This is a genomic window from Micromonospora sp. WMMD980, from assembly GCF_029626035.1.
Taxonomy (GTDB): domain Bacteria; phylum Actinomycetota; class Actinomycetes; order Mycobacteriales; family Micromonosporaceae; genus Micromonospora.
On record NZ_JARUBE010000003.1, the window covers coordinates 449488 to 564830 of the forward strand.

Consider the following 115343-nt stretch of genomic DNA (forward strand, 5'->3'; position numbering starts at 1 on the left):
GGCGCCGCCGCCTTCACCCACGTCCACGACCTCTCCGTCGCCCACGGCCAACCGAACTGGATCGGCTGGGCCAACGCCGTAGCGGTCGAGCTGATGACGATCTACCTCGGCCTGGAACTACGCGCCCGCCGTCGTGCGGGTCGACCGGTCGGCCTGGTGGGCTCGCTGCTGGTGGCGTTCGCGTTGCTGTCCCTCGCGGCCCAGGTCGCGGAAGCCCATCCGTCGGTGGGGGGCTGGGTCGTGGCGGCGGTGCCTTCGCTGGCGTTCCTCGCCCTGGTCAAAGTCGTCCTGTCCAACGCCCCGGTCACGCCGCCGGCTGTCGAGCCGGACCAGCCCGACGCGTACCGGTACGAAGAGCCGGCGGACGCCACCGAGGTCGAGCCGGTCCGCCCGACCGTGCCGCCGCCGCCCATCGTCCCGGCGGCACTGCCTCCGCGCGCTGTCCAGACCAACCGGCCGCACGTCGTTGGGATCATCCGATGACCGCTCCAACGCTGCCCGGCCTCGCGCCGGCCGTCCCGACCCCGGCTGCTGCTCCTCGGCCGGGGTCGCGGGCGGCCCGCATGGCGCTTCCCCGCTCGGTGGACGTGCTCAAGGAGATCGCCGCCGAGTACGACGTCTGCGTGCGTCCCCTGGCCATGCGCCGCACGGATCTCGACACCGGCCTGACCGAGGTCATCGACCTGCCCTGCGGGGCGACCCGGGAGGACAAGTGCGCGCCGTGCGCGAAGAAGAACCGCCGGCTGCGTCAGGCGCAGATCCGGGAGGGCTGGCACCGCGACGACGAACCGCTACCGCCCCCGGAACCGGCGACCGAGGAACAGTCGTCCCTGATCCTCTTCCGCGCACACCTGGAGTTCTCACGTGACGAGGCGTCCCGGGCGTGCCAGTGGGGCCAGGTGGAAGACCTCGACGAGGCGATCCGGGAAGTGGAAGAGGCGATCGCGGCGGAAGGGCTCCGGGGACGGGTCGCCCCGCCGCACACAACCGGCGACGACGACCAGGGCGACGACGACACCGGCCCGCGCCGCAAGCGCTCCACCCGACGGCGCCAGGACGCCCCCGAACTGCCTCGCCGCAAGGTCGAGCCGCGCACGGTCGGCAGGACGTACACCGCGCCGGACGGGGCCACCTACCGGCCGTCGATGTGGCTGACGCTCACCCTCGACTCGTACGGCCCGGTCCGCCCCGACGGCACGCCGCTCAACCCCGACCGGTACGACTACCGCCGCGCGGCATGGGATGCGGTGCACTTCCCTCGGCTGCTCGATCGGTTCTGGCAGAACCTGCGGCGGTGTGAGGGCTGGAACGTCCAGTACGCCGGCTGCGTCGAGCCGCAACGCCGCCTCGCCCCGCACGCGCACTTCGCCATCCGGGGCACGATTCCCCGGGACATCCTGCGTACCGTCGCGGCGGCGACCTATCACCAGGTGTGGTGGCCGGCGGTCGACGTTCAGCGCTACACCGTCGACCGGCCTCCGGTGTGGGACGAGGACGCCTGCGCGTGGGTCGACCCGGACACCCGTCAGCCGCTGACCACCTGGACGGAAGCCCTCGACGGCATCGACGCCGACCCGGACGCGGAACCGGTGCACGTGGTCCGCTTCGGCGCCCAGGTCGACGCTCGGGGCGTCATGCCCGGCACCGCCGACGCGGAGCGGACGATCCGGTACGTCACGAAGTACATCACCAAGCACACCGGCGACTGCCACAAGGCGACCACCGACCGGCAACGGGCGCACCTGGACCGGCTGTGGCGGGAACTGCGCATGACCCCGTGCACCGACCGGTGCGCCAACTGGCTGCTCTACGGCGTCCAGCCGAAGAAGGCACACGCGAAGCTCAAGCCGGGCCGCTGCAGGGGAAAGGTCCACCAGCGCGACACCCTCGGCATCGGCGGCCGGCGCATCCTCATCTCCCGCGACTGGTCCGGCAAGACGCTCTCCGACCACAAGCACGACGTACGGGCCTGGGTACGGGCGCTGCTCGGCGTCACCGTCGGCCTCGATGGCGTCGACGACCAGGGCGCCACCGTCGAACCCGTCCGCCACGCCTGGGAACTGGCCCGCCCCGACGATCCCGACGTGCCGGCCATGGCCCACCGGCTCCTGCGGTCGATCAGCGAACGCGCCCGCTGGCGCTCAGAACTGCTCGCCGCCAAGGACCGCGCCGCCCAGCTCCCCGACGACACCACGACGACGGAAGCGGACAACAAGACGGGGGAGGGGCTGTCATGACGGCCAACGACAAGCTGTGGACGGTCCGGGACGTGTCGACGTACCTCCGGGTGCCACAGGAAACGCTGTACCGCTGGCGCAAGGTCAAGTACGGTCCGCCGGCGGCCCGGGTCGGCCGACACCTGCGCTACGAGCCGGAAGCGGTCCGGGCATGGGTACGCGAGCAGGCGGCGGCCTGATGGGACACGTCGAGGACCGCTGGTACAAGGTGATCCGGCACCCCGGCGGCCGGAAGGAACGGATCAAGTCGGATCTGTTCGGCAAGGGGATGCGCTACCGGGTCCGCTACATCGGCCCTGACGGCCGGGAACGCAGCCAGTCCTTCCCCGACCGGGCCAAGCGCGACGCTGACGCCTTCCTCGTCTCCACCGAGACGGACAAGCTACGCGGCTCCTACGTTGACCCGTCCGCCGGCCGGATCGCCTTCGCCGAGTACGCCGAGAACTGGTTGCGTACACGCTCCTTCGACGAGTCGACCCGGGAGACCACGGAGTTTCGGGTACGTAAGCACCTGTTGCCATTCTTCGGCTCTCGGCAACTGGCCTCGATCAAGCCGGGTCACGTCCGGGAGTGGGACGCCGCGATGGTCGGCAAGCTGGCGCCCTCGACCCGGGCCGTCGTCTTCGCCCATCTGCGGACGATCCTCGGTGCGGCCGTCGACGACGAACGCATCGCGAAGAACCCGTGTTCGGCAAAGTCGGTCAAGCCGCCCCGGCCTACGCAACGCCGAGTCATTCCCTGGCGGGCCGACGAGGTCTCGGCAATCCGCGGTTGCCTCGCTGAGCGGTACCGCCCGATGGTCGACCTCGGCGCCGGCTGTGGCATGCGGCAGGGAGAGATCTTTGGCCTGGGCGTCGATGACGTCGACCTCGACTCGGGCTGGGTACACATCGTCCGGCAGGTCAAGGTGGTCCGCTCCCGGCTCGTCTTCGGCCTTCCCAAGAACGACCGGGACCGCCGCGTACCGCTGCCCGACTCCGTGGCCCAGTCACTCAAGGAGCACACCGAGAAGTACGACCCGCTCTCGATAACCCTGCCGTGGGAGGACCCGTTCAGCGACGAGCGGGTGACCGTGCCGCTGCTGTTCACCACCACCCGCCGGGGCGCGATCAAGCGGGCTACCTTCGACGACAAGAACTGGCGTCCGGCGGTGCGGGCTGCCGGCATCGTCCCGACCCGGTCTACTGGGATGCACGCGCTGCGCCACTTCTACGCCTCAGCGCTGCTCGACGCGGGGGAGAGCATCAAGGCGCTCGCCTCGTACCTCGGACACTCCGACCCTGGCTTCACGTTGAGGGTCTACACCCACCTGATGCCAGCCAGCGATGAGCGTACGCGGAAGGTAATCGATGCTCTTTTGCGCCATTTACCGGGACAGGGTGGCTGACGAGCAGGTTGAATGCGCCGCTCGGCAGCGCAAGTGTCGAACCACATACGGCACGGTTGCGCTAGATTACTGAACAAAATCCGACACGAGGGAGATGCTTTGGTTGTCAAGACGAGAGCATGGTAAGACTGTCGTACGAAAGGCTTCCATGTCCCGGTTTGCTAGAAGTTGCCCCGGCGGATTCTCGTGCTGTGGATGAAAGCGATCCTACTTGCTCCGGCTTTTGCTCTTCTTGCGCAGGTAATTCTAGTGATCCTAAACCTTCCAACGGTGGGTCTTGTTGTATTTGGAACGCGGGTCGCCGGCTGGAGACTTATTTGGCTTCGCCGTGCATTGACTCCGAGGGGATTGCGGCGGTTGCCGAAGCGGTCTCGGGTGCGAGTGGCGCTCGGAGCTGTGGCCATTGCCTACTGCGTGGTCGCCACCCCCGTGCTGACTACCGGCATTGCCGTTTCTGTCCTTGGCCGGAAGGGCGTGGGAGGGTTTGCGCACTTCCTTTGGGTGCTGCCCTTCTTCGCGCTTTATAGTCCTTTCGTCGGCCTAAGGAGCGAGCGCGCCAAGGCGCGGGATAGGGTGAATTATCTAGTGCAGGCGGGAGGGGTGGACCGGTCCGTGGCGAGAGAAATTGCGTCCCGCCGGATGTCGCTGTTCCTGGCGAAGGATTCGGCGGCGGCCGTATTCTCGATGGCCATGATGTACTCAATCGGTGCAGGCGTATTTTTCGCCGTTTTCTATGGATCCAACCTCGATCCAGATTCCCCTTCTGTGTCTGGAGCTTTGACGGTTGCGCTAGCTGCCTGCTACTTAGTGGTATGGCTCGCGAGCCGACCGTTTTTTCTCTATTTAAATCGGCGCCCTTCTGACATGTATGCACTGAATATCTTGGAGTCTGTATCTCCTTACTCTAGGCCGGGTAGTGGTAAATCTGATCCCCTCGGCTCAAGGAGGAGCGCGCTGTTGGCGGCGGCGCGCGCTATCGAAAGGCATGCAGCTTCCCTTGATGCAGTTCTGCCTAAAGGTGTGACAAGCTCCTTTGCGGCGCTGCTGCGGGCGGGGGCGAAGGACATTCGGAACTTCTGCGAATCCCGACAGTCGCTGGATAGGGAGCTGCCTTACCGGATGGCTTCAACTGTTGACAATATGGTTCTGCTCTTATCGGGCGGTGCCGACAGTGCCGTATATCGCGAATCTGCTGACCTCTGGGGAGCTTTCGATGAAGCGGGAAGGCCGGTGGCGGAGCGAAGTCACGGGCGTCTTGCGCGACTTAAGGAGATTGGTCTGAATGTCGGTCGGGGCGTCGAGCCCGCAGGCCGCGCGACTCAAACTCTAGTCCAGGTAGCGCTTCTAATCGTTTTCGCTGTATTGGTGATGCAGGGAAGAGTGGATCTTGTGGAGGTGGTTAAGCGAGTACTCCAGTAGCTGCGAACGCGCCCAGCGTGTGGGAAGTCAGGACGGCCTGGTGACGGCCTACGTGGGCTATGGTCCGGCTTCGCCCCTGGTCAGTGAATTGCAGCGATCTACATCCGGCGTACAGGTCGACTCGTCCGTCGCCCACCAGCTCAGAGCCGCGATCGACGCTCTGAGCTGGTTCTATATCCGGGCGTCGATGGTCGTCGTTGGTCAACTTTGGCCGGCGTTCGACGCCCTGGTCGCTGGCTCAGCAAACCTCGTCCCGGCTTGGCGCATCGGTAACGCGCGGAAGCGATCCGTCCATGGCGCCGCAACAACTCGTGCCACTCTCCTGCCCGACGAGGATCACCTGTGCGGACGAACTCCTCGACAACCTGCCAGGCGCGGTCGAGGTGGAGAACGACGGCCGCAGCACCCGCGAACCCGAGCGTCAGCACCGGGAAGGCGGCGCTGCCCCGTACCCGCGGGACCCGCAGTACCCGACGCCTCCGCCCAGGGCGCGGCCAGTGACCTGGTCCTCTTCTTCTACGGCCGGATACCGCTGGAGTCGTTGAAGTGCGAAGGCCACCGTCGGGTATTCGATCAGCTCGCGGCCCGGGACCCGTCCGGGTGACGCCGACGACACACGATCGGAGCACCTGCCGGTTGGCGGGGGCGGATGTGCTGCCCTTGAGTTGGTCCCCGTGCTGTCAGTACAGGATGGCGTTGCGCCGGGCGCGCAGCGCGTCAACGATCTCGCGGGGTGCCCGGTCGGGTGATCCGGCATGGTAGGGCGGCCGGGGCTCGTACTCGTGCGCGAGTTGAATGGTCTGGGCGACGGCGTCGCCGGCGATCCGTCCGGCGAGGGTGAACGCCAGGTCCAGGCCGGCGGAGACTCCGGCGGCCGTGAGGTACTTGCCGTCGACGACGACGCGCTCGGCGACCGGGGTGGCGCCCAGCGGGGCCAGTTGGTCATGGGCCAGCCAGTGGGTGGTGGCCCGACGTCCGGTGAGGAGGCCGGCGCCGGCGAGCAACAGCGATCCGGTGCACACCGATGCGGTCCAGGTGCTGTGTTCGTCGGCGGCGCGTAGCCACTGGCGTGCCGGACCTTCGATCATCTGGGCGTGCCAGCCCGGCCCGCCGGGCACCACGACGACGTCAGGTCTCGGTACGTCGGCCAGCGTGGCGGTGGCGGTGAGGTGCAGGCTGCCCACCTCGTTGACGACCGGACCCGGGCGATGCGCGACGAACACGGTTTCGGCGCCGGGCAGATGGGACAGCACGTCGTAGGGTCCGACGGCGTCGAGGGCGGTGAACCGTTCGAAAAGAAGGATGGCGATCTGCATCTGGCTTTTCCGGCCCATCTCCGACATGGACAGTGTCTACCACGGTCCCGTAGACACTGTCTATTGCGTCGTCCTTCGGGCACCCGGACGGCCCGCCGCTGGCGGTGCAGCTCGGGGCGGGGCCGCCGGGTATTCGTTTGTGTGTCCGGGGATCCGCCCCCTACCGTCCGGCCATGGCTCTCCGGGAGGAACAGGTCCGCGACCGGCGACACGTCGACGCGTTGCACCGCGAGGCGTTCGGTGACGAGCACGGTGGGGTCGTGGCGCGCCTGGTGGAAGACCTGCGCCGCGACGACCCCGCCGCGTTGTCGCTGGTGGCCGAGGATGCGGACGAGGTCGTGGGGCACGTGATGTTCAGCCGGTGCCGGTTGGACGCGCCCCGGCGGCTCGTCGACGTGGTGTCGCTGAGCCCGCTCGCCGTCGCCCCGCACCGGCAGCGTCGCGGCGTCGGTCGCGCGCTCGTCCGGCAAGGGCTTCGGGAGCTTGACGTACGCGGAGTGCCGCTGGTGTTCCTGGAGGGCGATCCCCGGTACTACTCCCGGCTCGGCTTCGGCCCAGCGGAGGCGCAGGGTTTCCGCAAGCCGTCCCTGCGGATTCCCGACGCCGCCTTCCAGGTGGTGACGTTGTCGGCGTACGAGTCGTGGATGACCGGCACGTTCGTCTACTCGGACACCTTCTGGCGGCACGACTGCGTCGGTCTGCGTGACCAGGCCGGATGAGCCGGCCGCGCCGTACCCGGAAAGGGGCCGGCGCGACCGGCGGCGCGTCAGGGCGCGGTGGGGGTGACGCCGTCGAGCAGGTCGGCGAGGTGGGCGGCGGTGGTCGGGGCGTGCAGGTGCAGGCGGGCCACGTTGATGCTGTCCGTGCCGACCACGGCGAGCAGCGCCTGCTTGCTGACCGCGTAGACGCTGAGGTAGCCGTTCTCGTTGCGGACCGTGGACTGCTGGAAGTCGCCCTGGCCCAGCCGGAACCCGACCTGGCGGCCCAGCCCGAACATGGTCGCCGCCAACGCCGCGAGGTCGTCCGGGCTGGCGTCGTTCTGCAGGTTGTGCGTGATGAGCAGGCCGTCGACGCCACCGAGCACGCAGCCGTGCACGCCGGGGATCTGGATCCGCAGCGCGGACAGTTCCTGCCCGATGGCCGGGTACGGCAGCGCCGGGTTGCCGGCCAGCGAGGGTGGCAGCACGCGCGGCGGCGGCAGGGTGCCGGCCCCGGCCGGCGTGCGGCGGGGGAGTTTGTCCACCCGGCTCACAGCTCCAGGCTCTCCTCGATCGCGCGCAGCTGGTGCCGGGCCATCGCCAGGTTGGCCCGGCTCTTGCTCACCATCAGATAGAGGAACAGGCCCTTGCCGGTGCGGTTGCTCAGCGGCCGGATCAGGTGGTATTGGCTGCCCAGCGTGATGAGGATGTCCTCGATCTCGTCGTCGAGCTTCAGCATCTCGATGGTGCGCAGCTTGGCCCGGACCACGTCGGTGTTGCCGGCGGCGGCGACGGTCAGGTCGACCTCGCCGTTGCCGCCGGCCACGCCGAGGGTCATGCCACTGGTGTAGTCGACGAGCGCGGCGCCGATCGCGCCGTCGATGCTCATCGCGCTCTTCAACGCGACGTCGAGGTTGCCCACGGTGTTCTCCCCAGGGGTCGTCCGGGTGGGCCGGTCGCCGCTCGGGTGTCGTGCGGGCTGACAGCCGGCGCCTCCCGCGAATATGCTCCGTCGAGGCTTGCACAGCAAGGTGCAGCCTGCACGTTGGTGGCCGGTGATCCACCTGGGTGGCTCGCCCACCCGTCCGTCGGTCCCGTAAGTGGGACTTGCCGGCCGATGGTCGATCGTGGAGCCACCTGCTAGGCGGATCCGGCCGGGAGGCGGATGTCGCGCAGGCCCGACCACGACGCGAGCGCGGCCAGTTCCCCGTGGACGGCGGCGGTCAGCTCCGGGGTGAGCGGCACGTCCGGGTGGATGGCGTCGACCCGCAGCACCGACGCCCTGCGGTCGACGGTCGCGTCGACCTTGCCCACCAACCGGTCGTGGTGCAGCACGGGCAGGGCGAAGTAGCCCCAACGCCGCCGCGCCTTCGGCACGTACATCTCCAGCCGGTAGTCGAAGTCGAACAGTTCCCGGGCGCGGACGCGGTCGTGCACCAGCCTGTCGAACGGGGAGAGCAGCGCGGTGCGGCCGGCGAACGGCGTGCCGTCGAGCGCGGCCGGATCGACGCGCCAGCGCCCGGCCGTACCCTCGATCTCCGCCGGCTCGCCGGCGTCGCCCACCACGGTCGGCCGGGCGACGCCGAGCGAGCGCAGCAGCCGCTCGGCCCGCAGCCGGCGTGCCTCGTCCGCCGGGACCGCCGCGGTGGTCGGGTAGACCCGTTCGGCGAGGTCCCAGACCCGTTGGCGGCCCGCTCGCCCGGCGACGGCGATCTCGCCGCGGGCGGCGAGGAACTCCAGCATCTGGGTGACGTTGCGGTTGTTCGTCCAGCCGGTGGACGGCCACGGCACCACGCTGCGGTCCTCGATGTCCCGGCTGAGCCGGGGCCCGGCATCGCGCAGCGCGTCCAGCACGTAACGGTGGAAGTCGGCGTTGGCGGCCAGCCAGTCGCGTCGCCGGGCATCCGTCGGCCAGGCCGACATCTCCGGGCGGTGCAGGCCCAGGTCCGCCATGGGTCGGATCATGGCCCGGTGCTCGAAGAGGCTGCGTTCCCGTTCCAGGGCCCGGACCAGGTCGTCGGGCCGGTAGCCGGCGCCGAGGCGGGTCCAGGCGACCAGGTCGGCGTTGGGTGCGACCGCCGCGGTCGGGTCGATCTGGAGGAAGGTCAGCCGGTCCACCACCGACCGAAGGTCGGTCGGCCGGTGCGCGTCCAGCAACTGGGCGCGTACGGCGACGCGGCGGGCGACGACACGATCGAGGCGGTGCGGGGCCATGGGGGAGAGGTTAACCGCCACCCTATGTAGAGATCCGATATAGTGAGGCGGTGCGACTGACCATTCCGGTGGTGAAGGTGCTCTCGGCGCTGCTCGCCGAGCCCGACGCGGCGCGCTACGGCCTCGACCTGATGCGACTCACCGGCCTGCCCAGCGGGACGCTCTACCCGGTGCTGCACCGCCTCCAGGCGGCGGCCTGGCTCGCCGCCGACTGGGAGGACGTCGACCCGGTCGCCGCCGGTCGGCCGGCCCGTCGCTACTACCGCCTCACCGGTGAGGGGATCCGCGCCGGCCGGCTGGCCCTGGCCGAGCTGCGCGCCCGCGCCCCCGCGGAACGGCCCCACCGGGGTGGCGCCGGCGCGACCGGGGCGGCGGCGTGGTGACCGGGCGAGTGGCCGCGTTCCTGCTGCGCGTGGCGGTGCGCCGCTGGCCGGCGGAGCTGCGGGCCGGACTGGCCCGGGAATGGGCCGCCGAGCTGCACGAGCTGACCCGGACCGGGCGGCGGTGGACGATGCTCCGCTTCGCCGCCAGCCTGGCGGCCAGCCGGGCGGCCACGGCGCCGGACCGGGTTCCGGTGCCCGGGCGGCTGTGGCCCACCGCCGGGGTGTTGCTGCTCGCGCCGCCGGCCTGCGTCGCGGTCATCGTGGTCGCCGCGCTGGTGATGAACCTGGCCTACGGGTGGCTGTCCTTCGGCGTGCTGTGGGCCACGGCGGCGCAGTTGCCGATCTGGTCCGTGGTCGCGGCCGGGCTCGGGGTGCTGCTCGCGCTCGTCGTCACCCGGGCCGCACGCCGGACCGTACGCGTCGGGGCGTTGCCCACCGCGCTCGGCGTGGTTCTGCCGATCGCCGCGACGCTGGCCGTGGTGCTCGGCTGGTTCACCAGCCGAGCGGAGAGCGGGGTGGCGGAGATGGTGCCCGGGCTGCTGCTCTGGCTGGCGCTGCTGGTGCCGGCGCTCTGGGGCGCCGGGGCGCTGGCCCGGCGGGGGCGGACGCGGGCGGCCTGGCTGGTCGGGCTGCTGGGCGCGCTGGTCGCCGCCGACGCGGCGGTGGTGCTCACGGTGGTCTCCACGATCCCGGCGAGCGTGCCCGCCGTCGCCGACCTGCCGCCGGGCTCGGTGGACCGGATCTCCGCGCCGCCGTGGTTGTTCACCTGCCTGACCGACTGGTCGTTCGGGCTGCCCCGCCCGACCGAGTGGGAACGGTTCCTGATCACCGACCAGGTGCTCGTCGAGCCGATGTTCTACCTGGCCTGCACGCCCTACGCGGTGGCGTACGCCATCGCGGTGGCCCGTCCGGCGCGCGCCGCCGCGCCGGCTGCGGAGCCCGCGCCGGTGTCCGCCTGAGGCACACGTCACCGGTCCGGCCGACCGACCCGACGGCCGGCCGGCCCGCCCGCGGCTCTTCCGCCATTCCCCGTCGGAACGGTCCCGACCAGGTCTAATGTGGAGAGGGCGGCGACTATTTGTGGCGTTCCGGTGGCGGCCGGGCGATTCCCGGTGCACAGTGATCGCATGAGCGACGACGGAAGTGGTGGGCACTACTACTGGTGCACGCGACACCACCGGGTCGAGACCGATGCCGACGTGTGCCCCGCGAAGCACGTTCTCGGACCGTACGCCTCGGCCGCCGACGCGGAGAACGCCCTGCAGAAGGTGCAGGAGCGGAACGAAGCGTGGGATGCCGAGGACGCCCGTTGGGCCGGGGAGGGCCGATAGACGGCGCGGGAGGACCGCGTCGAGGTGATCCGTGCTCCGCGAGGGCGGCAGCACGTCCCCAGGAAAGGGAACCGAGATGGCCGTAGCACAGCAGGCCACCCGCCCGGCCGCGAAACGGACGACCGCGAAGAAGACCGGCGCGGGCAGGACGACGACGGTCACCAAGGCGTCGCCGAACGCCTCGGGCGCCGGCGCCGGACGGACGCCGGCCCGGAAGGCGGTCGCGAAGAAGGCAGCCGCCAAGAAGGTCGTGTCGGCGGCGCGTAAGGCACCGGCGTCCAGGACCACCGCCAAGAGCCCGCCCGCCAAGAAGGCCACCGCGAAGAAGACGGCGGCGAAGAAGGCCCCGGCGAAGAAGACGACCGCCGCGAAGAAGACCACCGCGGCCAAGAAGGCGCCGGCGAAGAAGACCACCGGCGCCCGGAAGGTCACCTCGGCGGCGAAGAAGACGACCGCCGCGAAGAAGACCACTGCCGCGAAGAAGGCGCCGGCGAAGAAGACGACCGCCTCGACGCGGCCCGCCGCCGGTAAGACGGCGGCCAAGAAGGCGCCCGCGCGCAAGACCACCACCGCGCGCAAGGCCACCACCGCCGCGAAGAAGACGACCGCGGCCAAGAAGGCGCCGGCCCGCAAGACCATCACCGCGCGCAAGACCACCACCGCCCGCAAGGCGCCCGCCCGTCGGGCCTGAGTGTCAGGAAGGGGCCCTTCCTATACCGAATGCGTTAACCGGGGCCCCTTCCTAACCCGCGGCGCGGCGCCGGTGAGCGGAACGCGCGGAGCACTGTCAGGATTGACCACGTGGTGATCCGACGCGTACTGGCGCCCCGCATCGACTTCGGCGCGCTGCGCCGCGAGCTGGGACTGCCCGAGAGCTTCCCGGCCGCGGCGCAACGCGAGGCCGACACCGCGGCCGCCGCGCCGCTGCCGGCCGTGCCCGACCGGACCGACATCCCGTTCGTCACCGTCGACCCGGCGACCTCGCGCGACCTCGACCAGGCCATGCACCTCACCCGCCGGCCCGGCGGCGGCTACCGCGTGCGGTACGCGATAGCGGACGTGCTCACCCACGTACCCCCGGGTGGTGAGCTGGAGGCCGAGACGTGGCGGCGGGGCCAGACGGTCTACCTGCCCGACGGCAACGTGCCGCTGCACCCGCACACGCTCAGCGAGGGGGCGGCCAGCCTGCTGCCCGACGCCGACCGGGCCGCCGTGCTCTGGACCATCGACCTGGACGCCGACGGCGCCACGGTCGCGGTCGCCCTGGAACGCGCCCGGGTGCGCAGCCGCGCCAAGCTCGACTACGGCGGGGTGCAGCGCGACGCCGACGCCGGCCGCCTGCCCGAGCCGATCGCCCTGCTGCCCGAGATCGGCGCGCTGCTCACCGCCCGCGGGCTGAGCCGGGGCGCGATCAACCTGCCCCTGCCCGAGCAGGACGTCGAGCCCGACGGCGACGGGTGGCGGCTGGTCCTGCGCGGGCCCGGCCCGATGGAGGAGCACAACGCGCAGATCTCGCTGCTCACCGGCATGGCTGCCGCCGACATCATGCTCGCCGGCCGGATCGGTTTGCTGCGCACCATGCCCCGCCCCCGCCCGGAGGCGGTCGAGAAGCTGCGGCTGGCCGCCGGCCCGCTCGGCGTGCCCTGGCCGGACGGCGCCTCGGTCGGTCAGGTGCTCGCCGGGCTGGACGCCTCGCAGCCCCGCGCGGCCGCGTTCGTCGACCAGGCCGCCGAGCTGATGCGCGGGGCGGCGTACACCGCCTTCGACGGCGCGGTGCCCGAGCAGCCGGAGCACGGCGGGGTGGCCGCCGCGTACGCCCACGTCACGGCGCCGCTGCGCCGGCTCGCCGACCGCTACGCCACCGAGGTCTGCCTCGCTCTGCACGAGGGGCGGGAGGTGCCCGCGCACGTCCGGGACGCGTTGCCGAAGCTGCCGGAGGTGATGGCGGCGACCGACCGGACCGCCGGCACGGCCACCCGCGGCGCGATCGAGCTGGCCGAGGCGGTGTTGCTGGCGCACCGGGTGGGGGAGACCTTCGAGGCGGCGGTGCTCGACGTCGACGAGCCCCGACCGGCGAGCAACGGCCGGGCCGGCCGGCCGCCCGGCGGCACGGTCGCGGTCGACGAGCCGCCGGTGCGGGCCCGCTGCACCGGCGAGCTGCCGCTCGGCGAGCGCGTCCGGGTCCGGCTGACGGCCGCCGACCCGGAGGAACGCAAGGTCGCCTTCGAGCGTGCCTGACCGGGCGCGGGGATTCTCACAGCGACTCGACGCGCCGTGCGGCGGCGGGCTTTGCGAGGATGACCGCATGGCTTACGACGCGACCACGCTGCCCGACGTCTCCGGGCTCACCGTCGGCATCATCGGTGGCACCGGCGACCAGGGGCGGGGTCTCGCCTACCGGTTCGCCCGGGCCGGGCAGACCGTGCTGATCGGCTCCCGCGCCACCGACCGGGCCGCCGAGGCCGCCGCCGAGATCGCCGCCCTGCCCGGCGTGCCGGCCGGCGCCCGGGTCTCCGGGGCCGGCAACGAGGAGGTCGCCCGTCGCAGCGACGTGGTGATCGTCGCGGTCCCGTGGGACGGGCACGAGGCGACCGTCGCCGCGCTCGCCGGGCCGCTGGCCGGCAAGATCGTGGTGGACTGCGTCAACCCGCTCGGTTTCGACAAGCAGGGCCCGTACGCGTTGACCGTGGCCGAGGGCAGCGCCGTGCAGCAGGCCGCCGCGTTGCTGCCCGACTCCCGGGTGTGCGCGGCGTTCAACCACGTCAGCGCGCCGCTGCTGGCCGACCCGGAGGTCGACCGGATCGACCTCGACGTGCTGATCTGCACCGAGGACCGGGACCTCGTCGGCGTGGTCGCCGCGCTGGCCGCCCGGATCCCCGGCATGCGCGGCATCTACGCCGGCCGGCTGCGCAACGCCCACCAGATTGAGGCGTTCACCGCGAACCTGATCGCGATCAACAAGCGCCACAAGGCGCACGCCGGCATCCGGGTCACCGATCTCTGAGCAGGCGCCTGTTAAGAAGGGGCCCCTCCTCTACGCCAGGCGTTAAGAAGGGGCCCCTCCTTACATCTCAGAAGGTGTGCTCTGCGGCGGGGAACTCGCCGCCGCGCACCTCGTCGGCGAACCGGCGGGTGGCGTCGGTCAGCGCGCCGGCCAGGTCGGCGTAGCGCTTGACGAAGCGCGGCGCCCGGCCGGTGCGCAGCCCGGCCATGTCCTGCCAGACCAGCACCTGCCCGTCGGTGTCCGGCCCGGCGCCGATGCCGACGGTGGGGATGGACAACTCGCCGGTGACCCGCTTGGCCACCTCGCCGGGCACCATCTCCAGCACCACCGCGAACGCGCCCGCCTCGGCCACCGCCCGGGCGTCGGCGAGCACCTCCTCGGCGGTGTCGCCCCGGCCCTGCACGCGGTAGCCGCCGAGCGTGTGCTCGCTCTGCGGGGTGAAGCCGATGTGCGCCATCACCGGGATGCCCGCGCCGACGATCGCCTCGATCTGCGCGGCGCAGCGCCGCCCGCCCTCCAGCTTGACGGCGTGGCAGCCGCCCTCCTTCATGAACCGCACCGCGGTGCGCAGCGCCTGCGCCGGCCCCTCCTCGTACGAGCCGAACGGCAGGTCGCCGACGATCAGCGAGTGCTTCGTGGCCCGCACCACGGCGCGGACCAGCGGCAGCAACTCCTCGGCGGTCACCGGCAGGGTGGTCTCGTAGCCGAAGACGTTGTTCGCGGCCGAGTCGCCGACCAGCAGCACCGGGATGCCCGCCTGGTCGAAGATCGAGGCGGTGTACTGGTCGTATGAGGTGAGCATGGCCCACCGGTCGCCGCGCTCCTTGGCGGCGATCAGGTCGCGGGTGCGGATCCGCCGGGTGGCCGGCCCGCCGTAGAGGGCGGTCACCTCGGTCGGTGTGGACTCCACCATGACAATCTCCTTCCTCGAGGCCGCGCACGCGGTCCCCGGGTTCCCCGCGATCGTCGCACCGGGTGGCCGGCCGCCGGCAGGTCGGAGTGGAGGAATTCACTCCCGACGCCGGCGGCCCGGGAGCGTTCAGCCGTCCTCGCGCCAGCGGTTGGTGATCGGCAGCCGCCGGTCCCGGCCGAACGCCTTCATGGAGATCTTGGTGCCGGGCGCGGACTGCCGCCGCTTGTACTCGGCGGTATCCACCATCCGCAGCACCTTGTCCACCACCGCCGGGTCGTGGCCGGACTCGATCAGGCCGTCGCGGCCCAGGTCGCCGTCGACGTAGCCGATCAGGATCGGGTCGAGCACGTCGTAGTCGGGCAGCGTGTCGCTGTCGAGCTGGCCGGGGCTCAGCTCGGCCGACGGCGGCTTGCCGATCGAGTTCTCCGGGATCGGCGGGGTCTCACCGCGCCGGGCCGCGTCCGCGTTGCGCCACTTCGCCAGCCGCCACACCAGCGTCTTCCAGACGTCCTTGACCGGGTTGTAGCCGCCCACCGAGTCGCCGTAGAGCGTCGAGTAGCCCACCGCCAGCTCGCTCTTGTTGCCGGTGGTCAGCACCAGGTGGCCCTCCTGGTTCGACAGCGCCATCAGGATCACGCCGCGGACCCGGGCCTGGAGGTTCTCCACCGCCACGCCGGAGAGCGACATGTTGGCCAGGAACGTGTCGACCATCGGCTGGATCGGCTCGATCCGGTAGTCCAGCCCGGTGCGCTTGGCCAGGTCCTCGGCGTCGGTGCGGGAGTGCTCGGAGGAGTGCTGGCTGGGCATCGAGACGCCGACCACCCGCTGCGGGCCGAGCGCGTCCACCGCGAGGGCCGCCGCCACCGCCGAGTCGATGCCGCCGGAGAGGCCGAGCACCACCGACGGGAAGCGGTTCTTGTCGGCGTAGTCGCGCAGGCCCAGCACCAGCGCCTGCCACACCTCGGCCTCGTCGGCGACCGGCTCGATGATCCCGCCGGTCGCGGCCGGCCCCTCGGGCGCGGGCGGGATCGCCGGCACCTCGTGGCGGACCAGCCGCATCCTGTCGGCCAGGTCGGTCGCGCCGCCGGTCGTCTCCGGCGCGGCCGGCAGCTCCACGTCGTGCACCAGCAGGTGCTCGACGAACTGCGGCGCCCGGGCGAGCAGCGTGCCGTCGGCGGCGACGATCAGCGAGTCGCCGTCGTAGACCAGCTCGTCCTGGCCGCCGACCATGTTCACGTACGCGATCGCGGCGCCCGCCTCGGCGGCGCGCCGGCGCACCAGCGGCATCCGGGCGTCGTCCTTGTTCAGCTCGTACGGCGAGCCGTTGATGCTGAGCACCAGCCCGACGCCGGCCTGCCGGGCCACCGCGAACGGGCCGCCGGCCTGCCACAGGTCCTCGCAGATGGTCAGCGCCACGTCCACCCCGCCGACGCGCACCACGGTCAGCGTGTCCCCCGGGACGAAGTAGCGGTCCTCGTCGAACACCCCGTAGTTGGGCAGGTGGTGCTTGAAGTAGGTGGCCACCACCTCGCCACCGTGCAGCAGCGCGGCCGCGTTGCGCGCCCCCCGGCCGGGTTCGGCGTCGGCGCTGACCTGCGGTGGCCCGTCCGCGTCCAGGTAGCCCACCAGGACCGGCAGGTCACCGAGGCCGTCGCCGGCCAGGTCGGCGGCGAGTCGGTGCAGCGCGGCCCGGGACGCGGCGACGAACGAGCGGCGGAAGACCAGGTCCTCGACCGGGTAGCCGGTCACCATCAGCTCGGGGAAGAGGGCGAGCTGGGCGCCGGAGTCGGCGGCCTTGCGGGTCCACGCGCGGACCCGGTCGGCGTTGCCGGTGAGGTCGCCGACCGTCGGGTTGACCTGGCAGAGGGCGAGTCGCAGGGTGGGCATGCCCCCATCTTCCCCCAGCCGTCGCGCCCGCATCCGGCCGCTCGCGGGAGACGCGGGCCACTGTCTCCGAGGGCGGGACACGGCGGGGCGCTGTGCCTCGAAAGGGCGTAACGTCGGTGTAACGAGGCCGGTGGAAACTGAGCGGTCAGCCGGGCCGGCCCGACCGGTGCAGGACGTACGTGTCACGAGGGGTGGATGTGGACCGTCAGCAGGAGTTCGTCCTCCGTACGCTGGAGGAGCGGGACATCCGTTTCGTCCGGCTGTGGTTCACCGACGTGCTCGGCACGCTGAAGAGCGTCTCGGTGGCCCCGGCGGAGCTGGAGGCGGCCTTCGAGGAGGGCATCGGCTTCGACGGCTCGGCGATCGAGGGCTTCGCCCGGGTCTTCGAGTCGGACATGGTGGCCATGCCCGACCCGACCACGTTCCAGGTGTTCCCGTTCGAGGGCGGGGTGAGCGGCGAGAGCGCCCGGATGTTCTGCGACATCCTGCTGCCCGACGGCAGCCCCTCCTGGGCCGACCCGCGGCACGTGCTGCGCCGGATGCTGTCCCGCGCCGCCGACAAGGGCTTCACCTTCTACACCCACCCGGAGATCGAGTTCTTCCTGCTGGAGAACGGCCCGCAGGACGGCTCGGTGCCGGTGCCGGTGGACACCGGCGGCTACTTCGAGCACACCACCCACGCGGTGGCGCGCGACTTCCGCCGCCAGGCGGTGCTGGCGCTGGAGCGGATCGGCATCTCGGTGGAGTTCAGCCACCACGAGGTCGCCCCCGGCCAGCAGGAGATCGACCTGCGCTACGCCGACGCGCTCACCACCGCCGACAACATCATGACGTTCCGGCACGTGGTGAAGGAGGTGGCGCTCTCCACCGGAGTGCAGGCCAGCTTCATGCCGAAGCCGTTCACCGACCAGCCGGGCAGCGGCATGCACACCCACCTGTCGCTGTTCGAGGGGGAGCGCAACGCGTTCCACGACGCCGGCGACCCGATGAAGTTGTCGAAGGTCGCCAAGTCGTTCATCGCCGGGCTGCTCACCCATGCCCGGGAATACACCGCGGTGACCAACCAGTGGGTCAACTCCTACAAGCGGCTCTTCCCGCAGGCGCTGCCGGACCGGATCACCGAGAGCCCGGCGTACGTCTGCTGGGGTCACCTGAACCGGTCCGCGCTGGTCCGCGTGCCGGCCTACGGCAAGCCGAACTCGGCCCGGGTGGAGGTCCGCTCGCTGGACTCGGCGACCAACCCCTACCTGGCGTTCGCGGTCATGCTGGGCGCCGGCCTGAAGGGCATCGAGGAGGGCTACGAGCTGCCCCCGGGCGCGGAGGACGACGTCTGGTCGCTGAGCAGCGCCGAGCGCCGCGCGATGGGCTACGAGGCGCTGCCGGAGAACCTCTCCGAGGCGATCGACGTGATGGCCGGCTCGGAGTTGGTCGCCGAGGTGCTCGGCGAGCACGTCTTCGACTTCTTCCTGCGCAACAAGCGGGCCGAGTGGGAGCAGTACCGCCGCGAGGTCACCCCCTACGAGCGGCAGCACTACCTCTCGCTCTAGATCACGCTGGCGCGGTGCCGCTATCGTCTGCGGCACCGCCCGCGCACCCGCGCCCGGGCGGGCGGAGCCGGGAGGGCGTTCGTGCTGGGAGACCTGCTCAACGGGGCGTGGCAGAGCATCGTGTTCGGGGTGGTCGGGGTGGCGCTGATGGCCGCCGGCTTCGTGCTTGTCGACCTGCTCACCCCCGGCAGGCTGCGGGAGCTGATCTGGGTCCGCCGCAACGGCAACGCCGCGTTGCTGCTCGCCGCCAACCAGCTCGGCATCGCCGGCATCGTCTTCACGGCGGTGCTGACCAGCTACAGCTCGTTCACCAAGGGGCTGGCCTCCACGGTGATCTTCGGGCTGGTCGGCCTGCTGGTGATGGCGCTGGCGTTCGTCGTGCTCGACGTGCTCACCCCGGGCAAGCTGGGCGACGTCATCGCCGCCGACGAGCCGCACCCGGCGGCCCGGGTCAGCGCCGCCACCCACTTCGGCGCCGCGCTGATCGTCTGCGCCTGCATCGCCTGACGCGTCGTACCCCCGGCCTAGGGTGCGTGGGGTGAACCGCACGGATCGTCTCTACGCCCTGGTCGAGGAGTTGCGGGCGGTGTCGCCGCGCCCGCGCAGCGCGCGCTGGCTGGCCCGGCGCTTCGAGGTCAGCACGCGCACCGTCGAGCGCGACATCTCCGCGCTCCAGGCTGCCGGCGTGCCGATCTGGGCCGAGCCGGGGCGCGCCGGCGGCTACGCGGTCGACCGGTCCCGCACGCTGCCACCGGTCAACCTCACCCCGGCCGAGGCGGTGGCGATGGCGGTGGCGCTGCACCGCCTCGGCGGCTCCCCGTTCGCCCCGGCGGCCGGGGCCGCGCTGCGCAAGCTGGTCGCGGTGATGCCGCCCGCCGCGGTGGCCGAGGCGCACCGGCTCGCCGGCCGGGTGCACCTGGTGGGCGACGGACCGGCCACGCCCGTCCCGGCCGCCGTCGCCGACGCGGTCGCCGCCGGGCGGGTGCTGCGCCTGGGATACGCCGACCGGGGCGGCACGGATTCGCTGCGCGACGTGGAGCCGCTTGCCTACCTGGGCAACTCGACGCACTGGTACCTGGTCGCCTGGTGCCGGCTGCGCGACGGGGTGCGTTGCTTCCGCACCGACCGGATCCGCTCGGTGCGCCCGCTGGCCGAGCCGGTGACCCGCGAGCTGCGCCCGGAGGACCTCGACCTCCCGGTAGACCGGGTGCGCCCGCTCCGCCTGGTCTGAAACCCGACAGCGCGGGTTGCCGGCTTCGGTGATCCTGGTGGGTCTGCCGTCCTTCAGGAGGAAACGCCGGTGCCCGACACGCTCAGCTACGCCGACGCCGTACGCCTGCTCGGCGGGGAGAAGAGCACGGTCGTCGACTGGTTCGACAAGCTGACCGGGCGCGAGCTGTTCCCGGAGGCGACCGTCACCGTGGACGAGTGGCGGGCCCAGGTCGGGCTCTGGCGGTCGCAGCTCGGAGCCGACGAGTGGGACAGCCTGGCCGACCTGCTGGCGTTGGAGCGGCGGGGCCGGGCGTCCAGCCGGGACGTGAGGATCTGGGTGGACGATCGGTTCGCCGTGCCACCTGAGCCCGACCTGGGTTGGGTGTCGGGGCTGGCGACCGACAGGCCGGGGCACGGCTATCGCCTACCGGTCGAGCTGCTGGTGCGGTCGCGGCGTGCCGCGCACCTGAGTTGCGACCGGACCGAGGCGCTGCTGGTGCACGCTGTGGAACCGGTGATCGACCAGTTGCACACCCTGCTCACGACGTACCAGTCTCCGGAGGAGGGCGTCGCGCTCTCGGCCGCCCGGGCGCTGTTCACCGCCTGGCTGCTGCCGCTGCGGCCGACGAGCCAACGGCAGCGCCGGGAGGTCTACCTGCGCTGCGCGCGGTTGATCGGGGATGCGGCCGGTCTGGTGGAGGACTGGGATCGGGCCGCCTTCCTGCGACTGCTGCTGGATCGACTGGCGCAGGACCAGGAGGTGTCGCCGGCGGTGGTCGCGGAGGTGCTGCTCGCCTGCCGGGCGACGTTGATGCAGGACCCGAGCGTCGCCACGGTCATGCTGCACTGCGTCGAACGCATGTGGGGCGCCGACGAGGAGGTGGACGACACCCTCGCGCGAGTCGTCGGTCAGGTGGTCAGCGCCCAGGCAGTCTCGGCCGGCCCGCTCCACCCGGCGACGTCGGAGGCGGTGGCACGCCTGCGTGGTCGAGGTGCCCGGTCGGAGCCGCCGGTGATGCTGGCCGAGTTCACGGCTGAGGTACGCCGCGGGTGGTCTGACCCGGCGCACCGACGGGAGCCGACGTCGGGTGCCGACGCCACGGCGAAACACCGACAGGACGCTGTCGTGGACACCCCCGAGGCTGGATCCTGACGACGCCGGCACGGGGCCGGCGCGGCGAGGAGGCAGCATGTCCAGCACGCCCGTGACCTGGTTCGAGATCGGCTCCGACCGCCCGGACGAGGCGCAGCGGTTCTACGCCGACCTGTTCGGCTGGGGCTTCGAGGAGCAGGGCGGCCCGGGTAACTCCTACCGGCAGACCGGAGCCGGTGGCGAGCGGGGGATCGGCGGCGCGATCCGGGGCACCGGTTCCGCCGCCGACAACTACGCGATCTTCTACGCCCAGGTGCCGGACGTGGCGGAGACCTGCCGGCGGGCCGAGGCGGCCGGCGGCACGGTGCTGGCGAAGCCGGTGACCGCGCCGAGCGGCCTGGTGCACGCGCGCCTGCGCGACCCGTCCGGCAACCTGCTCGGCGTCTTCACCCCGCCGGCCGGCGGCTGAGCGCTCCGTGCTCCCGGCTCGGTGGCGGAGCCGGGAGCAAGGAGTTGCGGGGGATGCAAGGGGTTGCGCATACCGTCGATTGTGAACCTCTGGTTTCCGGGGATTGAAGCTGGTAACTTCCTGGCACCACGCGTCGCAAGTTCTTGCAACGCCTTCATCCCCTTGCGTCCGCCGGAGCGGGCCAGGGTGTCAGGAGAGCCGCCATGAGGGGCAGGACCACCACCACCCGCCGCCGGTGGGGCGCGCTCGCGCTCGCCACCGGCGTGCTCGCCGCGCTGCTGCCGTTCACCGCCGCCGCCGCGGCCAACACCGTCACCGTCTACTACCAGCCCCCGGCCGCCTGGGGCGCCGCCGTGAACATCCACTACGGCGTGGACGGGCAGGCCTGGACCGCCGTGCCCGGCGTGCCGATGGACACCGCCTGCGCCGGCTGGCGGCGCAAGACGCTCGACCTCGGCGCCGCCGCCGGCCTCCAGGTCGTCTTCACCAACGGCAGCGGCGTCTGGGACAACAACAACGGCGCCAACTACCGCCTCGGCACCGGCGCGGTCACCGTCGCCGGCGGCCGGATCGGCACCGGCGACCCGTGCGCGACCGCCACCCCGTCGCCGACCCCGTCCGCCACCACCAGCCCCTCGCCGGCGCCGTCCGACATCGCCGGGAACACCGCCGAGGTCTGGTACCACCTCACCCCGCGCGGCTGGAGCGCCGCGAACCTGCACTACCGACCCGCCGGCGGGGCCTGGACCAGCGCGCCGGGTGTGGCCATGGAGACGCGCTGCGCCGGCTGGGCCCGCCGGATCGTCGACCTCGGCGCGGCCGGCGGGCTCACCGCGGCGTTCAACGACACCGCCGGCACCTGGGACAACAACGGCGGCGCCGACTACACCCTGGGCGTCGGGCGCAGCGTCGTCGACAACGGCCGGGTCACCGCCTCCGCCGCCGACCCCTGTGCGCCGGCCGTCCCGGACACCACGCCGCCGTCCGCGCCGGGCGGCCTCACCGCGGTCGCCGACGGGCTGGCGGTCACCCTGAGCTGGACCGCCGCCACCGACGACCGGGGCGTGACCGGGTACGAGCTGACCCGCACCGGCGGCGCCGGGAGCACCACGGTCACCAGCACCACCACCCGGTACGTCGCGTACGACCTGCGGCCCGCCACGGCGTACACCTGGAGCGTGCGGGCGCTCGACGCGGCCGGCAACCGGTCGGCGGCGAGCGCGCCGGCGTCCGCGACCACCGGCGCCGCTCCGGCCGGCGGCGCACCGCTCGGCGGTGACCCGCGCGAGGGCAGCATCTACTTCGTGATGACCGCGCGGTTCGCCGACGGCGACCCGGCCAACGACCGGGGCGGCAGCCAGCACGTGGCCTCCGGCAACGCCGCAAACGGCGACCCGATGTTCCGGGGCGACTTCAAGGGGCTGGTCGACAAGCTCGACTACATCAAGGCGCTCGGGTTCTCGGCCATCTGGATCACGCCGGTGGTGCTCAACCGCTCCGACTACGACTACCACGGCTATCACGGGTGGGACTTCTACCGCGTCGATCCGCGGCTGGAGAGCGCAGGTGCGTCCTACCAGGACCTGATCAACGCGGCGCACGCCAAGGGCATCAAGATCTTCCAGGACGTGGTCTACAACCACAGCTCCCGCTGGGGCGCCAAGGGCCTGTTCACGCCCACCGTCTACGGGACCCGCGACGACCAGTGGAAGTGGTACTACGACCAGCCGCAGGCCGGCCGGGAGTACGACCCGATGGTCGAGGCGACCGGGAACGACCCGGCGCTCACCCCGGCGCAGAACGCCAAGGCCAAGGGCCGGCCGTACAACGGCGACGTGTGGTCGTCCGCCGCGCCCACCGGGAACACGTGCCTGAACTGGGGTACGCCCACCGGCGGGCGCAGCCCCGAGGGATACACGCTCTACAACTGTCAGTGGCCCACCCCGACCAGCAAGTTGTTCCCGGCCGACAAGTACCACCAGTGCTGGATCGGCAACTGGGAGGGCGAGGACGCGCGGAGCTGCTGGCTGCACGAGGACCTGGCCGACTTCAACACCGAGAACGCGGCCGTGCAGGAATACCTGATCAACGCGTACAACCGGTTCATCGACATGGGGGTGGACGGCTTCCGCATCGACACCGCCGTGCACATTCCCCGGGTCACCTGGAACCGGCGCTTCCTGCCCGCCATCCAGCAGCACGCCGTGTCCCGGTTCGGCGCGAAGGGCAAGGACTTCTACGTCTTCGGCGAGGTCGCCGCGTTCGTCAACGACAAGTGGAACCGCGGCTCGGTCAACCACTCCGCCCAGTTCTTCACCTGGAAGGAGCGCAAGGAGTACAGCCCGGACGACGTGCGGGCCGCGATCGAGCAGTACGACTACGAGCAACTGCTCGGCCCGGCCGGACAGCCCACCACCGACAACGCGTTCCTGCGCGGCAACGCGTACCACGCGCCGGACCACTCGAAGTTCTCCGGCATGAACGTGATCGACATGCGCATGCACATGAACTTCTCCGACGCCGGCAACGCGTTCGGCAACGGCAAGGACTCCGACGACAGCTACAACGACGCCACCTACAACGTGGTCTACGTCGACAGCCACGACTACGGGCCGAACAAGTCGTCGACCCGCTACACCGGTGGCACCGACGCGTGGGCGGAGAACATGAGCCTGATGTGGACGTTCCGCGGCATCCCGACGCTCTACTACGGCTCCGAGATCGAGTTCCAGAAGGGCGCCCGGATCGACTGCGGGCCGACCTGCCCGCTCGCCACCACGGGCCGCGCCTACTACGGCGACCACCTGGCCGGCACGGTCACCGCCGCCGGCTTCGGGGTGGTCGGCTCGGCCAGCGGGACGGTGGCCACCACGCTCGCCCAGCCGCTGGTCAGGCACGTGCAGCGGCTCAACCTGATCCGGCGGGCCGTGCCGGCGCTGCAGAAGGGGCAGTACTCGACCGAGGGCGTCAGTGGCGTGATGGCCTACAAGCGGCGCTTCACCGAGGGCGCGGTGGACAGCTTCGCGCTGGTCACCGTCTCCGGCGGCGCCACGTTCCGGGGCGTGCCGAACGGTCGGTACACCGACGCCGTGACCGGCGACGTGCGCACGGTCACCGACGGCACGCTCACCGCCGCGGTGAGCGGCAAGGGCAACCTGCGCGTCTACGTGCTCGACCTGCCCGGCAACCCCGCGCCGGGGAAGGTCGGCGCGGACGGTCCGTACCTGCGCTGACCGCCGGCGCGTGTTAAGCGGGGCCCCCTCCTATGCCGAAAGCGTTAAGAGGGGGCCCCTCCTTTCACTTGTGCCAGTTGCGGTGGGTCATGCCGCCGGGGCCGGGGAACACGCCGGACTCGGCGGCCTTGAGCACCGCGTCGGCCTGCTCCTGGGTCAGCTTGCCGTCCCTGACGGCCTGGTCGAGCCGGCCCTTCAGCGCGGCCTGCCGGTCCTGCGCCGACGGCGGCGTCGGCCGCTCCGGGCGGTCGGCCTGGCGCTGCTCGCGCAGCTTCTCCAGCGCCGCCGTCACCTTGTCGGCCGGCACGCCCAACTCCTTGGCGAGCGCGTCGGCGAACTCGGCCTGCCGGTCGGCGTACCGCTGCTGGCGGTCGCCGCCCTGGTCGGTGCTCGCGCCGGCGCTCGGGCCCTTGTCGTCTGCGAGCGCCACCGTCGGGGCGGCGATCCCGACGCCGAGCACCCCGGCGGCGGCCAGGCCGACCAGCAGGCGCTTCCTCGTCGTGCGGATCATGCGGATCTCCTTTTCGGTGGTGGTGCGATGACGTCACCGACAGTGACCGCTGGAGCTGGGGGCAACCCATGGCGAACCTGTCAGCGAGCTGGCAATCCGGAGCGGGGATCCGGACAAAAACGGTTGCGCGGTCACCGTGGCGGTCGGAAGGGTGGGCGGAATCCCGACGAAAGGCGCCTCATGACACAGCCCGTCATCCGCGAGGTCCCGCTGACCGGGCCGGGCTCCGGCCCGTACGCGATCACGGTCGGGCCGGACGGCGCGCTCTGGCTGACGCTGGCCGGCTCCGGCGGCGTCGCCCGGCTGGGCCTCGACGGTGTGGTGCGGACCTACCGCGCCGACCCGCCGGAGAGCCGCCCGCTGATCATCACCACCGGGCCGGACGGCGCGCTCTGGTACACCCGCTCCGGCGACCACCGGCTCGGCCGGATCACCGTCGACGGCGAGAGCGGTTCGGTGGCGCTGCCGCCCGGCTGCGCCCCGTGCGGCCTGGCGACCGGCCCGGACGGCGCGCTCTGGTACGCCGGAATGGGCGACGACACGGTCGGGCGGGTGAGCGTGGACGGGGAGGTCAGCACGTTCCCGTTGCCGGTCGCCAAGGGTTTCCCGTCGATGCTGGCCACCGGCCCGGACGACGCCCTCTGGCTCACGCTCAACCAGGCGAACGCGATCGCCCGGGTCGGCCTGGACGGGTCGGTGACGTTGCACCCGTTGCCCACCGAGGCCGCCGGGCCGGTCGGCATCACCGGTGGCGGTGACGGCGCGCTCTGGTTCGTCGAGATCGCCGCCGGGCAGCTCGGCCGGATCACCCCCGACGGGCGGATCGACGAGTTTCCGCTGCCCGACCGGGCGGCCCGCCCGCACGCGATCGTCGCCGACCCGGCCGGCGGCTGCTGGTTCACCGAGTGGGCCGCGAACCGCCTCGGCCACGTCGCCCCCGACGGCACGTTCACCCACCACACCCTGCCCACCGCGCGTTCCGAACCCCACGGCCTCACGCTCACCCCCGACGCCTCGGTCTGGGTCGCCCTGGAAACCGGCGCGGTGGCCCACCTCAGCGCGGCGCGCGGCGCGGTCAACGGACGGCGGGGGTGACCGTGAGGGTGGCGGTGGTGGTGTCCAGGGTGGCCCGGGTGTGCACCGGGACGGTGAGCTGGTCGGGGCCGTGGCCGACGGGCAGACCGCCGAGGACCGGCACGCCCAGGTCGCCCAGGCGGTCGGTGAGCACGTCGACGATCGTGGTGTCCCAGCCGTCGGCGCACTCGGTGAACTGGCCGACCGCCACCCCGGCGAGCCCGGTCAGCGCCCCGCACCGGCGCAGGTGCGTGAGCATCCGGTCGACCTTGTAGGGCGGTTCCTGCACCTCCTCCACCAGCAGGATCGCGCCGGTGAGGTCCGGCATGTCCGGGGTGCCGACCGACGCGGTGATCAGGCACAGGTTGCCGCCGATCAGCCGGCCCTCGGCCCGCCCGGGCACCCGCACCGGATACGTCTCCTCCGCCTCGACCGCCGCCACGGTCACCGGTTCGGTGGTCATCAGCGCGGCGTGCAGCGACTCCGCCGAGCGCAGCGGGGTGCGCTCGTCCCGCCAGGCGGCGCCGGGACCGTGCACCCCGGCCAGCCGGGCGCCCCGCCAGAGCGCGAACTGCAACGCGGTGATGTCGGAGAAGCCGGCCACCACCTTCGGGTCGCGGCGCACCGCCGCCATGTCGATCAGGTCGACCACCCGCTGCGCGCCGTAGCCGCCCCGGGTGCAGATCACGCCGCGGATCTCCGGGTCGGCGAACGCCGCGTTCAGGTCGTCGGCCCGCAGCGCGTCGTCGCCGGCCAGGTAGCCCCGCCGGGCGTACGCGTTCGGCGCGGGCACCGGCCGGAGGCCCCAGCCGGTGAGCAGCTCGATGCCGCGGGCCACCCGTTCCGGACGGGTCGGTCCGGACGGCGACACCAGCATCACCGCGTCGCCGGGACGCAGGGCCGGTGGGCGCAGGCAGTCGTCGGTGGGCACGACCGCGAGCCTAACGCCGCCGAGCCGGACCGCCCGCGCGCGGGCGTACCGGCTAGCCTCGACGTCGTGGCGACCGCGCTGGTGATCGAGAACGACCCGACCGACGACCTCCGCCGCCTGGGGGAGTGGCTCACCGAAGGGGGGTTGGAGCTGCGCGTCCTGCGCCCGCACGCGGGCGACGCGCTCCCCGCCGACCTCGACGGGTACGCCGCCCTCGTGGTGCTCGGCGGCGACCAGCAGGCCTATCCGCTGGCCGACAACAGCCCGGGCGCGCCCTGGTTCCCGGCGCTGGAGGGGCTGCTGCGCAAGGCGGTCCGCCACCGGCTGCCCACGCTGGCGATCTGCCTGGGCGCGCAGTTGCTCGCCACCGCGCACGCCGGCCGGGTCGAGCGCAGCCCGTCCGGGCCGGAGATCGGCCCCACCGTGGTGGGCCGGCGCGACGCCGCCGAGACCGACCCGCTGTTCCGCTACGTGCCGCTGATGCCCGACGTGCTCCAGTGGCACGCCGACGAGATCACCGAACTGCCGCACGGGGCGACGCTGCTCGCCGCGTCCACCCGCTACCCGCACCAGGCGTTCCGCCTGGGCGACCGGGCCTGGGGCTTGCAGTTCCACATCGAGTGCGACACCGCGATGATCGCCGAGTGGTCCCGCGACTCGGCCACGCTGGCCGAGCTGGGCTACGACCCGGAGCTGGTGGTGGCCGCCTGCGACCGGGCGATGGCCGACGTCGAGGAGGCCTGGCAACCGTTCGCGATCCGGTTCGCCGCCCTCGCGCTCGGCGAGCTGGGTGACGACAGCCCGCGTCGCAGCCTCCCGCTGCTCGGGGCGTGAGGTGACCCGGCCGGCCCGCGGGCGCCTGGCCCGCTACGGCTTCGCCGAGGGCGACGGCGCCACCCGCGCCGCCGACCTGCTCGGCCCGGACGGGCTCGACCTGTGGCGCCCGGACACCCAGGAACCGGCCGACGACCGGGCCGCCGAGCTGCTCACCGCGCTGTCCCGGGCCGCCGACCCGGACCTGGCGCTGCGCCAGCTGCACCGGCTGGTCGAGTCGGAGCGGCGCACCGGCGGCGGCGTGGCGATCCGCGACGCGCTCGCCGCTGACCCGGGGCTGCGCCGCCGGCTGGTCGCGGTGCTCGGCGCCTCCTCGGCCCTCGGCGACCACCTGGTCGCCAACCCCGGGCAGTGGGCGGTGCTGGCCACCGAGCCGGACGGGCTCGCACCGACCGCCGACGGCCGGCTCGATCTGGGCGCCGCCGCCAAGCTGACCACTGTCACCGGCGCGGTGCCGCTGCTACGCCAGGCGTACCGGTTGGCGCTGCTGCGGATCGCGGCGGCCGACCTGACCGGTGGGCGCGGCCTGGAGCAGACCATGGCCGCGCTCTCCGGCCTCGCCGACGCGACTCTCTCCGCCGCCTACGACATCGCCGTCGACGAGCTGCCCGAGGGCACGGCCCGGCCCCGGCTCGCCGTGGTGGCGATGGGCAAGTGCGGTGGCGACGAGCTGAACTACGTCTCCGACGTCGACGTCATCTTCGTCGCCGCCGGCGACGACGACCTGACCGCGGCCACCCAGGTCGCCACCCGGTTGATCGGTGTCTGCGGGCTGGTCGCCTGGCCGGTGGACGCGGCGCTGCGCCCGGAGGGCAACCGTGGACCGCTGGTCCGCACGCTCGCCAGCCACCTGGCCTACTACCGCCGCTGGGCCCGCACCTGGGAGTTCCAGGCACTGCTCAAGGCCCGCCCGGCGGCCGGCGACCTGGAGCTGGCCCGGGAGTGGATCGCGGCGCTCGCCCCGCTGGTCTGGACCGCGGCCGAGCGGCCGGAGGCGGTCTCCGACGTCCGGTCGATGCGCCGCAAGATCCTCGACAACGTCCCGCCTAAGGAGGCGGAACGCGAGATCAAGCGCGGTCCGGGTGGGCTGCGTGACATCGAGTTCGCCGTGCAGCTCCTCCAGCTCGTGCACGGTCGCGGTGACGAGTCGCTGCGCGTGCCGGGCACCGTGCCGGCGCTGCGGGCCCTGGTCGCCGGCGGTTATGTGGGCCGCGCCGACGGCGAGGCGCTGCTGCGCGGCTACCGCTTCCTGCGCGCCGTCGAGCACCGGCTCCAGCTCCAGGGCCTGCGCCGCACCCACACCGTGCCGACCGAGCCGGCCGCGCTGCGCTGGCTCGCCGCCGCGCTCGGCCACACGGCCACCCCGGGCCGCAGCGCCGTCGAGGAGTTCCGCGCCGAGTGGGTCACCCACGCCAGCGAGGTACGCCGGCTGCACGCCAAACTGCTCTACCGGCCGCTGCTGGAGTCGGTGGCCCGGGTGCCGGCCGAAGGGTTACGCCTCACGCCCGAGGCGGCCCGGCACCGGCTGGAGGTGCTCGGCTTCGCCGACCCGGCCGGCGCGCTGCGACACCTCCAGGCACTCACCGGCGGCGTCAGCCGCACCGCCGCGATCCAGCGCACGCTGCTGCCGGTGCTGCTCGACGAGTTCGCCGACGCCCCGGAGCCGGACCGGGGGCTGCTCAACTACCGGCAGGTGTCCGACAAGCTCGGCAGCACCCCCTGGTACCTGCGCCTGCTGCGCGACTCCGGCCCGGTGGCGCGCCGGCTGGCCCGGGTGCTCTCCTCCTCCCGCTACGCCGCCGACCTGCTGGCCCGCGAGCCCGAGGCGTTGCGGCTGCTGGCCGAGGACAGCGAACTGACGCCACGCCCCCGGGAGACCCTCGTCGAGGGCTTCGTCGCCGCGGCGGCCCGGCACGACGACCCGGTCGAGGCCACCCGGGCGGTCCGCGCGTTGCGCCGCCGCGAGCTGGTCCGGATCGCCGCCGCCGACGTGCTCAGCCGGGCCGGCTCGCTCGCCCCGCTCACCCCGCGCCCGGTCGGCGGCGGGGAACGCCGGCCCACCGTGGTCGACGTGACCGCCGTCGGCACCGCGCTCTCCCACGTCACCGACGCCACAGTGGCCGCCGCGCTGCGCGCCGCCCGCGCCGCCCAGCCCGGGCCGCCGGGGCTGCGCTTCGCGGTGATCGGCATGGGCCGCCTCGGCGGGTACGAGTCGAACTACCTCTCCGACGCCGACGTGCTCTTCGTCTACGACCCGCCGCCGGGGGTGGCGGAGAGCGCGGCCAGCGCCGCCGCGCACGCCATCGCCGAGGAGCTGCGCCGGCTGCTCTCCGCGCCCGCCCCCGACCCGCCGCTCGGCGTCGACGCCGACCTGCGCCCGGAGGGCCGGCAGGGCCCGCTGGTCCGCAGCCTGGCCGCCTACGCGCAGTACTACGCGCGCTGGTCGCGGGTGTGGGAGGCGCAGGCGTTGCTGCGGGCCCGGTTCGTCTGCGGCGACGCCGAGCTGGGCGCCGAGTTCGAGGCGATGATCGAGCCGGTGCGCTACCCGGCCGACGGGCTGACCCGCGAACAGATGGTGGAGATCCGCCGGATCAAGGCGCGGGTGGAGACCGAGCGGCTGCCCCGGGGCGCCGACCCGGCCACCCACACCAAGCTGGGCCGGGGCGGTCTGGCCGACGTCGAGTGGGCGGTGCAGTTGCTCCAGCTCCGGCACGCCGGCCGGCTGCCCGCGCTGCGCGGCACCCGTACCCTCGACGCCCTCGCCGCGGCCCGCGAGGCCGGCCTGCTCGACCCCGACGAGGCGGCCGAACTGGCCGCCGGCTGGACGCTCGCCGCGCAGGTCCGCGACGCGCTGATGCTGGTGCGCGGTCGTCCCGGTGACCAACTGCCCCGGCACGGGGTGGAGCTGGCCGGGGTGGTGCGCCTGCTCGGCCGCGACGACCCGGGCGAGTTCCTCGACGACTACCTGCGCGTCGGGCGCCACTCCCGCACCGTCGTCCAGCACATCCTCGAAGCCCCCCTGTAAGGAGGGGCCCCCTGTTAACGCATTCTGTATAGGCGGGGCCCCTTCTCACACCGGCGCTCAGCCGGTGACGGTGTAGGCGCCGGGGCGGGGGACCGTCACGGTGAGCCAGTCGCCGGCGGGGGACAGCGTGGCGCCGCCGGTGACGGTGAGCCAGCGGTCGTGGCGGACCCGGACCGGGACCGGGCCGGCGGTGGGGGTGCGGAACGTGACCGAGGCGCCGTCCTGCCGGACCAGCTCGCCGGGTGCCCCGACCAGCGGGGTGGGGTCGGCGACCGCGTACAGCCGCCAGTGCCGGTCCGACCAGACCTCGGTCAGGTACGGCTGGCCGGCGGTCACCAGCTCCGCCTCGGGTCGGCCCACCCAGGACAGCTCGGCGTCGGGCACGGCGACGTACTGCACCGCGTTGTCGGCCAGCCAGGCCCGGTAGCTCTCGGCGGTCAGCGGGACGCCGGTGCCGGCGGCGCCCGGCACGGTGGTGAAGAACAGCGGGTTGCGATCGATGTCGGCCTGCCGCAGCCAGCCCCGGGCCAGCGGCACCTCGCCGAGGCGGGCGGCCTCCCAGTAGTTGCGGGTCGGCGGCACCTCCACCCGCCCGGTGAGCCCGCGCCGGGCCAGCTCCGCGCGCAGCGGCGCGAAGTACGCCGGGTCGGCCGTCGGGTCGTCGGCGCTGCGCAGGTCGGCGCTGACCACCGGCGGCTGCCACCAGCACACCACCGCCAGCAACACGGCCAGCCCGACCGCGCCGGCGGCCCGAGGCAGACGCCCGATCAGCGCGCGCGGGATCGTCGCGGCGGCCGCCAGTACCGGCAGCGCGAACATCACCACCAGCCGGGTGGCGTTCAGCCCGACCGGGGTGGGCAGCAGCGCCGCCGCCAGCACCCCGGCCGCGGAGAGCAGCGCGCCCACCCGCACCGGCCGGTACGCCACCAGCGCCGCCACCAGCAGGCTGGTCACCACGGCGTGCACCGTGTCGGTGCGGCTGATGTTCATCCAGCCGCCCTCGCCGAACAGCAGCCCGGTCACCGCGAGCGGCGCGGCGGCCGGCACGGCGAGCAGCAGGCCGTCGGCCCACCGCCGACCGAGCAGCAGCGCGACACCGGCGAGCCCGACGAACAGCCCGGCCACCGGACTGGCCGCCGAGGCGAGCAGCGCGGCGACGACGACCGCCCCGGCGCGCGCCCCACGAACTCGGCCGGCCGCGGCGGTGGGCAGGGTGAGGGCCAGCAGCGCGGCCAGGCCGAACGCGACGCCGAGGGCGTAGGTGACGCGGCCGGAGACCAGGTTGCCGGCGATCGTGACCACGCCGACCAGGCTGCCCAGCAGCGGGCGCGGCACCCGCGCCCGGACCAGCAGGGCCGCGAACGCGACGGCCGAGGCGAGCAGCGCGAGCGCGCCGGTGGGACGTACCCCGAGCAGCGCCATCAGCGGCGGGGAGACGAGGCTGTAGCCCCACGGGTGCACCCCGCCGTACCAGCGCAGGTCGACCAGGGCGGGCCCGTGCGCGGCGAAGAAACCGGCGCGGGCGACCTGGGCGGACAGGTCCGAGCCGGTGGCCGGCAGGATCAGGTAGAGCGCGGCGAGGACGAGCGCGGACATGGCGGACACCGTGACCACTCGACCGCCGCGCATGCCCACCTCCTGATCGCGAACCACCGTACTGGCAGCATGGTGAACGTGTCTCACCACCTCTCGCGCTGGACCGGGCTGGCCGGCTCGGTGCTGCTCGCCGTGGCCGCCTACCTCGGCGGTGCGCTGCCCGACGGTGAACTGCGTCCCACCCCGATCAGTATCTGGCAGGGCCCGAACGGACCACTGATCATCGGATTGTGGCTCGCCGGCACGGCGCTGCTGGCCTGGGCGTGGTGGTCGCTGCGCGACCGGGTGCCGTCGGCCCGGTGGGTGCTCGTCACGGTCGGGCTCTGGCTGCTGCCGATGCTCGTCGCCCCGCCCCTGGGCAGCCGGGACGTGTACGCGTACGCGTGTCAGGGTGCCAGCTTCTCGGCCGGGCTAAACCCGTACGAGCAGGGCGTGTCGGCGCTGCCCTGCCCGTGGCTGGACACCATCTCGTACATCTGGCGGGACACCCCGGCCCCGTACGGGCCGCTGTTCGTGCTGCTCGCCGGTGCGGTGGTCAAGGCCACCGGGTCGCTGTGGGGCGCGGTCGCGTTGTTCCGGGTGCTCGCCCTGGCCGGGGTGGCGCTGACCGCCTGGGCGCTGCCGGTGCTGGCCCGCCGCTGCGGGGTGCCGCCACGCCGGGCCCTCTGGCTGGCGCTGGCCAGCCCGTTGGTGCCGGTGCACCTGGCCTCCGGGGCGCACAACGACGCGATGATGGTCGGCCTGCTCGTCGCCGGGCTGGCCGTGGTGGCGTCCCGACCGGGCCGGCCGGGACCGCTGCTCGTCGGCGGGTTGCTGCTCGGCCTGGCCGCCGGCATCAAGGTCACCGCGCTGGTGGTGGTGCCGTTCGCCGCGCTCGCCGCGGTCGTCGGCCCGTACCGGATCCGGACGCTGGTCCGCGACGGCGGGTGGGTGGTCGGCGGCGCGCTGGCCTCGCTGGCCGCCGCGACGCTCGTCGCCGGCCTCGGCCTCGGCTTCATCAGCGGGCTGGAGCAGGGCGGGCTGGTGGTGGCGTGGACCTCGCCGCCGACCGCGGTCGGGCAGACCGTCGGCTACCTGCTGGCGCCGTTCGGGGTGCACGTCGACGCGCTGCCGGCGACCCGGGCGATCGGCATGGTCGTGCTGGTCGTGCTGCTGGTCTGGCTCTGGTTCCGGGCGTGGCGCCGGGGTGAGCCGCTCTGGCACGCGGCGCTGGCGCTGGTCGCCACCGTCGCGCTGGCGCCGCTGTTCCACCCCTGGTACTGGCTCTGGCCGCTGGCCGTGCTGGCCGCCACCGCGCGCCGGACCGGCTGGTTCTCGATCGTCACCCTGGTGTCGTCGTTCCTGGTGCTCGCGGACGGGACCGGTTTACCCCGCTACACCAAGATGCCGGGTGCGCCGCTGATGACGGTGTTCGTGATCGTGCTGGTCGTCTGGTTGGTACGGTCGGCCCGGAAGGAGCGGCAGCCGGTTCCGGTGGAGTGAGGAGACGTCGGTGGGCGAATCCGACGCGCCGGTGCGGCCGGTCGCCCCCGGGCTCGCCCGCTACGCCGGTCTCGCCGGGGCGATCCTGCTCACCGTCGCCGGCTGGCTGGGCGGGGCACTGCCCGACGCCCCGCCACGGGCCACGCTCGCCGCGCTGTGGCACGCCCCGCACGGGCCGGTGACGCTCGGCTGCTGGCTGGTGGGGACCATGCTGCTGGTCGCCGCGTGGTGGTCACTGCGCTGGGGCGCCCCGTCGGGTCGGTGGGCCTACCTGACCGCCGGGCTCTGGTCGCTGCCGCTGCTGGCCGCGCCGCCGCTGGGCAGCCGGGACGTCTACTCGTACGTCTGCCAGGGTTGGACCTGGACGCGGGGGACCAGCCCCTACCGGGTGGGGGTCGAGGCGGCCGGCTGCCCGTGGACCGGGTCGGTGTCGCCGATCTGGCGGGACACGCCGGCGCCGTACGGGCCGTTCTTCGTCCTGCTGGCCGGGCTGGCGGTGCTCGCCGGCGGTGGCCTGGTCGGGGCGATCGTGCTGCTTCGGCTGGTCGCGCTGGCCGGCGTGCTGCTCGTCGCGCTCTGCCTGCCCGGTCTGGCCCGCGCCGCCGGGGTGCCCACCCGCCGCGCGGCCTGGCTGGTGCTGGCGTGCCCGCTGGTCGGGGTGCACCTGGTGGCCGGCGCGCACAACGACGCGTTGGCTCTCGGGCTGGTCCTGCTCGGGCTGCTGGTGCTGATCCGTCGCCCGGGGAAGGCACGCGCGTTGGTGGTGGCCGGGGTGCTGCTGGGCCTGGCGGTCGCGGTGAAGGCGATCGCCGTGGTGGTCCTGCCGTTCGCGGCGCTCGCCGCGGTGCTCGGCCGCTACACCTGGCGGGCGTTGCTGCGCGACGGCGGCCGGTTGGCCGCGGTGGTGCTCGGCACGCTCGTCCTCCTGTCGCTCGCCACCGGTCTCGGGCTGGGGTGGGTGGACGGGTTGGGCCGCAGCGGCGACTCGCGGCAGTGGACCTCGCCGCCGACCGCCGTCGGTTTCGTCGTCGACTACGCGGGCGAGTTGGCCGGCCGCCAACCGCACGCCGTGCCGGTGACCCGGGCGATCGGGCTGGTGCTGCTGGCGGGGCTGCTGGTGGCGCTCTGGTGGTGGGCGTGGACGGCGTTGCGCGCGCTGAACGACACCCGGCAGCGGGTGGCCCGGCTCACCCTGGCCCGGCCCCGGACGGCGCTGCTCGGCGCCGGCCTGGCGTCGGCCGCGACCGTGCTGCTCGCCCCGGTCTTCCATCCCTGGTATGCGACCTGGCCGCTGGCCCTGCTCGCGGTGGCGGTGGTGCCGCCGGCCCGGACGGTCTGGTTCGTGGCGCCCTGCGCGGTGGCGTCGGTGCTCGCCCTGCCGGACGGCACCAACCTGGCCCGGTTCACCAAGGCGCCCGGCGCGGTGCTGATGACCGTGCTGGTGGTCGTGGTCGTGGTGCGCGCGGTACGGGCCGGGCCGGCCCCGCGGTGGCGGAGCCGGCCCGGCCGGTGCTGACGAGCGTGCTCAGCAGTCGAAGTACATCGCGAACTCGTGCGGGGTCGGGCGCAGGCGCACCGGGTCGACCTCGTTGGACCGCTTCCAGTCGACCCAGGTGGAGATCAGGTCCGGCGTGAAGACGCCGCCGTCGAGCAGGTAGTCGTGGTCGGCCTCGAGCGAGTCGAGCACGGCCGGCAGCGACCCGGGGACCTGCCTGACGTCGCCCCACTCCTCCGGGGGCAGGTCGTAGAGGTCCTTGTCGATCGGGGCCGGCGGCTCGATCTTGCTCTTGATGCCGTCCAGGCCGGCCATCATCATCGCGGAGAAGGCGAGGTAGACGTTGGCCGACGGGTCGGGCACCCGGAACTCGACGCGCTTGGCCTTGGGGTTGCTGCCGGTGACCGGGATGCGGGTGCACGCGGAGCGGTTGCGCTGCGAGTAGACCAGGTTGACCGGGGCCTCGAAGCCGGGCACCAGGCGGCGGTAGGAGTTGACGGTCGGGTTGGTGAAGGCGAGCAGCGAGGGCGCGTGGTGCAGCAGGCCGCCGATGTACCAGCGGGCGGTGTCGGACAGCCCGGCGTAGCCGGTCTCGTCGTAGAACAGCGGCTCGCCGTTCAGCCAGAGGCTCTGGTGGGTGTGCATGCCGGAACCGTTGTCACCGAACAGCGGCTTGGGCATGAACGTGGCGGTCTTGCCGTTGGCCCAGGCCTCGTTCTTCACGATGTACTTGAAGAGTTGGAGCTGGTCACCGGCGTGCAGCAGGGTGGAGAACTTGTAGTTGATCTCCGACTGGCCGGCGGTGCCCACCTCGTGGTGCGAGCGCTCCACGGTGAAGCCGGTATCGACCAGCCGCCGCACGATCGAGTCGCGCAGGTCGGCGTAGTGGTCGACCGGGGGCACCGGGAAGTAGCCGCCCTTGTAGGCGGTCTTGTAGCCGCGGTTGCCGCCCTCCTCGACCCGGCCGGTGTTCCAGGCGCCCTCGATCGAGTCGATGTAGTAGAACGACTGGTGCGCCGAGGTCTCGTGGCGGATCGAGTCGAAGATGTAGAACTCCGCCTCGGCGCCGAAGTAGGCGGTGTCGGCGATGCCGCTGGCGGCGAGGTAGGCCTCGGCCTTCTTGGCCACGTTGCGCGGGTCGCGGGAGTAGGCCTCGCGGGTGAACGGGTCGTGGATGAAGAAGTTGATCGCGACCGTCTTCTGCTTGCGGAACGGGTCGACGAACGCGGTGGCGACGTCGGGCAGCAGCAGCATGTCCGACTCGTGGATGGCCTGGAAGCCGCGGATCGACGAGCCGTCGAACGCGAGGCCGTCGGTGAAGACGCTGTCGTCGAAGGACTCGACCGGCAGGTTGAAGTGCTGCATCACGCCGGGCAGGTCACAGAAACGTACGTCGACGAACTTCACGTCCTCGTTCTTGAGGTAACGCAGGAGTTCCTCGGGATTGGCGAACACACGTCCTCCTGGCAGGTCCACTCCGGTCGCTGTCTGGTGGCGACGCTATGGCCGGGCGGTTGCCCGGCCGTGTCTCCTCTGTTTCCGCCGTGTTACGTCGCTCGCGGAGCGTCATTGCCCGTACCGTATGTTAATTATTGACGGCATTGTCGGAATTTTCGGTGGGCGCCGAGGCGGCGCTACCCTGGCCGCGTGACCGATACCGCCGCCGCACCGGTGCCGCCCGCCGCCGATCCCACCTTCACGCCGCCCGGCCTCGGCCGCCGCTTCGGCGCGCTGATCATCGACTGGGTGCTCTGCCTGATGGTCGCCCGGGCCTTCGCCGACCCGGTCCGCGACGGCTGGCCGCCGGTCCTGGTGCTGATCCTCGAGTACGGCTTCTTCCTCGGGCTCTTCGCCCAGACCCCCGGCATGTACCTGACCCGGCTGCGCTGCGTGGCCTGGGCCGACGGCGGCCGGATCGGGCTCGCCCGCGGACTGCTGCGCGGCCTCCTGCTGGCCCTCGTCGTCCCGGCCCTGATCATGGACCAGCACCGGCGCGGCCTGCACGACCGGCTCGCCGGCGCGGTGGTCGCCGACGCGCCGCGCCGCTGAGGCAGCGACAGAAGGAGCCGGCCCGCGGGGGACCGGCTCCTTCCTCGCGTACGCCGGGAGTCAGCGACCCCGGGTCTGCCGGAACGCGCCCCGCGGCGGTCGCATGTTCTTCGGGACCGCGCCCTTGGGCATCTGCGGCCGCGCGGTCAGCGCCTTGAGCCGCTTGTCGAGGGCGTTGACGTCCTTCGGGGAGAGGGTGCGCGGCAGCCGCATCACGGTCATCCGCAGCTTGCGGACCGGCAGCTCGCCCTCGCCGGAACCGATCACGTAGTCGTGCAGCGGAGCCGAGCCGATCACCTTGGCCAGCCGGCGCTTCTCCTGGCCGAGCAGGCCGCGCACGCGCTGCGGGTTCCCCTCGGCCAGCAGGATCACGCCGGCGCGGCCCAGCACCAGGTGGACCATGTCCATCTGGGTGGTCGAGCTGACCGCGGGAGTGACCCGCCAGTCGCCGCGCATGCTCTCCATGATCTGCGCCGCCGCGCCGGGCTGGCCCTCGGCGGCGTTCATCATCGCCTTGTTGGACCGCAGGTTGAGCACGATCAGCAGCGCGAGCAGCGCGAGCAGGATGCCGATCGGCAGCCAGATCCAGCCCCAGGCGAGCACCGCGACCACGGTGAGCGCGAGCGGGATCAGCACCGCCGCCGCGGCCAGCGGCGCGAACCACTTGTCCTGCTTGGCGGTGAACTTGAACACCATCCCGATCTGCTTCAGCCGCTGGCCGAACGAGACCTTCTCCTGGGGCTTTGCCATGCCGCAGAGTCTAGTGGTCGGCGCGCGAGCCGTTGATCCGTGGCCACCCGTTCCGCCGCGGGCTGAGTACCTTACGGCCGCGCCGGCCCGCCCGGCCGCCGGGTAAGGAGGTGCCGGGGCGCGAAGATCAGGCGGCATCGCCGAACGGCTCTTCATCTCCCCGAAGACCGCCAGCGTGCACGTCTCCCGGATCATCGCCAAGCTGGACGTGACCAACCGGGTGGAGGCCGCCGCGCTGGCCCACCGCCTGGGCCTGCTCGATCCGCCGCCCGCCCCGGCTCAGCGGCGGGGCAGGTAGATCCGCCAGCCGGGGATCGTGATGACGCGCAGGGCGCCCGGCTCGGCACCGAGCCGGCGGTCCAGCCGGGCGGCCAGCGGCGAGCCGTCCGGCGCCACCCAGGCCGCGTCCGGGTCCGCGGCCACCGCCCGCCGATACCCCGGCAGCCGGTCGAAGCCGGGGCGCAGCTCGTCGTCGACCACCGCGCACACGGTCTCCTCGCCGCTGGCGAAGGAGATCCGGTTGCACGTCCAGTAGCCGCCCCGGACGTGCCGGACGCCCAGGTCGCCGAGGGCGTCGACGAGCATCCGGTGCCGGTCGGCCGCGGCGTGCACCGCCGGCGCGGCCCGGATCGCGTCCGCTGTGGCGCTCGCGCCGGTGCCGAGCATCCCGGCGAGCACCGTGACCGCTCCGATCCCGGCCACCACGCTCCGGACCGACTCCACCTCGCCGAGGTGGGGGTGTCCCGACCGGTCCGATTCCGCCACCTCGCCGAGCTCGCGCCGTCGGTCGAGACCGAGCACGACTCGCCCGACGGGCCGGCCGAGCCGGGCCGCCAGTGGGCGGGCGGCCTGCCAGAGCGGCCAGAGCAGCGCAGGGACGGCGACCGCGAGGCAGGACAGGTATCGGGCGCTCTCGACCGGCGTCCGACCGGCCGCGCTGCTGGCCGTGTACGCCGCCAGCACCGCAGCCGCGCCGCCCAGCAACGCCAGCCGTACCGCCGCCGGCACCCGTCGGTCCGCCGACCCGGCGGGGCGGCGCACGGTGCGCCACGCGGTGAACGCGGCGAGCAGCAGCAGGATCGGGAAGGCGACCGCCCACCAGAGTTGCCAGGGGGCGCAGTGGCCGGGGGAGCAGAAGCCCATCGCCAGCGGCGGACCGACGACCACACCGCCGTGCCACCGCTCGACCCAGCTCGCCGACGTGCCGGAGCCGCCCGCCGACAGCACCGCGGCGAGCGGGTTGCGCCCGTGCCGGAGGCTGTCCAGCAGCATCGGCGCCGCGCCCAGCAGCAGCGCGCCGCCGAGCGCCGCCCCGGCCCGCCCGGCCAGCTCCCGCCGGCGCCACGCCACCAGCACCGCGCCGAGCGCCAGCGCGTACGGCAGGATCAGCGGGTCCACCCAGAGCAGCACCCCGGCGACCAGCCCCCAGGCCGCCCAGCGGGGCAGCCGCGCGCCCGGCCCGTTGCCGCACAGCGCGACCGTGAGCAACGCCAGCGCCGCGCCGGCCGGGTTCAGCTCGGGATAGCCGCCGCCGGCGATGAGCTGGTTCTTCACCACCCGGTCGGCGCCGAGCGCGAGCACGGCGACGACCAGCAGCGCGTACCAGCGGTCGCCGCCGAGCCGGCGGGTGAGCCGCCAGGACAGCAGCAGGAACAGCGCGTACAGGGCCAGGGTGGGCAACCGCAGCACGAGCACGGACGGCCCGGCGAGCGCGACCAGCGGCGCGGCCAGGTACGCCTCCAGCGTGCCCATGTACGCCTGGCCGTAGAACCAGACCGGGAAGTCGTCGCCCCGGGCGATGTGCAGGGCGGCCAGCCCCATGGTCGCCTCGTCGCTGTTGCTGGGCGGCGCGTCGGCGAGCAACAGCGCCAACCGGTAGCCGACGGCGGCGAACCCGACCAGCAGGGCGAGCAGCGTCGGCAGCCGGGGCCGCCGGGAGGCGCGCGGGCGGTCGGCCTCGCGTGGCTCCTGGCGTACCCCGGCGGTCATGCCCTGGATCATGGCATCTGGCCGGGGGCCGGCGGAGGGTGACGCGGTCGGAGGCCCGCCTCAGCCGGCGACGGTGACCTGTTCGCGGGCGGCGAGCGCCTGCTGGTAGAGGCGGCCGGCGCGGTACGACGAGCGGACCAGCGGGCCGCTCATCACCCCGGCGAAGCCGATCTCCTCGGCCTCCTCGCGCAGCTCGACGAACTCCTCCGGCTTGACCCAGCGGGTGACCGGGTGGTGCCGGGGGGATGGTCGCAGGTACTGCGTGATGGTGATCAGCTCGCAGCCGGCCTCGTGCAGGTCGCGCAGCGCCTGGGAGATCTCGGCGCGTTCCTCGCCCATGCCGAGGATGAGGTTGCTCTTGGTGACCAGGCCGTCGGCGCGGGCCTGGCGGATCACGTCGAGCGACCGCTCGTAACGGAAGGCCGGGCGGATCCGCTTGAAGATGCGCGGCACGGTCTCCACGTTGTGCGCCAGCACCTCGGGACGCGAGCCGAAGACCTCGGCGAGTTGCTCGGGCACCGCGTTGAAGTCGGGGATCAGCAGCTCGACGCCGCAGCCGGACTGCAGGGCGTGGATCTGCCGGACCGTCTCGGCGTAGAGCCAGGCGCCGCCGTCGGGCAGGTCGTCGCGGGCCACCCCGGTGATGGTGGCGTAGCGCAGGCCCATCGCGGCGACCGACTCGGCGACCCGGCGCGGCTCGTCGGCGTCGAACTCGGCCGGCTTGCCGGTGTCGATCTGGCAGAAGTCGCAGCGCCGGGTGCACTGGTCGCCGCCGATGAGGAAGGTGGCCTCGCGGTCCTCCCAGCACTCGTAGATGTTGGGGCAGCCGGCCTCCTGGCACACGGTGTGCAGACCCTCGCGCGAGACGAGCCCGCGCAACTGGGTGTACTCCGGGCCCATCTTGGCCTTGACCTTGATCCACGGTGGTTTGCGCTCGATCGGCGTCTCGGCGTTGCGCGCTTCGATCCGCAGCATGCGCCGCCCCTCGGGGGCGACGGTCGCGGTGCGCGCTGGCTGCTCAGTCGTCGGCGCGGTTTGCTCGATCGTCACGAAATCGAGCCTACGCCGGTCGGCGGCGGTCGATGAACGTCGGGCGACGGCCGTCACCCCTAAAAACTTGTGACACCGGACACGAGCGGCCAAAAAACCCCGTCACATGCCGGCGGCCCGGCTGCTAGCGTGTCGACAGAGCTGCGACGGAGCCGAGTAGCGGACCGACCCGCCAGCCCAGAGAGCCGCCGATGTGCTGCGAGGCGGTCTGGCGCTCGGCCGACGAAGACCCTCCCGAGCTGCGGGAAGAACGGCCGCGTGTAAGGAGGGGCCCCCTATTAACGCCTCCGGTAGAGGCGGGGCCCCTTGTTGACACGCCGCGCCCAGTAGAACCCGCCCGGCTGGCCCCGGTGAAAAGGCGACGAACGAGGCCCGCCGCCGAGGCGGAGGGCGAAGGTGTGGTGGCACCGCGAGGATCCCGCTCGCCCACACCTCCCTGGGGATCGCGTTGCGATTGATCAAGGAGGTAACCACCGTGCAACGCATCCTGTCCACCCAGCTCCCCGACCACGTCGGCGCGACCGTCCGGCTCGCCGGCTGGGTCCACCGCCGCCGGCTGCTCAAGTCGGTGGCGTTCCTGATCGTCCGGGACGCCACCGGGCTCGCCCAGGTGGTGGTCGCCGCGCCCGAGGTGCGCGCGCAGGTCGAGGCGCTCACCGAGGAGACCGTCGTCGAGGTGGTCGGCAAGGTGGTCGCGAACCCCACCGCGCCCGCCGGGGTCGAGGTCGTCGAGCCGACGGTACGACCGCTCGGCCCGCCCGCCGTGCCGCCCCCGTTCGACCTCTACCGGCCGGCGCTCGGCGCGGCACTGCCCACCCAGCTCGACCACGCGTCGACCGCGCTGCGGCACCCGACCCGGTCCGCCGCGCTGCGGATCTCGGCGGCGGCCGTCGCCGGTTTCCGGGCCACGCTCGACCGGCAGCGCTTCATCGAGGTGCACACCCCGAAGGTGGTCGGCTCGTCCACCGAGAGCGGGGCGAACGTCTTCGCGCTCGACTGGTTCGGCCGGCCCGCCTACCTGGCCCAGTCGCCGCAGTTCTACAAGCAGCTCATGGTCGGCGTCTTCGAGCGCGTCTACGAGGTGGGGCCGGTGTTCCGCGCCGAGCCGCACGACACGGTCCGGCACCTGGCCCAGTACACCTCGCTCGACGTGGAGCTGGGCTTCGTGAGCGACCACCGGGACGTGATGGCCGTGCTGCGCGACACGCTGGCCGGGATGCTCGCCGGCGTAACCGAGCGGGCCGCCGGCGCGCTCGACACGCTCGGCGTGACGGTGCCGGGGGTGCCGGCCGAGATCCCGGCGGTGCACTTCACCGACGCGCTGAAGATCGCCGGGGCGCCGGCCGACGAACCCGACCTGGCGCCGGCGCACGAGCGGGCGCTGGGGGAGTGGGTCCGGGTCGAACACGGCAGCGACTTCCTGTTCGTCACCGGCTACCCGATGGCGAAGCGGCCGTTCTACACCCACCCCGACCCGGCCCGTCCGACCCACTCGAACGGCTTCGACCTGCTGTTCCGGGGGATGGAGCTGGTCACCGGCGGGCAGCGGCTGCACCGGCACGCCGACTACCTGGCGGCGCTGGCGGCGCGGGGCGAGCCGGTGGAGCCGTACGCCGGTTACCTGGACGCGTTCCGGCACGGCATGCCGCCGCACGGCGGCTTCGCGGTCGGTCTGGAGCGGTTCGTGGCCCGGCTGACCGGCGCGGCTAACGTCCGGGAGGTGACCGCCTTCCCGCGCGACCTGCATCGCCTCACGCCGTGACCGCGCGGCACGCTGCTCACTCCGGGTGACGCGGGGGCCCAAGGTGGGCGTCGGTGACGCTGAGTAAGCGGCGTGCCGGTCGTCGGAGTGCCCCTGTTCTCGACGCAGCGCGCTGACCAGGGAATTCGGGAGGATGTCGGTTCGGACGGAAGGATGGTGCCGGCCGCCTTTGCTCTGCAGCCACCGCCGCATCGCTCGACGGCGGGTGACCGCTGCGTCGAGGGCTGCAGAGCAAAGGCGGCGGCGGGGTGAGGGCGGGGGTGCGTCGGCGCTCACCGTCGGTGAGTGGATTCGGCGCTGCGGGGGGTTGTGCGGCAGGGGCGCGGCAGGTCGGTGTGGGTGGGGGTGGGGGTGTGGATCAGGCCGGGCCGAGCAGGTCCCACGGGTTACCGGCGATGTCCCGGAAGACCGCGACCCGGCCGTACGGCTCGGTGCGGGGCGGGCGGACGAACTCGACGCCCGCGGCGACCATCCGGCGGTGGACGGCGTCGAAGTCGTCGACCCGGAGGAAGAAGCCGACCCGGCCGTGCGTCTGGTCGCCGACCGCCCCGGCCTGGTGCTCCCCGTCTGCGCGGGCCAGCAGCAGCCCGGTGCCGCCGTCCGGCGGGCGCACCACCACCCAGCGCTTCGGCCGGCCGTCGTTCGTCAGCGACGGCGAGTCCTCGGCCAGTTCGAAGCCGAGCACCTCGGTGAAGAACGCGACGGCCGGGTCGTACTCGGCGACGACGAGGGTGACGAGATCGAGCCGCACCCGTCAGACCCGGGTCAGGGTGGGCAGGTGCCGCTCGACCACCGGCAGCACGTCGGCGACCGTGACCGGGCGGCCCAGCTCGGCGGTGAGCGAGGTGACCCCGGCGTCGCGGATGCCGCAGGGCACGATCCGGTCGAAGAAGCCCAGGTCGCAGTCGCAGTTGACGGAGAAGCCGTGCAGCGTGACGCCACGGGCCACCCGGATGCCGATGGCGGCCACCTTGCGCGCCGGGCCCCGGTCGTCCGCCGGCACCCAGACGCCGCTGCGGCCCTCGACCCGGCCCGCGGCCAGCCCGAACTCGGCGCAGACGTCGATCAGCAACTGCTCGGTGCGCCGGACGTACGCCACCACGTCGACCGGGTCGGGCAGGCGGACGATGGGGTAGCCGACAAGCTGCCCCGGACCGTGCCAGGTGATCTTTCCGCCGCGGTCCACGTCCACCACCGGCGTGCCGTCCGTCGGCCGGTCCCACGGCTCGGTCCGCTTGCCGGCGGTGTAGACGCTCGGGTGCTCCAGGAGCAGCACCGTGTCGCCCTGCTCACCGGCCGCCACGGCCTCGTGCAGCCGGCGCTGCTCGTCCCAGGCGGCCTGGTAGTCGAGCCGGCCCGCGCGGATGGTGGCCGGTCCGGAAGTCGTCACGCTCACCCGCCCAGCGTAGTCCCGCCGGCCGGGCCGCCCCCGGGTGACGCTCGTCGCGTCACGACGCCGGCACCCGCCACAGCCAGACGTCCTCGACCCGCTCGGGCGGGCCGAGCAGGGCGGTGGCCGTGCGGCGCAACGCCTCCTCGTCGACGTCGTACTTGGCGCCGTGCACCCGGTCGGCCAGCACCACCACCCGCACCCCCCAGTGGCGCAGGTTGGCCCGCGACTCCTGGATGCTGCCCTCGGTGACGATCGGCACCAGGCCGGTGCTGCCGGCCTGGTCCATCAGGGTGTCGAAGGTGCGCGGCACCGGGCCGATCCGGCCCCGGCCGTCCGGCCCGCCGGGGCCGAGGAAGAAGCCGGCCGGGATGCGGAACTCGCCCTGCCGGTGGGCGAGGGCGTACGCCTGCCAGCGCTGCCCGTCCGGGTAGACGTCGACGGTGAGCGGCAGTGGCGTGAGCACCCCGTCGGGCGGGACGTAGCGCTTCCAGGCCCCGCCGGTGATGAACGCCGGGATCGGCTCGCGGACGCTGGTGAGCAGCGGCGTCGGCAGCAGCGGCAGCAGCGCGGCGGCGAAGCCGACCAGCCAGGCCGCGTCGACCGCCCGCCGGGGCGGCCGGGCGCGCAGCGCGTCGACCGCGTACGCCAGCAGCAGGCCGATCACCGGCGCGACGACGAGCGCCAGCCGCGACGGCAGCGCGGCGTTGACCACCGGCAGGTTGTCCAGCACCCCGAACGGCAGCAACTGGTCGGTGCGCCGCCCGTTCCACCTGGCGGTCGGCCCCCAGGAGAGCACCGCGAAGACCACCGCGGTCACGCCGAGCGCGAGCAGGGTGGCCCGGAAGGCCCGGTCGGCGCGCCGCCACAGCAGGGCGAAGCAGGCGACCGCGAGCACCAGCAGCGGGATGCCGAAGAACGAGTTCTCCTCGGTCGGGTTGGGTGCCAGCGATGTGCCGAACCCGGCCCAGCCGGCCAGCGAGCGGCGCGGGTACGAGCCGAACGCGGCGATGTCCTCGGAGTGGATCAGCGGGTCGAAGCCGGTGCCGTGGAACCGTTGCGGCCCGGCGAAGTGCAGCCAGAGCGGGTACGCCAGCAGCGCGCCGGCCACCAGCGCGGTCACCCCGAGCCCGGCCAGCACGCGCGGGAGCGCCGCCCGTGCCTCCGTCCGGCGGGCCGGGTGCAGCGCCCAGACCAGCAGGAACACCGCGAGCGCCAGGGCGGTGAAGAAGAGTCCCTCGGCGGCGATCGAGAACGCCACCGCCACCAGCAGCCCGAGCACGATCCCGCCGGTGACCGCGTGGCCGGGGCGACGCAGCCGGAACACGCCCCAGACCAGCAGCGGCACCAGCCAGCCCGCGGTCCAGTTCAGGTGCGCGTTGGCGTGCGACACCATGGCCGGGCAGAAGCCGATGAACAGCGCGCCCACCCCGGCGGCCAGCCGGCTGCCCACCAGGTGCCGGCTGAGCAGCCAGTACCAGGCCACCGCGGTGGCGGCCAGGTTGAGCGTCAGGATCACCAGGAACGTCGCGGGTGGCCCGATCAGGTACGTCAGCGGCGCGAAGACCGCCGCGTACACGGTGATCGAGGTGTTGACCGCGAGGTTCACCCCGTCCGGAACGTTGATCAGGTGGGTGAAGAGCGGGTTCTCGCCGTGGGTGAGCGCGTGCCCGCCGAAGGCCAGCAGCCACTCGAAGAGCGCCTGGTCGCTGGAGTTGACGGTGATCGTGCGGGTGTTCGGGTCGCGCCACATTCCGCTGGTGACCCAGAGCGCCAGCGCCACCGCCGCGAGCGTCACCAGCAGGTCGGCCCGCCGGTCGCGGGCGGCGGTGGCGGGCGGCGGCTCGGCGACCGGGGAGGACGGCACGCAGCGGACGTTACCAACCGGACCCGGGCACACCGCCCGGACGGTGAATGTGTGAGTGACAACCATTCCGGTCGATGAAACACGGACGTAACGTCTCGGCAACTCGGAGAGTGATTCAGTTCACATTCCATGATCGGGAGGTCCCCGTGTCCCGCTCCTCATCCCTCATCACCCGCCTCGCCGGAGCGGCGGCCGGGATCGTGCTGGCCGCGGCCGGCGTCCTGGTCGCCGCCCTGCCCGCGCAGGCCGCCTCGCTCACCCAGGTCGGCGGGTTCGGCTCCAACCCCGGCAACCTGACCATGTACGCCTACCGTCCGGACGGCCTGCCCGGCAACGCGCCCGCCGTGGTGCTGCTGCACGGCTGCACCCAGAACGCCTCGACCTACTTCACCAACTCCGGCTGGCAGAAGTACGCCGACCAGTGGAAGTTCGCGCTGATCGTGCCGCAGCAGCCGTCCGGCAACAACTCCACCTCCTGCTTCAACTGGTTCCAGACCGGCGACACCGCCCGGGGCCAGGGCGAGGCGTTGTCGATCAAGCAGATGGTCGACTACGCGAAGACGAACTACGGCACCGCCGCCGGCCGGGTCTACGTCAGCGGCCTGTCCGCCGGCGGCGCCATGAGCTCGGTCATGCTCGCCACCTACCCGGACGTGTTCGCCGCCGGCTCCATCATCGCCGGCATCCCGTACCGCTGCGCCACCAGCACCACCACGGCGTACAGCTGCATGAACCCGGGCGTGGACAAGACCCCGGCGCAGTGGGGCGACCTGGTCCGCAACGCGTACGCCGGCTATTCCGGCCCGCGCCCCCGGGTGGCCGTGTGGCACGGCACCAGCGACTACACGGTCAACGTGGCGAACGCGACCGAGTCGCGGGACCAGTGGACCAACGTGCTCGGCGTCTCGCAGACGCCGACCAGCACCTCCTCGCTGCCGGGCGGCACCAGCCTGGAGGTCTACGGCAACGACCAGGTGCGTGTCTACCGGGTCTCCGGGATGGGCCACGGCACGCCCGTCGACCCGGGCTCGGCCGCCGACCAGTGCGGCACCGCCGGCGCGTACTTCCTGGACACCATCTGCTCGACGTACCGTGACGCGCTCTTCTTCGGCCTGGGCGGCGGCGCCACGCCCAGCCCGACCCCGACGGCGACCGCGTCGCCGACCGCCTCGCCCACCCCGACCGCGTCGCCGACGCCGACCACCGCGCCGGTCTGCGTCACCGCCAGCAACTACGCGCACGTCGTGGCCGGTCGGGCCTACCAGTCCGGCGGCTACGCCTACGCGCTCGGCAGCGGCCAGCGGATGGGCCTCTACAACACCTTCTACACCACGTCGCTGAAGCAGACCGGCCCCAGCTACTGGGTCATCGGCTGCTGACCCGATGTAAGGAGGGGCCCCCGCTTAACGCCTCCGGTAGAGGCGGGGGCCCCGCTTAACATCTGCCAGCGGCCCTCAGCCGGTGAGAGCGGCGTGCAGCGCGCCCGGCAGATTCGGGTGGGTCCAGGTGAAGCCGGCCCTGCCGAGCACCCCGGGCAGCACCCGGGTGCTGGTCAGCGCCTCCTGGGCGAACCCGCCGAGCGCCACCTTCAGCGCCAGCGCCGGGATCGGCATGATCGCCGGCCGGTGCAGCTGGCGGGCCAGCTCCCGGGTGAACTCGGCGTTCGTCACCGGCGCCGGGCCGACCACGTTCACCGGGCCGGCCACGTCGTCGCGGGCCAGCAGGAAGGCCACCGCGTCCAGCCAGTCCCGCATCGAGATCCACGGCAGCCACTGCCGGCCGTTGCCCAGCTTGCCGCCGATGCCGAGCCGGAACGGCAGTAACTGCGGCTTGAGCAGGCCGCCGTCGCGGTGCAGCGGCAGCCCGGTGCGCAGCCGGACCACGCGGACGCCGGCGTCCTCGGCCGGTCGGGTCGCCGCCTCCCAGACCCGGCAGACGTCGGCGAGGAACCCCTCACCGGCCGGCGCGTCCTCCTCCACCGTCCGGTCCCCGGTGTTGCCGTACCAGCCGACCGCGGACGAGTTCAGCAGCACCGCCGGCCGGTCCGTGGTGGGCAGACCCGCGATCGTGATGGCGAGCGTGGTCGTGCTGTCCACCCGGCTGGTACGAATCAGCTTCTGGTAGTCGTCGTTCCAGCGCTTGTCGCCCACCCCGGCGCCGGCCAGGTTGACGACCGCCTCGGCCTCCGCGACCACCTGCGGGTCGAGCTGCGCGGCGGACGGATTCCACCGTCGCTCGTCCGGCCCGCGTGGGGGGCGGCGGACCAGGCGGGTGACCTGGTGCCCGTCGGCGGTGAGCCGGTCGACCAGTCGGGTGCCGAGGAAGCCGGAGGCGCCGGCCATGAGGATCCGCATGTTCCCATCTTCGGATACCGGACGGGATTCGGATGCGTGGAGCGAAATCACTCACTCGTCACGCCCGGCGGCGGAGCGCGCCGGCCGTGTCACTCCCCGGTGCGGCCGTCGACGGCCTCCCGCAGGATGTCGGCCTGGCCCAGGTGCCGGGCGTACTCGTCGACCATGTGGGTGAGCACCCACCGCAACGATCGCTCGGCCCCGGTGCCCGGGGTGCGTCCGATCGCGTCGAGGGGAAGCGCGGCGACGACCGCCGTGGGTGCCAGCGCGAAGCGCCGGTCCGACGTGTCCGGCGTGACGCTCACGCGTCCGCACCGGTGGCGCGTAGGTCGGCGAGGAGACGCTCCACCTCGGCGAACGCCGCCTCCGGCAGCGGCCCGTACGCCAACGCGCCCACGTTCTCCTCGGCCTGGCCGACCGTCCGGCAGCCGGGGATCGGCAGCGTGTGCGGGCTGCGGGCGAGCAGCCAGCCCAGCGCGCCCTGGGCGAGCGTGCGGCCGTCGGCGGTGAGCGCCTCGCGGACCCGGGCCACCCGGTCGGCCCACTCGGCGCGCGGTACGCCGTCGTGGAACCAGTCCAGCCACTCCGGCGCCGACCCGCGCACGTCGTCGCCGCCGCGGGCCGCCGGCGCGCCCTGGTACTTCGCGGTGAGCAGGCCCATCGCCAACGGGCCCCGGTCGAGGCTGGCCAGGTCGAACTCGTCGCACACCGCCAGCATCGCGGCGTTGTCCCGCAGCACCGACTGGTCGTGCTGGATCGCCGCGCAGTGCGGGCCCGCCTCGGCGAACGCGCGCGCCGAGGCCGGGTCGTCGGTGCTCCAGCCGTACGCCCGGATCTTCCCCGCGGCGACCAGCTCCTCCAGCGTGTCGACCAGGTCCAGCGCCCGCGGTGCCGGAAGCCCGCCCAGGTGCAGCTGGTAGAGGTCGACGTGGTCGGTGCCGAGCCGGCGCAGCGAGCCCTCCAGGCTCTGGCGCGCATAGTCGGGGGTGCCGTTCTCACCGGCGGCCTGTCGGGTCGCCTCGTCGGTGGGATAGCCGAACTTGGTGGCGATCACCGCGCGGTCCCGGCGGCCGGCGAGCGCCCGGCCCAGCACCCGCTCGCTGTGCCCCGCGCCGTAGTTGCTGGAGGTGTCGAAGAGGGTCGCGCCCAGCTCCAAGGCCCGGTGCACGGTGCGGACCGACTCGTCGTCGTCCACCTCGCCCCAGCCGAGCGGCTGCGCGCCGTCCCAGAGCGGGCCGCCGATCGCCCAGCAGCCCATACCGATCGCGCTGACCTCGATGCCGCTGCGGCCCAGTCGTCGTGTCGTCGTCATGTCCTCAGTGTCCGGTCTCGAGTGCGCTCGAAGTCGACCCGTTTCACCCCAGCCCGGGCAGGAGCGGTGCGAGCGCGGCGACCGCGTCGGCACGCACCACGAAGCGGGTGACACCCCAACGACGCCGGTGCGCGGCCACCGCCGTGCCGATCTCGTCGGCGGTGCCGATCAGCACGAACGGGGTGGCCAGGAGTTCGACGACGGTGAGGCCGAGGCGGGCGGCGATCGGTGCCGCGTCGGCCTCGGCGTCGTCGGTGACCGCGAAGTGCTGGACCAACGCCTCCAGGGCCGGCGGCGCCTCCCGGCCGGCGGCGCCGGCCGTCACGTGCGCGAGCTGTGCGTCGAGCTGGTCGGCCCGCCACCGGACCTCGTGCCGGTGACCGTCGGCCAGGGTGCGCCCGAAGCCGGTCAGGCCGACCACGTCGGCGTGCGCGCCGGCCCAGCGCAGCAGCGTCGAGTTGGCGGTGCCCAGGGTGAGCGGGATGCGGTCCTGGACCGGCCGTGGCTCGTCGAGGCGGGCCGCGAACGCGGCCAGGTCCGGCGTGTCCACGGTGACCTCGTCCCCGGCCAGCAGTGCGCGTACCGCCTCGGCGACCGCGACGCAGCGACGGACCCGGCCGGCGACGTCCGGGCGCTCACTCCCGACCGCCCGCCACTCGCCCGGCGTGTGGCCGGCGCCCAGGCCGAGCCGCGCCCGCCCGCCGGCCCCGACGCCCCCTCCACCCACCCCTTCTGCCGTGGGCCGAAGGGTAAGGCGGGGCCCCCGCTTAGCGCCTGGTGCATAACAGGGGGCCCCTCCTAACCACCCCTCAGACCGCGTCGAGACGCGTCAGGGCGGTGGGGGAGAGGTGGAGCGCGCCGGCGGCGACGTTCTGCTCCAGGTGCGCCGGGTCGCCGGTACCGGGGATGGCGAGCACGTTCGGGCCCCGGCTCAGCGTCCAGGCCAGCCGGACCTGCGCCGGGGTGGCACCGTGCTCGCGCGCCACCGCGAGCACCTCCGGGTGCTCCTCACCCGTCGCCCCGGCCTCCCGCCCGCTGGTCACGATCGAGAAGAACGGCACGAACGCGGTGCCGTGCGCGGCGCAGTCCCGGATCAGCTCGTCGTTGCTCCGGCGGTAGCCGAGGCCGTACGAGTTCTGCACGCAGACCACCGGGGCGATCGCCCGCGCCTCGGTGACCTGGTGCGGACGGACCGCGGAGACGCCGAGGTGCCGGATCAGCCCGGCGTCGACCAGCTCGGCCAGCGCGCCGAAGTGCTCGCCGAGCGGCTCCGGCCCGTACACCCGGAGGTTGACCACGTCGAGGTGGTCCCGGCCGAGCTGGCGCAGGTTCTCCTCGACCTGACCGCGCAACTGCTCCGGCCGGGCCATCGGCAGCCACTCGCCGGACGGGTCCCGGCCCGGCCCGACCTTGGTGACGATGACCAGATCATCAGGGTACGGCGACAGCGCCCGGTTGATCAGCTCGTTGGCCGAGCGCAGCGGCGAGAAGTAGAACGCCGCCGTGTCGATGTGGTTGACGCCCAGCTCGACCGCGCGGCGCAGCACCGCGACGGCCCGGTCCCGGTCGCTCGGTCCGCCGTCGGCGTTCGCGGTCAACCGCATCGCGCCGAGGCCGATCCGGTTGACGGTCCGGGAGCCGAGCTGCCAGGTGCCGGCCGCGCCGGCGCGGATGGTGTCGATGGTCATCGCGTCCCCGTTCCTCTCGGTGCCCTGTGATGGGGCCGAGCAGTTCCACGGGGCCGACCGTCGAACGGTTCAACCCCGCTTCACTCGCCCTCGTCGGGACGCTCGTGCCAGCGGGCCCGCCAGGCCGCCTCGTGCGCCTCGTGGCTGGCCCGCTCCTCGAAGACCAGCTTCCGCAGCGCGCGCCGGCCCTCGTCGAAGACGATCACCTCGGCCGCCACCATACCGACCGTGACGACGGTCAGCAGGCCCATCGCGACCAGCCCCGGCACCCGCTCGGCGAGCGGGATCGCGGCGCCGAGCAGCACCACCGCGGCGACCCGGGTCCAGCTCAGCGTGCGCAGCGTCCGCGCCTGGAACAGCATGTTGCCGCAGAGATAGCAGGCCACCCCGCCGAAGAGCAGCGGTACGGCCGGCCCGTGCGCGGGCTCGGTCGGCGGCACGTCCGGGTTGGCGATGTCGTGCACGATCATCTCGGCGCCGAGCGCGAACAGGATGATGCCCGCGATCATCGGCAGGAACAGGTACGCGTACGCGTCTCGGGCCATCGCCACCCGGGGTCCGTCCCGCGCCGCGTGCAAAGCGATCCGGGCCGCCGGGCCGACCAGGTCGTAGTGCGCCCACCAGAGCGCGGCGGTGAAGAAGATGCCGAGCACCGCGGCGGCCACGGCCGGCCAGGTGGGCGGCTGCCCGAGCAGGTTGCTGCCGACACCGACCGAGATCACCGACTCGCCGAGCGCGATGATCAGGATGAGGTCGTACCGCTCGGTCCAGTGCTCGGCCGAGGCGACGCCCCAACCCCAGGTGCCGGCGATGAGGCCGGTGCCGTACTGGAGCAGGACGACGAGCGCCCACAGCCCGTCCCGGACCACCGACGCCGAGAACAGGCCGTCGATCTTCGGCGGCACCAGCGCGGCGACCAGCAGCAGCGCGGTGCTGCCGAACACCTCCGGGGTGAACCGGATCAACTGCCGGCGCTCGTTCGGGCTGTCCCGCGCCACGTGCCGGTAGAGCAGCAGGTGCACCAGCCGCAGCACGGTGTAGCTGAGCGCCGCGACGATCGGTCCCGCGGCGTTGCCGCGCGGGTCGCGGAACGCGTTCGGCAGCGACAGCGCGAACGTGAACAGCGCGGCCATGCCGACGGTCATGAGCACCGGGACGAAGCCCTCGCCGAGCCGGACCCGGGTGGCCACCACGCTGTGCACCACCCACGACCACCAGAGCACGGCGAGGACCAGCAGGGCGTGCAGCAGGGCGCCGCCGGTCACCTGGAGTGCGGTGGCCCGGGTGATGATGAAGAACGAGAAGACGAAGACCAGGTCGAAGAAGATCTCGAACCGCTCCACCCGGGCCCCCGGCGCCACCGGCACCGCCGGCCCCAGGCGCCCCCGCCATCCGTACCCGCCCACCGGCCGAGTCTGACAGCGCGCCGGTGGGCGCGGGTCGGAACGGCTCCGGCGGGCGTTCGGGGTCAGCCCTGCCGGTGACGCAGCCCGTCCATCAGCAGGTCGAGCAGGCGGCCGGCCTGGTCCCGCTGCTCCGGCTCGCCGGCCACCAGCGCCACCCCGCTCAGGCCGGCGAGCACGTCGGCGGCGGCCACGTCGGAGCGTACGGTGCCCGCGGCGACGCCGGCGGCGAGCAGGGCGTCAAGCGCGGCGAGCAGCCGGTCCCGGCTGTGCGCGTACGGGTTGGCGCCGGAGGCGATGGCCAGCCGCAACGCGTCGGCCATGCCCCGTTTGGTGGCGAGGTAGTCGACGAACCGCTCCATCCAGTCGCGCACCGCCGCCTCGGCGGGGCGGCTGGCGAGCAGGTCCGGCACGGCGTCGCAGAGCTTGGCCAGCTCGTTGCGGTAGGCCGCCTCGATCAACGCCTCGCGGGTGGGGAAGTGGCGGTAGAGGGTGCCGATGCCGACCCCGGCCTCCTTGGCCACCCGGTCCAGCGTTACCGCCGCGCCGTCCCGGGAAAACGCCCGGACCGCGGCGTCCAGCAGGCGCTGCCGGTTGCGCTGCGCGTCGGCGCGCAGGGGGCGGTCGGGCACGGCTCCTCCTCGGCTCGACCGGGCACGTGGCCGGTCGGACTGGCAACCGGAGGATCCTCCGGTTAAGCTCGGAATTAACGGAGGGTCCTCCGCTTCTCATCGTAGCGGGCGGGCACCGGCCCGCCCCGCCGCCGACAAGGATGGATCATGACCAGCAGCACTCCCGTCACCACCCCGTACTCCCGCGACACCACCGCCCTGGAGGTGGTCCGCGACCTCGACCTGACCGGCCGGCGGGCCGTCGTCACCGGCGGCGCCTCCGGGATCGGCGTCGAGACCGCCCGCGCGCTCGCGGCCGCCGGGGCCGACGTCACCCTCGCCGTCCGCAACCCCGACGCCGGGCAGCGCGCCGCCGCGGACATCACCGGCACCACCGGCAGCGACCGCGTCCTGGTCGCCCCGCTCGACCTCGCCGACCTCGATTCGGTGGCGGCCTTCGTGCGCACCTGGGACGGGCCGCTGCACATGCTGGTGAACAACGCCGGCATCATGGCGTCCCCGGAGATGCGCACCGAGCAGGGCTGGGAGATGCAGTTCGCGACCAACCACCTCGGTCACTTCGCCCTCGCCACCGGGCTGCGCCCGGCGCTCGCCGCGGCCGGGGACGCGCGGGTCGTCTCGGTCAGCTCCGCCGCGCACCTGCGCTCGCCCGTGGTGTTCGACGACATTCACTTCCGGCAGCGGCCGTACGACCCGTGGCAGGCGTACGGGCAGTCCAAGACCGCGAACGTCCTCTTCGCGGTCGAGGCCACCCGGCGCTGGGCCGACGACGGGATCACCGTCGACGCGCTGATGCCGGGCGCGATCCGCACCAACCTCCAGCGCTACATCAGCGACGAGGAACTCGACCGGATGCGGGCGCAGAGCGGCGGCGGCGCGGCCTACTGGAAGACCACCGAGCAGGGCGCGGCCACCTCGGTGCTGGTGGCGGCCTCACCGCTGGTCGCCGGCGTCGGCGGCCGGTACTTCGAGGACTGCCAGGAGGCCGGGGTGAACCAGCCGGGCACCCGCACCGGCTACGCCCCGTACGCCCGGGACCCGGAGGCCGCCGAGCGGCTCTGGACGGTCTCCGAGGAGCACCTGCGCGGCTGACCCGCGAAACGCCGCAGGGGCGCACGGCAGATGCCGTGCGCCCCTGCGGGTGTGGGACGTCAGAGACCCAGCTCGGCCTCGAAGTTGCCGGCCTCCAGCCGCTCCTTGACCGAGGTCAGGAAGCGGGCGGCGTCGGCGCCGTCGATCAGTCGGTGGTCGTACGACATGGCCAGGTAGACCATCGACCGGACCGCGATGACCTCGCCCAGCTCCGGGTCGTTGACCACGACCGGCCGCTTCACCACGGCGCCAGTGCCGAGCATCGCCGACTGCGGCGACGGCACGATCGGGGTGTCGAACAGCGCGCCCCGGCTGCCGGTGTTGGTCAGCGTGAACGTCGCGCCGGCCATCTCGTCCGGCGTGATCTTGTTGGCCCGGGTGCGCTCGGCCAGGTCGGCGATCCGCTTGGCGATCCCGCCCATGTTCAGGTCACCGGCGTTGTGGATGACCGGCACGAGCAGCCCGCGCTCGGTGTCCACGGCGATGCCCAGGTGCTCGGCGGCCGGGTAGGTGATCGTCCCGCCGTCCAGGTCCATGCTGGCCTGGATGATCGGGTGGGTCTGCAGCGCCTCGATCGCCGCCAGGGCGAAGAACGGCAGGAAGGACAGCTTCACGCCGTGCTTGGCCTGGAACGAGTCCTTGGCCCGGGCCCGCAGCTTGGCGACCTTGGTGACGTCGACCTCGACGACCGTGGTCAGCTGCGCCGTCTCGTGCAGCGACTGCTGCATCCGCTTGGCGATGGTCGCCCGGATCCGCGGCAACTTCTCCGTGGTGCCCCGCTTGGCGCTCGGCTCCGGCTTGGCGGCCGGCTGGGCCGGCGCCTTCGCGGCGGCGGGCTCCGCGGCGGCCGGTCGGGCCTGGGCGGCCTTCGCCTTCTCGGCCGCCTCCAGCACGTCCTGCTTGCGGATCCGGCCACCCACACCGGTGCCGTTGACCGAGCCCAGCTCCACGCCGTGCTCGGCGGCGAGCTTGCGGACCAGCGGCGTCACGTAACCGGCGGCCTCCTCGCCGCCACCCTGGGCCGGGGCGCTCGGACGCTGCGGCGCGGGGGTCGGCGCGGCCGGCTGGGCGGCCTGCTCGGCCTTGGCCGGCTCGGTGGCCTGCTCCGCCTCGGCGGACGGCTCGTTGTAGGACATGCCCGGGGTGGGCTCCTCGACCTTCGGCGCCGGCTTCGGCTCCGCCTTGGGCTCCGGCTTCGGCTCGGGCTTCGCCTCCGCCTTCGGTTCGGGCTTCGGTTCGGGCTTCGTCTCGGCCGGTGCGGCGCCGGCCGCCCCGACGATCGCCAGCACGGCGCCGACGTCGGCGGTCTCGTCCTCGGCGACCTTGATCTCCTGAACCGTGCCGGCGACCGGCGACGGGATCTCGGTGTCCACCTTGTCGGTGGAGACCTCCAGCAGCGGCTCGTCCACCTCGACGGTCTCGCCGACCTGCTTGAGCCAGCGGGTGACCGTACCCTCGGTGACGCTCTCGCCCAGGGCCGGCATGGTCACCGGGGTGCCCTCGCCCGACGACGCGGCGGGCTGGGCCGGCTCCTCGACGGCCGGCTGCTCGGCCTCGGCCTCGGGCTCCGCGGCGGCCTCGGCGGCCTGCTCCGGCTCGGGGCCGGTGCCCTCGGCGGCGGCGGTCGGCTCGGTGGCCGGCTCCACCTCCTCCTTGGCGGCGCTGCCCGCGTCCTCGCCCTCGCCGGCGATGACCGCCAGCTCGCTGCCGACCTCGGCGGTCTCGTCCTCGCCGACCACGATCCGGCTCAGCACGCCCGCCGCGGGCGACGGGATCTCGGTGTCGACCTTGTCGGTCGACACCTCCAGCAGGGGCTCGTCGACCTCGACGGTGTCACCCTCCTGCTTGAGCCAGCGCGTGACGGTGCCCTCGGTGACGCTCTCGCCGAGCCGGGGCATGGTGACCGATACCGGCATGTTCTCCAGACTCCTTCATTCCCCTGGTGGGATCATCGCCCGTCGCCGGACGCCGCGGTTGTCGTGTCAGGCGTGCGCGTGCAGCGGCTTGCCGGCCAGGGCCAGGTGCGCCTCACCCAGGGCCTCGTTCTGGGTCGGGTGGGCGTGCACGAGCTGCGCCACCTCGGCCGGGTAGGCCTCCCAGTTGTAGATGAGCTGCGCCTCGCCGATCAGCTCGCCGACCCGGGCGCCGACCATGTGCACGCCGACCACCGGGCCGTCGTCCACCCGGACCAGCTTCACGTGGCCGGCGGTCTTGAGGATCTGGCTCTTGCCGTTGCCGCCGAGGTTGTAGTTGTAGGTCTTGACCTTGTCGGCGCCGTACTGCTCCTTGGCCTTCGCCTCGGTCAGGCCGACCGAGGCCAGCTCCGGGTCGGAGTAGGTGACGCGCGGGATGCCGACCTCGTCGATCACGGCCGGGGTCTTCCCGGCGATCTCCTCGGCGACGAAGATGCCCTGCTGGAAACCGCGGTGCGCGAGCTGGAGGCCGGGCACGATGTCGCCGACCGCGTAGACGTTCGGCACGCTGGTGCGCAGCCGCTCGTCGGTCAGCACGTAGCCGCGGTCCATCTTGACGCCCTGCTCCTCGTAGCCGAGGTCGGCGGTGTTCGGGCCGCGACCGACGGCGACCAGCAGCAGCTCGGCCTCGACCGTGTCGCCGCCCTGGATGGTCAGCTTGACGCCCTTGTCGGTCTTCTCGACCTTCTCGAACGGCTTGCCGACCTTGAAGTTGATCTTCCGCTTGCGGAACGCCCGCTCCAGCGCCTTCGACGACTCCTCGTCCTCGGCCGCCACCAGGCGGGGCAGCGCCTCGACGATGGTCACGTCGACGCCGAAGGACTTCCAGACGCTGGCGAACTCGACGCCGATCACGCCGCCGCCGAGCACGATCGCCGACGCGGGGACCCGGTCCAGGGTGAGGGCGTGGTCGCTGGTGATGATCCGCTCGCCGTCGACCTCCAGGCCGGGCAGGCTCTTGGCGTACGAGCCGGAGGCCAGCACGACGTTGCGGCCGGTGTAGCGCTTGCCGTCGACCTCGACCACGTTCTTGCCGACCAGCTTGCCGGCGCCGGCCACGAAGGTGATCTTCTTGGCGCTGCCCACCAGACCCTGGAGACCCTTGTAGAGGCGGGAGACCACGCCGTCCTTGTACGAGTTGACCGCCGCCATGTCGATGCCCACCAGCTCGGCCTTCACGCCGAACTGCTCGGACTCGCGGGTCTGGTCGGCGATCTCGGCGGCGTGCAGCAGCGCCTTGGTGGGGATGCACCCGTTGTGCAGGCAGGTGCCGCCGAGCTTGCCCTTCTCGACGAGCGCGACGGAGAGGTCAAGCTGGGCGGCACGCAGCGCCGCCGCGTAGCCGCCGCTACCACCTCCGAGGATGACGATGTCGAAGGTCGTGTCGTTCGGCTCGCTCACATCCAACTCCCAGGTCGCGTCACTGCATCGGGGGTTACGGCGGGGTAACAGGCACACCCCACCTCGGTCATCTTGTCACCACCGGCGGCCGAGCGCGTACCGAGGTGCCCAACGACACGTCGGCGACACGTACCCTTGGCATCGTCTTCGATGATGTCCGGGGGAGGAGTGGATCCGGTGGCGCTGTTCCGACGACGCAAGCGGGTGGCCGCGGTGAACCGTGACCGCACCGCCGAGCGCGCCGATCTGGACCATCTTGAGAACTTCGTCCGCACCCGGAAGGGTGTCGAGGCCTACCTGGAACCGCGGACGACGGTCACCGAGACCACGGTCATGCTGATCGCCGACGACGGCGAGTGGACCCGACGGCGGGTCGGCAGCCCCGAGGACGCCCGGCGCTGGGCCCACCGGACCGCCATCCCGATCTACGACGTGCGTCTGATGGGCTACCCGCAGCGGATGCGCGACTACAACGAGCGCCGCAAGCGCCGCCCCGAGCTGTTCTGAGCGCCCCCGGGCCGCAGGTGTTAAAAGGGGCCCCCTGTTATGCGGAATGCGTTAACAGGGGGCCCCTCCTTACACCTCAGCCGTTGGTGGCGACGTCATCGACCAGCGCGAGCAGGGTGCGGACGGGGACGCCGGTGCCGCCCTTGGTCCAGTAGCCGGTCGCCTCGCCCGAGTGGTAGCCGGGGCCGGCGATGTCGATGTGCGCCCACGACACCTCGTCGGTGACGAACTCGCGCAGGAAGACCCCGCCCTGGAGCATGTGCCCGGCCCGGTCCATGCCGGCGTTGACCTGGGAGATGTCGGCGACGTCCGACTCCATGCCCTTGCGCACGTCGTCCGGCAGCGGCATCGGCCAGGCCGGCTCGCCGGTCGAGTCGCCGGCCACCCGGACCCGCTCGCACAGCTCCGGGGTGCCCATCACGCCGGCGATCCGCTTGCCCAGCGCGATCACCTGGCCGCCGGTCAGCGTCGAGGTCTCGAACAGGTAGTCCGCGCCGTCCTCGCAGGCCCGCGCCATGGCGTCGGCCAGGACCATCCGGCCCTCGGCGTCGGTGTTGAGCACCTCCACCTTCTTGCCGTTGTACATGCTGATCACGTCGCCGGGCCGGTAGCTGGTGCCCGACGGCATGTTCTCCGCCATCGGCAGGTAGCCGGTGACGGCCACCGACGGCTTGAGCGCCGCCACCGCCAGCATGGTCGCGCCGACCGCCGCCGCGCCGGCCATGTCCGACTTCATCTCCCACATGCCCTGCGCCGGCTTGATCGAGATGCCGCCGGTGTCGAACGTGATGCCCTTGCCGACCAGCGCCACCCGCTTGCCGCTGCCGCCACCGGCCGGCGTGTAGGTGAGCTTCACCAACCGTGGCGGGGCCTCCGAGCCCTGGCCGACGGCCATGATGCCGCCGTAGCCGCCGGCGGCCAGCGCCGCCTCGTCGAGCACCTCGACCTCCAGGCCGGCCTCCCGGGCGGCGGTCGCCACGGCGTCGGCGAACGCCGGCGGGCGCAGCTCGTTCGGGGCGGTGTTCACCCAGTCCCGGCTGGTCCGCACCGCGCCGGCCACCGCCTGCGCCCGGGCCACCTCGGCCAGGGCGGTCGCGTCGGCCGCGTCCGGCACCGCGACCAGCACCTCGGCCACCGGCTCCCGCCGGGCCGGCTGCGGCTTGGTCTTGTAGCCGGCGAACCGGTAGCCGCCGAGCAGCGCGCCCTCGGCGACCGCGCGCAGCGCGGCCGGGGCGTCGGCGTCGTCCGGCAGCGGCAGGGCGAGGGCGACCCGCGGCGCGCCGGCCAGCGCCCGGACCGCCGCGCCGGCGGCCCGGCGCAGGGACTCGGGAGCGGGAGCGGCGCCCGAGGGCTCCGCGCCGAGCCCGACGGCGACGACCACCGGGGCGGTCACCGTGCCCAGCGTGGCCAGCTTGATCACCTCGCCGGGGCCACCTGTCGCGCCGAGCAGAGCCAGCGTCTCGGTCAGCTTGCCGTCGAACGCGGCGGCGATGCTCTCCGCGCCGCTGGCCAGGAGCAGGGCGTCGGCGGGTGCGCCGTGGCCCGCTTCGGTGGTCTGGCTGTGCACGCCGATCACGATCGCGTCGACGGCGAGTTCGGCGGGGTCGGTGTCGACCAGGCTGAGGGTGGTGCGGGGCGATGTCACGAAAGCTACTCCGGGCGGGCCGGGCCGGCCGCGTCGTCGCGTACCGGCGATGAAGGTCTCTCCGGCGGCAACCTACCCGCCGGAAGCGTGGCTGTCCCGCCGATGCGTGTCGACGGGATCCCGCCGATGCTAACCACCGGGGCCCAGGCCGGTAAGTTGCCACCCATGACCGAGGTGACCTCCGACGCCGCCGAGACCCGGCTGCGCCGTTCCCCGCTGCACGAGCGACACACCGCGCTCGGCGCGAAGTTCGCCCCCTTCGGCGGCTGGCAGATGCCCCTGGAGTACGCCGGCGGCGGCGTGCTGAAGGAGCACACGGCCGTGCGTACCGCTGTGGGCGTCTTCGACGTCTCGCACCTGGGCAAGATCCGGGTCACCGGCGCCGGGGCGGCGGACTTCGTCAACGCCTGCCTCACCAACGACCTCGGCCGGATCGCGCCCGGCCAGGCGCAGTACACGCTCTGCTGCGACGACGCGACCGGCGGCGTGGTCGACGACATCATCGCCTACCTGCACGCCGACGATCACGTCTTCCTGGTGCCCAACGCGGCGAACACCGCGGAGGTGGCCCGCCGGCTGCGCGCCGCCGCGCCGGGCGGCGTGACCGTCGCCGACGAGCACGAGGCGTACGCGGTGCTCGCGGTCCAGGGGCCGGGCTCGGCGGACCTGCTCGCCGCGCTCGGGCTGCCCACCGGGCACGACTACATGAGCTTCTCCACCGCGACCCTGGCCGGGGTCGAGCTGACCGTGTGCCGGACCGGTTACACCGGCGAGCTGGGCTACGAGCTGGTCGTGCCGGCCGAGCACGCGGTGGCCGTCTGGGACGCGATCTTCGCCACCGGGGCCGACGTGCGCGCCTGCGGCCTGGCCGCGCGGGACACGCTGCGCACCGAGATGGGCTACCCGCTGCACGGGCAGGACCTCTCCCTCGACATCACCCCGGTGCAGGGCCGCTCCGGCTGGGCGGTGGGCTGGGACAAGCCGGCCTTCTGGGGCCGGGACGCGTTGCGCGCCGAGAAGGCCGCCGGCCCGGCCCGTACGCTGCGTGGCCTCACCGCGGTCGACCGGGCCATCCCGCGCCCCGGCATGACCGTGCACGCCGGCGACCGGCAGGTCGGCGTGGTCACCAGCGGCACGTTCAGCCCGACGCTCAAGCACGGCGTCGCGCTCGCCCTGATCGACACCGACCCGAAGCTGCCCGACGGCGAGGAAGTGGAGGTGGACATCCGGGGCCGCCGCGCCCGGATGCGGATGACGAAGCCGCCGTTCGTCCAGCCCTCGGTCCGCTGAGCCGCCCGGGTCAGTCCTCGCGCAGGCGCTCGGGTTGAGCCGCCCGGGTCAGTCCTCGCGCAGGCGCTCGCCGGCGTCGAGGACGGCCTGGGTCCAGCCGCCCTCCAGCACGCCGGTGCCGTCCAGGACGGCCCAGTCGACCACGTCGGACGCCTCGACGACGACCGGGGAGCCGATCCGCACGCTCGGGTCGCTGTTGGCGTCGGTGGCGCTCGCGCCGACGATCCGCTCCGGGGCGTCCCACGACGTCACGCCGGCCCAGACGTACTCCGGGCCCTCGTCGCCGGGCAGGCCGTACTTGACCACGAGCTGGCTCTCGTCCGGCAGCCCGCCGGCCAGGAACCGGGCCCGGATGTCGCCGAGCGACTCCCGGGCGGTCGCCACCGCCCGACTCATCGCGTCACCGGTGCGGGTGTAGCGGACGTCGGGCTGGATGCCGTTGAACAGCGTCGCGCACGCGGCGGCGAAGTAGCGGCCGGGCGGCCCCGGGTGACCGGCCGGCGGGTTCAGGCTGAGGAACGAGTCGGCGTCCGGGTCGGTGGCCGGGTCCAGCTCCAGGCGCAGCAGCACCGGCGCCGTCGCGCCGTGCTGCTCCGGATTGCCGTACGCGACCGCGATGTCGTGCCCGGTCACCGTGGCCAGCACCGGGAGCTGCACGAACGCGGGCACCTCCTCGCCGGACAGCCCGTCGGTCCAGTCCCGCAGCAGCCGCCGGGCCGCCCCGGTCATCACCGCGCCCCAGGCCCGGGTGAGATGGTCCGGCACGCCCTGCGCCTGCAACTCCAGCAGCCCGAACCGGCGCAGCCCCTTGGTGGTGAACCAGAGGCCGTCGGCGTCCGAGGAGTAGGGCACCAGCACCCAGTCGACCAGCCGGATCCGGCCGTGCTCGTCCGGCAGCGAGCGCAGCGCGGCGGCCGGGTCGAGGAACTGGAGCCCGAACACGTCGACCACGTCCCCGCCGACCGTCTCGGCCACCGCCGCGGCGACCGCCCGGGCCGCCCACTCGTGCGCCGGCGGCCAGCCCGGCCGGTATTCGGCCTGCACCACCACCAGGTGGGTGGCGGCGGCCAGCCGGGCCAACTGCTCCTCGGTCGCCCCGAACGCGGCGAGCAGATCCGGCGGCAACTCGGGGAACTCGTCGACGGTGCGGGTGTCCACGCTCATCAGGGGGCTGTCCAGCATCTGCTTGGCCAGCCCGTGCACGGGCGCGGCCAGCCGCCCGGCCAGCCCCTCCACCGCCGTCTTCGGGCTGACCCGTGGCAGCCCCTCGATCGGCACCAGGTAGGTCGCGTCGAGCGACTCCGGCACCGGTACGGGCAGGAAGTCGTCCGTGATCAGCATCCGTCCCCCTCGACCGCGCCGTGCACTCACCCGAACGCTACCCGCCCGAGCGGGTGACGATCAGCCGGTCAGCACCAGTCCCAGGTAGGACAGCGTGGTGACGACCTCCACCAGGGCGCCGAGGACGTCGCCGGTGATGCCGCCGAAGCGGCCTACCAGGTGCCGCAGGAGCCCGGCCGCGACGGCGAGCGCGGCGAGCACGGCGAGCGGCCCCTGCCACGGGCGGCCCGGCACCGCGGGCGCGGCCAGCAACGCCACCGCGAGCGCGCCGAGCGTCAGGGCGCCCCACCCCACCGTCCCGGCCACCAGCGCGCCCAGCCCGTCCGGCCGGGCCGCCGGCACGCCGCGGCGGCAGGCCAAACCGGCGGCCAGCCGCCCGGTCGCGGTGGCCGCGACCACCGCGGCGAGCGCGGCCGGCGCGTCCCGCCCGGCCAGCTCCGCCAGCACGGCGGTCTGGAGCAGGAGTACGACCACCAGCGCGACCACCCCGAACGGGCCGACGTCCGGCTGTTTCATGATCTCCAGCGCGGCCGGTCCCCGCCGGTAGGAGCCGAGCGCGTCCACGGTGTCGGCCAGCCCGTCCAGGTGCAGGCCCCGGGTGAGCAGCGCGCCGAGCCCGACCGTGACCCCGGCCGCGACCAGCGGTGGGGCGAGCGCCCCGGTCACCAGCAGCGCCCCGCCGAGAACCCCGCCGAGCAGCGCGCCGACGGCCGGGGCCAGTGCCATCGCGGTGCCGGCCGTGGCCCGGTCGACCCGGCCGGCGCGCACCGGCGCGGTGGTGAACGTGGTCAGCGCCAGCCGGACGCCGTCGGCGAGCCGGGGCTCAGTCGGCACGGCGGCCGGGCGACACCGGCTCGTCGGAGCCGACGGTGGCGGGCCCCGGCCCGGCGGGCTCCGGTTCGGCGAAGTCCGGCTCGTCCGCCGGTCCGGCCGGCCCGGGCCCGGGGTGGCTCCCGTCCTCGCCGCCGCCCAGGGACGGGTGCGTCGGCAGGCTGGCGGCGAGCGTGAGCGCCGAGCGCAGCAGCGGCAGGGCGGCCAGCGCGGTCGCGCCCTCGCCCAGGTCGAGGCGGAGATCCAGCAGCGGCGTCAGGCCGAGCACGTCGGCGGCGAGCCGCACGCCGGGCCGGCCGCCATGGTCGGGCAGCAGGCACCAGTGCCGGGCCTGCCCGGCCAGGTCGCGGCTGACCATGCCGGCGGCGGTGCCGACCGGGCCGTCCAGCAGCACGGGGACCCGCCGGGCGGTGGCCCCGAGCAGCACGCCGGTGGCCATCGCGATGTCGCCGCCGCCCAGCTCGGCCAGGATGTCCTTGGCCTCACGGGGGGAGCGCCGGGTGCGGTGCAGCGCGTCCCGCACGGCCGCGCAGCGGACCATCCAGGCGTTGTCGTCGATCTCGCCCTGCTCGGTCACCACCCGGCCGAGCACCGCCGGCGGTTCCGCGCCGGCGGTGGCCGCCAGCACCGCCGCGGCGGCCGCCTCGGCGCCGGCCCCGCAGGCCGCCAGCACCAGCAGCTGTACGCCGGCGTCGGCGGCCTGCTCGGCCAGTCGCCAGCCGTAGCGCAGCGCCGACTCGACCTGGTCGGCGTCGAGCGCCGGGCCGTCCTCGAACGCCGCCGACCCGGGGGCCTCGACCACCTGGAGACTGGCGCCGTTCTGGGCCGCCAGCCGGGCCAGCGCGCCCTGCCCGGCGCGGGCCTGTCGGGCCCGCCGGGCGGACTCGCCGGGCACCGCGCCGGCGGACGCCCCGCCGGCGTGGTCGCCGTGCAGCAGCAGCACCCGGACCTCGTCCCAGGGTCGGGGGGTCGCGGTGCCCTGGGTGGCGGCGGCGAAGCCGACCACCTGTTCCAGCACGCCGAGGCCGGCGCCGGGGAGGTCCAGGGTGGCGAGCCGGTCGACCGCCTGCGGGCCGGTGTAGTCGTCCGGCATCGGCAGTTCCATGCCGGGCTGGATGACCAGGCCGGTGGCGATCATCGGCAGAGCCATGGTGGGCGCCGCCCAGTCCCCGCCGCCGGCCGTGCCGCCGCCCGGCGCGGCCGGCGGCGGCGTCGCGGCGGGAGTGAGCACCTCCGGCAGCGGCGCGTCCGGCGCGACGCTTCCCGGTCGACGCCCGGTGGACGTGGTCGACCGGTCCGTCCCGGCCCACGCCGGCGTGCCGGCCTGGTCGAGGTCGGCCGGCGTGCCGTGGCCCGGCTGCGGTGCGGCGTGGGCGGGCGGCGCGGCGTGGACGGGCGGTGCCGGAGCGGCGGTGGGCTTGAGCCAGGCGGTCTGCCCGGCGACCACGAGCACGACCGCGTCGCAGGCGTCGGCCACCGCGCGGTTTGTCGCGCCCAGCGCGTCGGTGAACGCCCGGCCCAGCGGCGTGGTGGGCACCAGCGACAGCCCGACCTCGGGGCTGACCAGCACCAGCCGCGCCTCGCTGGCCCGCACCGCCGAGGCCAGCTCGGCGATGGTGGCGGTGTCGTCGGCCGGCTGGTGGGTGGGGTCGAGCAGCACCGTCACCCAGCCGCCCAGGTCGTCCACGAGCAGCGTGTCGTGCGGGCCGGCGGCGGTGATCACCTCGGCCAGCCGGCCCGGGTCCGCCGCCGTCTCCTCGGTGGTCCAGCTCCCCGGCCGTCGGGCCCGGTGCGTGGCGAGGCGGGCCGCCCACTCGGTGTCGTCCGGGTCACCGGCGGGGGCGGTGGCCACGTAGCGGACCATGGGCGCGTCGGCGACCAACGACTCGGCGAACCCGGACTTGCCGGAGCGGATACCGCCGAGCACCAGGAGGGTGTGCCACCCGTCAACGGACATGCCCGTACCTTAGTTCGCTCGCTTGGAGTATGGGCACGGCGGCCCAGCCGCTCTGAGGATCGAGACTCCGAAGCGAGTCCGGTGCACTGTCACCGACTCGGCACCGCGCGGACGCCCCCTCTGGGGGTATTGCTCGTCTAACTGATCGCAGACTTGAGCAATAGAGGAGCGGGCTTTGTGCACCGCCTATGAAGTGGACCAGCGCCAGTACCCATCAGCCCTGAGTCGGCGGCTGCGGCTAAACCCCTACGGGACGGTTGCGGGTCGCCTCGTGGCCGGGAGTCGCGCCGGAGCCTTCTGAGCCACTACGCGTGGAGCCAGGCGGGCCGGAGGCACCTCGACACGGATACCCGCCCGCATCACGTACAGCTCGCGCTTGGCGATGGCCTCACCCCTGGGGCCGAGCACGTACCCGTCAGCCACATCCAGCCGTTGTACGGGTCGATCTCACCGACTGACACGAGCCGGACCCGCAGCGCCCGGTTGCCGCCGAACTGAGGTGAGCAGTCACGCCCGATCAGCAGCACGTCTCCCGGCTTGAACGGGAGCTTGGGTTCAGTCATGAGGGCCAGTGCCCCCGGTTGATCGGAATGCGGTGACGCACGCGGCAGGGCAGCTCCGACCCGCACCGGCAGACCCGACGCCACCGTGCCCAGCTCCACACCGGCCGATGGCGACGCGCGAACGTCAGCGCGGTAGTCAGCAGGTATTCGTCGTACGACGGCACTACACGCCCTCGCCGTCAAGTAGGGGGCGTGCTGGCCTGGCGTCGTTCCACAAGCGGACCAACACGCCCGCGCTTGACGTTAGGGAGCGACTACAGAGAGTGGCGTAACGGCCAGTTACCAGTCCTAGACGGGCTCGCCGTTGGGAGCGAGCGGGTCAATGTTGAGGCGGGTGGCCAGGTCCCGGAGCTGGTCAGATCCGCCTCGGGTGCGGGAATCCCTGACCATCTGACCCACGATCTCCCGTACGGTCGGGCGGGACCGAAGCTCACTCTTGGACACCTGATCCGCCGTCAGGAACTGGCGTACCGCGCCTTCACTGTCACCGGCCAGGTACAGCCCTCGGCCAGCGCCGATGTGGAGGTGGGCGAGACGCTGGCGCGTCCGCAGCGCCGTCCGGTCGACGCGACGGGCGTACTCCGGTGCCCGCTCGGGCTCGCCGTTCTCCAAGGCGATGTTGACGCGCCACACGCCGACGTTGGCGGGCGTGAACTCCATCCGCCACGGGTCCGAGCCGGTGAGCTGCGCGACCCGCTCTGCCTCTGCGAAGTGGGCGGATGCCTCCTCGGCCTGGTCGAGCGACGCGGCAGTCAGGGCGGCTTGAAGCTGATGCATCCCGTAACCAAGTGCGGGCCTCGTCCGTCTCGGGCGCGTCACCGATCGCGTCGGCAGCAGCTCCGGCGACCGCCAGAGAGCGCCGGCGGCCACCCGCCGTGCCCGAGGCTAGGGCGGTCTGGGCTGAAGCGAAGTCGGCCGCAGCGGAGCTGATCGGGTCGCCGAGGAGCTGTGCGGCGAGCTGCGCCCGCTCGGCGAGCCGGGCCGATAGGTCTACGTGACCGAACGGCTTGATGGTGAGGGCGGCACACACCGACGCGCGGACGAACTGGGTCAGTCCCTCGCGCTCGGTGCGCTTGTGGCCGTTGGCGAGTCGGCGGGACTCCCCGACGATCACCGGCAGGAGCTGAGCCAACGTCTCATAGTCACAAGCCATGCGCGCGGCGAGCGCCTGATCCACGAGCGCCGTCAACCGGGCCAGCTCGACTGGCGTTGCCGTCTCCGGCTCATCATCGAGCGCGCCCCGGAGCGCTGGCACTGCCGAGTAGATTGACAGCTCATGCCGGTCGCGCGGCTCTTGGGGCTGGCCGAGGAGATCCGTGGGGCTGACGCCGATGGCCGCTGCCAGCTCATAGAGCAACGATCGCTTGGTGACGGGACGGTGCCCATTCTCGATCATGGAGATGTACTCGCGGGATTTCCCCACCCGGTCGGCTACAGATCTTGAATGGTCAGGTTGTGTCGGGTTCGAGGGTCAGGCCGGTGTGAGCGAGGAACCCGTCGAGTAGGTCGGGTCGGTACTGGATGCTCTTGAGCCGATTCTTGATGATCGCAAGGAGGTGGTCGACGCCGGTGACGGCGAGGTTGCCGATGCTGCGTTTCAGGTGAGACCAGACGCCCTCGGTCGGGTTCAGGTCGGGGGCGTAGGCGGGGAGCCGAATGACGTGGAGCCAGTCCCGGGCGTTGATCATCTGCCGCATGGCGGCGGAGACGTGGGTGTTCAGGTTGTCCCAGACGCACACGATCGGGCCGCCGAGCTGCTGGTGGGCGGCGTCGAGCAGGGCGATGTAGTCGCGTTCGCTGAAGCTGCGTCGTTCGTTCTTGCGGCCGCGGTGCACGATCGTGCGGTAGATCAACCGGGACCGTTCGCCGGGCCGGTAACAGGTCAACCCGGCGATCGACACGCGACCGGACCCCTTGCCGGACACCGGGACGACCGGGGTGCGGCCGCGTCGGCCCCAGGTGCGGGCCTTCGGAGGGCGCAGCGTCTGACCGGCCTCGTCCTCGAAGACCAGCCACGCCTGTCGCTGCGCCGCTACCGTTTTCCCGCCGGCCACGTCTCCCGCCGCCAGGTGGTAATCGCGGCCTCGTCGCGCTCGACCGCGCGGTGCTTGGGCACCTGCACCGACCAGCCCAGCCGGTACATCACATTCGCGGTGCCACGCAGCGTGTACCGGACGCGGAACATCCGGGCGATCAGGTCCGACACCCGCGCCAGGGTCCACCGCTGATCGACACCGAACCCGTGCGCCGCCGGACCCTCGTCCAGGGCGTCGGCCAGGCGCCGCAGCCGGGCCTCATCCAGGCGGCACCGAGACCCGCCAGGTCCCTTCGAGGCAAGGGCATCCTCGCCGCCGGCCTTCCACCGCTTGCGCCATCCGTACACCGCGGTCTGCGACACCCGCAGCCGGCGCGCGATTTCCGGCACCGACACGTCCTGGGCGAACCACCCGGCCGCCTGCCGCCGCACCGCCTCACGCTTTGCCCGCCCCCGCGCGGACAATCCACCTCCATCGGGATACCTCATCATCCCGGCCTACGCCTCCGCGCCACGAAGATCACGCCGACACGCCGAACCACAGTGGACAAACCTGGCCGTTCAAGATCTGTAGCTCCTGCTGCGTCAATCCGGCGATGTCCCGCCAGTTCGCCACGCGGAACCCGATCCACTGTTCGCTGCGCATGAGGCGTTCCCTCCCGCTCGGGTGCACTCCTGTTCGAACGTACCCCGTAAGCGGTGCATTCCCCTACGTAGCTGATGCCCGTTTCGCTGAGGCGGAAAGTCCGGGGAGAGCCCGGGGGGGTGTCGACGTTTGCCCTGCTAGAGATGAGGACAAAGCGCCGGATAGATCACCAGAAGCAGCCTCTGAGCTGCGGAAACACCAGAGGTCAAACACGCGACCAGCCCGAAGGTGGCAGGCCCGGAAACCCGATTTTCCTCACTGGAACTATCCGTACCTTAGTTCTCCCGTCGTCGTGCCACCTCACCCCCTCCCGACCGTGATCTTGCCGTTCCGCACCGGCCGTGATCGGCATGATCCATGTGGCGGCGGGCCGTCGCCCGGCGGGCCGACTAGGCTTGCGAGGGTTTCCGGCCCTGCGGGGCGACGGCGGCGAGGGGGAGACGCGGCATGGCGTGGAGCTGGCGGTACGAGGGCACGAACGGCGACCGGGTCGACGGGCCAGGCGAGTCGTTCACGAGTCAGGCGGACGCCGAGTCGTGGATCGGCCAGACCTGGCGGGACCTCGCGACGTCCGGCGTCACCTCCGTCGCGCTGGTCGAGGACGACCGGGTGGAATACCGGATGAGCCTGCAGCCTCCGGCCGAATGACCGGCTACGACCGCCCGGGCGACCCGCTGGTCCTCGGCGTGCCCCGGGCGGCGTTCCGGCCGAGTCCGATCTTCCTGGCCCTGGTCGCGCTCTTCGTGGCCGGCGGCGCGATGACCTGGCACGGGTTCGGCAACGTCCGGTTCGACGTGTTCCTCTTCGTGGTCTCCGGCTGGCTGGTCTCGCTCTGCCTGCACGAGTACGCGCACGCCGTGGTCGCCTACCGGGCCGGCGACCGGGACATCGCCCACCGCGGCTACCTGACGCTCAACCCGCTGAAGTACACCAGCCCGCTGCTGTCGATCGTGCTGCCGGTGGTCGTGGTGCTGCTCGGCGGCATCGGCCTGCCCGGCGGCGCGGTCTGGGTGGACCGGCACGCCATTCCCGGCCGGCTGCGGCACACCCTGGTCAGCCTGGCCGGTCCGGCCACCAACGTGCTGTTCACGCTGGTGCTGGTGGTGGCCGTGACCTGGGGGCCGGCGCGGGGTGGGCCGCTGGAGTTCTGGGCCGGCGTCGGTCTGCTCGCGTTCCTCCAGCTCATGGCGAGCGTGCTCAACCTGCTGCCGGTGCCCGGGCTGGACGGCGGCAACATGATCCAGCCCTGGCTCAGCCCCGCCTACCGGCGGATGTACGACCTGTTCGCCCCGTACGGATTCATCCTGCTCTTCGCGCTGCTGTGGAGTCCGCAGATCGGCGGCGTGTTCTTCGGCGCGGTCTTCGCGGTCGGCGACGCGCTCGGCCTCCCGCCCGATCTCTACCGCCTCGGGCTCTACCTGATCCGCTTCTGGCAGGGCTGACCCGGCTCTCCCCGGGCCGGCGACGCCGGCCCGGGGAGAGCCGGGCGTCACGGACGCTGCGCCGGGCTCTCGGTCTTCGCCGGGTCCCGCTCGGTCACCGGCTCGACGATCTCGTCGATCGCCTTGAGCAGGCCGGCGTCGAGCTTCACGCCGGCCGCCTTCACGTTGTCGTGCACCTGCTCGGGCCGGGACGCGCCGATGATGGCCGAGGCGACGTTCGGGTTCTGCAGCACCCAGGCGACGGCGAGCTGCGGCATGGTCAGCCCGGCCTGCTCGGCGATCGGCTTGAGCTGCTGCACCCGGGTGAGCACGTCGTCGGTGAGCCACCGGGCGATGAAGTTCGCGCCGGACTTTTCGTCGGTGGCGCGGGAGCCGGCCGGCGGCGGCTGACCGGGCAGGTACTTCCCGGAGAGCACGCCCTGCGCCATCGGCGACCAGACGATCTGGCTCACGCCCAGGTCCTCGCTGGCCGGGATCACCTCGGTCTCGATGACCCGCCACAGCATCGAATACTGTGGCTGGTTGGAGATCAGCGGGATGCGCAGCTCGCGGGCGAGCGCGTGCGCCTCGCGCAGCTGCGCCGCCGTCCACTCGGACACGCCGATGTAGTGCGCCTTGCCGGAGTGGACGACGTCGGCGAACGCCTCCATGGTCTCCTCCAGCGGCGTGCTGACGTCGTAGCGGTGGGCCTGGTAGAGGTCGACGTGGTCGGTCTGCAGGCGGCGCAGCGAGCCGTCGATCGACTCCATGATGTGCTTCCGGGACAGGCCGCGGTCGTTGCGGCCCGGGCCGGTCGGCCAGTACACCTTGGTGAAGATCTCCAGCCCCTCGCGGCGCTCGCCCTTCAGCGCCCGGCCGAGCACCGACTCGGCCTGGGTGCCGGCGTAGACGTCGGCGGTGTCGAAGGTGGTGATGCCGCTGTCGAGGGCGGCCCGGACGCAGGCGACCGCGGCCTCCTCCTCGACCTGCGAGCCGTGGGTGATCCAGTTGCCGTACGAGATCTCGCTGACCAGCAGGCCGGAGCGGCCCAGGTGTCGGAATTCCATGCCCCGACCCTAGCCCCGCACGGCGCGGAGCACCCGTCGTGACTCCCCGCCCTCAGAGCACCGGGCTGGTGTCGGCGAGCAGCCGGTCGATCTCCGCGGCCACCGCGGCGCGGCTCGGGTGCACCGGGTCGATCAGCGGCTCGCCGCGGCGGTCCAGCGCACCCCAGCGGCCCGTCTCGGTGGTGACCAGGAACGCCACCGGATGGATCACCAGCGTCGGGTACGCCGGCGCCACCAGCGCCCGCCCGCCCCGGTCCACCACGCCCCGGCGCCCGGCCAGCTCCACCACGGCCAACCCGTCGGCGGTGAACCCGTCCAGGTGCCGGCCGTCGGCCAGCGGCGCGCCGAGCCGGTGGTAGCGGGTGGGCACCACGACCGTGCCGGAGCGGTCCACCGCGCCCCAGCCGCCGTTCTGGCGCACCGGGGCCAGGCCGTTGCGGAACGGCCGGACCTCCTCGTACCCGGGCGGGATCTTCACGATGTTCATCCTATCGACGGCCATCCACCGGCCCTTGCCGTCCATGGACACCCACGACAGCCCGTCGGCGAAGGCGCCCACCGCGCGGTAGCCGTTGTTCGCCTCGATCAACGCCGCCCCGGTGGTGTCGATCAGCGCCCAGCGGGACGCCTCGGGCATGCGCACCCAGGCCAGCCCCTCGTGGAACGGCTGCGCCTCGGCGTACCGGTGCGCGATGACCAGCTCGCCGTCAGCGTCCGCGTACCCCCAGAGCTGGTGCTCGTCGTCGAACGTCGCCACCGGGTAGCGCGGCGTGCCGAGCACCTCCTCCCGGCCGCGGGGCGGCGGCCCGAAACCGCTGCTCGCGGCCCGCGCCGCGACCGCGTCCAGTGCCGTCCCGGTCCTGTCGTTCAGCGCCGCGTCCGCACCCTGCCGCAGGTCCAACGCCCGCTCGAAGTGCACGCACGCCTCGGTCAGCCGACCCTGGTCGTAGCAGGAGCGCCCGGCGTGCTCGTGCAGCAACGCGCGCAGCCGGTCGGGCAGCTCCGGCGAGTTCGCCTCGGCGAAGAGCCGGTCGGCCTCCGCGTGCTCACCCCGCCAGCGCAGCACCTCGGCGAGGCGCGCGCGGGCCAGCGAGGTCCGCCGTAACTCGCCGGTGGCCTCGGCGTACGTCAGCGCCAGCCGCGCGTCGGCGACCGCGTCGTCCAGCTCGCCGAGGACCCGCGACGCGACCGACCGCAGGCTCAGCAGCCGGGCCCGGCTGCGGTTGTCCAGCGCGCTGCCGAGCTTGCCGGTGAGGCCGTCCCGGATCTGGCGCAGCCGCGCCGGATCGGGCGCCTCCTCGCGCAGCGTCTCCGGGTGCAGCCGCCACTCGATCGCGGCCAGGGCCTGCTCCGGGTCCAGGACCGGGCGCGCCGGGGCCGCCTCGTCGTCCGGCACGTCCGCCGCCGCCGATTCCGGGGTACGCGGACGCGGCGGGCCGTCACCCCCGGCGTCGCGGCTCGGCCCCCCGTCCGTCGGCGTGGCTCCGGTGCTGTCGCTGGTCGCCTCACCGGTCGGTGTGCGTTCGGCGTCGCGGCTCGCCACCTCACGTGCCGGTGTGACCCTGGCCGGCGCGGTCGGCGTCGGACCGGGCGTCCCGGTCCCGCTCCGGTCGACGGGCACCGGGTCGGCGGAACGCGACTCGGCATGCTGATCGTCCGTCGAATGACCTTCGGCGCTGATCGCCTCGACCGAGGTTTCTTCGATGACTGTGCCGCCGCCCGCGTCCGCCCCGGCGACGGTCACACCGCTCGGGTCCGCTCCGGCCGCTCCGGCGTCAACCGTTCCGGGCGCCGTGGGTGCCGCGTCGTCCGGCTCGGACCGGGCCGGCGCCGGACCGGCCCCACTCGGCACGGTCACCGTCGTGGTCCACTGCGACGCGGCCGATGTCGCGTCGTCCGGTGTGGCGCCGGCCGGGCCCGCCGCGCTACCGACGGAGAAGGCGCTTCCGACGGGAGCCCCGCTGGTCGGATCCGCCGGGCCCGGATCCGCCCCGGCCGGGATCTCGTTGCCCGGGCCCGGTTCCTGCCGCGCCACCGGAGCCGGGCCGCTCGGGGCGTGGTCGCTCGGGGTGCCGCTCGGGACGTGGCTGGTCGGCGCGGTGTGCGCTCCGGCGGCGGACCGGACCGCATCCGCCGGCGCCGGCCCGTCGAGGTCGGGTCGGTCGGTGGCAGCCGTCGCCGCCGCCAGGAACGGGGCCGGTGCCCCACCCGGACGCGAAGCCGCCGACGCCGGGCCGCCCGTGGCCGACGATCCGGGCTCGGCGGCTGCCGGTGAGACACCCACCGGCACCTTGTCGTCGGCGACCGTGCCGGCCTCCTCGCCGACGGCCGCGCCAGGTGTCCGGTCCGTGGCGGCGACGGCGTCGCGTGGCGCCTGGCCGGCCGTCTCGTCACGGCCGGCGGGATCGCTCACGCCCCGGCCGTCGACCGCGACGGGTACGTCCCGACCGGTGTCGCGTCCGGCTGCGTCCGGCCGCTGATCCCCGGTCGGTGCCCCCGTGGCTGCCGGGTCGACCGGTGCCGTCACCGAACTGGACGAGGACGACGGCCGTGCTGCCGGTGACGCGACGGCCGACGGTGCCGGCGTGGTGGCGGCCGACGGTGCCGGCACGGTGGGGGACGGCGCCGGCGTGGTGGCGGCTGACAGTGCCGGCACGGTGGGGGACGGTGCCGGCGTGGTGGCGGTCGACGGTGCCGGCACGGTGGGGGACGGTGGCTGGGAAGTCGTCGCTCCGGTGAGCGGTGACTGCGGCGGCGTGCCGTCCGAACGGGCGGCCGGCACGGGCGGCCGGGGCTCGGCCGGCGGGCGTGCTTCCGGTGCGTCCGCTCCGGCCGGCGCCGCTCCGGTGACGGGTACCGGTGACGCGGCTTCGGCGGCCGGCACCGGCGTGTCCGCGCGGCCCCCGTGCTCCCCGGCCGTCGACGGCGCGGCGGCGCCGGTCGCCGCCGTTCCCCGGCCGTCGAAAGCCCGGGCTCCGGCGTCCGCCTCCGGTCGCCGGGTCGGTTCGGTGGTCTCCGCGGGCGCGGGGCGATCGGCGGGATCGGCGGCATCCGGTGCGACGCTCCGGCCGCCCGTGGTGGCGGCCGAATCGTCCGCGTCACCAGGTTTGTAGTGGCTGTCGACGGGCCGCCCGGGCCCCACGGACACGCCCGGACCGACAGGTGTGCCCGGAACGGCCGCCGGCTCGCGGGTGCCGTCGGCCGACGCCACCTGACCGGGCGGCGTGAGCGGCCCGACCCGCGGCGGTCGGACCTCCGGGGGACCGGTTCGGGTCGGCTGGGCCGGGCCGTGCTCGGGTGCCCGGGCCGGGGCAGGGCCGGGATAGGCCGGCGGTGCCGGGCGTCGGACCTCGTCGTACCGGTCCGGTCCCGGGGCTGCCGGGCGTCGTGGCTCGTCGGGTCGGGCGGACCACCGCTCCGGCCGGGGCCGGTACTCGGGGGGCGCGGCGGAGTCCGCCCGGCGCCCGTCCCACTCGGGCCGGCGCCGGCCCGGTTCCGGGCGAGCGCCGGTCGAGGGCGGCCGGCCGTCCTGCGACTCCGGGCGGCGGCGTTCGTCGGGCCGGTAGGCGGCCGGCTCGGTGCGGGATCGCCGCTCGATCAGCGGCCACTCGCCCTGCGGCGGGTAGGGCCGGTCGCGCTGACCGTCCCACCGCTGGTCGGGCGGGCTCGGGGTGCCGTACCGATCGGTTTCGGCGCGCTGCGGGGCGCGGCCGTGCCCGGGGGCCGGACGCTGGACGTCGGCGGGTGTGGACGCCTCCCGGCCCGGCGCGCGGTCGTCCCATCGGCCGGTGGCCGGCTCGCGCCGGTCGGCGTGCGGGCGCGGGCCCGGATCACGCCAGCCGTCCCGGCGCGGCTCGACGTGGGTGGGCCGTCGCTCCGGATAGCCGTCGGGCTCGGGATCCCGCCAGCTGTCGACGTACGGCCCGTGCGGCTCGTCGGGGGTGAGCCCGCGACGATCGTCGGGCGGCGTGGGCTCGCTCCGCCCGTCGGGCGGCGGGCTCCACCGGACGCGGGCGGTGGCCTCGCGCCCGTTCGCCGCGGCGGGGCGGTCGCCCGTCGGGCGGCGGCGCTCGGACCAGCCCGGGGCGGGGCGCGGGGCCTCGTTCGGCTCCGGCGCCCAGCCCGGCTCGATCGGCGCGGAGCGGTAGGTGGCGCCCCCGGGGCGGGTCCAACGCTGATCGAGACGCTCAGGTGGGGCCTGGTGGCCGCGCGGGTGCCGGCCGTCCGGGCCAGCGGGGCTGATCGGGTAAGTCTCCGCGGCGGCGGGGCTGATCGGGTACGTCTCCGGGCCGGCCGGGCTGACCGGGTACGTCCCGCGCGGGCTCGCCGGGCTCACCGGGTACGCCGGGCTCACCGGGTACGCGTCGTCGGGCGCCGGGCTGACCGGGCGCACCTCGGCGCGGCCGACCACGGACCGCCGACGCGGTGGGGGGGTCAGGTGTTCCAGGCCGATGTCGCCCGGGTAGCGCTGGCCGGGAAACTGCGGCTCCCACTCGTGGGTGGGCGCGAGGGCCCAGGCCGGTTCGGCCGGCTCACGCCAGCTGCCCCAGCCACTCATCGACAGCCCTTCCCGCCGGTCGCGCGGCGCGGCCCCGGAACCGGCTCGCGTCGCTCACTCACGGCGGTGTCACCTCGTTGAAAATTGTCGCGCCGGAGCGCCGGACGTGCCGGTAGAGTCGCCCGGTCCGGCACGTCTTGCCTGCGGAAGGAGGGTAACGGCGTGGGCTCGGTCACCGCCACTGTGGCACCACCCACGGGCGCACACGTTACCCCATGGTTTCGGACATTCGGCGCGTTAGTGGCGGCCGGCTTCCGTCGGCACGCGACCTACCGCCAGGTGGCCGTGGCCGGCGTCGTGACCAACACCGTCTTCGGCTTCCTGCGCTGCTACATCTTCCTCGCCGCCACCGACGCGGCCGGCAGGGTCGCCGGCTACGACCGGGCCCAGCTCGGCACGTTCGTCTGGGCCGGGCAGGGGCTGCTGGCGGTCATCGCCATCTGGGGTTGGACGGAGCTGGCCCATCGGATCCGAACCGGCGACGTGGCCACCGACCTGCTACGGCCGGTACATCCGGTGACCAGCTATCTCGCCGCCGACCTGGGCCGGGCCGGGTTCGCCGCGCTCGCCCGGCTGGTGCCCCCGCTGGTGGTCGGCCCGCTCTTCTTCCCGGTCCACGTGCCGCGGCACGCGGTCACCGTGCCGCTTTTCCTGCTCTCCGCGGTGCTCGCCGTGGTCGTCTGCTTCGGCTGCCGCTACCTGGTCAACGCGACCGCCTACTGGTTGCAGGACGTCCGGGGTCCGATGATCCTCTGGACGCTGGGCTCCGGCGTGCTGGCCGGGCTCTACTTCCCGCTCGGCTTCCTGCCCGGCCCGGTGGAGGCGACCCTGCGGTACGCCACCCCGTTCCCCAGCCTCCTCCAGGTCCCGCTGGACGTGCTGGTCGAGCGGGAGTCGACGGCCACCGGTGTCGGCCTGGTCGGGTTGCAGCTCGGCTGGGCGGTGTTGCTGCTGGCGCTGTGCCGGCTGGTGCAGCGCCGTGCCGAGCGCCGGCTGGTGGTCCAGGGTGGCTGAGCACGGCAGTGCGCGCAGGGTGGCTGAGCACGGCAGTGCGCGCAGGGTGGCTGAGCACGGCAGTGCGCGCAGGGTGGCTGAGCACGGCAGTGCGCGCAGGGTGGCTGAGCACGGCAGTGCGCGCAGGGTGGCTGAGCACGGCAGTGCGCGCAGGGTGGCTGAGCGTGGGGGCGCGCTGCGGGCGTACCGGTCGTTGCTCGGCGCGCAGGCGCGCTCGCAGACGGCCTACCGCACGTCGTTCGTGGTGGACCTGGTCGGCAACCTCGGGGCGACCGTGTTCGACGTGGTCACCGTTCTGGTGATCTTCGGCGTGACCCGTGAGCTGGGTGGCTTCACGCTGCGTGAGACGCTCGTCGTGGTGGGGTTGTCGACGGGCGGGTTCGCCGCCGCCGACCTGCTCGTCGGCAACATCGAACGGCTGCCGCAGTACGTCCGCACCGGCCTCTTCGACGCGGTGCTGGTGCGCCCGCTCGCCGCGCTGCCCCAGCTGCTGCTGATGGACCTGCCGCTGCGCAAGGTGTCCCGGGCGGTGTTCGGGCTGGCCGTGCTCGGGTTCGCGCTCGCCTCGGCCGGGATCGACTGGACTCCGGGCCGCGTCGCGCTGGCCGTCGTCGCCCCGCCGGCCGCGGTGGTCTTCTTCGCCTCGGTCTTCGTCACCACCGCCACGGTGTCGTTCTACTGGGTCGACTCGGGAGAGCTGGCCAATTCGGTCACCTACGGTGGGCGCGACTTCACCGCGTACCCGATCACCGTCTACGGCGGCTGGTTCCGCGCGCTGTTCGCGTACGGGATGGGGTTCGCGTTCGTCAGCTATCACCCGGCGCTGGCGCTGTTGGGCCGCGCCGACCCGCTCGGCCTGCCGCCCTGGGTGGGGTGGGCCGCGCCGGGCGTCGCGGTGGTCGCCGCGACGGTCGCCGCCCTGGCCTGGCGGGTCGGGATCCGTCACTACCGGAGCACGGGGTCATGAGCGTCATCGAGATGGACGGCCTGCGCAAGGAGTTCACGGTTCGGGTCCGGGCCGGACGGCTGCGCCGGGTGAAGCGGACGGTGACCGCTGTCGACGGTGTCGACCTGCGGGTGGAACGCGGCGAGATGCTCGGCTACATCGGCCCGAACGGCGCCGGGAAGTCGACCACGCTGAAGATGCTCACCGGCGTGCTGACGCCGTCGGCCGGCCGGGCGGAGGTCTGCGGGCTGCGTCCGGTGGCCGACCGGACCCGGCTCGCGCTGCGCGTCGGGGTGGTCTTCGGGCAGCGGTCCCAGCTCTGGTGGGACCTGCCGCTGCGGGACTCGTTCGACCTGCTGCGGCACGTCTACCGGGTGCCGGCCGCCGCGCACGCCGCCCGGCTGGCCCGCTGCCGGGGCCTGCTCGACCTGGACGGGTTCCTGGACACCCCGGTCCGGCAGCTCTCCCTCGGCCAGCGGATGCGTGGCGAGCTGACCGCGGCGCTGCTGCACGGCCCGGAGGTGCTCTTCCTGGACGAGCCGACCATCGGGCTGGACGTGGTCAGCAAGCAGGCGGTCCGGGGGTTCCTGGCCGAGCTGGGCCGGGCCGGCGACACCACGCTGGTGCTCACCACGCACGACCTGGCCGACATCGAGCGGCTCTGCCGCCGGCTGGTGGTCATCGACCACGGGCGGGTGGTGCACGACGGTTCGATCGGCGAGCTGCACCAGCGGTACGGGTCGCGTCGGATGGTGGTCGCCGAGCTGGACGCCGCGCTGGCCGAGCCGCCGGCGCCGCCCGGCGCGCCGCTGCACCGGGTGGAGGCGGACGGGCGCCGGCTGGTCTTCGCGTTGGAGTCGGCGAGCGTCGCCGAGGTGGTGGCCGGCCTGGCCGGGCTGGCGACGCTGCGGGACGTCTCGATCGTCGAGCCGGACATCGAGGAGGTCGTCGCCCGCCTCTACCAGAGCGAAAGGAAGGGCCCCCTCTTAACGCCTGGCGTATAGGAAGGGGCCCCGCTTAACACTCAGACCTTCTCGCCGATGGCGACCCGGGGGGCGGGGGCGCGCATCTTGCGGAACGTGATCGACCGCATGATCGCGTAGAAGTAGAGCGAGCCGAGCTTCTCGGTGCTCTTCGGGAAGCGCTCCCGGACCAGCTTCTTGATCTTTCGGCTGATCAGCACCGAGTCGACGAGCACACCGAGGGCCAGCGCGCCCCAGAGCAGGTTCGACAGCAGCCGCACGATCGGCGGCATGGCCTGGTTGGAGCCGACCAGCACGATCAGCGCGCCGCCGAAGAACCAGGTGCCGATCGTGCGCCGGGAGTCGACCACGTTGCGGGCCAGCAGCCGCTCCGGGCCCCGGTCGCGCGGGCCGCCCTCGCGGCGGAACTCGGCCGCGGACTCGGCGCGCGCCGCGCGGCGCTGCTCCCGGGCCTCCTCCTTGGTCAGCGCGCGGGCCGGCGCGGTCGGCCGGCGACCGGCGGCCGGACGCTTCGGGGTGGTCACCCCGAGCTCCTTCTTGCTGGGCGTGTAGCCCCGCGGGCGGGCGGCGGCGGACTCCTCGTCGGTCGTCACCGTGGTGACGGAATCCTCGACGAGGTCGGCGGGCTTGCGACGAAACAGCGACGGCACGTCGGCAAGGGTAGCCAAACGGTCGAGCCCGGCGCACATCGCGGTGCGCCGGGCTCGGAGAACGGTGGGTCAGGGACGCTCGACGTGCGCGCCGAGGTCCGACAGCTTGGCCTCGAAGTCCTCGTAGCCGCGGTTGATCAGGTCCACGCCGTACACCCGGGAGGTGCCCTCGGCGGCGAGCGCCGCGATGAGGTGGCTGAACCCGGCGCGGAGGTCCGGGATGACCAGGTCGGCCGCGTGCAGCTTGCTCGGGCCGGCGATCACCGCGGAGTGCTTGAAGTTGCGCCGGCCGAAACGGCACGGGGTGCCGCCGAGGCAGTCCCGGTAGACCTGGATGTTCGCGCCCATCGTGTTCAGCGCCTCGGTGTAGCCGAGCCGCTGCTCGTAGACCGTCTCGTGGACGATCGACAGGCCGCGGGCCTGGGTGAGCGCGACCACCAGCGGCTGCTGCCAGTCGGTCATGAACCCGGGGTGCACGTCGGTCTCCAGCGCCACCGCGTTCAGCTCGCCGCCCGGATGCCAGAACCGGATGCCGCCCTCCTGGCCCGGGTCGCCGAGCTTCGGCGGGCGGGCGTCGGTGACCTCGTACTCGCCGCCGACGGAGCGGAAGATGTTCAGGAACGTCATCATGTCGGCCTGCTGCGCGCCGAGCACCTCGACGTGCCCACGGGTGGCCAGCGCGGCCGCCGCCCAGCTCGCCGCCTCGATCCGGTCCGGGATCGGCCGGTGGGTGTAGCCGTGCAGCTTCTTGACGCCCTGGATCTCGATCACCCGGTCGGTGTGGACCTTGATGATCGCGCCCATCTTCTGCAGGATGCAGATCAGGTCGATGATCTCCGGCTCGACGGCCGCGTTGCGCAGCTCGGTGACGCCCTCGGCCATCACGGCGGTGAGCAGCACCTGCTCGGTGGCGCCGACGCTCGGGTAGGGCAGCGCGAACTTCGTGCCGTGCAGCCCGTTCGGGGCGGACAGGTGCAGGCCCTCGGGGGTCTTGTCGACGGTCGCGCCGAACTCGCGCAGCGCCTGCAGGTGGAAGTCGATCGGGCGGGGGCCGATGTGGCAGCCGCCCAGGTCCGGGATGAACGCGTGGCCGAGCCGGTGCAGCAGCGGACCGCAGAACAGGATCGGGATCCGGCTGGACCCGGCGTGCACGTTGATCTGGTCGGTGCTGGCGCTCTCGACGTTCGACGGGTCGAAGACCAGCCCGCCGTCCTCGCCGCCGTCGGTCACCTTCACCCCGTGCAGGCCGAGCAGCCCGCGGACCACCTCGACGTCACGGATGCGTGGCACGTCGAACAGTCGGCTGGGTGTGTCGCCGAGCAGGGCGGCGACCATCGCCTTGGACACGAGGTTCTTCGCGCCGCGCACGCGGATCCGCCCTTCGAGCGGAGTGCCTCCGTGTACGACCAGGACGTCGTCGGTCAACGCAACCTCCAGCGCGTTGGGTGCTGCCGTGTAGGTGAGGGCTACGATGTCGCATCGCTACCCGGATCGCGGCCATGGGAAAACCGGCACGCGTGTGTCGTCGCCCCGGCAGCATAGCCCTCCGTGACGAAAATGGAATCGGTCACATCACCAGGCAGGGCACGAACCGGGGATTCCGGTGCGTTTCCGTGCCAGTCAGGTGACCGACGGTGATCAAGCGCCCGGCAGGGCGAGCATCTGATCCAGCGCCGCCCGGGCGTGACCGGCGGTCTGCGGGTCCACCGTGATCTGGTTGACCACCCGGCCGGCGACCAGCTCCTCCAGCGCCCACACCAGGTGCGGCAGGTCGATCCGGTTCATGGTCGAGCAGTAGCAGACCGCCCGGTCGAGGAACATGATCTGCTTGTCCGGGTGGGCCAGCGCGAGCCGGCGGACCAGGTTCAGCTCGGTGCCGACCGCCCAGGCCGAGCCGGCCGGCGCCGCCTCGATGGTCTTGATGATGAACTCGGTGGAGCCCACCAGGTCGGCGGCCGTGACCACCTCGTGGCGGCACTCCGGGTGCACCAGGACGTTGACGCCGGGCACCCGCGCGCGCACGTCGTTCACACTCTCCAACGTGAATCGGCCGTGCACCGAGCAGTGCCCCCGCCACAGGATCATCTTCGCGGCCCGGAGCTGCTCGGCGGTGAGCCCGCCGTTCGGCTTGTGCGGGTCCCAGAGCACGCAGTCGTCGAGCGAGAAGCCCATCTCCAGCACCGCGGTGTTGCGGCCCAGGTGCTGGTCGGGCAGGAACAGCACCTTGCGGCCCTGCTCGAACGCCCAGTCCAGGGCCCGCTTGGCGTTCGACGAGGTGCAGACCACACCGCCGTGCCGGCCGACGAAACCCTTGATGTCGGCGGACGAGTTCATGTAGGTCACCGGGACGGTGTCCGCCGCCACACCCGAATCGGTCAACGCGTCCCAGGCCGCCTCGACCTGCGACAACACCGCCATGTCGGCCATCGAGCAGCCGGCCGCCAGGTCCGGCAGGATCACCTTCTGCGCGTCGCTGGTGAGAATGTCCGCGCTCTCGGCCATGAAGTGCACGCCGCAGAAGACGATGTATTCCGCGTCCGGGCGGGCCGCCGCCTCCCGGGCCAGCTTGAACGAGTCGCCGGTCACGTCGGCGAACTGGATCACCTCGTCGCGCTGGTAGTGGTGGCCCAGCACGAACACCTTCGTGCCGAGCGCGGCCTTCGCCGCGGCCGCGCGGGCCACCAGATCGGGGTCGCTCGGCGCGGGGAGGTCACCCGGACACTCCACGCCACGCTCGGTGGCGGGGTCGCTGCCACGGCCGAGGAGCAGCAGCGCGGTGGCGGTGTTGGAGGGCTCAACCCAGGTCGAAGTCACGCCCCCATGGTCCCACAGCCCGGCCGCCCCGCAGCCGCCCACGATGTGGCCTGCCACACTGCTCGTCATGCGCGTGCTGCTCTGCCCGGACAAGTTCGCCGGCACGCTGCCGGCCCCCGACGTGGCCGCCGCGGTGGCCGAGGGCTGGCGGACCGTAGCCCCCGGTGACGACCTGCTGCTGAAGCCGCTCGCCGACGGGGGGCCGGGCTTCGTCGCGGTGCTCGCCGAGGCGCTCGGCGGGCGGCGGCTGACCGTGCCCACCGTCGACCCGCTCGGTCGCCCGGCCGCCGGTGAGATCCTGCTCACCGACGACGGCGTCGCCTACCTGGAGAGCGCCCAGGCGTGCGGCCTGCACCTGCTCTCCGCCGCCGAACGCGACCCGAAGGTCACCACCTCGTACGGGCTGGGGCTGCTCGTCGCCGCCGCGGTGGAGGCGGGCGCGCGGACCGTGGTGATCGGGCTGGGCGGCTCGGCCACCAACGACGGCGGCGCCGGCATGCTCGTCCCGCTCGGCGTCACCGGCCTCGACGCCGGTGGCCGGGCCCTGCCGTACGGCGGGGCGGCGCTGGCCGGGGTGGCGACGCTCGACGGCGTACCCCGGCTGCGCGGTGTGTCGCTCGTCGCCGCCACCGACGTGGACAACCCGCTGCTCGGGCTGCACGGCGCGAGCAGCGTCTTCGGCCCGCAGAAGGGCGCCGACCGGGCGGACGTGTTGCTGCTGGACGCGGCGCTGGAACGCTGGGCGGACGTGCTGGTCGAGCGGTTGCCCGGCTGCCCGCCCGGGCTCGGCGCGCTGCCCGGCGGCGGTGCGGCCGGCGGGCTCGGCGCGGCGGTGCTGGCGCTGGGTGGCCGGTGCTCCTCGGGCATCGGGCTGGTCACCCGCGCGGTCGGCCTGGACGTCGCGTTGGACGCCGCCGACCTGGTGATCACCGGTGAGGGCTCCTTCGACCACCAGTCGCTGCGCGGCAAGGTGGTCGCCGGCGTGGCCGGGGCGGCCCGGGACCGCGGCGTGCCCTGCGTGGTGCTGGCCGGACGGGTGAGCACCGGTCGGCGGGAGGCCGCCGCGGCCGGTGTCACGGAGGCGTACAGCCTGGTCGAGCACTTCGGCGGCGAGGCGCGCGGGGGAGTGGCGGCGGCGATGGAGCGTCCCGCCGAGGGGCTGCGGGCGCTCGGCGCCCGCCTGGCCGGTCAGTGGAGCCGCTGACCGGGTTCCGCTGGTCACGCTGCCGGGTGGGCGCGCCGCCGGCGGCGTACGATCGGAGACGGACCACCGGGAATACTGGCGGACGTGCGGCGTTGGCCAGTACGTCCGGACCTCATACCGCGCAGGGAGACTTCCACGTGACCACGCCAGCGCAGACCGAGTCGACCGAGGCCACGCAGGCCCCCAGCACCGTCGTCCTCACCGACGTCGCGGCGCAGAAGGTCAAGGCCCTGATCGAGCAGGAGGGCCGCGACGACCTGCGGCTCCGGGTCGCCGTGCAGCCGGGTGGCTGCTCCGGCCTGCGATACCAGCTCTTCTTCGACGAGCGGTCGCTCGACGGTGACGTCGTCACCGACTTCGGTGGCGTCGAGGTCGTCGTCGACCGGATGAGCGCCCCCTACCTGACCGGCGCGACGATCGACTTCGCCGACCGGATCGACGCCCAGGGCTTCACCATCGACAACCCGAACGCCGGCAGCTCCTGCGCCTGCGGCGACTCGTTCAGCTGAGTCGGCCCACCGACGCCTGACGAACGACGGCGGGGCCACCCTTCGGGGTGGTCCCGCCGCTTTGTGCTGTCCGCCGGGTGACGCCCGGATGGAGGCGGGACGACCGGTTCACGACCGACCGTCGACCGGGGCACCGGAACGACCGGTAGGCTGACCGCGCCGTGCTCCACGACCATGAGGGTTGACATGAAGATCGCCGTGACCGGCTCGATCGCGACCGACCACCTGATGAGCTTCCCCGGCCGCTTCGCCGACCAGCTCATCGCCGACCAGCTCGACAAGGTCTCGCTGTCCTTCCTCGTCGACGAGCTGGTGCTCAGGCGCGGCGGCACGGCCGCGAACATCGCCTTCGGCATGGCCCAGCTCGGGTTGCGGCCGGTGCTGCTCGGCGCGGTGGGGGCCGACTTCGCCGACTACCGCTCCTGGCTGGAGCGCCACGGCGTCGACTGCGACTCGGTGCACGTCAGCGACGTGGCGCACACGGCGCGCTTCGTCTGTACCACCGACACCGACATGTGCCAGATCGCCTCGTTCTACGCCGGGGCGATGAGCGAGGCCCGCAACATCGAGCTGGCCCCGGTGGCGCAGCGCCTCGGCGGGCTCGACCTGGTGCTGGTCAGCGCCAACGACCCGGCCGCGATGATCAGGCACTCCGAAGAGTGCCGGGACCGGGGCTACCCGTTCGTCGCCGACCCGTCGCAGCAGCTGGCCCGGATGGACGGCGCGGACGTGCTCGGCCTGGTGGATGGCGCCGACTACCTGATGACCAACGAGTACGAGAAGTCGCTGCTGCAGAACAAGGCCGGCCTCACCGACGAGCAACTGCTGGACCGGGTCAAGGTGCGGGTCACCACGCTGGGCAAGCAGGGCGTGGAGATCGCCGGCCGGGAGATCGGCACCATCCGGGTGCCGATCGCGCGGGAGATCCAGGCGGTCGACCCGACCGGCGTGGGCGACGGCTTCCGGGCCGGCTTCTTCGCCGCGCTCGACTGGGGCGTCGGCCTGGAGCGGGCGGCCCAGGTCGGCTGCCTGCTGGCCACGCTGGTGCTGGAGAACTTCGGCGGCCAGGAGTACGAGGTCCGCCGGGACCTGTTCGTGAAGCGGCTCGCCGAGTCGTACGGGGACGCGGCCGCCGAGGACGTCCGGCCGCACCTGCTGTGAGCGGCGCGGCGGGCGGGGTGGACCGTCCGGCCCCGGGCGGTCAGGTGCTCGTCGCCTTCGCCGGGCTGCCCGGGGTCGGCAAGAGCACGCTGGCCGTGCAGGTCGGCGCCGCGCTGCGCGCCCCGGTCCTGCCGGTCGACCCGGTCGAGCGGGCCCTCGGTCGCTACGGCCTCACCGGTGACGTGCCCGGCATGGCCGCCTACGGCGCGGTCGCCGGGCTGGCCGAGGTGCAGCTCGGCCTGGGGCTGAGCGTGGTGGTCGACGCGGTGAACCCGGTCGCCAGCGCCCGCGGGCTCTGGCACGACCTGGCCGAGCGGGCCGGTGTGCCGCTGCGGGTGATCGAGGTGCACTGCGGCGACGAGGCGGAGCACCGGCGTCGGGTCGAGGCCCGGCCGCCCGCCGAGCACGTGACCTGGGAGCAGACGTTGGTGCGCCGTGCCGAGTACGAGCCGCTGATCGGCCCGCGCCTGGTGGTGGACACCGCCGTGGCGATCGATCCGCTTCCCGGCATCCTCGCCTACCTGAGCTGAGCGCAGCTGCCGTCGGTGTCAGCAAGGGCGCCTTCCTCTACCGGAGGCGTTGAGAAGGGGCCCCTCCTTACACCCGGACGTCGTAGGCGGGGCCGGCGTCGGGGTGGGCCGTGAGGAACTCGTGGCCGCGCATCCGGCACCAGGCCGGGATGTCCACCGCCGCCGCCGGGTCGTCGGCGAGCACCCGAACCACCGCGCCGGCCGGCAGTCCGGGCACCCGGCGAGCGAGATTGATCACGGGAAGCGGGCAGCGCTGCCCGCGGCAGTCGAGCACCTCGTCCGGCTCGCTCACAGGCCGCTCACCCCCGCCTCGGCCCGCAGTTCCGCGACGATCCCGGGCAGCTCGGCCAGGAACCGCTCCACGTCCGCCTCGGTGCTCTCCCGGTGCAGCGACACCCGCACGTTGCCGTGCGACAGCACGCCCATCGCCTCCAGCACGTGCGACGGGCGCAGCGTCGAGGAGGTGCACGACGAGCCGGAGGAGACCGCGAAGCCACGCCGGTCCAGCGCGTGCAGGAGCGCCTCGCCGTCGACGTACAGGCAGGAGAACGTGACCAGGTGCGGGAGCCGATCCACCGGGTCGCCGACCACCTCCACGTCCGGCACCTCCGCCGCGACCCGGGCCCGGATCCGGTCCACCAGCGGCGCCAGCCGGGCCGCCTCGGCCGCCGCGTCGGCCGCCGCCGCGCGCAGGCTCGCCGCCGCGGCCACCACCGCCGGCAGGTTCACCACCCCCGGGGTACGCCCCGACTCGCGCTCGTCGGCCGGGTACGGCGACTCCCAGCGGGTGCCCTTGCGCACCACCAGCAGGCCGACGCCGGGCGGCCCGCCCCACTTGTGCGCGCTGGCGGTCAGCACCGACCAGCCCGCCGGCAGTGGCGCGCGGCCGGCCAGCTGCGCCGCGTCCACGTAGAGCGGCACCCCCGCCTCGGCGCACCGCTCCGCCGCGGCCGGCACCGGCTGCACCGTGCCCACCTCGTGACTGGCCCCGATCAGCGCGGCCAGCGCCACGCCGGGGGCGGCCACCGCCGCCGTCCAGGCGTCCAGGTCCAGCCGGCCCAGCCGGTCCACGGGTACGGACACCGCGTCGCCCCCGGCGGCGGTGTGCCGCTGCGCCGCGTGCAGCACCGCCGAGTGCTCGATCGCCGAGTGCACGAGCGTCGAACCGGCCCGCCGCCGCCCGACCAGGCCGCCGAGCACGGCGGCGTGCGCCGCGGTCGTACCGCTGGGGGTGAAGGAGAGTTCGTCGGCGCGGACGCCGAGCGTCTGCGCGGCTGCCTCCCGCGCGGCGTCGAGGAGCTGGCGGGCCCGGCGGGCCGACGCGTAGAGCCGGGCCGGGTCGGCCCAGCCGTCCGCCAGGGCGGCCAGCAGCGCCTGCCGCGCGACCGGATGCGGCGGGGCGGCGGTGGCGGCGTCCAGGTAGACCGGGGAGGCGCTCATGAGGTTCCACGCTATCGCTCGGGTACGCCCAAGATCCCCCCGATGGGGGCGGACAGTGACCCCAAGACGGTCTGGCCCGCCATGGTCGAGTAATCTGCGACCGTCGGTGACGCCTTTGCCGTCGGTGTCAGGGAAACAACCGCCGCGGCGCGCTAGGGAGGCAGGACCAGGTGGTCGCAAGGAGTTCGGAGGTACGGCCGTCGGCCGTACGGCACAGCGCTTCCCCGGGGGCCGGTGGGCGCCGGCGGCGTGGTGCTGGTCGACTCGCCGGGCTCGGTCTCGGCGGAGCGGCGCTGCTGGTCGTGCTCACCGGCTGTGACGTCGGCAAGACGTTCGGCGGGTTCGGTTGGCCGCAGGGCGGCATCACGCCCGAGTCGAACCGGATGTACGACCTGTGGATCGCCTCCTGCATCGCGGCGCTCGCGGTCGGCGTGTTCGTCTGGGGCCTGATCTTCTGGTGCGTGGTCCGCTACCGCAAGCGCGGCAACGAGCTGCCGGTGCAGACCCGCTACAACCTGCCGATGGAGTTCCTCTACACCATCGCGCCGATCCTCGTGGTCTCCGTGCTCTTCTACTACACCGCGGTCGTGCAGACCGACGTGAACAAGGAGTCGAAGAACCCGGACGTCACCGTCGAGGTCGTCGCGTTCAAGTGGAACTGGCAGTTCAACTACCGCGACGGGCAGGGCCGCGACGCCAACACCGTCGCCTCGGTGCTGGGCACCAGCGAGGTCATCCCGGTGCTGGTGCTGCCGAGCGGCCGGTCGATCCGGTTCGAGGAGCAGAGCCGCGACGTCATCCACTCGTTCTGGGTGCCGGAGCTGCTGTTCAAGCGCGACGTGATGCCGGGCAGCATCCGCAACACGTTCGAGGTCTCCAGCATCGACCAGGAGGGCGCGTTCGTCGGCCGTTGCGCCGAGCTGTGCGGCAGCTACCACGCCTTCATGAACTTCGAGCTGCGGGTGGTCTCGCCGGAGAAGTACGAGCAGTTCCTGGCCGCCAAGAAGGGCGGCAGCTCGACCCAGGACGCGCTCAAGGCGATCGGCGTGCCCGAGTACGCCACCACCACGAAGCCGTTCGACACGCGGCGCAACACCGCCAACTTCAACCCGTCCGACGCGGGAAGCTGAGGGGTCCGGCATGAAGACCGAGTGGAAGATCTTCCTGACCATCGCCGCGTTCCTGCTCGGTGCGACGATCCTCTACGGCGCCTGGACGTACGCCGACAGCGGCGGCCACGTCGAGTGGATCGGCACCGTGGCGCTGCTGCTGTCCTTCCTGCTCTGCTCGATGTGCGGCGGCTTCTTCTGGTTCGTCTCCCGCCGGATCGACCTGCGCCCGGAGGACCGGGCGGACGGCGAGATCGCCGACGGCGCCGGTGAGATCGGCTTCTTCAGCCCGGGCAGCTACTGGCCGTTCGGCCTGGCCCTGGCCGCCGCGATCGCCGGTCTGGGGCTCGTGTTCTGGCAGTTCTGGCTGCTGGGCCTGGGCCTGGTCGCGGTGGTCTTCGCCGCCTGCGGGCTGCTCTTCGAGTACTACTCGGGCACCCGCCGCACCGCCGAGCACTGACCCGCACATTCTTCGCCGCAGGCCCGCGCCCCCTCCGGGGCCGCGGGCCTGCGGCCTTGTGCGCCGTCCGCTGGGCTGCCCACCTCGTCGATCATGAAGTTGGCGGCACCGGCAGTCATCTTGGTACGGAACGGCCCCTCCAAGGGCCGGTCCGCCCGTGCCGGGCCTGCCGTCGGTGCGGCCCGTCTGGTGGTGCTGGGCCTGCCGGCACTGCCTGGCGTGGCGGTCGCGCTGTGCCCGGGTGTGCCGGTCGGCGGTCGCGTTGTGCCGGGTGCGTCGGTCGCCTGTTCGGCGTCGACGGGCGACCGGGGGTGCGGGCCGTCGGCGTGGATCGGCCGCGTGGCGGTGGGTGGGTTCAGGCCGCGTGACGGCGCGCGGGGCGCGGGGCGCGCCGGCGGGACCGCGTCGACGGGCGGACCGTGACCGTGGCGACCAGCACGGCCGCGCCGCACCCGGTGCAGACCAGCTCGGGGCAGTCGGCGCCGTGCCCGTCGCCGCAGAACGGCGTCTCGAACAGCACGACGCCCTGGCAGGTGTCGCAGTGGAGCTCGCGATCCGACACGGGCGTCTCCTCTCGCTCCGGGTGCCGGCGGTGGCGGGAGCCATCGCCCCACCGAACCATCGCCCGAAAGGGAAAATTACTCCCCTGTAGTTTGGTACGCGGGTACGACAGGCACCCGGTCAGGCGGCCTGGGCGACCGCCAGCCAGCGGTCCAACGTGGCCGCCGCCGAGCCCGAGTCGACCGACTCGGCGGCCCGGCCCAGGTTGGCGCGCAACGCCTCGTGCAGGTCGCCGTCGAGCGGGCCCTGCGTGGCCAGCGCGACCGCCGCGTTCACCAGCACGGCGTCGCGCACCGGGCCGGTCTCGCCGGCCAGCAGCCGCCGGACCACGTCGGCGTTGTAGACCGCGTCTCCGCCCCGCAGGTCGGCGAGGGTGGCCCGGGGTACCCCGAACTCCGCCGCGTCCAGCAGCGCCTCCCTGACGGTGCCCTGCTGCGCCACCCAGACCCGGGTCGGCGCGCCGGTGCTGAACTCGTCCAGCCCGTCCTCGCCCCGCACCACGATCGCCGAGTCGCCGCGGGCCGCGAAGACGGCCGCCATCACCGGCGCCATCCGCTTGTCGAAGCAGCCGACCGCGCCCGCGCGGGGACGGGCCGGGTTGGTCAGCGGGCCGAGGAAGTTGAACGCCGTGGGCACGCCGATCTCGCGCCGCACCGGGCCGGTGTGCCGCATGCCGGGGTGGAACCGGGCGGCGAAGCAGAAACCGATGCCGGCCTCGGTGACGCAGCGCGCCACCTGCTCCGGCGCCAGGTCGAGCGGCACACCGAGCTGCTCCAGCACGTCCGCGGTGCCGCAGGAGGAGGAGGCGGCCCGGTTGCCGTGCTTGACCACCCGCACGCCCGCGCCGGCGACCACGAGCGCGGCCATGGTGGAGATGTTGACGGTGTGGGCGAGGTCGCCGCCGGTGCCCACCACGTCGAGCGCGGTGGCACGGACGTCCTCGGGCAGTTCCACCGGGACGGCACGGGTCAGCATCGCCTCGACCAGGCCGCCCAGCTCGGCCGGCGTCTCGCCCTTGGTGCGCAGCGCCACGGCGAAGCCGGCGATCTGCGCCGGGGTGGCCGAGCCGGCCATGATCTCGCCCATCGCCCAGCCGGTGTCGGCGGTGGAGAGCTCCTCGCCGCGCAGCAGCGCGTTGAGCAGAAGCGGCCAGGTCCGTTCGCCCATGGCGGGCCTCCCGAGCGGCGTGAGTCAGGCGGTTGGGGGCGCGCCACGGCCGCGTCGCCGTGGCGCCGCGCGGCGGATCAGGCCGGGGCGTGCGTGCGGCGCAGCAGCTCGGCGACGGTGCTGCCGGCGGCCACCGGGTCCAGCGGGTGGGTCAGGGTGGCGTCGACCTCGGCGTACGCGGCGAGCCAGCGGTCGGCGGCGCGGGCCAGCACCACGCAGGTCGGCGGCGCGTCGTCCCGGTCGTCCTTGATCTGCCGGGCGATGCCGATGCCGCCGCCCGGGCTCGCCTCGCCGTCGAGCAGGAGCAGGTCGATCTCGTAGTCGTCGACCAGCCGGACGCAGCCGGCGTAGTCGGCGGCCTCGACGAACTCGATCTCGATGCCGGGCGCCGGTCGGGTGCCGACGGCGAGCCGCATCCGGTCCCGGACCTTCGGGTCGTCGCTGTAGAGCAGGACGGTGCAAAGACGATCGCTCATCGTGACGTGGCTCCCACCTCGTAGCTGCCCGCTGATCGTAGCGGGCGTCACATTCACCCGGTCGGACCGGCCCCGGCCCCGGCGCCCGCCTCGGCGGCGCGCTCGCGGGCCTCCTGGCGGTCGAGCTCGCGGTCCAGCCGACGGGCCTCGCGCTCCGACTGCTTGATCCACTGCACGACCAGCACCGCCAGCATGGTGACGCTGACGAACTCGCCGCCGGCCCAGAGGATGCCGCCGGCGACCACCTGGTCGTTGCGGGGGTCGGACCAGGCCAGGTTCAGCGACGGGTACCAGTCGCCGCCGAGCAGCGTGGTGCTCTGCATGATGGTGAGCCCGAGCACCGTGTGGAACGGCACCGACAGCAGCATGAGCAGCGCGCGGGCCGGGTAGGGCCAGCGGCCGGGCAGCGGGTCGAGGCCGAGCAGCGGCCAGAAGAAGACGCAGCCGGTCATGATGAAGTGCGCGTGCACCAGCTCGTGCGCCCACTCGTGGCGCAGGGTGAACTCGTAGAGGTTGGTGAAGTAGAGCACGAACGGGTTCGCCACGAAGATGGCGAACGCCACCAGCGGGAAGCTGTAGATCCGGGCCAGCCGGCTGTGCACGACCGCGAGCAGCCGCTTGCGGGGCCGCACCGGCAGCGTGCGCAGGGCCAGCGTCACCGGCGCGCCGAGCGCCAGGAAGATCGGCGCGACCATGGCCAGCACCATGTGCTGCACCATGTGCACGGAGAGCAGCGCGGTGTCGTAGGCGCCGAGCCCGCTGACCGTGACCAGGGCGATGCCGCCGAGGCCGGGGCCGAGGAACGCCACCGTGCGCAGCACCGGCCAGCGGTCGCCGCGCAGCCGCAGCCGGTGCGCCCCGTACAGGTAGAGCCCGGCGGCGAGCACCAGGCTCAGCGTGAGCCAGCTGTCCAGCCGGGTCTCGGTGAGCACCCGGGCCACGGTGAACGGCGGCGGGGCGGCCTCGCCCCCCGCCGCCAGGGTCGTCGGGGCGACGACCGAGGTGGCGGCGCGGATCTGATCGACGTGCAGCACGCTTTTCAGGGTAGGTCAGGCGAAGCGGACGACCACGATCGGGCCACTGCGGGCCCGGGTTTGCCACCCCGCTGATCGTCGGTCCCGGTCAAGGGCAATAATGACCGCGTGACTGCGGCCCCAGCCATTGACAAGAGCCGGATCCACTCCCTGACGCGTCCCAACATGGTCAGCGTCGGGACGATCGTCTGGCTCTCCAGCGAACTCATGTTCTTCGCGGCGCTGTTCGCGATGTACTTCTCGATCCGCGCGGCGGCGCCGGAGCAGTGGGAGAAGCACACCGAGGTCCTGAACATCCCGTACGCGACCACCTTCACGGTGATCCTCGTGCTCTCCTCGGTGACCTGCCAGCTCGGTGTCTTCGCGGCCGAGAAGGGCGACGTCCACGCCCTGCGTCGGTGGTTCACGATCACCTTCGTGATGGGTCTGATCTTCGTGCTCGGGCAGGCGAACGAGTACCGGACCCTGGTGCACGAGGGCGTCAAGATCAACGAAGACGGTTACGGGTCGATGTTCTACCTGACCACCGGCTTCCACGGTCTGCACGTGACCGGCGGGCTGATCGCCTTCATCATCTTCATGGTCCGTACCACCATGGGCCGGTTCACCCCGGCCCAGGCGACCTCGGCGATCGTCGTGTCCTACTACTGGCACTTCGTCGACGTCGTGTGGATCGGGCTGTACGCCATGATCTACTGGCTTCAGTGATCTTGGCGCGTCACGAACCGCGCCGCTGCTCCGTCCCCTGAGACAAGGTCCAACCGGTTAAGGACACAGGTCATGACTTCTGACAACGACCGCCGACGCGGTCTGCTCGCGCGGCTGCGCGGGCGGCCCGTGGCGCGCAGCAGGGGCCGCCGCCGGCTGGGTGCCGCGGTCCGGCTGGCCGCCGCGCTCATGCTGGCCGGCGGCGCCTACACCGTCTTCGCCCCGGGCGTGCAGGCGCAGGACAACCCGCCGCTGACCGCCGCCGGCAACGAGGGCAAGGCGCTGTTCGACGTGAGCTGCGTGACCTGTCACGGTCGCAACGCCCAGGGCGTCGAGGGTCGGGGCCCGAGTCTGATCGGCGTCGGGTCGGCCTCGGTCGAGTTCCAGGTTGGCAGCGGTCGCATGCCGATGGCCCGGCAGGAGGCCCAGGCCATGCGCAAGCCGCCGCAGTTCACCGACGAGCAGGTGCGCCAGCTCGGGCAGTACATCCAGGAGCTCGGCGGCGGCCCGCAGGTGCCGTCGGGCGACCTGCGTGAGGGCGCCAACATGTCCACCGGCGGCGAGCTGTTCCGGATCAACTGCTCGCAGTGCCACGCGTTCGGCGGTGGCGGCGGCGCGCTCTCCTCCGGCAAGTACGCGCCGAGCCTGAAGCCGGCCAGCGACCGGCAGATCTACGCCGCCATGCTGAGCGGCCCGCAGAACATGCCGGTGTTCGGCGACAACCAGATCACCCCCCAGGAGAAGGCGGACATCATCGCCTACATCCAGGAGACCCTGAAGCACGACCAGGACCAGGGCGGTTTCAACCTGGGCCGGTACGGCCCGTCGACCGAGGGTCTGGCGATCTTCCTGGTCGGCATCGTGGCGCTGGTCTTCGCGAGCCTGTGGATCGCGGGCAAGTCGTGACCGAGCCGAACGTCTGTATCATTGCCCTGGTGCCGGCCGCCGGCGCCACGCGTAGCGAGGTGACGGCATGAGCACCCACACCGAGCACCAGGCCCAGCAGGGCCGGGAGCCGGTCGACGTGAACGACCCGCGGCTCTCCCGGTTCGACATCGTCCAGGAAGGCGCCCGGCGGGACGACATCGAGATCGTCCACTACGAGGAGCAGGTCGTCCGGGGCAGCAAGGCCGAGCGCCGGCTGACCCGCACGGTCGCCCTGATGTTCCTGCTGACCGGCGTCTTCGCCACCGCCTTCCTGGTGATCTACATCTGGTGGCCCTGGCGGTGGGAGGCCGGTCGCGGCGGCGACAAGCTCTACACCCCGCTGCTCGGCCTGACCCTGGGCCTGGCGCTCCTCGGCATCGGCTTCGGCATCCTCACCTGGGGCAAGAAGCTGCTGCCCAAGGAGGTCTCGATCCAGGACCGGCACGACCAGGTCGACAACCCGGAGGATCGCAAGATCACCGGTGAGACCATGCTCTACCTGGCCGACGAGCTGGGCGTGAAGCGCCGGCCGCTGCTCGGCATCTCGCTGCTCGCCGGCCTGGCGCCGGTCGGCGCGGTGGTCGCCGCGCCGCTGATCGGTGGTCTGATCGAGCAGCCGCACAAGGACAACCAGATGTTCACCACCGGCTTCGCGCCGGCCGAGGGCGGCGAGAAGATCCGGCTGATCCGTGAGGACGGCCGGCCGATCCGCCCGGCGGACGTCAGCGTCGGCGGCCAGCTCACCGTGTTCCCGGGCATCGAGGGCGGGGTCAGCAACAAGCACGCCGACTCGCCGACCCTGCTGATCCACCTGCGTGAGGACGACGCGCAGAAGTCGCGCGCCGCCAACGAGCGCAAGGGCCACGGCGACTACATGTGGGGCAACTACGTCGCGTTCTCCAAGATCTGCACGCACGCCGGTTGCCCGGCCAGCCTCTACGAGCAGCAGACCAACCGGCTGCTCTGCCCCTGCCACCAGTCCCAGTTCCTCATCACCGACAACGCCAAGCCGATCTTCGGCCCGGCGAACCGGCCGCTGCCCCAGCTGCCGATCGAGGTGGACGAGGAGGGCTTCTTCGTGGCGAGGTCCGACTACACCGAGACCATCGGTCCCGACTTCTGGGAGCGGCCATGAAGCGCCGAAAGTTTGATGCGGCCGCGCTGCCGGCCAAGACCGCCGGGGCGGTGGACGACCGCTTCCAGGTCGCCACGCCGCTGCGCAAGCTGCTGAACAAGGTCTTCCCCGACCACTGGTCCTTCCTCCTCGGCGAGATCGCGCTGTTCTCGTTCGTGGTCCTGCTGCTGACCGGTGTGTTCCTGACCTTCTTCTACGAGCCGGCGATGACCGAGGTGACCTACGACGGCAGCTACGCGCCGCTGCGGGGCACCCCGATGTCGGCCGCGTACGCCTCCAGCCTGGACATCTCGTTCGACGTCCGCGGCGGCCTGATCATGCGGCAGATGCACCACTGGGCGGCCCTGCTGTTCATGGCCGCGATCGTGGTGCACATGCTCCGGGTCTTCTTCACCGGCGCGTTCCGCAAGCCGCGGGAGACCAACTGGATCATCGGCTCGCTGCTGTTCTGGGTCGGCTTCCTGGCCGGCTTCACCGGCTACTCGCTGCCGGACGACGGCCTGTCCGGCACCGGCCTGCGGATCGCCTCCGGCATCATCCTGTCGATCCCGGTGGTCGGTTCCTGGGTCAGCTCGTCGATCTTCGGCGGGGAGTTCCCCGGCACCATCATCATCAGCCGCTTCTTCATCGCCCACGTGCTGCTCATCCCGGGCCTGCTGGTGGCGCTGATCAGCGTGCACCTGGGCCTGGTGTTCAAGCAGAAGCACACCCAGTGGCCCGGCCCCGGCCGGACCAACTCCAACGTGGTCGGCGAGCGGATGTTCCCGCGCTACGCGCTCAAGCAGGGCGGCTTCTTCATGGTCGTCTTCGGCGTGATCGCGCTGATGGGTGGCCTCTTCCAGATCAACCCGATCTGGTACTTCGGCCCGTACGAGGCGTGGGTGGTCTCGGCGGCCAGCCAGCCCGACTGGTACGTCATGTTCCTCGACGGCTCGACCCGACTCATGCCGGGCTGGGAGATCCACATCCCGATCGGCAACGGCTACGTCATCCCGCCGCTGTTCTGGCCGACGGTGGTGCTCCCCGGCATCCTGGTGGGCCTGTCGACGATGTACCCGTTCCTGGAGGCGCGCCGTCTCAAGGACTACCGGCACCACAACCTGCTCCAGCGGCCCCGGGACGTGCCGGCCCGGACCGCGGTGGGCGCCATGGCGGTCGCCTTCTACGTCGTGCTGACGCTCTCCGGCGGCAACGACGTGATCGCCGACAAGTTCCACATCAGTCTGAACGCGATGACCTGGGCCGGCCGGGTCGGTCTGCTGGTCATCCCGCCGCTCGCCTACTACGTCACCTACCGGCTCTGCCTGGGTCTCCAGCAGCACGACCGGGAGGTGCTGGCGCACGGCGTGGAGACCGGCATCATCAAGCGGCTGCCCGACGGCCGGTTCGTCGAGGTCCACCAGCCGCTGACGTCGGCCGACGGGCACGACGGCCACGCACCGGCGCTCGACTACCCCGGCTGGGTGGTGCCGAAGAAGATGAACCGGCTCGGTGCCCTCGGGCCCGCGATCCGGGGCTTCTTCTACCCGATCGAGAAGCCGGCCGAGGCGCCGGTCTCGCCGGGGCACCCGCCGGTCGAGCCTCGGGGAGAGCGGGAGGAGATCAGCAGCGGCGACAGCCGACGCTGACCCTCCCCGGTACGACTGACCGTGGCGCCCGCCGGATCCTCCGGCGGGCGCCACGGGCGTTTCCACCCCACCCGTCCGGTGAGGCGGGGCCCCCGCTCAACGCTTTCGGAGGTGGCGGGGCCCCCGCTTGACACCTCCCGCTCCCGCCGCCGGCGACCCGGACGAGTGGAATCGCAGGAATAACCCCGGTCAGCCGGGTATCCGTGCGGTCCGACGTCTCATGGGGGAGGAACGCATGTTGGGAATCAAACGCCTGGGCCTGCTGGCCGCGCTGGTGGTCGTGGGGCTGGCGCCCGCCGCCGCGGCGCAGGCCGCGGCGCAGCCGTCGACGCAGGACACGCAGTATCTGCAGGCGGTGCACCAGGTCAACCTGTTCGAGATCACCGCCGGTAACCTGGCCCAGCAGAAGGGCCAGAACCAGCAGGTCAAGGACCTGGGCAAGATGTTCGTGACGGACCACACCCAGTTGGACCAGACGGTGCAGTCGACCGCCCAGCAGCTCAACGTGCAGCTGCCGGCCGACCCGACCGCCGACCAGCAGAAGGTCCTCGACAAGTTGAACGGCCTGAACGGGGCCCAGTTCGACAAGGAGTGGGTGACCGCGCAGCTGGCCGGCCACGTCCAGGCCATCCAGGCCACCCAGACGGAGATCTCGCAGGGCTCCGAGCAGTCGGTGGTCCAGCTCGCCCAGGACGCGTTGCCGGTGCTCCAGGCGCACTACGACGCGCTGGTGGCCCTGGCGCAGACCCTGGGCGTCCCGGTGCCGCAGACCAGCGCCAGCGGCACGCCCAGCCCGGGCGGCACCACGTCGCCGGGGACGGGTGACACCGAGTCGCCGGCTCCGGGCGGCAACGGGACCGAGGAGCCCGCTCCGGGCACCACGGAGACCCCGGAACCCGCGCAGAGCTGACGCGCCGTACGGCCGACGGTGGCCGGTCCGCCCGTACCGGGGCGGGCCGGCCACCCGTCTCTCAGTCGGCGCTGGCCAGCCCGATCGCGAACGCCTCCTCCAGGTCGTGCTGGGAGTAGGCGCGGAACGCGATGTGCGACTCGGTGTTGAGCACGCCGGGCACCTTGGAGATGCTGCCGGCGATGACCTGGGCGATCTGCTCGAACTCGCGGACCCGGACCATGGCGATCAGGTCGACGTGCCCGGCCACCGAGTAGACCTCGCTGACGCCGGGCAGGTCGGCCAGCGCCTCGGCCACCTCGGGGATGGAGTCGGTGGAGCAGTCGATCAGCACGATCGCGGTGATCACGGGACGTTTCTCCGTTCGTCGGCGACGAGGCTCATGCTAGAGCCCGGTGCGGTCAGCGCGCGGCCGGGACGGTCAGGTCGACCCCGGCCCGGATCACCCCGGCGAGGCGCTCCCCGGCGGCGACGCTCGCCCCGGGCCAGACCACCGACCTGTCGACCGCGCCGTGCACCCGCGCGCCCGGGCCGACCACCGACCGGGTGACCGTCCCGTCGACCGTGGCGGACGGATCGACCAACCCGTCCGGGCCGGCGGCGTGCAGGTTCGCGGCCAGGTAGTCGGCGGGCGTGCCGGTGTCGTAGAACGTGCCCCGGTAGGGGATCACGGTCAGCGCACCGGCCGCCTCCGCCGGCCGCCACACCGCCCGGACCAGGTCACCGAAGGTGGCCGGGAGGTCGCGGACCAGCCGCCAGGGCAGCAGCGAGAACCCGACGAAGCGGTGGCCGGCGAAGGTGCCGGGGGCGGCCGGGTCGTCCGCCGGCTGGCCGAGCAGGCGTACGCTCCGCCCGTCCCAGCCGTCGAGCAGCGCGGCCACGTCCGCGCCCGGCGGGGCCGCCGGGTCGGCGAGGTACGCGTCGGCGTTGCCGACCAGCACGCCCCGCCCGCCGATCCAGTCCCGCAGCCGTCCCACGCCGCCCGCGGTGCCCAGCGGGTTGCCCGGCTCGACCGACAGGTGGGCCCGGTCGCCCACCCGGGCCACCACCTGCTCGCCCAGGTAGCAGGCGTTCACCGCGACCCGGTCCGGGCCGGTCAGCCCGAGTCCGGCCAGCCGCGTCAGCGCCCGGTCGAGCAGCGGCACGTTGCCGACCGGGCAGAGCGCCTTGGGCACCCGCTCGGTCAACGGCCGCAGCCGGGTGCCCTCGCCCGCGGCCAGCACCACCGCGCACACGTCGACGGCCGCAGCCGGGTCCGAACCGAGGGGGTTCACGGTGTCGGTGGGGTCGCCGGGGGGACCTCGCCGGCGCGCGGGCCGATGCCGTAGTGGGCCAGCAGGTTGGCCGTGGCGCGACTGAGTCGGGGCAGGTCGTCGAGTGGGTGCCAGGCGGCCTCCAGCACCTCGGCCCCGTCCACCGTCAGCTCGGTGCGCGACGCCGGCACGTCCGCCTCGAAGACCACGTCCACCCAGCCCTTGGCGTGCACGACCGCGTTCGGCACGGCCGGGCGGAGCCGGTCGGGGGAGAGCCGGACGCCGGACTCCTCGTGCAGCTCCCGGGCCGCGCCGACCACCGGCGGCTCACCGCGCTGCAACAGGCCGGCCGGGAGGCTCCAGCTGTGGCCGGGGGGCTGGCGCAGCAGCAGGATCCGGCCGGCGCCGCCGGCCTCCGCGTCCCGCACCAGCGTCACCGCGCCCACGATGTACTTCGGCACGGCGAGCCGGACCAGTCGCCGTCGCATCGGGACCGGGAGCCGGTAGAACAGCCGGTAGCCGATGGCCCGTCCGGTGGCACGCGCGCGGGGGATCATGCGTCCAGGCTAGTGGCCGGCCGGGAGCCGCGGGCGAACGCCCTTCGGCTACTGCCGGTGGTCGACCAGGTTGATCAGCTGCTGCACCACCGTGTCGGGCTCCACCGAGCGGTCGAACACCGCCACCAGCAGCGTCTCCAGGTCGGGATAGCCGAGTTCCTCGGAGAGCCGCAGCAGGGGCAGGTCGCTGGCCAGCCCCCGGTCGTGCTTGCGCAGCGCCAGGCCGATCGAGGCCCGGCCGAGCCGCACCTTGTCGGCGATCGAGATGCCCGGCTCGGTGTGCTCGGCGAACCACCTGTTGATCTGCATCTGGGCGTGCGGGGACTTGACGAAGCCCAGCCACTCCCGGCGCGGCCCGCGCGGGGCCACGTCGGCCTCGAAGCCGCTCTCCGCGTCGCTCTCCGCGTCGCTCTCGGTGAAGATCTCCACCACGTCGCCCTCCTCCAGCTCGGAGGAGAGCGGGGCCAACCGGCCGTTGATCCGGGTGGCGAGGCAGTGGTCGCCGCGTTCGGTGCCCAGCTCGTAGGCGAGGTCGACCGGGGTGGCCCCGGCCGGCAGCACCACCTGCCGGCCGTCGGCGACCACCTGGATCTGTGCCTCCGCCAGGTCGCCGCGCAGCGAGGCCATGAACTGGGTCGGGTCGACCGTCTCCTGCTCCCAGTCGAGCACCCGGCGCAGCCAGCCCAGCTCCTCCGCGCGGTCGGCGGCCCGGCCCGCGACCTGGGGGAAGCGGTAGTGGGCGGCCACGCCGTATTCCGCGGCGCGGTGCATCTCGGTGGTGCGGACCAGCACCTCCACCGTGCGGTCCTGCGGACCGCAGACGCTCGTGTGCAGTGACCGGTAGAGGTTGTTCTTCGGTGAGGCGATGAAGTCCTTGAAACGGCCCGGCACGGGCCGCCACAGCCCGTGCACGGCGCCGAGCGCCGCATAGCAGTCGGTCGGCGGCCCGTCCACCACGATGGCGATGCGGGGCAGGTCGAACGGCGCGGCGTGGTCGCCGGCGACGGTGTCCTTCCAGACCGAGTAGAGGTGCCGAGGGCGGGGGGAGACCTCGGCGTCCACCCGGCTGCGGCGCAGCGCCGCCCGGGTGCGGGCCACCACGTCGGCCAGGTAGGCGTCCCAGCCCGGCCGGTCGTGCACGAACCGCGCGATGCGCGCGTGCTCCTCGGGTTGCAGGTGCAGCAGCACCACGTCGTCCAGCTCGCGCTTGAGGGTCTGGATGCCCAGCCGGTCGCAGAGCGGGACCAGCACCTCGAGCGTCTTGCGGGCGATCCGCTCCCGGGAGGCGGCCGAGCGCACCCCGAGCGTGCGCATGTTGTGCAGCCGGTCGGCCAGCTTGATGACCAGCACCCGGACGTCCTTGCCGGCCGCCACGATCATCTTGCGAACGGTCTCCGCCTCGGCGGCCTTGCCGTAGAACGCCTTGTCGAACTTGGTCACCCCGTCGACCAGGTGGGCCACCTCGCGGCCGAAGTCCTCCTGGAGGGCCTGGAGCGTGTAGCGGGTGTCCTCCACCGTGTCGTGCAGCAGCGCGGCGACCAGCGTGGTGGTGTCCATGCCGAGGTCGGCGCAGATCTGCGCGACCGCGAACGGGTGGGTGATGTAGGGCTCGCCGCTCTTGCGGAACTGACCGCGGTGCATGTTCTCGGCGATCGTGTAGGCCCGGCGCAGCACCGACGCGTCGGCGCTGGGGTGGATGCCCCGGTGCGCGCGGACCAGCGCGGTGACCGGGTCGCCGTCGGCGGTGGGCCAGGCGAGCAGGGAGCGCAGCCGGCGGGTGAGCGGCAGCTCGCCCTGGGTCGGAAGGGAGCCGCCCAGGGCGGCGCCGTGTCCGGCGTCGACGTCCACCTGGGACACCTCCTCACCCCGGCTCTCGGCCGCCGGGGACCGGCGAACGGGAGCAGGCCCGCGAAATCGGGCAGGACTGCACTCCTTCAACAGCCTAAGGGAGTCGACGTAGTCCGATCGGACACTTGGTCATGAGCGTTCGGTCGAGAAATGGTGGGACCCGCCGTGCTCGGCCTTGGCCAGCAGGTCACGGAAGCGCCCCGCGCCGGCCACCGGGGAGGCCCAACCGGCGGTCGCCTCGACCAACCGGGTCTCGTCCCGCTCCAACCAGGACAGGATCCGCTCGGTCTCCTCGGCGGTGGCGGCCGGCACCGGACCGTGCCCGGGCAGCACCGTCTCGGCGGTGGCCCGGATCGCCGCGATCGTCGGTCGAGGGTGGACGCCCGGCGGGGAGACCCCGGCCCCGGCCAGTCGGCCGTGGCGGACCAGGGCCAGCTCCCAGCCGCCCCGGGCGGCCGGCCGGGCGGCGGCCAGCTCGGCGATGCCGGTCAGCGCGGCCAGCCGCTGCATCCGGACCGCGGCGCGCAGCACCGCGGCCAGCCGCCCCCGGACCACTGCGGCCTCCTCGTAGCGGTGGGCCGCGGAGAGCACCTCGATCCGGGCGAGCAGGGCGTCCACCACCACCGCCGGGTCGTCGCGGGTGGCGGTGCGGAACGGGGCGGCGGCGCGGAGCTCGTAGTCCTCCGGGGTGATCAGGTGCTCGCACGGTGCCGGGCAGCGGCCCAGCTCGGCCAGCGCGCAGGCGGGCATGGTGGTGCGCCGGGAGAGCCGGTGGGTGCACTGGCGCAGCGGCACCGCGTCGTGGAAGCCGGCGGCGGCCAGCTCGGCGGCCTGCTTGGAGCGGAACGGGCCGAGGTAGGCGGTGTCGGCGGGCCCGAGGCCGCGCACGACCGACAGTCGGGGGTAGGCCTCGTCGGTGAGCTTCAGCCAGACCTGGCGCTCCGGGTATTTCGACCGGCGGTTGTAGGGCGGGGCGTGCGCCGCGATCAGCCGCAGCTCGCGGACCTCGGCCTCCAGCGAGTGGGCGCACTCGACCGCCTCCACCCGCTCGGCGGCGGCGAGCATCTCGGAGATGCGGGCCCGCTTCTCGGCGGCGGTGAAGTAGCTGCGTACCCGGGTGGCGATGTCGCCGGAGGTGCCGACGTAGAGCGGGCGGTCGTCGGCGGCCCGGAAGATGTAGACGCCCGGGACCTTCGGCAGCCCGTCGGCGAGGTGCCGCTTGCGGCGCTGGGTGGGGGTGACCGCGCGGGCGAACTCGATCGCCTCGCCGACGGTGTCGACGCGGTGCCCGCCGAGCCGGCCGATCAGCCCGTGCAGCACGTCGACAGTGGCCTTGGCGTCGTCGAGCGCCCGGTGGTTGGGCTGGGTTGCGGTGCGGAAGAAGGCGGCGAGCGTGCCGAGCTTCCGGTTCGGCACCTCGTCGCGGGTGAGCACCCGCCGGGCCAGCGCGGCCGTGTCCAGCACCCGGGGGTTGGGCCAGGGGTAGCCGTGCCGGGCGCAGGCGGCCTTGAGGAAGCCCACGTCGTAGGGGGCGTTGTGGGCGACGAGCACGGCGTCGGTGAGGAACTCCAGGAAGCTCGGCAGCACCTGCTCGATCGGCGGGGCGGGCAGCAGCATGGCCTGGGTGATGCCGGTCAGCACGGTGATGAACGGCGGGATCGGCACACCCGGGTTGACGAGCGTGGCGAGCACGCCCAGCTCCTCACCGCCCCGGACCTTGACCGCGCCGATCTCGGTGATCCCGCCGCCGTCCGGCGCACCGCCGGTGGTCTCCAGGTCGACCACCACGAAGGTGGTCGCGTAGAGCGGCAGCGCGGGGTCGACGCCGCCGCCCGCCGCCCGGTCCAGACCGGCCAGGGCCTCCTGGACGTACTCCGTTCCCGTCACCAGCGGGACGGTAACGGCACGGTCCGACACTCCCGTCACTCCGGTCCCACCGACACCACGGGGGTACGATGAGAGATCGGCTCACTCACCGGGTGGTGGGCCCGTTCGGGGTGGGAGACTGGCCACATGCCCCTCGCCGAGCCGCACGACGACCGCTCCTCCGCGGAGGAGCCGGTGGTCGGCGCGCCCGAGGTCGGTGAGGACGCCGCTGCCGTCGAGCCCGAGCCCACGCTCCCCGAGCCGGTGCGGCAGCGGATCGTCGCGCTGACCGCCGCGGTGCTGCCCGGGCTGCCCGGCGACGAGGTGCCGGTGCCGCTGCGCCGGGTCGCCAAGTTCGCTCCCAACCGTCGGGCCCGGCTCGGCGCGCCGGTGATCGCCGCGCAGCTCACCGCCGACCCGCTGTTCCGGCAGCGGGTCACCGCCCGGGTGCTCGCCGACGCCGGCGACCTCGGCGCGGCGGTGGTGGAGGGCACCGCGCCGGCCGCGGCCGACCCGGTCGAGGTGGCCGCCCTGGCCTACCTGGCCCGGCCCCGGGGCTGGCGGGAGCTGATCGAGGCCAGCGGCGAGGCGGTGCGCGCCGAGGCGGACAGCGCGGTCGTGGCCGAGCTGGTCCGCGAGGCCGAGCAGCGGGCCACCCGCGCCGAGCACGACCGGGCGGTGGCCCGGGTCGAGGCCGAGAAGCTCCGCGACGAGCTGGCCCGGGTCCGGGAGGAGCTGGGGCAGCTCCGCGAGGAGGCCCGCCAGCTGGCCCGTACCCTGCGGGAGACCCAGGCCCGCGAGCGCAAGGCCACCGAACTGCTGGCCACCGAGCGGGGCCGGGCGGCCCGCGCGGCGGCCGACGCGGACGCCGAGCTGCGCCGCGCCCGGGCCCGGCTGGCCGAGGCGGAGGCCGCCGCGGGGGTGGCCCGGGCCAGCGCGAAGGAGGCCCGCTCGGTCGACGACGCCCGGCTGTGGCTGCTGCTGGAGACGATCGGCCAGGCGGCCGTCGGGCTGCGCCGGGAGCTGGCCCTCGACCCGGTGGACGCGCTGCCGGCGGACTTCGTCGCCGACGCGTTCGCCGACCAACCGGGTGCCGCGCCGGCCGGCGCGGCGACGCGGGCCCGCGACACCGACGACCCGGCCCGGCTCGACCAGCTCCTCGCCCTGCCCCGGGCGCATCTGGTGGTGGACGGCTACAACGTCACCAAGCGCGGCTTCGGCGAGATGTCGCTGGAGCAGCAGCGCAAGCGGCTGATCAGCGGGTTGGGCGGGATCGCCGCGCAGACCGGCGACGAGGTGACCGTGGTCTTCGACGGTGCCGAGCGGATCCACGGGCTGCCGCCCGCGCCGCGCGGCGTGCGGGTGCTCTTCTCCCGCAAGGGCGAGACCGCGGACGAGCTGATCCGGCGGCTGGTCCGCGCCGAGCCGGCCGGGCGGCCGGTGGTGGTGGTCTCGTCCGACCGCGAGGTCGCCGACGGGGTCCGCCGGCACGGCGCGTATCCGCTCGGCGCCGACTCGCTGCTGCGCCGGCTCGCCCGTTCCTGACCGACCCGCCCCCGCGAGGATCGACTCCACCTCGGGGAGATGGCGGGGTCGGGGGTGGGCTGATCGCGCCACTTCGGCGTACTGGTGGCTGGATGATCGTTTTCGAGGTGGGTGCTGCCTCGTTGTCCGGTTCTGTCGTACCCGCGGCCTAGCCTGATGGTGACCGACGGTGGTGGTCCCTTCCCCGACCGCCACCGGCGACCGCGTCAGGAGGCGTTCATGCTCATCGACTGCGACGGCTGCGGCATCCGCGGCGCCGGCTGCTCCGGTTGCCTGGTGACCGCGCTGCTCGACCCCGACTCCCCGGCGGCCGACCTGGGGCCGGCCGAGCACCGGGCGATCGAGGTGTTCGCCCGCGCCGGCTTCGACGTCGAGGTGCTGGCACCGACGGCCGCTCCCGCGCCCCGCCGTGCCGCCGGCCGACGGCGGGTCGCCTGACCCGAGCCGGGCGACACCTGGTCGGCCCGCCCGGACCGGGCCATAGGATGGGCGGTCACGGCGAAGGGGAGCGGTATGAGGCGGACGGGTCGCGACGGCGGGGTGCGGCGGTGACGCCGCGCGCCTGGGCGTTGCTGACCCTGGCCGCGCTGGCGGTGGCCCTGGTCGTGGCCGTCGCGCTGCTGGTGCCGTGGAGCCGGCCGCCGGCGCCCCGCGCCGACCAGCTCGCCGCGCTGCGCGCGTTCCCGGCCGAGCAGGTGGCCCGCGGCCGGGCCTTCCACGGCGCGTTGCGCCCGGCCGGCTGGTCGGCACTCGCGCTCGGGCTGGTGGTGGCGCTGCTGCTCGGCCTCACCCCGCTGGGCGGGCGCCTGGTCGAGCTGGCCGGCCGGCCGTTCGGCGGGCACTGGATCGCCCAGGCCGTGCTCGGCGGGCTGGGCGTCATGTTCCTCGCCGACCTGCTCACGTTGCCCTTCGCCGCGTGGCGGCGCACCGTCCTGGTGCGCTACGGGCTGAGCACCCAGGGCTGGAGTGGCTGGGTGGTCGACCTGCTCAAGTCGTACGCCGTCAGCGCGGTCCTCGGCGCGTTGGTCCTGCTCGGCTTCTACGCGGTGGTCCGGGTCGCCCCGCGCTGGTGGTGGGCGTTCGGCGCGGCCGGCGCCGCCGCGCTCGTGGTGGTGCTGTCGTTCGTGCTGCCGGTGCTGGTCGAGCCGGTGTTCAACAGGTTCACGCCGATGGAGCCCGGCCCGCTGCGCACCGAGCTGACCGCGATGGCCGCCCGCGACGGCGTCCCGGTCCGCGACGTGCTGGTCGCCGACGCGTCGCGGCGCACCCGGGCGGTCAACGCCTACGTCTCCGGGCTCGGGCCCACCCGGCGGGTGGTGGTCTACGACACCCTGCTGCGCGAGGCCGAGCCGGCGGAGGTGACGAGCGTGGTCGCGCACGAGCTGGGCCACGCCAAGGACCGGGACGTGTGGACCGGCACGCTGATCGGCGCGCTCGGCGCCGCCGCCGCGGTGGTGGCCCTCTATCTGGTCGGTTCCTGGACGCCGCTGCTGCGGCTGGCCGGCGTCGACTCGATCGCCCAACCGCGGGCGTTCCCCCTGCTGATCGCGCTCGTCACGGTGGCCGGTCTGGTCGCCACGCCGGTGCAGGCGCTGGTCTCCCGCCGCGTGGAGGCCCGGGCCGACGCGCACGCGCTGGCGCTCACCGGAGACCCGGTGACCTTCGAGGCGATGCAGCGCCGGCTGGCCGGGGTGAACCTGTCCGACCCCGACCCGCCGCGCTGGGAATACCTGTGGTCGGCGTCCCACCCGTCCACCGTGGAGCGGATGGCCGCCGCTCGCGCCTACGCCAGGGAGTCCGGCCGATGAGCCGCACCTTGTTGATCACGAACGACTTCCCGCCGCGTCCCGGCGGTATCCAGTCGTTCGTGCACAACCTCGCGGTCCGCCAGCCACCCGGCTCGGTGGTGGTCTACGCGTCGAGCTGGCGGGGGGCGGAGAAGTTCGACGCCGACCAACCGTTCGAAGTGGTCCGGGAGCGCACCAAGGTGCTGCTGCCGACCCCGCTGGTCGCCCGCCGGGCGGCCCGGCTGGCCCGGGCCTACGACTGCGACACGGTGTGGTTCGGCGCGGCGGCTCCGCTGGGGTTGCTCGCGCCGGGGCTGCGCCGGCGGGCCGGGATCGGCCGGGCGGTGGCGCTGACCCACGGGCACGAGGTCGGCTGGGCGGCGCTGCCCGGTGCCCGCGCGGCGCTGCGCCGGATCGGCCGGGGCGTGGACGTCACCACCTACCTCGGCGAGTACACCCGCCTCCGGCTGGCGCGGGTGCTGGACGGGCTGACCGAGCTGCGCCGGCTCGCGCCCGGCGTGGACGTGGAGACCTACCACCCGGACGTCGACGGCGAGCGGGTCCGACTGCGGCTCGGGCTCGCCGACCGGCCGGTGGTGGTGTGCGTGTCGCGGCTGGTGCCGCGCAAGGGGCAGGACACGCTGATCCGGGCGTTGCCGGAGATCCGCCGGCGGGTGCCGGACGCGGCGCTGCTGGTGGTCGGCGGCGGGCCCTACCGGGCGACGCTGGAGAAGCTGGCCCGGCAGGCCGGGGTGGAGCGGGACGTGGTCTTCACCGGCTCGGTGCCCTCGGCCGAGCTGCCCGCGCACTACGCGGCCGGCGACGTCTACGCGATGCCCTGCCGCACCCGCAACCGTGGCCTGGACGTGGAGGGCCTCGGCATCGTCTACCTGGAGGCGAGCGCGACCGGCCTGCCGGTGGTGGTCGGCGACTCCGGCGGTGCGCCGGACGCGGTCCACGAGGGCGAGACCGGCTACGTGGTCCAGGGCCGGGACGTCGCCCAGCTCGCCGACCGGGTGTCCACCCTGCTCGCCGACCGGGACCTGGCCCGCCAGTTCGGCGCCGCCGGCCGCGCCTGGGTGGAGCGGGAGTGGCGCTGGGAGACCCAGGCCGAGCGGATGGCCGCGCTGCTCGCCGGCTGACCGGCGCCCGGGCGGTTCCCACCGGCCACCGCCGTCGGGTCTCCGCCCCACCCGCGCGTCGCTCCGCGCCCGGGCACGTCGAGCGCGCCGCCCGCCCGCCCCCGAGCCGCGTCCCGCCCCGAGGACGAGGTCGTGGCACTCCGGGCGGACGGCGCGGGCCCGTCGGCGGCGACGTGTCAAGCGGGGGCCGCTTCCCTCCTCGACGCGGTGGGCGGGGCCTCCTCCCGACGCTCGGCCGGGCGACGCGACAGCCGTCCCGGCCACCAGACACGCACCCCCAGGTCCAGGGTCAGCGCCGGGATCAGCAGGCTGCGCACCAGGAACGTGTCGAGCAGGATGCCGATCGCCACGATCACCCCCATCTGCACCGACGGCACCAGCGGCAGCACCAGCAGGGCGCCGAAGGTGGCCGCCAGCACCACCCCGGCGCTGGTGATCACGCCGCCGGTGACGGTGAGCGCCCGCAACGTCCCGCGCCGGTGCCCGATCGACGCGGTCTCCTCCCGGGCCCGGGTCATCAGGAAGATCGTGTAGTCCACGCCGAGGGCGACCAGGAACAGGAACGCCTGCAACGGCACCCCGACGAACAGCCGCGGATGGCCCAGCGCGTCGAGCAGCAGCCCGGCCGCGCCCATCGCCGCCGCGTACGACAGCACCACGCTCGCCATCAGCAGCAGCGGCGCGACGAGCGCGCGCAGCAGGAGCACCAGGATCACCAGGACCACGGCGAGTACCAGCGGGATCACCACCCGGTTGTCCCGGTCCACGGTGCGTCGCTCGTCGAGCAGCGTCGCGGTGCGCCCGCCGACCAGCGCCCGCGACCCGGGCACCGCGTGCACGGCGGTGCGCAGCCGGCCCACCGTCTCCCGGGCCGCGGCGCTGTCCGGGACAGCGGCGAGCACCGCCGTGACGCGTACCCAACGACCGTCGCCGGACCGCTGCGGGGCGCCCACCTCCGCGACGCCCGGCACCGCGCGGACCGCGCCGCTGACCAGGTCGGCCGTGCCGGCGGCGGCCAGCACCTCGACCGGCGCGGTCGACCCGCCCGGGTAGTGGGCGGAGACCAGCCGCTGGCCGGTGACCGAGCCGACCTCGGTGGTGAACGACTCGTCGTCGGGCAGGCCCAGGGCGAGGTTGCCGATCCCGAGGGTCAGCGCGACCAGGGCGACGGCGGCACCCACCCAGACCGGGCGCGGTCGGCGACCGACCAGGCCGGCGACCCGCCGCCACACGCCGTGGTCGGCCTCACGGTTGCGCTCGTCCGCGCCGGGGCGGTGGCGCGGCACGAACGGCCAGAACAGCCACCGTCCGCACACCACGAGCACCGCCGGCAGCAGCGTGGTCATCGCCAGCAACGCGGCCACGATGCCGACCGCGCCGACCGGCCCCAGGCCGCGGGTGGCGGGCAGGTCCGCCGCGACCAGGCAGAGCAGCCCGAGCGCGACCGTCGCCGCGGAGGCGAAGACCGCGCCGTACGACCGGCGCAGCGCCACCGCCATCGCGGCGTGCCGGTCGGCGTGTCGGCGCAACTCCTCCCGGTAGCGGGCGATGAGCAACAGGGCGTAGTCCACGCCGACGCCGAAGACCAGCACGGTGAGGATGGTCTGGCTCTGGAAGTCCACCGCCAGGCCGGCGTGCCGGGCCAGCAGGTAGACGGTGGCACCGGCGAGTTGGTTGGCGACGCCGACCGCGAGCAGCGGCACCAGCCACAGCACCGGGCTGCGGTAGGTGACGAGCAGGAGCAGGGCGACGGTGACGGCGGTGGCCAGCAGCAACGCGCCGTCCATTCCGTCGAACGCGTCCCAGACGTCGCTCTCGGCGACCGCGTCGCCGGTCAGCGCGGTCCGCAGGCCGGGCGCCGCGTCGGCGAGCCGGTCCTTCATGGCGCGCACCGCGTCGGCGCGCCGCTCCTCGTCGAGGGTGACCGGGAGCGAGAACAGCAGTGCCCGGCCGTCCGCGCTCGGTGCCGGCGGGGAGACCACGCCGCCGTCGGCGTACCCGGCGAAGGCCGCCCGGTCGGCGTCGACCCGGGCCCGGTCGGCGGCGGTCAGGCCGGTGTCGCGGACGTACACGGCGACGGCCAACTGCCGGCGGGACTCGGGGAAGGCGGCCTCGGCCCGCTGCGCGGCGCGGCTGCTCTCGACGCCGGGCGGCAACGCGCCGAGCGTCGAGTTGTCCTGCGTCCCGCCCAGCTTCAACGCGAGCGGCCCGGCGACCGCGAGCAGCACCAGCCAGAGGACGAGGACCGCGTACTTGCCGCGGCGGCCGGCGGGCAGCCGGGCCATTCGGTGCGGGGACATCAGGGTTCCTTCCACTCGTCGCCCGGCGCGGACCGCGGGCCCTGATCCGATCCTTCGGGCCGGTGGGCCGCCGGTCAGGGGTGCCGCCCCGACTCCACGGGTGGTGCCAGCACCACCGGTGGACCGGCGGTGGTGCCGGAGAATGGGGCTCGTGGACGCATCGGTACGCGTACTGCTCCGGACCCGGCTGCGGCCCGCCGCGGTGACCGCCGCCCAGGGGCTGGTGACCGCGCTGCTGTCGCTGACCACGCACGTGGCCCTGTTCGTGCTGTCGCTGGCCGCGCTGCTGCTGATCCCGGCGTTCGGCGTCGGCTTCGCCCTCTTCCCGGTGGTCACCGCCGCGGTCCGGGTCTGCGCCGGGCTGCACCGCCGGCTGGCCGGCTGGGGCGGCGTCGAGATGCCCACGCCCTACCTGCCGGCGCCGGCCGGCGCGCAGTTCGGCACCTGGCGGCGGTTCCGCTGGGTGGTGGGCGACCCGGCGACCTGGCGGGAGCTGGCCTGGCTGCTGCCCGGCGCGGTCACCGGCGCGGTGTGCCTGGCCGCGTTCGTCCTCCCGCTGTACGGCCTGGAGGGGTTGCTCGGCGTGCCGCTGGTGCTGCGTGCCGCCGGCGTCTGGTACGGCTACGGGCCGTTCTGGCCGCTCGACAACCTCGTCGAGGCGGTGCTCTGCGTCCCGTTGGGCGCGCTGCTGCTGGCCGCCGGGGTGGCGGCCGGGCGCTGGCTGGTCTGGCTGCACGTGACGTTCGCCGGGTTCTTCCTGCCCCCGACCCGCGGCGCCGCGCTGGCGCTGCGGGTGCGCCAGCTCACCGTCACCCGGGCCGAGGCGGTGGACGCGCAGGCCGCCGAGCTGCGCCGGATCGAACGGGACCTGCACGACGGGGCACAGGCCCGGCTGGTCGCGCTGAGCATGAGCATCGGGCTGGCCGAGCAACTGGTCCGCGACGACCCGGAGGCGGTCCGCCGGCTGCTCGCCGAGGCTCGGGAGACCAGCGGCCAGGCCCTGGCCGAGCTGCGCGGGCTGGTCCGCGGCATCCACCCGCCGGTGCTCGCCGAGCGCGGCCTCCCCGGCGCGGTACGGGCGCTGGCGCTGGCCGTGCCGCTGCCGGTGGAGGTCACCGTCGACCTGCCCGGCCGAGCCGCCGCCCCGGTCCAGTCGGCCGTCTACTTCGCGGTCGCCGAGGCGCTGGCCAACGTCGGCAAGCACAGCGGCGCGACCCGGGCGTGGGTGGAGCTGCGGCACGCCGACGGACGACTGACCGCCGTGGTCGGTGACGACGGCCGGGGCGGTGCGACGCCGGCGGCCGGCGGCGGGCTGGCCGGGACGGGACGCCGGCTGGCCGCGTTCGATGGGACGATGGCGGTGACCAGTCCGGCCGGTGGACCCACCGTCATCAGCATGGAGCTGCCGTGCGCGTTGTCATCGCCGAGGATCTCGCCCTCCTCCGGGACGGGCTGACCCGGATCCTCGAGGCGTTCGGCTGCCAGGTGGTGGCGGCCGTCGACAACGGACCGTCGGTGCTGCCCGCGCTGGCCACGCACCGGCCGGACGTCGCGGTGATCGACGTACGCCTGCCGCCGACGTTCACCGACGAGGGGTTGCAGGCGGCCGTGCGGGCCCGTGCCGAGCTGCCCGGGCTGCCGGTGCTCGTGCTGTCCCAGCACGTCGAGCAGCTCTACGCCCGGGAGCTGCTCGCCGACCGGCGCGGCGGGGTCGGCTACCTGCTCAAGGACCGGGTGTCGCACGTGGACCAGTTCGTCGACGCGGTGCGCCGGGTCGCGGCCGGCGGCACCGTGATGGACCCGGAGGTGGTGGCCCAGTTGCTTTCCCGCCGCGACGGTGCCGGGCCGCTCGCCGAGCTGACCGCGCGGGAGCGCGAGGTGCTCGGCCTGATGGCCGAGGGCCGGTCGAACGCGGCCGTGGCGGCCCGGCTGTTCGTCACCGAGAAGGCCGTCGACAAGCACATCAACAGCATCTTCAGCAAGCTGCGGATGCCGCCGTCCGGCGACGACAACCGGCGGGTGCTGGCCGTGCTGGCCTACCTCGACGGCGCCGACCCCGGCCGCCCACCGAGCTGACCCCCCGCCCGGCCCCGGGTGTCGAGCGGGGGCCCCGCCTCTACCGGATGCGTTAAGAAGGGGCCCCTCCTTACGCCGCCGGCGCGTGGGTGAGGTGCTGCACCGCCGGGCCGGGGCGGCCGAAGTGCCAGCCCTGCCCGGCGTCGCACCCGATGGCCCGCAGCCGGTCCGCCTGGTGGGCCGTCTCCACCCCCTCGGCGGTGACGGTGAGGTCGAGGGCGTGCGCCAGCGAGACCAGCGAGGCGAGGATCCGCTCGTCGGTACGGGCGCCCGGGTCGCCGGCGGGCGCGCGCAGCCCGGTGACGAACTCACCGGCCACCTTCATCTCGTTGACCGGCAGGTCCCGCAGGTAGGCCAGGTTGCAGTAGCCGGTGCCGAAGTCGTCGATGGCCACCCGGACGCCGAGGTCGCCCAGCACCCGCAGGGCCCGGACCGGTTCGACCACGGTGCTCATCATGGTGCTCTCGGTGATCTCCAGTTGCAGCCGCTCCGGGGCCAGCCCGGTGCGGCCGAGCACGCCCCGCACCTCGGTCACCAGGTCGGCGCGGTGCAGTTGGCGCACGGCCAGGTTGACGCTGACGAACGGGGCGTCCCCGCCCGCCGCCGACCAGGTGCCCGCCTCGCGGCACGCCTCGGCCAGCACCCAGCTGCCGAGCCGGACGATCAGGCCGGTCTCCTCGGCCAGCGGGATGAAGCTGTCCGGCCGGAGCACGCCGAGTTCCGGGTGCCGCCAGCGCACCAGCGCCTCCATGCCGAGCACCCGGCCGTCGCGCAGCGACGTCAGCGGCTGGTAGTCGAGGTAGAACTCGCCCCGGTCCAGCGCGGCCGGGATCGCCGCGGAGAGCGCGTAGCGGGCCAGCTCCCGGCGGTTGCGGTCGGCGTCGAACAGCGACCAGCGGGCCCCGCCGGCGGCCTTGGCCCAGTGCAGCGTGCTGTCCGCCGCGCGCATCAACTCCATCGGCGAGGTGCCGGAGACCGGGCGCTCGACGATGCCGATGCTCGCCGAGACGGTCAGCTCGTGCCCGTCGACGAGCGCCGGCTCGCGTACCGCGTCCAGCGCCGCCTCGGCGACCTTGACCGCGTCGTCGGTGCCGCCGGTGCGCTCGATGAGGATCACGAACTCGTCGCCACCGAGGCGGGCCACCAGGTGCTCGCCGAGCGCCCGGCGCAACCGCTGCGCCACCGCGACCAGCAGCGAGTCGCCGACCTGGTGGCCGAGCGAGTCGTTGACCACCTTGAACCGGTCCAGGTCGAGGAAGCAGCCCCCGACCCGGTCGGCGCCCCGGCCGGGCGTGGTGATCGCGGCGGTCAGCCGCTCGGTGAACAGCGTGCGGTTCGGCAGGTCGGTCAGCGGGTCGTGGGTGGCCTGGTGCTTGAACCGGGCCTCGCTGTCGCGTAGCGCTCGTTCGGCGTGCGCCCGGGCCATCATGGCGGCGCGCCGGATGGACTCCTGTTCGTCGAGCGTACGGTCGCGCAGCGCCCGCGCGTAGCCGGTGGCGACGGTGGCGAGCAGCCGGGCCATCCGGTCCTCGACGTCGTCGACGACCAGGTCGAGGTCGCGGACCAGCCGGAGCTGGATCACCTCGACGGTGCGGCCCAGCCCCTCGGCGGAGGCGATGTGCGACTGCACCAGCTCCGCGCCCACCTGCTGGCCGATCCGCAGGTCGAACGGGTCGGCGCGCAGCGCCTGGGCCAACCGGTCGGTGAGCCGTTGCAGCACCTCCTCCAGTTGGGCCTGGGTCATCGGCAGGTAGCTGGTCCCGGAGACCGCCTTCGCCCACGCCCGGGCGAAGACACCGGGGCGGCGGCCCGTCGGCGCGGCCACGTGCTCAGGCACCGAGCCGCCCGACCCCGCCCATGAAGACCGCCCGTTCGGCGTTCTCCGCCTGGTCGGGGGCGTCCGGCCGCCACTGCGGCACCCACACCACGCCCGGTTCGACCAACTCGAAGCCGGCGAAGAGCGCGGTCAACTCGGCCCGGCCGCGGATGAACAGCTGGCTGTCGGTGCGCCGGTAGACCCGCTCCGCCTCGGCCCGCTCGCCGGTGTGGTCGCGGCCGTCGTCGCTGGCCTGGGAGAGCACCAGGTGGCTGCCGGGCGCCAGCGCCGCGCGCAGGGTCCGCAGGATCTCGTCCGGCCGGTCGGAGTCCGGGACGAAGTGCAGCACCGCCACGATCATCACCGCGATCGGCTCAGTGAAGTCGAGCAGTCGGGTGACGTCCGGATGGCGCAGGATCGCCTCCGGGTGACGCAGGTCCTCCTGGACCACGACGGCACGCTCGTCGCCGGCCAGGATCTCCTGGCTGTGCGCCACGGCCACCGGGTCCACGTCGACGTAGACCACCCGGGACCCCGGGTCGATCCGCTGCGCGATCTCGTGCACGTTGCCCACGGTCGGGATGCCGGAGCCGATGTCCAGGAACTGACGCACCCCGGCGTCGGCCAGGTAGTGCACCGCCCGGCGGAGGAAGGCGCGGTTGGCCTGCGCCATCAGCGGGGCCTCCGGCACCGCCTCCACCATCGCCCGGGCGGCGGCCCGGTCGGCCGCGAAGTTGTGCGACCCGCCCAGGTAGTAGTCGTACATGCGGGCGACGCTCGGGCGCTCGATGTCGATCGTCTCGGGTGCCCAGTCCGGCCGCTGCATGTCCCTACCCCTTGGGTGTCGGCGACTCGCGGCCCCACCGCCGCGCGGATCACCCGGGTATTCTGCCCGCCCGCCGTCGCGGTGCAAAGACCACCGTCGCTACGCGTCCGGCCGCTCACCGTGCGCGGTCGCACCGGCCCCGTGATGTCGGAGAGGCCCGCGTCCGGCGTGCGGACCCGGGCCTCTCCGGCGGTGGACGTCAGAACTTCGGCGCGTCGGGGGCCTCCAGCAGCCCGAGCCGCAGCGCGGTCATCAGCGCCTGGGCCCGGTTGGCCGCGCCCAGCTTCTCGTAGAGCTTGGAGATGTGGGTCTTGGCGGTCGACTCGCTGACGAAGAGCTGCTTGGCGATGCCGGCCACGCTCATGCCGTCGGCGAGCAGCCGCAGCACCTGACCCTCGCGCGGGGAGAGCTGCGGGCCGGACGGGGCCAGCCGGCGCTTCATCGCCTCGGCCAGGTCGGCCGCGGTGAACGCGCTGGGGGAGGAGGCGGCGTGCCGGGCGGCGGCCACCACCTCGTCGGCCGGGGCGGTCTTCGGCACGAACGCGCTGGCCCCCGCCTCCAGGGCGCCGAAGAGCTGGTCGTCACCGGCGTACATGGTGAGCACGACGATGCCCATCGAGGCGCTGGACTTGCGCAGCGCGCGGGTGGCCTCGAGGCCGCTGCCGTCGGGCAGCCGCAGGTCCATGATCACCACGTCGGGCTGGAGCGCGCCGGCCTGGCGCACGCCCTCCGCGGCCGTGGCGGCCTCGCCCACGACCTCGAACTGGCGGTCCCGCTCGAAGGCGTGTCGCAGACCCTTGCGGATCAGGTCGTGGTCGTCGACAAGGAGAACCTTGGTCCGGGTGGCCGGTGTCGGGCTGGTGGTCATCCTCGGGTTACTCCCCTTCTGCTGCTGCGGCGCTGCCGCGCACCTTATCGCGCCGGGGCGACGAGCCGAGTACCACCGCCACGGTTGTGCCGCTGGGTTGCCGCGGCCTGATCTCCAACCGGCCTCGGATACGTTCCGCCCTCTCCGCCATGATCGCAAGACCATAGTGCCCCTCGGGGCGCTGGTCACCGATGCCGTGACCGTCATCCGACACTTCGATCCGGGCGTA

The 115343-nt window shown here is 73.5% G+C and carries 107 protein-coding genes (2 of these 107 only partly in view); 53 read left to right on the top strand and 54 right to left on the bottom strand.

All coding sequences use genetic code 11. The annotated features are described in order from the left end of the window. From O7618_RS02645 to O7618_RS02665, 5 genes are all read left to right on the top strand, one after another. Positions 1-483 carry the 3' portion of a DUF2637 domain-containing protein gene (locus O7618_RS02645; RefSeq protein WP_278104345.1) on the top strand. The gene continues 72 nt to the left of window position 1, outside the view, so the window shows 483 of its 555 coding nt (coding positions 73-555); the start codon falls outside the window, past its left edge; the stop codon is at positions 481-483. Next, positions 480-2237 (top strand): replication initiator, encoded by a 1758-nt coding sequence (locus O7618_RS02650; RefSeq protein ID WP_278104346.1) that lies wholly within the window; start codon positions 480-482, stop codon positions 2235-2237. Before O7618_RS02645 ends, O7618_RS02650 begins: the two co-directional genes overlap by 4 nt. Then, complete coding sequence (locus tag O7618_RS02655) at positions 2234-2416, top strand: helix-turn-helix domain-containing protein (RefSeq protein WP_278104347.1); 183 nt, start codon at positions 2234-2236, stop codon at positions 2414-2416. Before O7618_RS02650 ends, O7618_RS02655 begins: the two co-directional genes overlap by 4 nt. Further along, positions 2416-3624: a tyrosine-type recombinase/integrase gene (locus O7618_RS02660; RefSeq protein ID WP_278104348.1), complete on the top strand. Its 1209-nt coding sequence runs from the start codon at positions 2416-2418 to the stop codon at positions 3622-3624. Before O7618_RS02655 ends, O7618_RS02660 begins: the two co-directional genes overlap by 1 nt. 396 nt (positions 3625-4020) lie before the next feature. After that, positions 4021-5043: a hypothetical protein gene (locus O7618_RS02665; protein WP_278104349.1), complete on the top strand. Its 1023-nt coding sequence runs from the start codon at positions 4021-4023 to the stop codon at positions 5041-5043. Between the two features lie 680 nt (positions 5044-5723). Here the strand turns inward: O7618_RS02665 and O7618_RS02670 are convergent. After that, on the bottom strand, positions 5724-6359 hold the full coding sequence (locus O7618_RS02670; RefSeq protein WP_278104350.1) for a DJ-1/PfpI family protein: 636 nt from the start codon (positions 6357-6359) through the stop codon (positions 5724-5726). Positions 6360-6532: 173 nt separating this feature from the next. Between O7618_RS02670 and O7618_RS02675 the strand changes: the two genes are divergently transcribed. Continuing rightward, entirely contained in the window at positions 6533-7078 is a 546-nt protein-coding gene (locus tag O7618_RS02675; protein WP_278104351.1) for an N-acetyltransferase, read from the top strand. 47 nt (positions 7079-7125) lie between these two features. Here the strand turns inward: O7618_RS02675 and O7618_RS02680 are convergent, their stop codons facing one another. From O7618_RS02680 to O7618_RS02690, 3 genes are all read right to left on the bottom strand, one after another. Then, positions 7126-7611: a roadblock/LC7 domain-containing protein gene (locus O7618_RS02680; protein WP_278104352.1), complete on the bottom strand. Its 486-nt coding sequence runs from the start codon at positions 7609-7611 to the stop codon at positions 7126-7128. Continuing rightward, the gene (locus O7618_RS02685) at positions 7608-7979 is read right to left on the bottom strand and encodes a hypothetical protein (RefSeq protein WP_269690588.1); all 372 of its coding nucleotides are present in this window, start codon (positions 7977-7979) and stop codon (positions 7608-7610) included. Before O7618_RS02685 ends, O7618_RS02680 begins: the two co-directional genes overlap by 4 nt. A gap of 218 nt (positions 7980-8197) precedes the next feature. Next, entirely contained in the window at positions 8198-9271 is a 1074-nt protein-coding gene (locus tag O7618_RS02690; protein WP_278104353.1) for a crosslink repair DNA glycosylase YcaQ family protein, read from the bottom strand. A 50-nt stretch (positions 9272-9321) separates the two neighbouring features. On the opposite strand from O7618_RS02690, the gene O7618_RS02695 reads away from it, so the two are divergent. From O7618_RS02695 to npdG, 6 genes are all read left to right on the top strand, one after another. Further along, positions 9322-9654 carry a helix-turn-helix transcriptional regulator gene (locus tag O7618_RS02695; protein WP_278104354.1) on the top strand — a complete coding sequence of 111 codons (333 nt, stop codon included), beginning with the start codon at positions 9322-9324 and terminating at the stop codon, positions 9652-9654. Beyond that, positions 9648-10613, top strand: coding sequence for a hypothetical protein (locus tag O7618_RS02700; protein ID WP_278104355.1), 966 nt, complete (start codon positions 9648-9650; stop codon positions 10611-10613). The genes O7618_RS02695 and O7618_RS02700 overlap by 7 nt, the downstream gene beginning before the upstream one ends. Before the next feature lie 168 nt (positions 10614-10781). Beyond that, positions 10782-10985, top strand: coding sequence for a hypothetical protein (locus O7618_RS02705; protein ID WP_181569665.1), 204 nt, complete (start codon positions 10782-10784; stop codon positions 10983-10985). A gap of 76 nt (positions 10986-11061) precedes the next feature. Beyond that, on the top strand, positions 11062-11676 hold the full coding sequence (locus tag O7618_RS02710) for a histone (RefSeq protein ID WP_278104356.1): 615 nt from the start codon (positions 11062-11064) through the stop codon (positions 11674-11676). Positions 11677-11786: 110 nt separating this feature from the next. Then, positions 11787-13223, top strand: coding sequence for an RNB domain-containing ribonuclease (locus O7618_RS02715; RefSeq protein ID WP_278104357.1), 1437 nt, complete (start codon positions 11787-11789; stop codon positions 13221-13223). A gap of 67 nt (positions 13224-13290) precedes the next feature. Beyond that, complete coding sequence (gene npdG, locus O7618_RS02720; protein ID WP_278104358.1) at positions 13291-13989, top strand: NADPH-dependent F420 reductase; 699 nt, start codon at positions 13291-13293, stop codon at positions 13987-13989. A gap of 67 nt (positions 13990-14056) precedes the next feature. Here the strand turns inward: npdG and panB are convergent, their stop codons facing one another. Together panB and O7618_RS02730 are read right to left on the bottom strand one after the other, a co-directional pair. Continuing rightward, on the bottom strand, positions 14057-14902 hold the full coding sequence (gene panB / locus O7618_RS02725) for a 3-methyl-2-oxobutanoate hydroxymethyltransferase (RefSeq protein ID WP_278104359.1): 846 nt from the start codon (positions 14900-14902) through the stop codon (positions 14057-14059). A 126-nt stretch (positions 14903-15028) separates the two neighbouring features. After that, complete coding sequence (locus O7618_RS02730; protein ID WP_278104360.1) at positions 15029-16789, bottom strand: NAD+ synthase; 1761 nt, start codon at positions 16787-16789, stop codon at positions 15029-15031. A 197-nt stretch (positions 16790-16986) separates the two neighbouring features. On the opposite strand from O7618_RS02730, the gene glnA (O7618_RS02735) reads away from it, so the two are divergent. From glnA (O7618_RS02735) to O7618_RS02760, 6 genes are all read left to right on the top strand, one after another. Beyond that, positions 16987-18336, top strand: a complete 1350-nt coding sequence (gene glnA / locus O7618_RS02735; RefSeq protein ID WP_091572849.1) for a type I glutamate--ammonia ligase — start codon at positions 16987-16989, stop codon at positions 18334-18336. An 81-nt stretch (positions 18337-18417) separates the two neighbouring features. Continuing rightward, on the top strand, positions 18418-18843 hold the full coding sequence (locus tag O7618_RS02740) for a DUF350 domain-containing protein (protein WP_278104361.1): 426 nt from the start codon (positions 18418-18420) through the stop codon (positions 18841-18843). Between the two features lie 31 nt (positions 18844-18874). Then, positions 18875-19567 carry a YafY family protein gene (locus O7618_RS02745; protein WP_278104362.1) on the top strand — a complete coding sequence of 231 codons (693 nt, stop codon included), beginning with the start codon at positions 18875-18877 and terminating at the stop codon, positions 19565-19567. Positions 19568-19636: 69 nt separating this feature from the next. Further along, positions 19637-20701, top strand: coding sequence for a hypothetical protein (locus tag O7618_RS02750; protein ID WP_278104363.1), 1065 nt, complete (start codon positions 19637-19639; stop codon positions 20699-20701). A 37-nt stretch (positions 20702-20738) separates the two neighbouring features. After that, a complete protein-coding gene (locus O7618_RS02755) occupies positions 20739-21110 on the top strand; it encodes a VOC family protein (RefSeq protein WP_278104364.1) in 372 nt (123 codons plus the stop codon). 203 nt (positions 21111-21313) lie between these two features. Beyond that, on the top strand, positions 21314-24343 hold the full coding sequence (locus tag O7618_RS02760) for a carbohydrate binding domain-containing protein (RefSeq protein WP_278104365.1): 3030 nt from the start codon (positions 21314-21316) through the stop codon (positions 24341-24343). 64 nt (positions 24344-24407) lie between these two features. On the opposite strand, the gene O7618_RS02765 is transcribed toward O7618_RS02760, so the two are convergent. Further along, positions 24408-24854 carry a hypothetical protein gene (locus O7618_RS02765; RefSeq protein WP_278104366.1) on the bottom strand — a complete coding sequence of 149 codons (447 nt, stop codon included), beginning with the start codon at positions 24852-24854 and terminating at the stop codon, positions 24408-24410. 180 nt (positions 24855-25034) lie between these two features. Here O7618_RS02765 and O7618_RS02770 point away from each other — a divergent pair, with 180 nt between their 5' ends. Further along, entirely contained in the window at positions 25035-25949 is a 915-nt protein-coding gene (locus tag O7618_RS02770) for a virginiamycin B lyase (protein ID WP_278104367.1), read from the top strand. On the opposite strand, the gene O7618_RS02775 is transcribed toward O7618_RS02770, so the two are convergent. After that, positions 25930-26859, bottom strand: coding sequence for an LD-carboxypeptidase (locus O7618_RS02775; protein ID WP_278104368.1), 930 nt, complete (start codon positions 26857-26859; stop codon positions 25930-25932). The genes O7618_RS02770 and O7618_RS02775 overlap by 20 nt on opposite strands. 66 nt (positions 26860-26925) lie before the next feature. On the opposite strand from O7618_RS02775, the gene O7618_RS02780 reads away from it, so the two are divergent. Continuing rightward, positions 26926-27693: a type 1 glutamine amidotransferase gene (locus O7618_RS02780; RefSeq protein WP_278104369.1), complete on the top strand. Its 768-nt coding sequence runs from the start codon at positions 26926-26928 to the stop codon at positions 27691-27693. A gap of 1 nt (position 27694) precedes the next feature. Next, entirely contained in the window at positions 27695-30718 is a 3024-nt protein-coding gene (locus O7618_RS02785; RefSeq protein WP_278104370.1) for a bifunctional [glutamine synthetase] adenylyltransferase/[glutamine synthetase]-adenylyl-L-tyrosine phosphorylase, read from the top strand. 57 nt (positions 30719-30775) lie between these two features. Here O7618_RS02785 and O7618_RS02790 read toward each other — a convergent pair whose 3' ends face one another. Continuing rightward, positions 30776-32347: a hypothetical protein gene (locus tag O7618_RS02790; RefSeq protein ID WP_278104371.1), complete on the bottom strand. Its 1572-nt coding sequence runs from the start codon at positions 32345-32347 to the stop codon at positions 30776-30778. 45 nt (positions 32348-32392) lie between these two features. Between O7618_RS02790 and mptB (O7618_RS02795) the strand changes: the two genes are divergently transcribed. Both mptB (O7618_RS02795) and mptB (O7618_RS02800) read left to right on the top strand, forming a co-directional pair. After that, complete coding sequence (mptB, locus tag O7618_RS02795; protein WP_278104372.1) at positions 32393-33796, top strand: polyprenol phosphomannose-dependent alpha 1,6 mannosyltransferase MptB; 1404 nt, start codon at positions 32393-32395, stop codon at positions 33794-33796. 10 nt (positions 33797-33806) lie between these two features. After that, the gene (gene mptB / locus O7618_RS02800; RefSeq protein ID WP_278104373.1) at positions 33807-35312 is read left to right on the top strand and encodes a polyprenol phosphomannose-dependent alpha 1,6 mannosyltransferase MptB; all 1506 of its coding nucleotides are present in this window, start codon (positions 33807-33809) and stop codon (positions 35310-35312) included. A 9-nt stretch (positions 35313-35321) separates the two neighbouring features. Here the strand turns inward: mptB (O7618_RS02800) and glnA (O7618_RS02805) are convergent, their stop codons facing one another. Beyond that, a complete protein-coding gene (gene glnA / locus O7618_RS02805; protein WP_278104374.1) occupies positions 35322-36746 on the bottom strand; it encodes a type I glutamate--ammonia ligase in 1425 nt (474 codons plus the stop codon). 216 nt (positions 36747-36962) lie between these two features. On the opposite strand from glnA (O7618_RS02805), the gene O7618_RS02810 reads away from it, so the two are divergent. Next, complete coding sequence (locus tag O7618_RS02810; RefSeq protein WP_347405407.1) at positions 36963-37340, top strand: RDD family protein; 378 nt, start codon at positions 36963-36965, stop codon at positions 37338-37340. Positions 37341-37400: 60 nt separating this feature from the next. Here the strand turns inward: O7618_RS02810 and O7618_RS02815 are convergent, their stop codons facing one another. Next, a complete protein-coding gene (locus O7618_RS02815; protein WP_269690609.1) occupies positions 37401-38090 on the bottom strand; it encodes a DUF4191 domain-containing protein in 690 nt (229 codons plus the stop codon). A gap of 136 nt (positions 38091-38226) precedes the next feature. Here O7618_RS02815 and O7618_RS02820 point away from each other — a divergent pair, with 136 nt between their 5' ends. Further along, positions 38227-38388 (top strand): LuxR C-terminal-related transcriptional regulator, encoded by a 162-nt coding sequence (locus O7618_RS02820; RefSeq protein ID WP_278109886.1) that lies wholly within the window; start codon positions 38227-38229, stop codon positions 38386-38388. Here the strand turns inward: O7618_RS02820 and O7618_RS02825 are convergent. Both O7618_RS02825 and lipA read right to left on the bottom strand, forming a co-directional pair. Then, positions 38370-40079 (bottom strand): DUF423 domain-containing protein, encoded by a 1710-nt coding sequence (locus O7618_RS02825; RefSeq protein WP_278104375.1) that lies wholly within the window; start codon positions 40077-40079, stop codon positions 38370-38372. The two genes, O7618_RS02820 and O7618_RS02825, sit on opposite strands and share 19 nt — an antisense overlap. Positions 40080-40139: 60 nt before the next feature. Next, complete coding sequence (lipA, locus tag O7618_RS02830; protein ID WP_278104376.1) at positions 40140-41186, bottom strand: lipoyl synthase; 1047 nt, start codon at positions 41184-41186, stop codon at positions 40140-40142. 418 nt (positions 41187-41604) lie between these two features. Here lipA and aspS point away from each other — a divergent pair, with 418 nt between their 5' ends. Then, positions 41605-42891, top strand: a complete 1287-nt coding sequence (gene aspS / locus O7618_RS02835) for an aspartate--tRNA(Asn) ligase (protein WP_278104377.1) — start codon at positions 41605-41607, stop codon at positions 42889-42891. 358 nt (positions 42892-43249) lie between these two features. Here aspS and O7618_RS02840 read toward each other — a convergent pair whose 3' ends face one another. From O7618_RS02840 to O7618_RS02850, 3 genes are read right to left on the bottom strand one after another with little or no spacing between them, the layout of a single operon-like run. Beyond that, positions 43250-43642, bottom strand: coding sequence for a VOC family protein (locus O7618_RS02840; RefSeq protein ID WP_278104379.1), 393 nt, complete (start codon positions 43640-43642; stop codon positions 43250-43252). Positions 43643-43645: 3 nt separating this feature from the next. Beyond that, positions 43646-44287 (bottom strand): lipoyl(octanoyl) transferase LipB, encoded by a 642-nt coding sequence (gene lipB, locus O7618_RS02845; protein ID WP_278104380.1) that lies wholly within the window; start codon positions 44285-44287, stop codon positions 43646-43648. A gap of 52 nt (positions 44288-44339) precedes the next feature. After that, positions 44340-46148 carry a DUF2079 domain-containing protein gene (locus tag O7618_RS02850; protein ID WP_278104381.1) on the bottom strand — a complete coding sequence of 603 codons (1809 nt, stop codon included), beginning with the start codon at positions 46146-46148 and terminating at the stop codon, positions 44340-44342. 146 nt (positions 46149-46294) lie between these two features. On the opposite strand from O7618_RS02850, the gene O7618_RS02855 reads away from it, so the two are divergent. Beyond that, positions 46295-47527: a PHB depolymerase family esterase gene (locus O7618_RS02855; RefSeq protein ID WP_278104382.1), complete on the top strand. Its 1233-nt coding sequence runs from the start codon at positions 46295-46297 to the stop codon at positions 47525-47527. A 75-nt stretch (positions 47528-47602) separates the two neighbouring features. Here the strand turns inward: O7618_RS02855 and O7618_RS02860 are convergent, their stop codons facing one another. The 7 genes from O7618_RS02860 to O7618_RS02890 all read right to left on the bottom strand — a co-directional run bounded on the left by O7618_RS02860 (position 47603) and on the right by O7618_RS02890 (position 53537). Further along, complete coding sequence (locus O7618_RS02860; protein WP_278104383.1) at positions 47603-48502, bottom strand: TIGR01777 family oxidoreductase; 900 nt, start codon at positions 48500-48502, stop codon at positions 47603-47605. Between the two features lie 89 nt (positions 48503-48591). Beyond that, positions 48592-48768 carry a DUF664 domain-containing protein gene (locus O7618_RS02865; RefSeq protein ID WP_278109887.1) on the bottom strand — a complete coding sequence of 59 codons (177 nt, stop codon included), beginning with the start codon at positions 48766-48768 and terminating at the stop codon, positions 48592-48594. A 35-nt stretch (positions 48769-48803) separates the two neighbouring features. Continuing rightward, positions 48804-49814 (bottom strand): aldo/keto reductase, encoded by a 1011-nt coding sequence (locus O7618_RS02870; RefSeq protein ID WP_278104384.1) that lies wholly within the window; start codon positions 49812-49814, stop codon positions 48804-48806. 43 nt (positions 49815-49857) lie between these two features. Beyond that, a complete protein-coding gene (locus O7618_RS02875; protein WP_278104385.1) occupies positions 49858-50541 on the bottom strand; it encodes an LLM class flavin-dependent oxidoreductase in 684 nt (227 codons plus the stop codon). 82 nt (positions 50542-50623) lie between these two features. Continuing rightward, positions 50624-51502: an oxidoreductase gene (locus O7618_RS02880; protein WP_278104386.1), complete on the bottom strand. Its 879-nt coding sequence runs from the start codon at positions 51500-51502 to the stop codon at positions 50624-50626. A gap of 80 nt (positions 51503-51582) precedes the next feature. Next, positions 51583-52908, bottom strand: coding sequence for a low temperature requirement protein A (locus O7618_RS02885; protein WP_278104387.1), 1326 nt, complete (start codon positions 52906-52908; stop codon positions 51583-51585). 62 nt (positions 52909-52970) lie between these two features. Continuing rightward, positions 52971-53537 carry a TetR/AcrR family transcriptional regulator gene (locus O7618_RS02890; protein ID WP_278104388.1) on the bottom strand — a complete coding sequence of 189 codons (567 nt, stop codon included), beginning with the start codon at positions 53535-53537 and terminating at the stop codon, positions 52971-52973. Positions 53538-53684: 147 nt separating this feature from the next. Here O7618_RS02890 and O7618_RS02895 point away from each other — a divergent pair, with 147 nt between their 5' ends. Then, complete coding sequence (locus tag O7618_RS02895) at positions 53685-54629, top strand: SDR family NAD(P)-dependent oxidoreductase (protein ID WP_278104390.1); 945 nt, start codon at positions 53685-53687, stop codon at positions 54627-54629. A gap of 59 nt (positions 54630-54688) precedes the next feature. Here O7618_RS02895 and sucB read toward each other — a convergent pair whose 3' ends face one another. Both sucB and lpdA read right to left on the bottom strand, forming a co-directional pair. Beyond that, positions 54689-56545, bottom strand: coding sequence for a 2-oxoglutarate dehydrogenase, E2 component, dihydrolipoamide succinyltransferase (gene sucB, locus O7618_RS02900; RefSeq protein ID WP_278104391.1), 1857 nt, complete (start codon positions 56543-56545; stop codon positions 54689-54691). Between the two features lie 66 nt (positions 56546-56611). Further along, positions 56612-58003, bottom strand: a complete 1392-nt coding sequence (gene lpdA / locus O7618_RS02905; protein WP_278104392.1) for a dihydrolipoyl dehydrogenase — start codon at positions 58001-58003, stop codon at positions 56612-56614. A 177-nt stretch (positions 58004-58180) separates the two neighbouring features. On the opposite strand from lpdA, the gene O7618_RS02910 reads away from it, so the two are divergent. Continuing rightward, positions 58181-58510, top strand: coding sequence for a hypothetical protein (locus O7618_RS02910; protein ID WP_278104393.1), 330 nt, complete (start codon positions 58181-58183; stop codon positions 58508-58510). Between the two features lie 76 nt (positions 58511-58586). Here O7618_RS02910 and O7618_RS02915 read toward each other — a convergent pair whose 3' ends face one another. Further along, positions 58587-60155 (bottom strand): leucyl aminopeptidase, encoded by a 1569-nt coding sequence (locus O7618_RS02915; protein WP_278104394.1) that lies wholly within the window; start codon positions 60153-60155, stop codon positions 58587-58589. Positions 60156-60320: 165 nt separating this feature from the next. On the opposite strand from O7618_RS02915, the gene gcvT reads away from it, so the two are divergent. Continuing rightward, positions 60321-61445: a glycine cleavage system aminomethyltransferase GcvT gene (gene gcvT, locus O7618_RS02920; RefSeq protein ID WP_278104395.1), complete on the top strand. Its 1125-nt coding sequence runs from the start codon at positions 60321-60323 to the stop codon at positions 61443-61445. A 48-nt stretch (positions 61446-61493) separates the two neighbouring features. On the opposite strand, the gene O7618_RS02925 is transcribed toward gcvT, so the two are convergent. The 4 genes from O7618_RS02925 to O7618_RS02940 all read right to left on the bottom strand — a co-directional run bounded on the left by O7618_RS02925 (position 61494) and on the right by O7618_RS02940 (position 66914). Then, positions 61494-62786, bottom strand: coding sequence for a DUF2314 domain-containing protein (locus tag O7618_RS02925; protein ID WP_278104396.1), 1293 nt, complete (start codon positions 62784-62786; stop codon positions 61494-61496). A gap of 60 nt (positions 62787-62846) precedes the next feature. Next, a complete protein-coding gene (locus O7618_RS02930) occupies positions 62847-63620 on the bottom strand; it encodes an adenosylcobinamide-GDP ribazoletransferase (protein WP_278104397.1) in 774 nt (257 codons plus the stop codon). Beyond that, on the bottom strand, positions 63610-65574 hold the full coding sequence (locus O7618_RS02935; RefSeq protein ID WP_278104398.1) for a bifunctional adenosylcobinamide kinase/adenosylcobinamide-phosphate guanylyltransferase: 1965 nt from the start codon (positions 65572-65574) through the stop codon (positions 63610-63612). The genes O7618_RS02930 and O7618_RS02935 overlap by 11 nt, the downstream gene beginning before the upstream one ends. 851 nt (positions 65575-66425) lie before the next feature. Then, positions 66426-66914, bottom strand: a complete 489-nt coding sequence (locus O7618_RS02940; RefSeq protein WP_278110240.1) for a hypothetical protein — start codon at positions 66912-66914, stop codon at positions 66426-66428. Between the two features lie 217 nt (positions 66915-67131). Here O7618_RS02940 and O7618_RS02945 point away from each other — a divergent pair, with 217 nt between their 5' ends. Continuing rightward, positions 67132-67407: a hypothetical protein gene (locus O7618_RS02945; RefSeq protein ID WP_278110241.1), complete on the top strand. Its 276-nt coding sequence runs from the start codon at positions 67132-67134 to the stop codon at positions 67405-67407. Between the two features lie 178 nt (positions 67408-67585). On the opposite strand, the gene O7618_RS02950 is transcribed toward O7618_RS02945, so the two are convergent. The 3 genes from O7618_RS02950 to O7618_RS02960 all read right to left on the bottom strand — a co-directional run bounded on the left by O7618_RS02950 (position 67586) and on the right by O7618_RS02960 (position 68818). Next, entirely contained in the window at positions 67586-68191 is a 606-nt protein-coding gene (locus tag O7618_RS02950; protein WP_278104399.1) for a transposase, read from the bottom strand. Beyond that, positions 68170-68604: a winged helix-turn-helix domain-containing protein gene (locus tag O7618_RS02955; RefSeq protein ID WP_278104400.1), complete on the bottom strand. Its 435-nt coding sequence runs from the start codon at positions 68602-68604 to the stop codon at positions 68170-68172. The genes O7618_RS02950 and O7618_RS02955 overlap by 22 nt, the downstream gene beginning before the upstream one ends. An 88-nt stretch (positions 68605-68692) precedes the next feature. After that, positions 68693-68818: a hypothetical protein gene (locus O7618_RS02960; protein ID WP_278104401.1), complete on the bottom strand. Its 126-nt coding sequence runs from the start codon at positions 68816-68818 to the stop codon at positions 68693-68695. A 447-nt stretch (positions 68819-69265) separates the two neighbouring features. Here O7618_RS02960 and O7618_RS02965 point away from each other — a divergent pair, with 447 nt between their 5' ends. Continuing rightward, on the top strand, positions 69266-69466 hold the full coding sequence (locus O7618_RS02965) for a hypothetical protein (protein ID WP_278104402.1): 201 nt from the start codon (positions 69266-69268) through the stop codon (positions 69464-69466). Then, positions 69463-70260, top strand: coding sequence for a site-2 protease family protein (locus O7618_RS02970; RefSeq protein ID WP_278104403.1), 798 nt, complete (start codon positions 69463-69465; stop codon positions 70258-70260). Before O7618_RS02965 ends, O7618_RS02970 begins: the two co-directional genes overlap by 4 nt. 47 nt (positions 70261-70307) lie before the next feature. Here the strand turns inward: O7618_RS02970 and O7618_RS02975 are convergent, their stop codons facing one another. Then, the gene (locus O7618_RS02975) at positions 70308-71306 is read right to left on the bottom strand and encodes an aldo/keto reductase family protein (protein WP_278104404.1); all 999 of its coding nucleotides are present in this window, start codon (positions 71304-71306) and stop codon (positions 70308-70310) included. A 52-nt stretch (positions 71307-71358) separates the two neighbouring features. Continuing rightward, the gene (locus tag O7618_RS02980) at positions 71359-75864 is read right to left on the bottom strand and encodes a WG repeat-containing protein (RefSeq protein ID WP_278104405.1); all 4506 of its coding nucleotides are present in this window, start codon (positions 75862-75864) and stop codon (positions 71359-71361) included. Positions 75865-76149: 285 nt separating this feature from the next. On the opposite strand from O7618_RS02980, the gene O7618_RS02985 reads away from it, so the two are divergent. The 3 genes from O7618_RS02985 to O7618_RS02995 all read left to right on the top strand — a co-directional run bounded on the left by O7618_RS02985 (position 76150) and on the right by O7618_RS02995 (position 78828). Then, entirely contained in the window at positions 76150-76878 is a 729-nt protein-coding gene (locus O7618_RS02985) for an ABC-2 family transporter protein (protein WP_278104406.1), read from the top strand. 154 nt (positions 76879-77032) lie between these two features. Further along, complete coding sequence (locus O7618_RS02990) at positions 77033-77845, top strand: ABC-2 family transporter protein (protein ID WP_278104407.1); 813 nt, start codon at positions 77033-77035, stop codon at positions 77843-77845. Further along, positions 77842-78828 carry an ATP-binding cassette domain-containing protein gene (locus tag O7618_RS02995; protein WP_278104408.1) on the top strand — a complete coding sequence of 329 codons (987 nt, stop codon included), beginning with the start codon at positions 77842-77844 and terminating at the stop codon, positions 78826-78828. The genes O7618_RS02990 and O7618_RS02995 overlap by 4 nt, the downstream gene beginning before the upstream one ends. Before the next feature lie 20 nt (positions 78829-78848). Here the strand turns inward: O7618_RS02995 and O7618_RS03000 are convergent, their stop codons facing one another. The 3 genes from O7618_RS03000 to nadA form a co-directional block, all read right to left on the bottom strand. Further along, the gene (locus tag O7618_RS03000) at positions 78849-79457 is read right to left on the bottom strand and encodes a DUF3043 domain-containing protein (protein ID WP_278104409.1); all 609 of its coding nucleotides are present in this window, start codon (positions 79455-79457) and stop codon (positions 78849-78851) included. A 69-nt stretch (positions 79458-79526) separates the two neighbouring features. Next, positions 79527-80882 (bottom strand): UDP-N-acetylglucosamine 1-carboxyvinyltransferase, encoded by a 1356-nt coding sequence (gene murA, locus O7618_RS03005; protein WP_347405357.1) that lies wholly within the window; start codon positions 80880-80882, stop codon positions 79527-79529. 213 nt (positions 80883-81095) lie between these two features. Further along, positions 81096-82271, bottom strand: a complete 1176-nt coding sequence (gene nadA, locus O7618_RS03010) for a quinolinate synthase NadA (protein ID WP_278104410.1) — start codon at positions 82269-82271, stop codon at positions 81096-81098. A 43-nt stretch (positions 82272-82314) separates the two neighbouring features. On the opposite strand from nadA, the gene O7618_RS03015 reads away from it, so the two are divergent. The 4 genes from O7618_RS03015 (at position 82315) to O7618_RS03030 (ending at position 85675) form a co-directional block, all read left to right on the top strand. Further along, positions 82315-83475: a glycerate kinase gene (locus O7618_RS03015; RefSeq protein ID WP_278104411.1), complete on the top strand. Its 1161-nt coding sequence runs from the start codon at positions 82315-82317 to the stop codon at positions 83473-83475. Between the two features lie 137 nt (positions 83476-83612). Next, complete coding sequence (erpA, locus tag O7618_RS03020; protein ID WP_091059278.1) at positions 83613-83984, top strand: iron-sulfur cluster insertion protein ErpA; 372 nt, start codon at positions 83613-83615, stop codon at positions 83982-83984. Between the two features lie 186 nt (positions 83985-84170). Continuing rightward, a complete protein-coding gene (locus O7618_RS03025; RefSeq protein ID WP_278104412.1) occupies positions 84171-85145 on the top strand; it encodes a carbohydrate kinase family protein in 975 nt (324 codons plus the stop codon). A 17-nt stretch (positions 85146-85162) separates the two neighbouring features. Next, positions 85163-85675, top strand: coding sequence for an ATP-binding protein (locus O7618_RS03030; protein ID WP_278104413.1), 513 nt, complete (start codon positions 85163-85165; stop codon positions 85673-85675). Between the two features lie 67 nt (positions 85676-85742). Here O7618_RS03030 and O7618_RS03035 read toward each other — a convergent pair whose 3' ends face one another. Both O7618_RS03035 and O7618_RS03040 read right to left on the bottom strand, forming a co-directional pair. After that, complete coding sequence (locus O7618_RS03035; RefSeq protein ID WP_278104414.1) at positions 85743-85967, bottom strand: sulfurtransferase TusA family protein; 225 nt, start codon at positions 85965-85967, stop codon at positions 85743-85745. Further along, a complete protein-coding gene (locus O7618_RS03040) occupies positions 85964-87115 on the bottom strand; it encodes an aminotransferase class V-fold PLP-dependent enzyme (RefSeq protein ID WP_278104415.1) in 1152 nt (383 codons plus the stop codon). The genes O7618_RS03035 and O7618_RS03040 overlap by 4 nt, the downstream gene beginning before the upstream one ends. 170 nt (positions 87116-87285) lie before the next feature. Here O7618_RS03040 and coxB point away from each other — a divergent pair, with 170 nt between their 5' ends. Together coxB and O7618_RS03050 are read left to right on the top strand one after the other, a co-directional pair. Then, positions 87286-88245, top strand: coding sequence for a cytochrome c oxidase subunit II (gene coxB, locus O7618_RS03045; protein WP_278104416.1), 960 nt, complete (start codon positions 87286-87288; stop codon positions 88243-88245). 10 nt (positions 88246-88255) lie between these two features. Then, positions 88256-88684: a cytochrome c oxidase subunit 4 gene (locus tag O7618_RS03050; protein WP_278104417.1), complete on the top strand. Its 429-nt coding sequence runs from the start codon at positions 88256-88258 to the stop codon at positions 88682-88684. A gap of 355 nt (positions 88685-89039) precedes the next feature. Here O7618_RS03050 and O7618_RS03055 read toward each other — a convergent pair whose 3' ends face one another. The 4 genes from O7618_RS03055 to O7618_RS03070 form a co-directional block, all read right to left on the bottom strand. Beyond that, a complete protein-coding gene (locus O7618_RS03055; RefSeq protein WP_278104418.1) occupies positions 89040-89246 on the bottom strand; it encodes a hypothetical protein in 207 nt (68 codons plus the stop codon). A 119-nt stretch (positions 89247-89365) separates the two neighbouring features. Beyond that, the gene (gene trpD / locus O7618_RS03060) at positions 89366-90412 is read right to left on the bottom strand and encodes an anthranilate phosphoribosyltransferase (protein ID WP_278104419.1); all 1047 of its coding nucleotides are present in this window, start codon (positions 90410-90412) and stop codon (positions 89366-89368) included. 77 nt (positions 90413-90489) lie between these two features. Further along, positions 90490-90888 (bottom strand): hypothetical protein, encoded by a 399-nt coding sequence (locus O7618_RS03065; RefSeq protein WP_278104420.1) that lies wholly within the window; start codon positions 90886-90888, stop codon positions 90490-90492. A gap of 53 nt (positions 90889-90941) precedes the next feature. Beyond that, positions 90942-91922: a cytochrome c oxidase assembly protein gene (locus O7618_RS03070; RefSeq protein ID WP_278104421.1), complete on the bottom strand. Its 981-nt coding sequence runs from the start codon at positions 91920-91922 to the stop codon at positions 90942-90944. Between the two features lie 108 nt (positions 91923-92030). On the opposite strand from O7618_RS03070, the gene O7618_RS03075 reads away from it, so the two are divergent. The 5 genes from O7618_RS03075 (at position 92031) to O7618_RS03095 (ending at position 97230) form a co-directional block, all read left to right on the top strand. Beyond that, positions 92031-92630: a heme-copper oxidase subunit III gene (locus O7618_RS03075; RefSeq protein WP_091059316.1), complete on the top strand. Its 600-nt coding sequence runs from the start codon at positions 92031-92033 to the stop codon at positions 92628-92630. A gap of 72 nt (positions 92631-92702) precedes the next feature. Then, the gene (locus O7618_RS03080; protein WP_278104422.1) at positions 92703-93536 is read left to right on the top strand and encodes a cytochrome c; all 834 of its coding nucleotides are present in this window, start codon (positions 92703-92705) and stop codon (positions 93534-93536) included. Positions 93537-93603: 67 nt separating this feature from the next. Further along, on the top strand, positions 93604-94692 hold the full coding sequence (locus tag O7618_RS03085; RefSeq protein WP_278104423.1) for a Rieske 2Fe-2S domain-containing protein: 1089 nt from the start codon (positions 93604-93606) through the stop codon (positions 94690-94692). Beyond that, positions 94689-96320 carry a cytochrome b N-terminal domain-containing protein gene (locus tag O7618_RS03090; protein ID WP_278104424.1) on the top strand — a complete coding sequence of 544 codons (1632 nt, stop codon included), beginning with the start codon at positions 94689-94691 and terminating at the stop codon, positions 96318-96320. The genes O7618_RS03085 and O7618_RS03090 overlap by 4 nt, the downstream gene beginning before the upstream one ends. A 235-nt stretch (positions 96321-96555) precedes the next feature. Next, a complete protein-coding gene (locus O7618_RS03095) occupies positions 96556-97230 on the top strand; it encodes a DUF4142 domain-containing protein (protein ID WP_278104425.1) in 675 nt (224 codons plus the stop codon). 61 nt (positions 97231-97291) lie between these two features. Here O7618_RS03095 and O7618_RS03100 read toward each other — a convergent pair whose 3' ends face one another. The 5 genes from O7618_RS03100 to O7618_RS03120 form a co-directional block, all read right to left on the bottom strand. Next, complete coding sequence (locus tag O7618_RS03100; protein WP_278104426.1) at positions 97292-97579, bottom strand: Lrp/AsnC ligand binding domain-containing protein; 288 nt, start codon at positions 97577-97579, stop codon at positions 97292-97294. 52 nt (positions 97580-97631) lie between these two features. Beyond that, entirely contained in the window at positions 97632-98504 is an 873-nt protein-coding gene (locus tag O7618_RS03105; RefSeq protein WP_278104427.1) for a sugar phosphate nucleotidyltransferase, read from the bottom strand. Continuing rightward, on the bottom strand, positions 98501-99040 hold the full coding sequence (locus tag O7618_RS03110) for an NUDIX domain-containing protein (RefSeq protein ID WP_278104428.1): 540 nt from the start codon (positions 99038-99040) through the stop codon (positions 98501-98503). Before O7618_RS03110 ends, O7618_RS03105 begins: the two co-directional genes overlap by 4 nt. Positions 99041-99088: 48 nt before the next feature. Beyond that, entirely contained in the window at positions 99089-100888 is a 1800-nt protein-coding gene (locus O7618_RS03115; RefSeq protein ID WP_278104429.1) for an HD domain-containing protein, read from the bottom strand. Positions 100889-101017: 129 nt separating this feature from the next. Beyond that, the gene (locus O7618_RS03120) at positions 101018-102775 is read right to left on the bottom strand and encodes a DEDD exonuclease domain-containing protein (protein ID WP_278104430.1); all 1758 of its coding nucleotides are present in this window, start codon (positions 102773-102775) and stop codon (positions 101018-101020) included. A gap of 126 nt (positions 102776-102901) precedes the next feature. Here O7618_RS03120 and O7618_RS03125 point away from each other — a divergent pair, with 126 nt between their 5' ends. From O7618_RS03125 to O7618_RS03140, 4 genes are all read left to right on the top strand, one after another. After that, on the top strand, positions 102902-104299 hold the full coding sequence (locus O7618_RS03125) for an NYN domain-containing protein (protein WP_278104431.1): 1398 nt from the start codon (positions 102902-102904) through the stop codon (positions 104297-104299). A 219-nt stretch (positions 104300-104518) separates the two neighbouring features. Further along, on the top strand, positions 104519-104737 hold the full coding sequence (locus O7618_RS03130; protein WP_278104432.1) for a hypothetical protein: 219 nt from the start codon (positions 104519-104521) through the stop codon (positions 104735-104737). A 110-nt stretch (positions 104738-104847) separates the two neighbouring features. Further along, on the top strand, positions 104848-106107 hold the full coding sequence (locus O7618_RS03135; RefSeq protein ID WP_278104433.1) for a M48 family metallopeptidase: 1260 nt from the start codon (positions 104848-104850) through the stop codon (positions 106105-106107). Continuing rightward, positions 106104-107228, top strand: a complete 1125-nt coding sequence (locus O7618_RS03140) for a glycosyltransferase family 4 protein (protein WP_278104434.1) — start codon at positions 106104-106106, stop codon at positions 107226-107228. The genes O7618_RS03135 and O7618_RS03140 overlap by 4 nt, the downstream gene beginning before the upstream one ends. 176 nt (positions 107229-107404) lie before the next feature. Here the strand turns inward: O7618_RS03140 and O7618_RS03145 are convergent, their stop codons facing one another. Next, complete coding sequence (locus O7618_RS03145; protein WP_278104435.1) at positions 107405-109528, bottom strand: MMPL family transporter; 2124 nt, start codon at positions 109526-109528, stop codon at positions 107405-107407. A 151-nt stretch (positions 109529-109679) separates the two neighbouring features. On the opposite strand from O7618_RS03145, the gene O7618_RS03150 reads away from it, so the two are divergent. Then, positions 109680-110984, top strand: coding sequence for a histidine kinase (locus O7618_RS03150; protein ID WP_278104436.1), 1305 nt, complete (start codon positions 109680-109682; stop codon positions 110982-110984). After that, the gene (locus O7618_RS03155) at positions 110936-111604 is read left to right on the top strand and encodes a response regulator transcription factor (protein ID WP_278104437.1); all 669 of its coding nucleotides are present in this window, start codon (positions 110936-110938) and stop codon (positions 111602-111604) included. Before O7618_RS03150 ends, O7618_RS03155 begins: the two co-directional genes overlap by 49 nt. 70 nt (positions 111605-111674) lie before the next feature. Here O7618_RS03155 and O7618_RS03160 read toward each other — a convergent pair whose 3' ends face one another. The 4 genes from O7618_RS03160 to O7618_RS03175 all read right to left on the bottom strand — a co-directional run. Beyond that, positions 111675-113348: a bifunctional diguanylate cyclase/phosphodiesterase gene (locus tag O7618_RS03160; protein ID WP_278109889.1), complete on the bottom strand. Its 1674-nt coding sequence runs from the start codon at positions 113346-113348 to the stop codon at positions 111675-111677. A gap of 85 nt (positions 113349-113433) precedes the next feature. Then, positions 113434-114246 carry an SAM-dependent methyltransferase gene (locus O7618_RS03165; RefSeq protein WP_278104438.1) on the bottom strand — a complete coding sequence of 271 codons (813 nt, stop codon included), beginning with the start codon at positions 114244-114246 and terminating at the stop codon, positions 113434-113436. Positions 114247-114445: 199 nt separating this feature from the next. Further along, positions 114446-115114, bottom strand: a complete 669-nt coding sequence (locus tag O7618_RS03170; RefSeq protein ID WP_007072219.1) for a response regulator transcription factor — start codon at positions 115112-115114, stop codon at positions 114446-114448. Positions 115115-115121: 7 nt separating this feature from the next. Next, positions 115122-115343, bottom strand: partial view of a GAF domain-containing sensor histidine kinase gene (locus tag O7618_RS03175; RefSeq protein ID WP_278104439.1) — the 3' end only. 1473 nt of this gene lie beyond the right edge of the window; the window shows 222 of its 1695 coding nt (coding positions 1474-1695); its start codon lies off the right edge, out of view; its stop codon occupies positions 115122-115124.

Excerpts from the sequence above, each read along its gene's own strand:
- O7618_RS02765 (WP_278104366.1), bottom strand. The coding sequence starts at position 24,854 with ATGATCCGCACGACGAGGAAGCGCCTGCTGGTCGGCCTGGCCGCCGCC.
- O7618_RS02660 (WP_278104348.1), top strand. The coding sequence starts at position 2,416 with ATGGGACACGTCGAGGACCGCTGGTACAAGGTGATCCGGCACCCCGGC.
- O7618_RS02770 (WP_278104367.1), top strand. The coding sequence starts at position 25,035 with ATGACACAGCCCGTCATCCGCGAGGTCCCGCTGACCGGGCCGGGCTCC.
- O7618_RS02755 (WP_278104364.1), top strand. The coding sequence starts at position 20,739 with ATGTCCAGCACGCCCGTGACCTGGTTCGAGATCGGCTCCGACCGCCCG.
- O7618_RS02825 (WP_278104375.1), bottom strand. The coding sequence starts at position 40,079 with ATGACCGCCGGGGTACGCCAGGAGCCACGCGAGGCCGACCGCCCGCGC.
- gcvT (WP_278104395.1), top strand. The coding sequence starts at position 60,321 with ATGACCGAGGTGACCTCCGACGCCGCCGAGACCCGGCTGCGCCGTTCC.
- O7618_RS03160 (WP_278109889.1), bottom strand. The coding sequence starts at position 113,348 with ATGACCCAGGCCCAACTGGAGGAGGTGCTGCAACGGCTCACCGACCGG.
- O7618_RS02970 (WP_278104403.1), top strand. The coding sequence starts at position 69,463 with ATGACCGGCTACGACCGCCCGGGCGACCCGCTGGTCCTCGGCGTGCCC.
- O7618_RS02790 (WP_278104371.1), bottom strand. The coding sequence starts at position 32,347 with ATGCGCGGCGGTCGAGTGGTCACGGTGTCCGCCATGTCCGCGCTCGTC.
- O7618_RS02965 (WP_278104402.1), top strand. The coding sequence starts at position 69,266 with ATGGCGTGGAGCTGGCGGTACGAGGGCACGAACGGCGACCGGGTCGAC.
- sucB (WP_278104391.1), bottom strand. The coding sequence starts at position 56,545 with ATGCCGGTATCGGTCACCATGCCCCGGCTCGGCGAGAGCGTCACCGAG.
- O7618_RS02655 (WP_278104347.1), top strand. The coding sequence starts at position 2,234 with ATGACGGCCAACGACAAGCTGTGGACGGTCCGGGACGTGTCGACGTAC.
- O7618_RS03090 (WP_278104424.1), top strand. The coding sequence starts at position 94,689 with ATGAAGCGCCGAAAGTTTGATGCGGCCGCGCTGCCGGCCAAGACCGCC.
- O7618_RS02675 (WP_278104351.1), top strand. The coding sequence starts at position 6,533 with ATGGCTCTCCGGGAGGAACAGGTCCGCGACCGGCGACACGTCGACGCG.
- O7618_RS02710 (WP_278104356.1), top strand. The coding sequence starts at position 11,062 with ATGGCCGTAGCACAGCAGGCCACCCGCCCGGCCGCGAAACGGACGACC.
- O7618_RS03015 (WP_278104411.1), top strand. The coding sequence starts at position 82,315 with ATGTGGCCTGCCACACTGCTCGTCATGCGCGTGCTGCTCTGCCCGGAC.
- O7618_RS03125 (WP_278104431.1), top strand. The coding sequence starts at position 102,902 with ATGCCCCTCGCCGAGCCGCACGACGACCGCTCCTCCGCGGAGGAGCCG.
- O7618_RS02895 (WP_278104390.1), top strand. The coding sequence starts at position 53,685 with ATGACCAGCAGCACTCCCGTCACCACCCCGTACTCCCGCGACACCACC.
- O7618_RS02650 (WP_278104346.1), top strand. The coding sequence starts at position 480 with ATGACCGCTCCAACGCTGCCCGGCCTCGCGCCGGCCGTCCCGACCCCG.
- O7618_RS03080 (WP_278104422.1), top strand. The coding sequence starts at position 92,703 with ATGACTTCTGACAACGACCGCCGACGCGGTCTGCTCGCGCGGCTGCGC.
- O7618_RS02940 (WP_278110240.1), bottom strand. The coding sequence starts at position 66,914 with ATGCATCAGCTTCAAGCCGCCCTGACTGCCGCGTCGCTCGACCAGGCC.
- O7618_RS02705 (WP_181569665.1), top strand. The coding sequence starts at position 10,782 with ATGAGCGACGACGGAAGTGGTGGGCACTACTACTGGTGCACGCGACAC.
- npdG (WP_278104358.1), top strand. The coding sequence starts at position 13,291 with ATGGCTTACGACGCGACCACGCTGCCCGACGTCTCCGGGCTCACCGTC.
- O7618_RS02870 (WP_278104384.1), bottom strand. The coding sequence starts at position 49,814 with ATGACGACGACACGACGACTGGGCCGCAGCGGCATCGAGGTCAGCGCG.
- O7618_RS02815 (WP_269690609.1), bottom strand. The coding sequence starts at position 38,090 with ATGGCAAAGCCCCAGGAGAAGGTCTCGTTCGGCCAGCGGCTGAAGCAG.
- O7618_RS02975 (WP_278104404.1), bottom strand. The coding sequence starts at position 71,306 with ATGGAATTCCGACACCTGGGCCGCTCCGGCCTGCTGGTCAGCGAGATC.
- trpD (WP_278104419.1), bottom strand. The coding sequence starts at position 90,412 with ATGGGCGAACGGACCTGGCCGCTTCTGCTCAACGCGCTGCTGCGCGGC.
- O7618_RS02880 (WP_278104386.1), bottom strand. The coding sequence starts at position 51,502 with ATGACCATCGACACCATCCGCGCCGGCGCGGCCGGCACCTGGCAGCTC.
- O7618_RS02980 (WP_278104405.1), bottom strand. The coding sequence starts at position 75,864 with ATGAGTGGCTGGGGCAGCTGGCGTGAGCCGGCCGAACCGGCCTGGGCC.
- O7618_RS02690 (WP_278104353.1), bottom strand. The coding sequence starts at position 9,271 with ATGGCCCCGCACCGCCTCGATCGTGTCGTCGCCCGCCGCGTCGCCGTA.
- O7618_RS02995 (WP_278104408.1), top strand. The coding sequence starts at position 77,842 with ATGAGCGTCATCGAGATGGACGGCCTGCGCAAGGAGTTCACGGTTCGG.
- O7618_RS02760 (WP_278104365.1), top strand. The coding sequence starts at position 21,314 with ATGAGGGGCAGGACCACCACCACCCGCCGCCGGTGGGGCGCGCTCGCG.
- O7618_RS03065 (WP_278104420.1), bottom strand. The coding sequence starts at position 90,888 with ATGAGCGATCGTCTTTGCACCGTCCTGCTCTACAGCGACGACCCGAAG.
- O7618_RS03025 (WP_278104412.1), top strand. The coding sequence starts at position 84,171 with ATGAAGATCGCCGTGACCGGCTCGATCGCGACCGACCACCTGATGAGC.
- O7618_RS03145 (WP_278104435.1), bottom strand. The coding sequence starts at position 109,528 with ATGTCCCCGCACCGAATGGCCCGGCTGCCCGCCGGCCGCCGCGGCAAG.
- O7618_RS02925 (WP_278104396.1), bottom strand. The coding sequence starts at position 62,786 with ATGCTGATCACGGACGACTTCCTGCCCGTACCGGTGCCGGAGTCGCTC.
- O7618_RS03040 (WP_278104415.1), bottom strand. The coding sequence starts at position 87,115 with ATGAGCGCCTCCCCGGTCTACCTGGACGCCGCCACCGCCGCCCCGCCG.
- O7618_RS03095 (WP_278104425.1), top strand. The coding sequence starts at position 96,556 with ATGTTGGGAATCAAACGCCTGGGCCTGCTGGCCGCGCTGGTGGTCGTG.
- O7618_RS02860 (WP_278104383.1), bottom strand. The coding sequence starts at position 48,502 with ATGCGGATCCTCATGGCCGGCGCCTCCGGCTTCCTCGGCACCCGACTG.
- panB (WP_278104359.1), bottom strand. The coding sequence starts at position 14,902 with ATGGTGGAGTCCACACCGACCGAGGTGACCGCCCTCTACGGCGGGCCG.
- O7618_RS03085 (WP_278104423.1), top strand. The coding sequence starts at position 93,604 with ATGAGCACCCACACCGAGCACCAGGCCCAGCAGGGCCGGGAGCCGGTC.
- O7618_RS03110 (WP_278104428.1), bottom strand. The coding sequence starts at position 99,040 with ATGATCCCCCGCGCGCGTGCCACCGGACGGGCCATCGGCTACCGGCTG.
- O7618_RS02935 (WP_278104398.1), bottom strand. The coding sequence starts at position 65,574 with ATGTCCGTTGACGGGTGGCACACCCTCCTGGTGCTCGGCGGTATCCGC.
- O7618_RS03165 (WP_278104438.1), bottom strand. The coding sequence starts at position 114,246 with ATGCAGCGGCCGGACTGGGCACCCGAGACGATCGACATCGAGCGCCCG.
- O7618_RS03140 (WP_278104434.1), top strand. The coding sequence starts at position 106,104 with ATGAGCCGCACCTTGTTGATCACGAACGACTTCCCGCCGCGTCCCGGC.
- O7618_RS03130 (WP_278104432.1), top strand. The coding sequence starts at position 104,519 with ATGCTCATCGACTGCGACGGCTGCGGCATCCGCGGCGCCGGCTGCTCC.
- O7618_RS02670 (WP_278104350.1), bottom strand. The coding sequence starts at position 6,359 with ATGCAGATCGCCATCCTTCTTTTCGAACGGTTCACCGCCCTCGACGCC.
- O7618_RS03170 (WP_007072219.1), bottom strand. The coding sequence starts at position 115,114 with ATGACCACCAGCCCGACACCGGCCACCCGGACCAAGGTTCTCCTTGTC.
- O7618_RS02960 (WP_278104401.1), bottom strand. The coding sequence starts at position 68,818 with ATGCGCAGCGAACAGTGGATCGGGTTCCGCGTGGCGAACTGGCGGGAC.
- O7618_RS02730 (WP_278104360.1), bottom strand. The coding sequence starts at position 16,789 with ATGCCCACCCTGCGACTCGCCCTCTGCCAGGTCAACCCGACGGTCGGC.
- O7618_RS03050 (WP_278104417.1), top strand. The coding sequence starts at position 88,256 with ATGAAGACCGAGTGGAAGATCTTCCTGACCATCGCCGCGTTCCTGCTC.